This window comes from Nocardia iowensis (assembly GCF_019222765.1).
Lineage (GTDB): Bacteria > Actinomycetota > Actinomycetes > Mycobacteriales > Mycobacteriaceae > Nocardia > Nocardia iowensis.
This window is the reverse complement of sequence record NZ_CP078145.1, coordinates 8,141,566-8,253,525: the sequence shown is the minus strand read 5'-3', so window position 1 is coordinate 8,253,525 and position 111,960 is coordinate 8,141,566. Positions and strand designations below refer to the sequence as shown.

Below are 111,960 nucleotides of genomic sequence, written 5' to 3'. Positions count from 1 at the left end.
TAGGCAGGAGCGCCGAGCAATTCTTTGAGCTCCGGACCGTAGGACTGCCACACGGGACGCGTGCCCACATGTGCGTCGGGCGAACCGGAGCAGTACCAATCCAGGTCCGCGCCGCCGGGGCCCCAGCCGCGGCGGTCGTATTCGGTGACGGTGGTGCGCAGGATCTGCACGCCGTCCGGCCGGTCCACCCAATCCTGGGTGCGCCGGATCGGCAGCTGCCAGCACACGTCCGGCTTCACCTCCAGCGGCTCGATACCGCGGCGCAGCGCCATGGTGTGCAGCGAACAGCCGACGCCGCCTTCGAAGCCGGGCCGATTGAGGAAGATGCAGGCACCGTCGAAGCGACGGGTGCGCAAGGCGGGCTCGTCCTCCAACTCGTCGAGTTCCAGGTAACCCTTCTTGGTGATCTTGCCGTCCGCGTCCCGCGCCGCACCCATGAGCTGCCAATCCGCTGGTGTGAGCATTTTCACAGCATTCTGCAGGCGCTTGCGATCGTCCTTGTCGGACAGGAAGGCACCGTGTGAGCAGCAGCCGTCGTCGGGACGGTCGGACAGGATGCCCTGGCATGCCGGGGTGCCGAAGACGCACGTCCATCTCGACAGAAGCCAGGTCAGGTCGGCGACGATCAGATGCTCGTCGTTTGCTGGATCGACGAACTCGATCCATTCGCGCGGGAAATCCGGATCGACCTCGGGGCTCGGATCGATCTTCCCCGCTGGTCGGGGCCGGGTCGGCCCACTGGCTGCTGCGCCTACCGTCACACCTCGGAACGCTAACAGTTCAGTCGCCTGGCCTAAAGGGCCGGATCACCCAGTACCGTGTTCTTGTGCGGCTTGGGGTACTCGATGTCGGAAGCAATACCGTCCACCTGCTGGTGGTGGACGCGCATCGGGGTGGTCATCCCATGCCGATGAGCTCGACAAAGGCCGCTTTACGGCTGTCGGAGAACATCGATGCCCAAGGCCGGATCACCGAGGCGGGCGCGCAGCGGCTGATCGCCACCGTCGCCGAATTCGCCAGCATCGCCGAGACTTCCAAGTGCGTCGAGCTGATGCCGTTCGCCACCTCCGCGCTGCGTGAAGCGGCCAACTCCGAAGACGTGCTCGGGCGTGTCCGCACGCAGACCGGAGTCGACCTGCAGGTGCTCTCCGGCGTCGACGAGGCGCGGCTGACCTTTCTCGCGGTGCGCCGCTGGTTCGGCTGGAGTGCGGGCCGCATCCTCAACCTCGACATCGGCGGCGGTTCGCTGGAAATGTCCAACGGCGGCGACGAAGAACCCGATGTCGCGCTGTCGCTGCAACTCGGTGCCGGGCGGTTGACCAGGGAGTGGCTGCGCGAGGATCCGCCGGGTAAGCGCCGGGTCAACGTGCTGCGCGACTGGCTCGACGCGGAGCTGACGCTGCCGGCGAAACAGCTGATAGACGCGGGTAAACCGGATCTGGCCGTCGGTACATCGAAGACCTTCCGCTCGTTGGCCAGGCTGACCGGAGCGGCACCCTCGGCGGCGGGTCCTCGGGTGCGTCGTACACTCACCAGCTCAGGTCTGCGCCAACTGATTGCGTTCATCTCCCGGATGACCGCGTCAGACCGTGCAGAATTGGAAGGCGTAAGTTCCGATCGGTCACAGCAATTGGTGGCTGGCGCATTGGTCGCGGAGGCGAGTATGCGGGCACTATCGCTGGAGTCCATCGAGATTTGTCCGTGGGCGCTGCGGGAAGGTCTGATCCTGCGCAAACTGGATACCGACATGAATGGCGGACCCCGGGCGACATGCTTACCGGGCCCGGCAGCCAATAGTGGCCGCCCGGCGCCCGATAGTGCGGTCGCGCTGGGGCCGATGGGAACGGTTACGTCATGAGTGAGCGCAGCGAACGAATCGTGTTACAGCGTGCTTCGCGCGTGACGGCGCCGAGCGCCAGCGAGGCAGAGTCATGAGTGAGGATTCCAAACAGCTATCGGTCGCCGAGCTGTTGGCCCGCAACGGTCAACAGGGTGCGTCGTCCCCTGGCGGTGGCCGACGCCGCCGCGGTGGCCGCGGCATCTCGGTGGCCGAACTGACGGGTGACATGCCCGCCATCGGCAGCGGTCACTCGTCGCACGCCGCGCCCGACCCCGGAGTGCCCGACGAGCCCAGCTACGAAACACCGGCGTATGAACCTCCCGCGCCGGAACCGGTTTCGTACACACCGCCCGCCCCGGCGCCGGAACCCTCCTCGTATTCACCGATATCCGGCCCGATCTCGATGTACGACCCGCTCGCCGCCTACGCCCAGCCCGAGCCGCAGGCCGATCCGCTGCCCGGCCGCTCGAACCGGGTGATGCCGGGCCGGGAGATGCCGGGCTCGCGACACGGCACGCCCGCCGACCCGCTGTCGTCGCGCACTCCGGTCACCGACCTGTACGCGCCGTCGCCCAATCCGTACGCCCCCTCACCCAACCCCTACGCACCGTCGCCCAATCCCTATGCGAGCGATCCGGAACCCAGTGCGGCCGCTCCGCGTTCCGGTCGCCGGCGCCGGTACGCCGAGCCGGACGACGAGACCACCGAGGTGCGACCGCTCCGCGAGATCGGCAAGCCGGAGCGCGGCGGAGCGAGCACAGCCCTGCCGGACCGCGCCGGATCGGGCGGCCGGGCCGAGCGCAACGGTGCCACCGGCGGCCGGGCCGCCCGGCGCCGCGCGGCCGAGGCCGAAGCCGAGGAGGCCGCACCCGCGACCGCGGCGTGGTCGCCGTCGGCGACCGATTTCGAGCCGGAGCCGCTGCCGGAATCGAGGGCCACCGCGCCATGGCCGCCGGCGCCGGAACCGCCGCCGGAACCGCAGCGAAGGTCGGCGCAACGCAACGGCGCCGCCGATGGCGGGTTGCCGGCCTGGTCGGCTCGACGACGCAAACCTGATGCGCCACAACGCAACGACGCGCCGCCGGAGTCGGCGGGCATCTCCACCGCCGCGTGGTCGCTGGCCAGCCAGGACCAGCAGCTCGTTTCCGGCCAGACGGTGGCGGGCGACCTGCTCAGGGACGGTGTCGAGCGGGCCGAACGCGCGGGTGCCGAACGCGCGGCGGAGCGTGCCGGGCGCGGCAAACGCGGTCGCAGCGGTGATGCGGGCCGCGCCCCCGTCGACGAGCTCGACCTGTACGACGGCAAGACCGACTACTTCGAGCCCATCGACCTGGACGCCGAGGACGACGAGCACGAGCCCCTCGACGAGGACGAGCAGGCCGACCACGACCTGTCGCCGCGCCGCTCCCGGGTGGCGCGCAAGGCGGAGTACGACGCCAACCGCCGCCAGTGGCTGATCCTGGGCGGTCAGAGCACCGGCGCGGCCGTCGCGGGCATGTTGCTGTTCAAGGGTTTCGAGCGGATGTGGGAGATGCTCCCTTGGGTGGCGCTGACCCTGGCGATGATCGTGATTCTGGGCCTGGTGGCGCTGGTGCGGATCCTGCGCCGGACCGACGACGTGCTCAGTACGGTGATCGCGGTCGTCGTAGGCGTCTTCGTCACGCTGGGACCGCTAGCCTTTCTGCTCAGTACGGACTGAGGCAGGGAGCGGCTGTGGGGAATATCGGGCAGGCGGAAGGCACGTCGGATCGACGGCAGATTCTCGTCGGACTCTCGACGGCGTCGGTGTACCCGCAGAACACCGAGGCGGCGTTCCGGTACGCGGCCGACCTCGGATACGACGGCGTCGAATTGATGGTCTGGGCCGAACCGGCCAGTCAGAGCATCGCCACCGTGCAGTCCTACGCCCGCAAGTACGACGTGCCGGTGCTCGCGATCCACGCGCCGTGCCTGCTGATCTCGCAGCGGGTCTGGGGCTCGGACCCGGTCGCCAAACTCGAACGCAGCGTGCGCACCGCCGAGGCACTCGGCGCGCGCACCGTCGTCGTGCATCCGCCGTTCCGCTGGCAGCGCCGTTACGCCGAGAACTTCGCCGCCCAGGTCGCCGAGCTGGAGGAACACAGCCCGGTCATCGTCGCGGTGGAGAACATGTTCCCGATGCGCGCCGATACCTTGTTCGGGCGCGGCTCGCGCGCGGTGAAACGGCTCGAGCGGCGCGGCGGGCCCGGCATCGGGCTCACCGCGTTCAGCCCGTCCTACGACCCGACCGATACCGGTTTCCAGCACTACACCCTCGACCTGTCGCATACCGCGACCGCGGGCGCGGACCCGTTGGCGCTGGCCGCCCGGATGGGTCATGGCCTGGCACACCTGCACCTGGCCGACGGCCGCGGCGCCGCGCACGACGAGCATCTCGTGCCGGGTGAAGGCACCCAGCCCTGCGTCGAAGTCTGCGACACCTTGGTCCGCAACGGTTTTGCCGGTCAGGCGGTCGCCGAGATCAACACCCAGAACGCCCGCACCACCCAGGACCGGGCAGCGATGCTGCACCGCACCCTCGCCTTCGCCCGCCTGCACCTCAACGGCCAAACCGCGCCCGCGCCAACCTCTGCCCACCGCGCCTGACGCGAAATCCCAGCGGCACAACAACATTGGTAGCCAGGTGCTGCTGAAGTCCCATGCCACCAGTATCTGGGTGCGTCCCGTCGCACCGTCCTGACCGAGGGGAATGCGGACCCGCAGCCGAGTCGTTCTACGCTGTACGAACGCCGCGTACCAGCAACCCTGATGCCGCCGCGGCCGGTGGAACGACAGGAGTGACGATGACGACGGAGCTGGACCTCGACCGGGTCACCGAGACCGATGCCCCGTTCAGCCGGGTGCTCGCGCTGACCGAGCTGCCCGCGAAGACCGCCGACACCGGTCGCTACCTGGGCAGCATCGACAAGACCTGGACGATCGGCAAGAAGGTGCACGGCGGCACCATGGTCGCCGCCAGCGCGGCGGCGGGCCTGAAGTGGCTGCGCGCGGCCGACCCGGCACTCGCGGGCATGGCGCCGATCGCCGCCAGCTCCGACTTCCTCGGTGCACCCGATCCCGGCGAGGTCGAATACGAGGTGCACATCCGCAAGGTAGGCCGCCAGATCTGCCTGGCCGACGCGAACCTGATCCAGCACGGCCGCACGCTGGTGCGCACCGCGCTCACCTTCGGTCACCTCGACGACGCCGAGCCGCGCTACGCACAGGAGCACGGCGACATGCCCGTCGAACCACCCGCCGACGCGATCGGCTACGAACCCGGCTCGGCGATGGGCAGCCTCGTGCACGTCGGCCAGGCCACCGAGCTCTTCATCGATCGGGCGTGGGCCCGCTTCCTCGACGGCGAAAAGGCCGAGCCGCGCCTGCGCCTGTGGATCCGACCGCGCGCCGCCGACGAGCAGGACCCCGAGGTCGGCATGCTCTTCGCGATGATGAGCGCCGACATGAGCCCGCCGGTTCCGATGAACCTCGGCCAATTCGGCTGGGCTCCCACCGTCCAGATGGCCACCTACCTGCGGCGCAAGCCGGCCCCCGGCTGGCTGCGCATCATCGCCAGCACGCACGAGGTCGGCAATCACCTGTTCGACGAGGACCAACTCGTCCTCGACCACACCGGCGCGGTGGTTGCCCAGAGCCGTCAATTGGCGCTCATCCCGCAGCGCTGAGGCCACTGGCGACGGCAGGCCGACCGGCACGGGGATCTTCGACTCGGTTTTACGGCACGTAACATCTGGTTTCGTGCGCACAGGGGTAACTCCAGGGGTACCCCCAGAACTTGGCCAAGCACCTGACCGCCGGTCCGCGACGTAACCAGAGCGGCACTTACGACCGGCAAGAAACGCGGAGAGGCGGATATGCGAATTGCGGTGATCGGTGGCGGTCGCATCGGGGAGGCGTTGATCGCGGGCTTGCTCGAATCCGGGCGGCCGGCGAAGGACATGGTTGTCGTCGAGACCTTTCCGGAGCGGGGCGCACAGATTGCCGAGCGGTTCGGCGTCCGGGTGACGGACTCGGTGGCCGATGCCGCGGTCGGCGCGGATCTCTTGGTCGTCGCGGTCAAGCCCGCTGATGTCGACGCGGTGATGACCGCACTCGGCAAGGCCGCGCTCGCCGACAACGCGAGCGTCGGCAACGACCGGGACCAGATCCTGGTGTCGCTGGCCGCCGGGGTGCCGACCGCACGGCTGGAGGCGAAGCTGCCCGCCGGTTTCCCGGTGGTGCGGGTGATGCCGAATACGCCGATGCTGGTCGGGCAGGGCATGAGCGTGATCGCGCCGGGTCGCTACGCGCGTCCGCAGCAACTGGAGCTGGTGACCGAGGTGCTCGGCGCGGTCGGCAAGGTGGTGGCCGTCGCGGAGTCGCAGATGGACGCGGTCACCGCGGTCTCGGGTTCCGGGCCCGCCTACTTCTTCCTGGTCGTCGAGGCCTTGGTGGACGCGGGCGTCGGCCTCGGGCTGACCCGCGACGTCGCCACCCAGCTGGTGGTGCAGACGATGGTCGGCTCGGCGGCGCTGCTCGAGGAGTCCGAACAGACCGCGGGCGAGCTGCGAGCCGCTGTCACGTCACCGGCGGGCACCACCGCGGCGGCCGTGCGCGAGCTCGAGCGCGGCGGAATTCGGTCGGCGTTTCTGGAGGCATTGCACGCGGCCAAGCAGCGCTCGGCCGAACAGGGCAGTCCGGGCGAGGGCGTCGGCGGCGTCGGATAAGCCGCTGGGGGCGCGGAGCAACACCATCGGCAGGCCTTCCCTGGCACCTCGGGATCGTGGACACGCACAATCGGAAAAGCTGATTTCTCACTCCCGTCGCAGTAACACCACTGGTCCCGCTAAGCTTCAAGGAGCACGTGCGTGTCTGTTCCGCCGGTGGGGAAGCCGGCGGCGCGGACGTGCCGGAGGTCAATGGTGCAATGATGTCTAACAAGATGTCTGCAAGTAGCTCAGGGAGTTCGAGCGGCTCCGGCCCCTCGAACGCCCGGGCTGGTTCCCGGGCGCAAGGCGGCTCGGGATCGCAGGGTCAACCCATGCTCGGTGGCACTCAATTCCTCACGGTCGCCGAGGTGGCGAGTCTGATGCGAGTGTCCAAGATGACGGTGTACCGGCTCGTGCATTCCGGTGAGCTGCCCGCGGTGCGGGTAGGTCGTTCGTTCCGGGTGCATGCCAAGGCGGTGCACGACTATCTCGAAACGTCCTACTTCGACGCCGGATGAACGGCTGACTCGCCTGCGCTCGTCCGAGCGCGGACCGTCGACGGACTACCTCCGGCGACGTTGGATCAGGCGGTTTAGAAGCAAGCTGGACGTGCCGGTACGATAGACCCTCGGTTCGTGTTCGCCCGCCGGTGGCATCGCTTTGTGGTGCCCGGTGGTACCCGGCGGCGCGGACACTGGGCGTGAGGCTTGCCGAGCGACCGGTCAGTTGGCGTACGTGAGTAGCGTGCGCGCCGAGTAGAGAGAACGCGAGGAACAACCCTATGGGTTCTGTGATCAAGAAGCGCCGCAAGCGCATGTCGAAGAAGAAGCACCGCAAGCTGCTTCGCCGCACACGTGTGCAGCGGCGCAAACTCGGCAAGTAAGCGCTGCGCGTCGGCTGGAAGGCCCGTCACCGGTCAGGTGGCGGGCCTTTTCGTTTGAAATATTTAATTTTGAAACCACGCGGTGTATCGGGTGACCGAAGTCATCGTTAGATCCTGGTAAATACCAACGGAACCCGCGAACGCAGCGGCTACCCTAGGAACCGGGGAATAAATGAAATGGGGGCTTGCCAAGGTGGGATGCGGTGCCGGTGGGTTCTGACGCTCGAGACGGACACACGCCGAAGGTCGTGCTGGTCACCGGTGCCAGCCGCTTCTTCGGAGGCAACGTGGTCGCGCGGCTCGCGCAGGATCCCAGCATCGAACGCATCATCGCCGTCGACACCATGACCCCCGCTCGTGAGCTGCAGCGACGCATGGGCCGAGCCGAGTTCGTACGCGCGGACATCCGAAATCCATTGATCCGTAAGGTGATCGATGGTGGCGCGGTGGATACCGTGGTGCACGCCGCGGTGCTGGCGCGGCCGCCGGCCGGGGCCGCACGCGCGGTGATGAAGGACCTCAACGTGCTCGGCGCCATGCAATTGTTCGCGGTATGCCAGAAGGCGCCGACGGTGCGCCGGGTCGTCGTGCGTTCCTCCTCCGCCGTATACGGCTGCAGCGCGAAGGATCCCGCGAAATTCACCGAGGAAATGAGCGCGCGCACGCCGCCGCGCGGCGCGTTCGCGCGCGACATGATCGAAATCGAAGGTTTCGTCCGCGGGCTCGCGCGTCGCCGTCCGGATATCGCCGCGTCTATTTTGCGTTTAGCGCCGATCGTCGGGCCGCGGCTGGCGAGCCGCGGCGTGCAGTATCTCCGTTCGCCGATCACGCCGACGGTGTTCGGCCGCGACGCGCGGATCCAGTTGCTGCACGAGGAGGACGCGGTCGCGGCGCTCGCGCACGCGGCGCTGGCCGCGGGCGGCGGCACCTACAACATCGCGGGTGACGGTGCGCTGGCGCTGTCCCAGGCGGTGCGCCGGGCCGGCCGCATCGAACTGCCGGTGCCGTTCGCGCTGTTCCGCACCGCGGGACGGGTGCTGATGGGTCCGGTGATGCGCGAATTCTCCGGCGAGCAGCTCGACTATTTTCATTTCGGTTGTGGCCTCGACACCACCCGGATGCGTGCCGAACTGGGGTTCGTACCGCGCTGGACCACGGTGCAGGCCTTCGACGACTTCATCGGGGGCGCAGCGTTGCGGCCCGTGGTCGATCCCGGGTGGATCGACGCCGCAGAAAACAAACTGCTCGGCCTGCTCGGGGCCGGTACGGGAGCACAACAATGAACGACGTAGCGAAAGTGATCCACCTTCACGACGTGCAGGACGAGGCGCGTCCGCGCCCGACCGCCCGGCGCTGGCCGGAACACGTGCAGGGCGAAGCGCCCAGTCCGGTGACTTCGCTGACCGAGCGGCTGGCGGCCACCGAACCTCCTGTGCCGCAGTCGTTGTCGGACCTGGTGCGCGGCGCGCTCGGCAAACAGATCGGCAAGACCGCCGACTTCGCCAGGCGCAGGCTCACCGGCGACTACCAGGTGGACGAATTCGGTTTCGACGAACACCTGCTCGAGTCGGTCATCCTGCCCGCGCTGCGGCCGCTGTCGGAGCTGTGGTTCCGGGTGCAGGTCAGCGGGATGGAGAACATCCCGGAGGCGGGCGGCGCGCTCATCGTGGCCAACCACGCGGGCACCGTCCCGCTGGACGGGCTGATGTTGCAGCTGGCCATTCACGACCGGCACCCGAAGCAGCGGGCGCTGCGCCTGCTGGCCGCCGACCTGATCTTCGAAATGCCGGTGCTCGGCGTGCTGGCCCGCAAGGCCGGACACACGCTGGCCTGCCGCGAGGACGCCGAACGGCTGCTGCGCTCCGGCGAACTCACGGGTGTGTTCCCTGAGGGCTTCAAGGGCGTCGGCAAGCAGTTCTCCGACCGCTACAAACTGCAGCGGTTCGGCCGCGGCGGTTTCGTGGCCGCGGCGGTGCGCACCGGCGTGCCGATCATCCCGTGCTCCATCGTCGGTTCCGAGGAGATCTACCCCAAACTGGCCGACCTACAGCCGCTGGCCCGGCTGCTCGGCCTGCCGTACTTCCCGGTGACGCCGCTGTTCCCGCTGCTCGGCCCGCTCGGCGCGGTGCCGCTGCCGTCGAAGTGGTACATCGAATTCGGCGCCCCGATTCCGACCACCGCCTACGAGCCGGAGGCGGCCGACGACCCGATGACCATGTTCGAGGTCACCGACCAGGTCCGCGAAACCATCCAGTCGACGCTCTACAAGCTGCTCACGAAGCGCCGCAACCCGTTCACGGGCTGATCCGCTCGTCCCACCCCTTGGTCGTCCCGCGAACGGAGTCCACGCCCCCGTCACGCACCCGTCGTCCCGGCGAGCGCCGGGCACCAGTCGGTAAACCCCTCGGCCGCACTGGTTTCCGGCGTTCGCCGGGCCGACGGGTGCACCTCCGCCGATCAGTCGGCGGCCGTTCGCCTTTCGACGCGCTCAGTGGTCGCGGCGGCGTGTTACCGCGGCTGCGACCGCGCCACCGGCCGCACCCAGCGCCAAGGCCGTCGGCACGCCGATCTTCGCGGCCTTGCGGCCGGTGCGGAAATCGCGGATCTCCCAGCCCCGGTTCTTGGCCACCTCGCGCAGGTCCGAATCCGGGTTGATCGCCACCGCGGTGCCGACCAGCGACAGCATCGGCACGTCGTTGTGACTGTCCGAGTACGCGGTACAACGCTTGAGGTTCAACCCTTCTCGGATCGCCAGCGTGCGCACCGCGTGCGCCTTGCCGAGTCCGTGCAGGATGTCGCCGACCAGCCGGCCGGTGAATTTGCCGTCCACGCTTTCGGCCACCGTGCCGAGCGCGCCGGTGAGCCCGAGCCGCTTGGCGATCACCTGCGCCAGCTCCACCGGCGTCGCGGTGACCAGCCAGACCTGCTGGCCCGCGTCCAAGTGCATCTGCGCGAGAGCCCTTGTGCCCGGCCAGATCTTGTCGGCGATGATCTCGTCGTAGATCTCCTCGCCCAACGCGGCCAACTCGGCGGTGGAGCGTCCGGCGATGAACGCCAACGCCTTCTCCTTGCCGCTGACCATGTCGGAACTGTTCTCCCGCCCGGTAACCCGGAACTTGACCTGCTTCCAGGCGACGTCCACCAGGTCGGCGGTCTTGAAGTACTTGCGCGCGGCCAGACCTCGGGCGAAGTGCACGATCGAGGCGCCCTGCACCATGGTGTTGTCCACGTCGAAGAATGCCGCCGCGGTCAGGTCGCGCGGTACCTCGGGTCCGGTCCTATCCGGCTCTGCGGCCGCCAATTCCGCGTCGTGCAGCGACAATGCGGCGTCCGCGCTGGCCTCGCCCGCCAGGTTGGCCCGCAGCTCTTCCTCGCTGGGACCGAACGGGCTGCGCGGGATGCGCGCAAGCTGATCCTGCAGACCCTGACCGATCGGGCCCAGATTCCACCGTGCCGGAAACTCGCCGAATCGTCCCGCGATGAATCCGGCCCTTGCCACCTTCGATCGTTCCGGCACCAGTACCTCCGCCCGTCGCGCGAACCACGTCCACAGTAACCGGGCCGGGTGACAGTCATCGCAGGACCTGGCAGACCGATTCGGGCGTGGCGAGGGGATTTAATATCCGCCATGACCAATCCCACACATTCGGTGACCCTGTTGACCAGATCCGGCTGTGGCCTGTGCGCCACCGCGCTGGACCAGCTGCGGGTGATCTGCGCCGAGTTCGGCATCGAGCCGGCGACGCTGGATGTCGACGCGGCCGCCGACACCGATCCTGGCCTGCGCGCGGAGTTCGGTGACCGGTTGCCGGTGGTGCTGCTCGACGGCCGTGAGCACAGCTATTTCGACGTCGACGAGGCCAGATTGCGGGCCGACCTGAGACGCTGACCGGTAGCGATGACTGTCCGATTCGGCCGCACCGCTGGTCGCGACGGAAAATGAGGCCAATTTCACCGACTTTGTGAAGGGCTGCACAAGCAGTTACGGTGGTGGCACGCGGACCCGCTTGCCGAGGCTGCGGGCCCACCGCGTAGAGACACCCAGCATTCCGACACTTCGACCATGGCACCGGACCGTCCCGGGTCAGAGGTCCAGCGACGAACACCGAACCCGATCGGGCCGGAACGAGGAGCCGACGACGTGACAGAGCAGCATGAGGCGCCGAGCGGCGTCTCCGGCAGGGCTCTGCAGAAGGACATCCCGCAGGCCACCGTCGCACGGCTGGCGACCTATCTCCGGGTCCTCGCCACATTGACCGACGAGGGTGTTGCCATCGTATCGAGTGAGGAACTCGCTGTCGCGGCGGGTGTCAATTCGGCCAAGTTGCGCAAGGATCTCTCCTTCCTCGGACCCAATGGCGTACGGGGTGTCGGCTATGACGTAGCCAGGCTGCGGGCCAGGATCGAAGATGTGCTCGGCCTGTCGCAGGGACACCGCGTGGTGCTCGTCGGCGCCGGGAATCTCGGCCGGGCCTTGGTCGGCTACGGCGGGTTCCAGCGGCGTGGCTTCACCGTGGTCGGCATCTTCGACAACCATCCCGAGGTGATCGGCCTTCCGGTCGCCGGCCTGGTGGTGCGCGATGTCGCAGGCCTGGCCGAGGCGGTCGCCGCGCTAGAGCCGACCATCGCGGTCATCACCGTTCCCGACGACGCGGCCCAGGACGCCTGCGATCGACTGGTCGCCGCCGGGCTGCAGTCCATTCTGAGCTTCGCGCCCTGCGAGCTGGTCGCGCCCGCCACCGTCGAGGTGCGCCGGGTCGATCTCGCGGTCGAACTGCAGATGCTGTCGTTCGAGCGAGTACGCAACGCGGACAACGCATCCGAGGCGACCACGGCGCCAGCTGTGCCCGAAGTGGCGCGTCCCGTTTCCAGCCGGATCAGCCACCGCGCGCCCACCGCGCACACCTCGGCGGTCCATCAGGCACTCAAGCATTCGGCAGCCGCGCATACGGCGTCCTCGCACACGGCAACGGAGCCAAGCAGCAAGGGATCGGTGGTTCGTCCATGAGTGTTCTTTTGGTCGGGATCTCGCACCGGAGTGCGCCCGTCTCGGTATTGGAGAAGGTGGCCATCACCGATGCCGACCGACCTAAGCTGATCGACCGCATGCTGACCTCCAGCCATGTATCCGAGGCGATGATCGTCTCCACCTGCAATCGCGTCGAGGTCTACGCCGTAGTCGACGCCTTCCACGGCGGCCTGGCCGAGGTCGGCGACCTGCTCACCAAGCATTCCGGGCTGCCGCTGCCCGACCTGACCAAGCACGCCTACGTCCGCTACAGCGAGGCCGCCGCCGAGCATCTGTTCGCGGTGGCCAGCGGGCTGGATTCGATGGTGATCGGCGAGCAGCAGGTGCTCAGCCAGATCCGCGGCGCCTACGCCTCCGCCGACGCCCAGCAGGCGGTCGGCCGGACCCTGCACGAGCTGGCCCAGCACGCACTGCGGGTGGGCAAGCGAGTGCATTCGGAGACCGGCATCGACCGGGCCGGTGCCTCGGTGGTGTCGGTCGCGCTGGATCGGGCCCAGCAGGTGCTGGGGGCGGCAGCGACGGGCCCGGAAGAGGCAGCCTGCGTGACCACGGAGGGCCCCGCTGCCGCTACCCGGGTAAACGGACCGCTGGCGGGACGGACCGCGGTCGTGGTCGGCGCCGGTGCGATGGGCGGCCTTGCCGTTGCCCATCTTTCGCGCGCCGGGATCGGCCGGATCATCGTCGTCAACCGCACCATCGCGCGTGCGAAGCGGCTCGCCGAGACCGCGGGCACGCATGGCGTGGCCGCGACGGCGATGGAACTTTCCCGGCTGACCGAGGCGATGGCGGCGGCCGATGTGGTCGTCACCTGTACCGGCGCGGTCGGCAACGTGGTGACGCTGGCCGACACCCACCGGGCATTGACCGAGCGCGAACGCCGCACCGAATTCGCCACCGCGGAACGGCCGTTGGTGTTCTGCGACCTCGGCCTGCCCCGCGACGTCGAGCACGCCGTCGCCGGACTGCCCGGCGTCACGGTCATCGACATCGAGACATTGCAGCGCGATCCGGCCGCGGGCGCGGCCGCCGACGACACCGCCGCCGCCCGCGCGATCGTGGCCGACGAGCTGGCCAAATACCTGACCGGGCAGCGAATGGCCGAGGTCACGCCGACGGTGGCCGCGCTGCGCCAGCGCGCCGCCGAGGTGGTCGAAGCCGAACTGTTGCGGCTGGATTCGCGGCTGCCGAGGCTGGCCGATCCGGAACGCGACGAGGTGGCCCGCACGGTCCGCCGGGTGGTCGACAAGCTGCTGCACGCGCCGACGGTGCGGGTCAAGCAACTGGCCTCCACCCCGGGTGGCGATAGCTACGCCGAGGCACTGCGCGAGCTGTTCGAGCTGAAGCCCGGTGCGGCGCAAGCGGTCGCGGCGCCGATGGAGATCACCGCGATCGGCGAGCACTCCGGAATATTGCTCACCGACGCCGACATCGCGCTAGCCGACGACTTCACCGCGGGCCACCGCGGCGAGGAGCAGGGGCAGACGGCATGACACTCGTGCAGGAAGAGGACAACGTGACGGCAGGCAGCATCCGCGCGCCGTGGCGGATCGGGACTCGCGGCAGTCTGCTCGCGCTCACCCAGGCGGGCACCATCCGCGACGCCCTGGTCGCCACCGGGCACGAGGCCGAACTGGTGGTCATCAAGACCGCGGGTGACCTTTCGTCCGAGCCGGTCCAGCAGATCGGCGTCGGCGTGTTCACCTCCGCGCTGCGCGACGAGCTGGCCGCCGGAAACATCGACATCGCGGTGCACTCCTACAAGGACCTGCCGACCGCGCAGGACCCGCGCTTCACCATCGCCGCCATTCCGGCCCGCCAGGATCCGCGCGACGCCCTGGTGGCCCGGGACGGACTGGTGCTCGGCGAACTGCCCCCGGGCGCCAAGGTCGGCACCTCCGCCCCGCGCCGCGCGGCGCAGTTGCGTGCGCTCGGCCTCGGCCTGGACATCGTGCCGCTACGCGGCAACCTGGACACTCGCCTGCGCAAGGTCAGCGAGGGCGAGCTCGACGCGGTCGTGGTCGCCCGAGCGGGCCTGGCCAGAATCGACCGGCTCGACGCGGTGACCGAGGCATTGGAGCCGGTGCAGATGCTGCCGGCGCCGGCCCAGGGCGCGCTGGCCGTCGAATGCCGCAGCGACGACGCCGAACTCGTCGAGGTGCTGACCGCGCTGGACGACGCCGCCACCCGCGCGGCGGTCATCGCCGAGCGGTCGCTGCTCGGCGAGCTGGAGGCGGGCTGTACCGCGCCGATCGGTGCGCTCGCCGAAGTGGTCGAGTCGATCGACGAGGACGGACGGATCTTCGACGAGCTCTCGCTGCGCGCCTGCGCCGCCGCCATCGACGGTTCCGACGTATTGCGCGCTTCCGTGGTCGGTGCGCCCGCGAATGCCGCGGAGCTCGGCCGCGCACTGGCCCGCGAGCTGCTCGACATGGGCGCGCGCGAACTGCTCAGTGTTTCCGAACAGCCCAGCGCTTCCGAAGAGCGCGGCGCTCCCGAACCGGATGCCGGTTCGCATACACAGGCGGTGAATCCGCCCGCCTCAGACTTCACCCAACCCAGCCCAATGGAGAACAACCAATGAGCGGTCGAGCTACCAAGAAGCATCCCGGTCGGATCCTTTTCGTCGGATCAGGGCCCGGCGACCCGGCGTTGCTCACCGTGCGCGCCCGCGAGGTGATCGGGCGCGCGACGCTCGCGTTCACCGACCCCGACGTCGACAAGGGCGTGCTAGCCCTGATCGGGTCCGCGGTCGAGCCCGGCCCCGACGGTGAGCGTCCGGTCGACGTGCGACCCGCCCTCGGCGAGCCCGCCGAGGTGGCGAAGACGCTGATCGCCGAGGCTCGCAACGGCCACGACGTGGTCCGCGTCGTCGCCGGTGACCCGTTGACCACCGACTCGGTGATCGCCGAAGTCAACGCGGTGACCCGTTCGCACATGGTGTTCGAGGTGCTGCCCGGCCTGCCCAACGGCTCGGCCGTGCCGAGCTACGCGGGCATCGCGCTCGGTTCCGGGCACACCGAGGCCGACGTGCGCGGCGAGGTCGATTGGGCCGCACTCGCCGCTGCCCCCGGACCGCTTGTGCTGCACGCGACTTCGGGCCACCTGGCCGAAACCGCGAGCGCCCTGGTGGAACACGGCATGGCGCCGCAGACCCCGGTCGCGGTGACCGTGCGCGGCACCACCCGCCAGCAGCGCACCATCGAGGCCACCCTGGCCACGCTGAACAGCGCCGCCTCCGAGCTGGTCGGCCCGCTGGTGGTGACCATCGGCAAGGTGGTCGCCTCGCGTTCGAAGATGTCCTGGTGGGAGTCGCGCGCACTGTACGGCTGGACCGTGCTGGTCCCGCGCACCAAGGACCAGGCGGGCGAGATGAGCGAGCGGCTGGTCATGCACGGCGCCATTCCGATGGAGGTGCCGACCATCGCGGTCGAGCCGCCGCGCAGTCCCGCGCAGATGGAACGCGCGGTCAAGGGTCTGGTCGACGGCCGCTACCAGTGGGTGGTGTTCACCTCCACCAACGCGGTGCGCGCGGTGTGGGAGAAGTTCGCCGAATTCGGTTTGGACGCAAGGGCTTTCTCCGGCGTGAAGATCGCCTGCGTCGGCGAGGCCACGGCGGACAAGGTCCGCTCCTTCGGCATCAACCCGGAGCTGGTGCCGAGCGGGGAACAGTCCTCCGAGGGTCTGCTCGCCGACTTCCCGCCCTACGACGACGTTTTCGACCCGGTGAACCGGGTCCTGCTGCCGCGTGCCGACATTGCCACCGAGACGCTGGCCGAGGGTCTGCGCGACCGCGGCTGGGAAATCGATGACGTCACCGCCTACCGCACCGTGCGCGCCTCGCCGCCGCCCGCGGAGACCCGCGAGATGATCAAGACCGGCGGTTTCGACGCGGTCCTGTTCACCTCGTCCTCCACGGTCCGCAACCTGGTCGGTATCGCGGGCAAACCGCACGCGCGCACCATCGTGGCGTGTATCGGCCCGAAGACCGCCGAAACGGCCATCGAATTCGGCTTGCGCGTCGACGTGCAGCCCGAGGTCGCCCAGGTCGGCCCGCTGGTCGAGGCGCTCGCCGAACACGCGGCCCGGCTGCGCGCCGAGGGCCTGCTGCCCCCGCCGCGGAAGAAGAGCCGCCGCAGCCGTTGAGCCACTGCATCAGTTGAATCACTGCCCGTACCGAACCCGGTACGGGCAGTGTGTTTTTCACTGACCGGGCGTCGATATCGATTGTCCCGCAACGAATCACCTGCCATCGATGTCGTTGCCCGTAGAACTACCGGCATCTCATCTGTTTTGGTCGGCGCTAACTTGACCTGGCGCAGTAGCGCGATCAACAGAGGAAGTTGGTTTCGATGAAACGATCGATTATGCAAGTCGTCACGGCAACAGCCGCCGCCTCGGTCATCGTATTGTCCGGCAGCGCCGCGGCTTCGGCAGCGCCGGGGTTGCCGTTGGAAACCGCGGCACCGTCCGCGGTGAGCACGTCCACTATCGGCACGTCCACGGGTAGCGCGACCGGTTCGGCGAACGCGTTGTCCGCGCTCGGCCGTGGTCTGGCGTGCCTGCTCAAGACCCTGTCCGGTGGAACCGCCCAGGTCTGTACCGTCCAGAGCATGTAGTAACCCGGACCGACGGCTTCCCGTCGCGGGGTTCCGTCGGTCCGGTCTCGGGGTGCGCCCTAGTACCGCTTGCGCATCAGCGTCCGCACCATGTTGCAGGTGGTGTCGGACGGTGGGCGGATGCCGACGACCTCGGCGGTGTGCCGGATGCGCTTGTTGTTGGCGGTACTCGGGTTGTAGACGCCCGAATCCAGCAGCGCGATGGTCAGGCGCATCGCCTTGAGCTTCCGGTTGTGCCGGACGTACCAGGAGCGCGGGCGTCCCGCGGGTAGTGGTTTCTTCTCCAGCGGTGTGTAGGGACGATCGATGAGGACGGTCTTCGTCGCGGGCACAGGCTTCCCTCCCGTTGCGATCGGGGACTCGGCGAATCCCCTCGAACACTTCTTCGATTATACCGCCGGGCACCGACAAAAACCGCTGGCCGCAAGGGTTTTGGCGACCGCGGTCGTCAGATGTCGTGCAGCACTTGCAGCGACTGCGGATGGCCGAGCGCGGCGGCGCGTTCCAGCCAGTGCCTTGCCTCCTGCTGGGCCGGTGACCGGCCGGTGGCGATCGCGGTAGCGGCGCGCAGCACGCCCGGTTCGGTCAGCTCGCCGGTGACCGGATGGACATCCTGCTCGCGCAGGAACAGTGCCAGATGGAACATCGAATCCGGGTCGCCCGCCTCGGCGCCGCGGCGCAGCCAATACTCGCCCTCGGCGTCGTCACCGTGATCGAGATGCAGTGAGCCCAGAATGGCCATGGCGTCGGTGCGACCGCGGCGGATGGCCTCGGTGAGCAGCGCGACGGCGCGGCCGGTGTCGCCGCGCCGGGCCACGTAGAGGCCCAAAGTCCGCATGGCCGTGGCGTTTCCGGCTTCGGCCGCACGCTCGTACCACTCCTCGGCCGCCGTACTGTCACCGCGCCGGTTGGCGACAACGCCCATGTTGCACAACGCCTCCGGCGACCCGGCCTCGGCGGCGGGGCGCAGCCAGCGTTCCGCCTCGTCGATGTTGCCGCGCTCGAGGTGTTGCAAGCCGAGTTGGACGTCCGCGCCAGGACAGCCCGCGGCGACGGCCGTCTCCAGCCAGCGCACCGCCTCGGCGATCCGGCCGTGCGCGCCGAGCAGCACGCCGAGGTCAGCCATGGCGGTGGCGCTGCCGCAATCGGCGGCGCGGCGGAACCAGTGCTCGGTGCCGGCCAGATCGTCGGTGTCCCGCAGCAGGTGTGCGAGCTGTTCCATGGCACCGACATCGCCGCGCTCGGCGATGGCCCGGAGCGTGTCGATCCGGCGTTGCTGCGCGGTGGGCGCCGGGTCGGGCCGAGGGTCGCGGAACAGCTGCAAGCCGATCGGATCCACCGGATGCTCGTCGTCGGGTAGTTCGCCGCGTTCCCGGTCGGCGATGGATTCGTTCCATTCGGCGAAGCGCTCGTCGTCGGGTCCGATGGCGACCATTCCATGGGCGATGGTCCCGTCGGGCTGTTTGCCCTGCCACGGGATCAGCAGTCGCCCGTCGGGCAGCCGACGGGCCCCGAGCGGCGGGGGCGTCATCGGCGCTTGTTCATGCTCATCGCGGACCTTTCAGGCCGGATCGGGGGTGCCATGCCGATAGCCGTTGGCGTCGGCATAGCCGGCGAGTTGAGATTCGTAGCTGCTGAGGCTGTCGAGCAGCCAGGTGTCTCCAGTGTCCTTGACGACCACGATCGGTCCCTTGGTGCCCGGAGCGAGCGCGGGCGGGGTGCCGTCGGCATACCAGGACGTGGTGGACCAGGGGAAGACGAACGCCCAGCCCACATCGGAAACATGCCCCTGCGGCCCGAGCTGGAACGGATCGGCCGGGGTCGCGAACCGCTCGCTGTGCTGGGCGAGCAGGTGGCGGGCGCTGTTGCGCGCGACCCGGATATCCATCGGTCCGGTCGCGGTGTTCGGGAACGGCAGCGTCGCGTCGGGCATCGCCCGCAGTTGCCGCCCCGCGGCGGCCGATACCTGGCACGGCCTGCTCTGCAGGCGCAGGAAGATGGTGTGCGCGGTGTCCGAGAAGCGCAGCTGCACGGTGGCGTCCTCGGTGTGCCCGACCAGATGTCTACCCAGGCTCTGGGCCATTTCCCGCTCGTCCGGTGTCATGCCGAGCTGGTCGAAGGCGCGCCGCGCCACCGTCATCAACTCGGGCTCGGCCAGCTGCCGTGCGATGAACTCGACCCGGAAGATCTGTCCGCTGCCGTCGGCGGCCCGCCACGAGCGCAGCGTCGTCTCCGGTGGTGTGAGTCCACCGGTGAGCACCGGCCACCAGTCCGAAAGCAGTACCGCCACCCACGACTCGAAGTCGGCGGCTCGGGCCAGCGAGATTGCGGTGTGCGGTTCGGTCATGCTGTCCCCCAGGGGGTCTCGCCCTCCTGTCGGAGTATGCGCCATCGGCCCGCATGACAGGTGTGATTTCACGCACCGTTACTGTCCGCGCGGGGTTTCGCGGCTCTCGATCGTGTCGGTTCGACCGTGCTTTCGACGGCAGCGCACTACTGTCGTGCGAAACAGCCCGCGCCACGACCATGGCGCGAGCGCTCCGCCGGATGAAGCGCCGGAAGGCGACGGGTGCTCGCGACAGCTCCCGGTGCCGGGCGTATCGTGCGGTTATGACCGGATTGGACCGCCCGCGGCGGTTGCGCCGCACCCCCGCGCTACGCCGTCTCGTGGCCGAAACCACACTGGAGCCACGGCAATTGGTGTTGCCGATGTTCGTGGCCGACGGCCTGGATGAGCCGCGGGAAATCAGTTCGATGCCGGGAGTCCAGCAGCATTCGCTGGACTCGCTGCGCAAAGCGGCCGTCGAGGCGGTGACGGCGGGCGTCGGCGGCCTGATGCTGTTCGGCGTGCCGCGTCCGGAGGACAAGGACGCCACCGGCAGCCAGGCCAGCGACCCGGACGGCATCCTCAACCGCGGCCTGCGCGCGCTGGCCGACGAGGTGGGTGCGTCGACTGTGATCATGGCCGATACCTGTCTCGATGAATTCACCGATCACGGGCACTGCGGCGTGCTGTCCACCGACGGTTCCGTCGACAACGACGCCACCCTGCACCGCTACGTGGAAATGGCGCTCGCCCAGGCCGCGTCCGGCGCCGACCTGCTCGGCACCAGCGGCATGATGGACGGACAGGTCGGCGCGATCCGCCGCGGCCTCGACGCGGTCGGCCGCACCGACACCGGCATCCTTGCTTACGCCGCCAAGTACGCCTCGGCGTTCTACGGCCCGTTCCGCGAGGCCGTCGGCTCGTCACTGGAGGGCGACCGGCGCAGCTACCAGCAGGACCCGGCGAACCGCCGCGAGGCCATCCGGGAACTCGAGCTGGACCTGGCCGAGGGCGCGGACATCGTGATGGTGAAGCCGGCCATGTCCTACCTCGACATCCTGCGCGATGTCGCCGACCACTCGCCGGTCCCGGTCGCGGCGTACCAGATCTCCGGCGAGTACGCGATGATCACCGCCGCCGCCGAGCGCGGCTGGATCGACCGCCGTGGCGCCATCCTCGAGTCGCTGATGGGGATCCGGCGGGCGGGCGCGGACATCGTGCTCACCTACTGGGCGACCGAGGCCGCACACTGGTTGTCGTGACGAACCTGCCGAGACCGGTCGGCGCCGTGCCACCGCCAGCGCCACCGCCGATGCCGGTAGATGTCGGTACTTCCCGGCAATTGTGGTGGGGCGTGGTCGGATTCGGCGTGGTGCAGCTCGTCGCGTCGGTGATCGCCGCGCTGCCGCAGCGACACAGCTTCGCCAAACAGGTCTTCGAGCAGGCCAGGGCGCAGGACCCACAGGTCACCCTGGCCAGCGCCGAATTGATGGTCACGCTCGTCTACGTCGTAGTGGTGTTCCTCGGGCTGGCCGTCGCCGGACTCGCGCTGCTGATCGTGCACCAATTCGCCCGCGGCAAGCTCTGGGCCCGCACGATGCTGACCATCGTCGGGGCGTGGCTGGTGGTGATCGGGGTCGGCGCACTGTTCGCGTTCAACTCGGTGACCGGGACGGCCTCGCTGGTGGCGGGCGGCGCCGCGATTGTGCAAGCGGTGCTCGCGGGTGGCGCGATTTACCTATCCCACCGGCCGGAGTCCACCGCGTATTTCCAGATGAGCCGACGATGAACGGTTGGCGCCCGAGTTTGTCGGAGAAACGCTGGCATGTATCGTGAGGGTTGTCACAGTGGACATCGGAACCGGTAGTTGTTTGTCAGACGTTGTCTTGCATTACGTGCGGGAATTCGGCAAATGGCTCCGGGGAATCGGAGACATCAATGCGAGTGGTGATCCAACAGCCGCAGAGCATTCGGCGCGAGTTGGCCGTGCTCAGCCTGCTGATCCTCTTCGGAGTGCTCACCGTCGCCGTCCTGCTGCTGCCCGGCCTCACCCGCTGATCCCGCTTTCCGACTTGTCGATTCGCGGTGCGGTCGCGTGATCGAGGCGCGTGGCGACTCAGGCGTGTTGTTCGCCGAACCGGGCGCGCGGTGGCGGACCGTGGCCTACGGGCCCATTCTGTGCCTGATCATTTTCATCCTCGAATTGGTGACCGGTAGTTCCGTGCACTGGTTCGCCCTCCTTTTCTGCGGCTCGCTGATCGCGATATTCGTTGTGCTGCAAGTGATTGCGGGACGACGGCACGTCAGTGTCGAACTCACCGACACCGCATTGCGAGAAGGCACCGAAACGCTGCCGCTCACTTCCATCGCCGCCGTGCTCCCCGAACGCGACGACGACTCCTGGGACGACGAGGATTGGGAGTCGGCGCGAGCATTGGGTGAGCTGAGCGGCGTGCCCCGGCGACGCACCGGCATCGGGTTGCGGTTGTCCGACGGCACTCTGGTGCAGGCTTGGGCGAAGGACCATCGGGCGCTACGGGCCGCATTGAGCACGGCCATCGGTCAGCCACCCAGGTCCGATGACCTCGAAGCGGAAGCGAGCGAGACCGCGTCGGCCGACGCGACCGAAGTGGCGGGCAAGGACAGCGAGAACGGAGCGGACCGTTGAAGGGTTGGATAACGCTGACCGCCGTCGAACTCGGCTTGGTCGTGCTCGGGCTCGTCGCCGCGGTACTGAGCTGGCGCAACGGCATCCAGACCACCACCTTCGCTGCGATGGGCGAGGCGCCGGAATTCGTCGCGACCCGCTACGTCGCGCCCTGGTTGGTGCTCGCCACGGTGCTGTTCGCGATCGCAGGTGTGCTCGCCATCGATGCCGTCACCCGCGTGGTGCGCAGGCGACAGTCCCGCTGACCCGCCGCCGACACCGTTTCGGCCCGCGGATCGCGGGAACATCGAATCCATGGAAGCCACAGTCACTGTCAAGCGAACACTGCTCGGCGCGGCGGCCGTCGGCATGATCGGCGCCGCAACGGTGGCTCCGGCGGCCGCCGCACCCGCCGAAATGTCCCCGGCCCCACCGCCAGCGGCGGTTCCGGTGCTCATCCAAAGCGCGCCGCCACCGCTGTTGCACGCCCTACCCACCCCACTGGCCTGCCTGGTGACCACCGGCTTCGCCCTGTGGTGCATCGGCATTACCTAAGAGCTCGGAGAGGCGGGAGAGCCCCTGCGGCCGTTAGTATTTCGGCCGTCAGCTATATGTGTGTCGATGAAGGATTGGGTTTGATGAACCGGCTTGCTGTGAAAGTCTGTGCCGCACTGGCGTTTGCCGCCGCGATCGGAATCGGCGCCGGGCCAGCGGGTGCGAATCCCGGACTTCCGCTCGAGCCGGCGGGTGCCGTCGACGCACCGCTGAGCTCGGTCGACGCACCGGTTCTGGTGCCGGATTCCGGTTCCGCGGGCCCGTACAACGCGTTCATGTGCCACCTGCACACCATCTCGGCGCAGGTGCCCTGCATGTACGCCTGAGTGCGCTAGTTCCAGTTCTGGTACATGTCGAGCACGCGGCCGTTGCGGGTACCCGGGGCGTTCAGGTACAGGGTGATCGTCCCATCGGGATGGTTGGCCGCTTCCATGATCGCCTGCCGCAGCGACGCGTGCACGCCACCGTTCTCGTCCTTGTAGATGCCGGTGTCGGCCTTCAGACCGACACCGATCCGGTTGAGCGGTACGAACATGGTGATCACCGCCGGGATGGGTCCGTCGGCTACGACCCTGGTTTCCGCATGACTCAGTTGCAAGCCGATCCGGTCGGGCTGCACGACCGGATCAGCAGCGGCGGCCGAACCCGCGCCGAACGCGACGGCCGCGCCGACGAGCACCGTCGACACCGCAGCACTGAACATGGCAAACCGCATAGAGATCCTCCGGGGCAGATGAATGTTGACGCCCGAGATTACGCACCAGCAATCTTGCGGCGACCGAATACGGCGTAAACAGCGTCCCGGCGTGTTGCGGTCTGCGTCACCACCACTACACCCTGTCGTCGACCCGTTCCGATCGGGCTGAGACACTGGAGGTCGTGAGTTCTTCTCCGCGCGTGACCAGCGCATCGGTGCCGGTTTCCGCTCAGCTCTTCGACCGGGCGTGTTCGGCGATCCCGGGGGGTGTCAACTCTCCGGTGCGTGCCTTCAACTCCGTTGGCGGCACACCGCGATTCATCGCGTCCGCGCACGGTTACACCCTGGTCGACGCCGACGGCAACGAGTACGTCGACCTGGTGTGCTCGTGGGGCCCGATGATTCTCGGGCACGCGCACCCCGCGGTGGTCGACGCGGTGCAGCGGGCCGCGGTCGGCGGGCTGTCCTTCGGGGCGCCGACCGAGGCGGAGATCGAGTTGGCCGAGGCCATCATCGAACGCGTCGCGCCGGTGGACCGGGTGCGCCTGGTGAACTCGGGCACCGAGGCCACCATGAGCGCGGTCCGCCTGGCCCGCGGCTACACCGGGCGCGCCAAGATCATCAAATTTTCCGGCTGCTACCACGGTCACGTCGACGCGCTGCTCGCCGACGCTGGCTCCGGCGTCGCCACTCTTGGCCTGCCGACCTCGCCCGGCGTCACCGGCGCGCAGGCGGCCGACACCATCGTGCTGCCCTACAACGACCTCGACGCCGTCGCCGCCGCGTTCGCCGCCCACCCCGACGCGATCGCCTGTGTGATCACCGAGGCCGCGGCGGGCAATATGGGCGCGGTCGCGCCGCTGCCCGGCTTCAACGCGGGGCTACGGAAGCTGACCGCCGACAATGGCGCGCTGCTCATCATGGACGAGGTGATGACGGGTTTCCGCGTGAGCCGCGCGGGCTGGTTCGGTCGCGAGGGCGTCGCGGGCGACCTTTACACCTTCGGCAAGGTGATGAGCGGCGGCCTGCCCGCCGCCGCGTTCGGTGGCCGCACCGAGATCATGAATCACCTGGCCCCGCTCGGCCCGGTCTACCAAGCGGGCACGCTGTCCGGTAACCCGGTCGCGGTCGCCGCGGGCCTGGCCACGCTGCGCGCGGCCGACGACGCGGTGTACGCGGCGCTCGACCGCAACGCGCAACGGCTCGGCGCATTGTTCGGTGAATCGCTCAGTGCCGCAGGCGTTGCGCACCAGGTGCAATTCGCGGGCAATATGGTGAGCGTGTTCTTCGCCGAACGCCCGGTCACCGACTACGCCGCCGCCAAGGCGAGCCAGACCTGGCGCTACCCCGCGTTCTTCCACGCACTGCTGGACGGTGGCGTGTACGCGCCGCCGAGCGCCTTCGAGGCGTGGTTCGTCTCCGCGGCGCTCGACGAGGACGCATTCGACCGTATCGCCGCCGCCCTGCCCGCCGCCGCACACGCGGCCGCGGCCGCCACTCCCGAAGGATCCCGCGCGTGAGCTCCGATCACGATCAGCCCGATGCCGACAAGCGCGAGCTAGCACAGTCCGCCACCGACCCCGCCGACGTGGCGAGTACCGCCGATGCCGTCGAGCCGGGTATCGAGCCTGCCGCCGAGTCGGATGCTGTCGAGTCGAGTACCGAGTCCGCCGCGGCCGGGTCGGTCGCCGGGCTTGGTACCGCGCCGGTCGCCGATTCCCGCCCCGCGTCGGGTGCCGTCGAATCCGGTGTGGCCGGTTTGGGTGCCGCGCCGGTCGCGGATTCGGCTGCCGAGTCCACGGTGATCGATGCGGGCGCTCAATTCGCCGCCGCCGCATCGGGCGACAAGACCCCGTCGGACGAGGAAAACGCCAGTGCCGCAACGGGTTCGGCGTCCATGCCGAACGCCGCCAGCGCGGAACAGCGAGTGCACGATGCCGGCACCGCGCCCGTGGAGACGATCGTGCACGTGCTGCGGCACGGTGAGGTGCACAACCCGAACGGGATTCTCTACGGCAGGCTGCCCGGGTTCAGCCTGTCGGTGACCGGCCGGTCGCAGGCGGGCGCCGTCGCGCGCGCGCTGACCGATCACGACATCGCCGTGGTCATCGCCTCGCCGCTGCAGCGGGCCCAGGAGACCGCGGAACCCATTGCCACGCAACATCATCTGATCGTGCGAACCGATGAGAACCTGATCGAGGCGGGCAACACCTTCGAGGGTCTGCGGGTCTCCGTCGGTGACGGCGCGCTGCGCAAGCCACGACACTGGTGGAAGCTGCGCGATCCGTTCACCCCGTCCTGGGGCGAGCCGTACCTGCAGATCGCGCACCGGATGCTGGCCGCGGTGAACAAGGCACGCGTCGAGGCGGCCGGGCGCGAGGCGGTGCTGGTGTCGCATCAGCTGCCGGTCTGGACGCTGCGCCGGTTCCTGCAGGGGCAGCGGCTCTGGCACGACCCGCGGCAGCGGCAGTGCTCGCTCGCGTCGCTGACGTCGCTGGTCTACCAGGGCGACACTCTCGTCGACATCGTTTACTCCGAGCCCGCGGGTGGTTCGGACCCCTCGGTACACGGCGCATGAACTGGTCCACCCCGTCCGTCACACCGCCCGCCGCGCGCGCTGCCCGGCGGGTAGTTCCGGCTCTGCTGGCGTGCGTGGCATTGATCGCCGCGCTCGCCGGCTGCTCGAGCGGTAAGGACGCGGTGGCCTCCGGCGGCACCTTCGAATTCGTCTCACCCGGCGGCAAAACCGAGATCTTCTACGACCCGCCGAGCTCGCGCGGCACCATCGGCAAGCTGGCCGGACCCGATCTGATGACCACGGGCAAGACCGTCTCGGTGGCCGATTTCCCCGGCAAGGTCGTCGTCCTCAACCTGTGGGGCCAGTGGTGCGGTCCCTGCCGCGCCGAGGCGCCCGCGCTCGAAAAGGTCTACGCGGCAACGAAAGACAGCGGCGTCGCCTTCCTCGGCATCAACGTCCGTGACCCGCAGCAGGACAAGGCGCAGGACTTCGTCGTCGACAACAAGGTCGGCTACCCGTCCATCTATGACCCGTCCATGCGCACCCTGCTCGCACTCGGTGGCAATTTCCCGACCAGCGTCATTCCCACCACCCTGATCCTGGATCGTCAGCACCGCGTCGCCGCGGTGTTCCTGCGCTCGTTGCTGGCCGACGATCTGCAACCGATCGTTCAAAGAATCGCCTCGGAGGAAGCACAGTGAATCGCGATCGTCGTACCCGTACCCTGCGTGCCTGTCGCCCCCGGCAGGGTGCCCGCCGTATCGGCGGCGCCTGGGCCGTCGACGACCGATGGAAGGGCATTGCCACCGTGCCGCGCAGCGTCGCGGCGGACTCGCTGCTCGACTTCGCCGTGCTGTTCGACACCACGGAGGAGACGACCGAACAGCGCGTGGTGTTGCGCGGCGATGCCGAACCGGCCGAGGAGACGCCGGAGGGTGAGGGCGTGTGAGCCCCGTTCCAGCGGCGTCGCGGTTCCCGACCATGTCCCGCGTGACCACGGTGGCTGAGTGATGGTGCTTGCCGCCGTGGGGGATTCGTTCCAGCAGACGGCCGCCAGCGGACCGTTGCTGCTGGCGTTGGGGGCCTGCCTGCTGGCCGGACTGGTGTCGTTCGCTTCACCGTGTGTGGTGCCGCTGGTGCCGGGTTATCTGTCCTACCTCGCCGGGCTGGTCGGTGCCGAGGCGCCGCCCGCCACCGTCGCGCAAGCCCAAGGGGCCCAGTCGGGTTCGGTTGCCGTCGAGGCGGCCAAGCGCGACGCGCGTGCCGGACGGATGCGGGTGGCCGGTGCGGCGGGGCTTTTCGTCGCGGGATTCACCGTCGTGTTCGTGCTCGCCACCGCGACGGTTTTCGGCGTCATCCAGACCTTGAACGTGAATCGTGAACTGCTGCAACGCGTCGGCGGTGTGGTCACCATCCTGATGGGCCTGGTCTTCATCGGCCTGGTGCCCGCGTTGCAGCGCGACACCCGGATGGAACCGCGCAGGCTGACAAGCATCGCGGGCGCGCCGCTGCTCGGCGGCGTATTCGCGCTCGGCTGGACGCCATGCCTTGGCCCGACGCTGTCCGGCGTGATGGCGGTGGCCGCCGGCACCGACGGGACCACCGCGGTGCGCGGGGTGGCGCTCATCGTCGCCTACTGCCTCGGTCTCGGTCTGCCGTTCGTGATCCTGGCGTTCGGGTCCGCCAGCGCGTTGCGCGGTGTCGGCTGGCTGCGCCGCAATTCGCGAACCATTCAGGTCGTCGGGGGCATGCTGCTCGTCGCGGTCGGCATCGCGCTGGTCACCGGGATGTGGGACCAGTTCGTCAGCTGGGTGCGCGACGCGTTCGTTTCCGAGGTGACGTTGCCGATATGACCATGACAGACCAACCGGTGAGCGAACCAGTGTCACCGCCGCGGCAATCGCCGCTCGGCCGCCTCGTGGCGTTCGTCCGCAATACCTGGCGCGGGCTGACCAGCATGCGCACCGCGCTGGTGCTGTTGTTCCTGCTCGCGTTGGGCGCGATTCCCGGCGCGCTGCTGCCGCAGCGAAATCTCAACGAGCAGAAGGTCGCCCAATACATTGCCGACCGGCCGACGCTCGGTCCGTGGATGGACCGGTTCGAGCTGTTCGACGTGTTCGCCAGCTTCTGGTTCACGGCCATCTATGTGCTGCTGTTCATTTCGCTGGTCGGCTGCATTCTGCCGCGCACGGTCGACCACTATCGCGCGTTACGCACCCCGCCCGTGCGGGCGCCGCGCAACCTGACCCGGCTGCCGCACCACTACTCCGGCGCCGCCGAGCAGACGCCGGATGATGTCATCACACAGGTGCGTAACGAGTTGCGCGGCTGGCGAACCGAGGTCAGACCCGGCACTCGCGACGGTGAAATCACCCTCGCCGCGGAGAAGGGCTACACCCGCGAACTCGGCAACCTCGTCTTCCACCTCGCCCTGGTCGGACTGTTGATCGCCATCGCGGTCGGCAAGCTGTTCGGCTACGAGGGCAGCGTCATCGTCATCGCGAACAACGGTCCCGGTTTCTGCACCACCTCGCCCGCCGTCTTCGACTCGTTCAAGGCGGGCAATGTCAACGACGGCACCGGCATGGCGCCGATCTGCGTGCGGGTCAAGGACTTCAAGGCCGACTACCTGTCCAACGGCCAAGCCGAGATGTTCACCTCGAATATCGAATACCAGTCCGGCGACGATCTGCAGAGCAACACCTGGCGGGCCACCCAGATCCAGGTGAACCATCCGTTGCGGGTCGCGGGGGATCGCATCTATCTGCAGGGCCACGGTTTCGCGCCGAAGTTCACCGTCACCTTCCCGAACGGACAGACTCGCACCGAGTCGATCCAGTGGCGGCCGGACGACGCGATGACCTTCCTGTCCAGCGGGGTGCTGCGGATCGACCCGCCCGGCGGCATGTACGCCACCGACGAGGAACGCCGCAAGAACCAGATCGCCATCGAGGGGCTGTTCGCGCCGACCGCGCTGTTCCACGGCACCCTGATGACTTCGGCGTTTCCCGAGATGAACGATCCGGCCGTCGCCGTCGACATCTACCGTGGCGATACCGGATTGGACACCGGCAAGCCGCAGTCGCTGTTCGCGCTCGACCCCGAGCAGGTCAAGCAGGGGCGACTGAGCAAGGAGGCCAGGGTGAACCTGCGCCCCGGCGAGTCGACCAGCCTGCCCAACGGCACCAAGGTGACCTTCGACGGTGCAGAGGAATTCGTGAACCTGCAGGTGTCGCACGATCCGGCCCAGCAGTGGGTGCTGATCAGCGCGGTGACCATGATGGCGGGTCTGCTGGTCTCGTTGCTGGTGAAGCGCCGCCGGATCTGGGTCCGGGTCTATCCCGACGAGGACCGAGCCGGTACGTTGGGCAAACGACGCACCGTAGTAGAAATGGGCGGGCTTGCGCGGACCGATCAAGCGGGCTGGGGCAGCGAGTTCGACCGGCTACGCGCGCGCCTGCTCGACGCGCGGCCCGACTCGGCGGCCGCCGCGAAGACCACGGGAGAGTAGAGATGCCGATCAACGAGACCATCGCGCGCTACAGCGATTTCTCGTTCAAGACCGCGATCGTGGTCTACGCGCTGGTGCTGGTGCTGCTGATCTGGCAGTACGCCACCGCGCGCAGCCGTCAGGTCGCCGAGCGTGAACTCGTGTCCGTCGGTGGGCCGGGCAACGATCCCGCGCTGCCCGGTCGCGTCGTCGGTCCGCCGGAGAAGTCGCTGTCCGAGCGCCTCGGCAACATGGCGTTCTCGGTGCTCGTCGTGGCCGTCGTCCTGCACATCGCCTCGATCGTGCTGCGTGGCTTCGCGACGCACCGTTTTCCGCTCGGCAACATGTACGAGTTCGTCACCATGGCGACCGCCGCCGCGGTCCTGATGGGCGCGCTCTTCCTGCGCGAGCAGCGCTACCGGTCGATGTGGGTGTTCCTGCTCGTCCCGGTCCTGATCCTGCTGTTCCTCGCGGGCACCATCCTCTACGCCGACGCGGCCCCCGTGGTTCCGGCCCTGAAGTCGTTCTGGCTCCCGATCCACGTCACCATCGTCAGCATCGGCAGCGGCGTCTTCCTCTTCGCCGGTGTCTCGAGCCTGTTGTTCCTCTTCCGCCTCCGCCAGCCCGAAGGCCAAGAGTCCACCAACGTCCTCGGCACCATCGCCCGCCGCCTGCCCGACGCCCGCACCCTCGACCGCCTCGCCTACAAGGCCACCATCATCGGCTTCCCCCTCTTCGGCGCTGGCGTCATCCTCGGCGCCATTTGGGCCGAAGCCGCCTGGGGCCGCTTCTGGGGCTGGGACCCCAAGGAAACCTGCTCCTTCATCGCCTGGGTCCTCTACGCCGCCTACCTGCACGCCCGCGCCACCTCGGGTTGGCGCGACACCAAGGCGGCCTGGATCAACGTCGCCGGTTTCGTAGCCATGCTGTTCAACCTCTTCATCATCAACATGGTGATCAGCGGCCTGCACAGCTACGCCGGGCTCAACTGAGCGGACTGGTTGGTCGCGCAGCGTCACAACCTGGCGACGCAGACGACGAATTGGCGTTGGTGGTAGACGATTCCGCGGTCGCCTGAGGTGCAGGCGTTGACGTCGGTGGTGGCTTGTTTGATTTCGACCACCTTGACCGCGTCGGGAACACCGCGGACGGTGCAGTCGATGCGCTTCGGTTGGTGCGGAACCAGTTCCATGCAGCCGTCTACGATCCAATCGATGTCCAGGCAGAGTGCGGTTCCGGTGTGGTTGTGGGTGTGGTCGGCGTCGCTGGGGCACTGGCTGTTCGCCTGCGTTTTCTCGATGATCCGGTAGGTGGAATTCGCGCTGCCGCAGGCGGTTTTCCCGATGACGGTGTGCTCGCCGGTGCCGTGCAGTTCCACACACTCGCCCACATGAACCGGGAGGACGGCGGCGGATTTATTGACGGCGCCGCGAACGGCGGAGCTGGGCGGCGGCGGTGTCGTCGTCGCCAGGAGTTGGGGTTCCTCGGTCACCGAGGGCGGTATCGACGTGGTTGCCGCGCTGCCGGTCTCGTCGGCACGTCCCTGTCCGTTGGCGGTGGACTCCTCGGGCGGATTCAGCGACAGGGCGACCGCGCCGACCACGGCCGTCGCCAGTGCCGTTCCGATTACGAAGACCGACAGGGTTATTGCTGCACGTTTGCGTGGGCTGGGCACGAAAGGTCCTCCATGGCGGTAACGCTTCGACCCCGCCCCCACCCGGGTTCGAAGTTTGAAACTTGCACTTTGCAGCTCACGCAATGCTTACACCATGCGACGCCTGCCCGTCGAGCCTTTGCCCTGCAACACGTTCCGGGCGCACGGGCGCGTCATCAGCGCTGGTCCAGGTCGTTTGACTAGGTCACAATTGGACAACGATGACCGGCGGGACTCTTACCAATTGTCCTGTTGGGCAACAAGCTACGTGTCGCTGTACACGTCATCTGGCTGTCCGAGCCGGACGTCCCGTGAGAAGGAAATGCTGAATGAAGTTCGGCCTGTTCGCCGCCACCACCGTGCTTGCCGTCGCCGCGGTAGGAATAGCTGCGGGGACTGTCCATGCCCAGACGTCGGCCCCCGATGAGCCGTCGACGTCCGGCGTCGAGCAGGGAATCGGGTACCGCACCGTGTTGACCGACAACGCCGGAGTGATCACCACGGCCGTCGAGGGCGGCACCTTCGCGCTGGCCGACAACGGCGCGGCGGTCGCGCTGACCTCCGCCGCGGGTGCCGTCGTCGCCCGAGTTCCACTGACCTACGAGGTTTCCGGCAGCAGGCTGTCGGTTGCGCACCAGATCAGCGACAACGGGCGAGAACTCGTGCTCACGCCGAAAGCCGATGCCGAGGCGATCGGCGAGATGCAGCCCATCAGCTCGATGGCCCGGCTGATCGCCGAGCTGAACAAGAACGTCGTCGGCGTGGTCGCGGGCGGCCTGCTCGGCGGCCTGCTCGGCAGCCTGGTCGGCCTCGGCTTCTTCAGCATCCTCACCGGCCCCATCGGCCTGGTCGTCGGCGCGATCGCCGGCGGCTACCTCACCGGCGGCCAGTCATTCCTGGACGCGATGACCGCGGTCGTCAACGGTGAGCCGTGAGATCGCCGGAAAGTTAGTGGCGCATATCACGTGACTGTCGGCGTGCCGTTGGGAGAAACGCCGTGTCTTGTCTACATGCGAGGCGCTGATCCGGCGCACACAGGTTTGAGGGGACGGGCTCTTGGATTCCGAAGACTTCACCTATCTCCCGGATGCGGTAATCGATGCGGACGGGAGTTTGGTCGAGCAGTTGAACAATGGCGCGTTGCGCAAGCTGGTGCGCACGGCCGCCGGCCTCTCGATGGAGGCGCAGCACTATTTGGCGGTGCTCGCCAATCGGCTGCGCGCGAGCGAGGGATTGCACGCGCGTAACTATGCCGATGGCGAGAAGTAATGCGATGGAGGGGATCCGGGCCGGGCGCTCAGCGCTCGGTGCTGCCGGAATCTCCATCGCGATGCTGGCGGGATAGCCGCCAGAGGAACTCGGGGTCGTCGTCCGGCCCGAGGACTCGCTTGCGTTGCGGTGGACGCGTGTGGGGGGCGCTCGGTCCGGCCGACTTCTCGGGGCCGAACGCTTTCCAGCACAGCACCGCGACTGCCACTACCGCGATGAGTGCCAACAGGTACGTCACGTCGCTCACCTCCTGATTACGAGGGTAGTCCCGTGCGTCGCTGCGGCACACCGCGGACGCGAAATCTGTCCCCGGGTGGGCGCGGGCCCCGGCACGATGGGCCCGCGCGTCCCGTGGTCAGCGTGCGGTGGCCTCAGTGGTGAGAGACCTGAGCAGCTGAAGTACTTCTGATTCGCGGAACCGGCGATGCCCGCCCGGTGTGCGCAACGACCCGAGACGACCGGCATGAGCCCAGCGGGTGACGGTCTTCGGATCGACGTGGAACATGGCAGCAACCTGCCCTGGTGTCAGCAGGGTGTCCTGGCCGCCGACGGTGATCGCACTCATAGCAAACCTCTCCGTTCTCGACAGTTCCCTCATCAGATGGCGTCATCGTTGCACTGAAACCCCTAGGTACTCGAACCACCTACTGTTGGTAAAGGGGAAGTAATAGACAAAACGGATACGCTCGCGACCTCGGCGACAGGCGCGAGCCGAGGGCGGGCAACAGCTTCGCATAGGCTGAGCGACGTGAGTGACGCAACTCCACCAGATGGTGTTCCAGGACAGCAAACCGCTGGCGCGGGCCGTCGGCTCGCCCGCGATCTGGCGCTGTACACCCTGGCCAGGCTGGCCCTGGTCGTGGTGATCACCGTGCTGATCGTGCTGGTGGCCCGGCTGGTCTCGGTGGATATCCCGTTGGTGGTCGCCGCGCTGTTCGCGCTGATCATCGCGATGCCGCTGTCGCTGACGCTGTTCAAGCGGTTGCGCACGCGGGTCAACGAGGACATCGCGGTGGTCGACGAGCGCCGCCGCCGCGACAAGGCCCAGTTGCGGGCCCGGCTGCGCGGCGAGACGCCGGAGGACAACCAGGGGGCGTCCTCGTGAAGTCCTGTGATCGCAGCTCGCCACGCGACTGGGTCGACAACGCGGTGCGGCTGATCGACGCCGACGCGCAGCGCAGTGCCGATACCCATCTGCTGCGGTACCCGCTGCCTGCCGCGTGGAATATCGAGCTGTATCTGAAGGACGAATCCACCCATATCACCGGCAGTCTCAAGCACCGGCTGGCCAGATCCCTTTTCCTGTACGCGATTTGCAACGGCTGGGTCACCGAGGGCACCACCGTGGTGGAGGCGTCGTCCGGTTCGACGGCGGTCAGCGAGGCGTATTTCGCGAAACTGCTCGGCCTGGATTTCGTCGCGGTGATGCCAGCGAGCACCTCGCCGCAAAAGATCGCGCTGATCGAAGCACAAGGTGGCCGTTGCCATTTCGTGCAGCGTCCGCCCGACATGTACACCGAGGCGGCCCGGCTGGCCGCCGAATGCGGCGGCCACTACATGGATCAGTTCACCCATGCCGAGCGTGCCACCGACTGGCGCGGCAACAACAACATCGCCGAATCTATTTACCAGCAAATGGCTTTGGAGTCGCACCCGGTGCCGGACTGGATCGTGGTCGGTGCGGGTACCGGCGGCACCAGTGCCACCATCGGCCGCTACATCCGATATCGCAGGCACGCAACGAGATTGGCCGTGGTCGATCCGGAGAATTCGGCCTTCTACGGTGGTTATGAGACCGGTGACGCAGGCTATGAGACCGGAATGTCTTCGCGCATCGAGGGTATCGGCAGGCCGCGGGTGGAGCCCTCGTTCGTCGGCGAAGTGGTCGACCGGATGCTCGAGGTGCCCGACGCGGGCTCGATCGCGGCGGCGCGCTACGCCAGCCGGGTGCTCGGCCGCCGGGTCGGCGGCTCGACCGGCACCAACCTGTGGGGCGTGTTCGCCATCATCTCCGAAATGCTCGCGGCAGGCCGTGGCGGCAGCGTGGTCACTCTGCTGTGTGACGGCGGAGACCGTTATGCCGGAACGTATTTCGACGACGCGTGGGTCGAATCGCAGGGCATGAGCTTGGCCGAACCGACCGCGATCCTGGACAAGTTCGCCGCCACCGGCATCTGGGCTGGCTGAACCCGCTCGACGACATCGGCCTGCGCCGGACGGCGCGGTGCCGCCGCACTTCTCCGACAGCGAACGCTCGTCAATTTTGATTGACATCGCCCGTCGCGTCAATCAAAATTGACGGCATGACTGAAGCAACCACTCTGGCGGCCGCCGCGGGCAGTCCCGACCCCAAGGTCGGGCTGCGCGCGGTGCTCGCACTGCGGCGGCTGCTCGAACGTCTCGAGGCGATCCAGGTGGCCAATGCCCGTGCCCAGGGCTGGTCCTGGCAGGCGATCGCCGAGGCGCTCGAGGTCAGCAAGCAGGCAGCCCACCAGAAGCACAATCGGAAAGGCGGGGACCGCTGATGTTCGAACGGTTCACCAGATCAGCGCGGACGGCCGTCGTGATGGCTCAGGAAGACGCGCGGGAATTGCGGTCGCCCAACATCGAGGTGGAGCATGTGCTGCTCGGCCTGTTGTCGCAGAGCGAGCCGGAACTGAAGGCGCTACTGGCCGAGGCGGGTATCACCCATGACGGGGTGATGAGCGCGCTGGCCGCGCGCGGGAAGTTCGAACCGCTGGGGGAGGAGGACGCCGCGGCGCTGCGTTCGATCGGCATCGATCTCGATGCCGTGCGGGAATCCCTGGAGGCCAACTTCGGCGAGGACGCACTCGACCGCGCGGTACCGCCGGAGCGGCGTGGGCTGTTCGGCTGGGGCAGCGGCGGCAATCTCGGGCATATCCCGTTCACCAAGGAGGCCAAGAAGGTGCTCGAGCTGTCCCTGCGGGAAGCACTCGCCCGCAAGGACAAGGCCATCGAATCCGCGCACGTGCTGCTCGGCATCCTGCGCGCACCCAATCAGACCACCGAGCGCCTGCTCGGCGGCTCGGATTCGATCCAGGACATCCGGTCCAAGGTGCTCGCCCTGCTCGACCGCGCAGCCTGAAGTGATGGACAGGTGTCGGCGCGATTCGCGTTTCGAGTCGGCACATGTCCACCCGACAGCATGACGGGCGCAGCCGGACGAAGTCCGTCGTCAGCCGCGTCGGGCCGAGCGTAGGCGAGGCACTCGCCTTAGCATGAGCGCATGCAGCTTCTGATTCGGTTGATCATCAACGCCGTGGCCATCTGGCTGGCCGCCGCCTGGGTCGACAAGATCGACATCATCAGTCCGGCGGAGAACGGCAACGGCGGCAAGATTCTCGTCCTGCTCGCCGTCGCCGTGGTGTTCACCGTGGTGAACGCGCTGGTCAAACCGATCGTCAAGCTGCTGTCGCTGCCGCTGGTGATCGTCACGCTCGGCCTGTTCCTGCTGGTGATCAACGCGCTCATGCTGTGGCTGACCGCGAAGATCACCGAGACCACCGACTACGGCCTGCGCGTCGACGGCTTCTGGGCCGCGGTGATCGGCGGCCTGATCGTCTCGATCGTGAACTGGATTTTCGGCATCCTGGTACCTGACAACGACTAAGCGAACCCGACGGCCAGCGCGGTCAGGGCCGACCAGACCAGCAGGGCGAGGCCGGAGTCGCGCAGGGCGGGAATAAGTTCCAGGCCGCCCTTGCCGGAGCGGACCGGCGCGTTCGCGCGCACGGCCAGCGGGATCGCGAGCAGGCCGACCAGCGCCCATGGGGTGCGGGCGATCAGGGCCAGCGTGGCGAGGAACGGCACGGCGAGCAGCGCCAGATGCAGGGTGCGGGTGCGCGGATCGCCGAGTTTGACTGCGAGGGTGACCTTTCCGGACTGGGTATCGGTCGGGATATCGCGCAGGTTGTTCGCGACGAGCACCGCGCTGGAGAACGCGCCGACCGAGACCGCGAGCAGCGCACCGACCCAGTCGATCCGCTCGGCCTGGACGAACTGGGTGCCGAGCACGCCGACCAAGCCGAAGAACACGAAGACCGCGATCTCACCGAATCCGCTGTAGCCGTAAGGCTTGCTGCCGCCGGTGTAGAACCAGGCCCCGGCCAGGCAGGCCGCGCCGACGAGCAGCAGCCACCAGGCCGTGGTCGCGGCCAGGATCAGCCCGATGATCGCGGCGAGGACGAGGCTGGCGATGGCGGCATTCTTCACGGCGGCGGGCGAGGCCAGCTGCTGCCCGACCAGCCGCACCGGGCCGACCCGCACGTCGTCGGTGCCGCGGATGCCGTCGGAGTAGTCGTTGGCGAAGTTGACGCCGACGATCAAGGCCAGCGAAACCAGGAGCGCGAGAACGGCTTTCCACCACACCGCGCCGTCGAGCGAGGCGGCGGCGCCGGTTCCGGCCAGCACGGGGGCGATTGCGTTCGGCAGGGTGCGTGGACGCGCGCCCTCGATCCATTGCGCTGCAGTAGCCATCCCCGCAGCTTAATCGGCGTGGGTGTTTCGGGCTGTTCGGGCCGCTCAGGCCGCGCCCGCCTCGGCGACGGCCTTCAGCCGGGCCAGCCCTTTCTCGAAGTCCTTGCCGACCATCCGATCCATCGGGATCACCTTCGAGAGCACGCGCATCAATCCCCGCTGCTCGCCGGTCATCCGCCAGACCACCTGGGTGGCGCCGGACTCGGTCGGATTCAGCTCGAACAGGACCTGGTTGGTGGCCTTCCACGGCTTCTCGAAGGTCAGCCGGATGCCGATCTCGCGGTCGGCGCTCGTGACGATCGCCATGTTTCCGCTGCCGACCTTCCGGTCGCCGTGCCAGGCGTACTCGGCGCCGACCCCGGAGTCCGGCCCCGAGTAGGTGCGCTGCAACTGTGGATCGATGTCCTCCCACGGTGACCACTTGGTCCACTCGTGCAAGTCGTCGATCAACCCGTGAATCCGCGACGGCTCGGCCGAGATCACGGCCTGCCGGACCACTTCGAACTCAGCCATGCCGACAGCGTAGGTGACAGACCACCGGAAATGGGGCGAAAAGCCAGGTCGGCCCGGTCCCTGCCGCTCGCATACGATGGCCGCGGAATGTTGTCGGATCAGAGCGGCCCGCATGGGCGCGGTCAAGTGTTGCGGACGCCCGCAGGCGAACCGGTCGTGGTTGCCCTGCTGGGCGAGATCGCGCTGCGTCGAGACGGCGTGCTGGCCGCGCTGCCGGGGGCCCGCTCGCGCTTGCTGCTCGCCGCCTTGGCGATGCGGCCCGGCCGTAGTCGCAGCGCGCAGTCGCTCATCGACGACGTGTGGGGGGAGCAGCCGCCGCGGGCGCCGATGAACGCGCTGCACACCCAGGTGTCCCGGCTGCGTTCCCTGTTGCCGGACGGTGCGCTGGAGATCGGCCCGGCCGGCTACCGCTTGACGTTGCGTGCCGACCGAGTCGACTTGTCACTCGCCGCCGAACTGGTGGGTCGGGCTCGCGAATACGGTGCTGCCGGTGACCATGCGGCCTGTCTCGACACCATTGCGCACGCCCGCGCGTTGTGGCGCGGCGAGCCCGGCGCCGATCTGCCGCCCGGGGAGGTCGCCGACGCGCTGCACGCCGTGGCGTCGAGCCGACTCGCCGAATTGGACGCGCTCGAACTGGCGGCGCGCGAGTCGAACGGCGATATCGACGGGGCGCTGCGGATCGCCCGGCGCCGGGCCGATGCCGATCCGCTTGACGAACCCGCGCAGCTCGCGCTGATGCGGCTGCTCGCCGCCGCTGGCCGCCCCAATGAGGCGCTGACCTCCTTCGCGGCCTTCCGGGAACTACTCGCCGAGCGCCTCGGTGCGGATCCTGGACCGGCGCTGGTCGAGTTGAATACAGCGATCCTGCGTGGCGAACCATTGGGCCGCAACAACTCTGGCGGCAACGCGTTGGGCGGCAACAACTTTGCCGCACCCGGAGCCGGGGCGGCAGCGGCTGCGCAAACGCTCGGCGCGGCAAGGCTTTCGAACAATGGCGGCTCCGCAGCGCCCGACGCCGCCCCGGAGTTCGCCTTGCCCGCGGCGATCGGGCTGCGGGCGGCGCCCAACGTATTGCTCGGCCGCGAGGACGATTTGGCCGCGCTCGACCGATTGCTGCACGTCTCACGGGTGACCACGGTGCTCGGCCCCGGCGGTTCCGGAAAGACCCGGATCGCCAACGAACTCGGCACCCGAGTGGCTGACACCCGGCGGGTGGTGCTGGTCGAACTGGCGTCGGTCCGCGCCGACGGGGCCGAAGCCAGGATCGAGATCGAGGCCGCGATCAGTGCGGCGCTCGGTTTGAGCGATGTCGGGTACGGCACCACCCCGTTGCGCAACCGGGTCGACGCCCGCCAACGCCTGCGCGAAGCCGTGGCGGCCCGCCCGATGCTGCTGATCCTGGACAACTGTGAGCACCTGATCGACGCCGTCGCCGTGCTGGTCGCCGACCTGATCGGCGTCGCGGATCGGCTGACCGTGCTGACCACAAGCCGGGCCCCGCTGATGATCACCGCCGAAACCGTGTACCCGTTGCCGCCGTTGACCATTGACCCGGCCGGATCGCCTGCGACCGAGTTGTTCGCGGCGCGCGCCATGGCGGTGCGTCCCGGTGTCCGGCTCGATCCCGAGATCGTCGCCCAGCTGTGCCGCACCCTGGACGGTCTGCCCCTGGCCATCGAACTGGCCGCCGCGCGAGCCCGGGTGATGAGCGTCGAGGAGATCAACCTGCGCCTGACGGATCGGTTCGCGCTGCTGCGCCACGGTGATCGCAGTTCGCCGGAACGCCACCGGACCTTGCACGCGGTGATCGATTGGAGCTGGCACCTGCTGGACGACGCCCAGCAGCGGGCGTTGCGCCGATTATGCCGTTTCCCAGCGGGTTTCACGCTGTCGGCCGCCGAGCAGGTCGCGAGCGGACCCGAGATCGACGACGTGGCCACGGCCGTCGACGGTTTGGTGAACCAATCGCTGCTCACCCTGCTCGATGACGAGGTCCTCGGCACCCGGTACCGGATGCTGGAAACGGTGCGGGAATACGGCGAAGAACAGCTGTCCCGCAGCCCGGCCGAGGCCGACCTGGTGATCGAGCGAATGATGGCGTGGGCCAAGGATTATGCCACCGACGCCGCACAACGCTACTTCACCGGCGACCAGATGGAGCTGGCGCTGTCGGTGGGCACGGAGCTCGACAATCTGCTTGCGGCACTGCGTTATGCGCTCGATCGCCGGGACGCGTTGACCGCGTACACGGTGTTCCCGGTGGTCTCCATGCTGTGGGTGCTGCGCGGTTCGCACATGGAGGTGGTCGGCTGGGCCCCGCGGGTCGCCGCCCTCCACCCGCCCCTGACCGGCCCGGACGCGCCCGACCCCGACCTGGTGCTGATGAGCTATCAGACGATGTTCATGCACCTGGCCTATAGCAATGGCGGCGTGCGTGACCTCGCGCGAGTGCGGTCGCGGGTGCGCCGACTGCTGCGCAGCCGGGCCGATATCACCCAGAACAATCGTTTTGTCGCCGGGCTCGTGCTGACCCGGCCGGACGGCCGGGGCCTGTCCCGGTTGATCGCACACGCCGTCCGATCCGACGACCCCGAAACCCACGCCACCGCATTACTGTTGCGCGCGAACTTACGGGAGAACCTCGGTGACCTGCGTGGCTCGATGGCGGACGCGGTCCGCGCGCTGGACACCTTCGGACGGGACAATGTGTGGACTGCGGCCATGGTGTGCAGGCATCTGGGCCAGGTGTACGGCCAGGTCGCCGAGTACCCGAAAGCGGTGGCGTACTACCGCCGTTCGCTCGGCCTGCTGCAGTGCTTGGGGGCCTACGAGGACACCGTGGAGACCCGCGCGTTGTTGGTCGCGGCGCTGGTCGGCAACGGCGAGCAGGAACAGGCAAGGCACGAATTGGATCTCGCGCTCGGTTCGGCCGAAGTCGACGGCCCGGTCGATGGGCACAATCAGTTGCTCGCCACGGTGCTGCACAGCGCCGCCGAGGTGGCGCTCGCCGAGGGCGATATCGAGGGTGGTTTCGCCCGCTACCAGCGGGCTTTGGAACTGTCCGGCTGGCCGGGGATCGAAGTGAATCCAGGGCCGGGGATTCTCATGCTCGGCGCGTCGGTGTTGGCCGCCCGGGTGCTGTACGGCGCGGCGGATACCACGGACGAGCTCGTCGATCAAATTGTCGATGGCGCGGCGCCGATGCTGGCGCAGCATCGAGATCTGCCACAGATCGGTGCGATCGCCTGCACGGTCGGCTCGTATCTGGTTGTCACCGAACGTGATCCGGTGCGTGGCCTGGAGCTGGTGGCGTTGGCGCCGAATGTCTTCTGCCGCCAGGACTTTCCGTCGATGCGCTGGTCGCGGCACGCCGACCTGGTCGGTCAGGTGCTCGGCGCGGACCGGGTGGCGGCGGCCAGGACCGCGGCGAACCGATTGCGCCGGCGGGATTCCGCCGAACGGATCATGCGGCTGCTGCGGGAGTGGCAAGAGGCGCGCTGAGCTGACCGGCCGGAACGCCGGTCGACCCGTGGTCGACCGGCGTTGCGTTGTGCCTCATCTGGTTTCGGTTCTACGCGCGACGCATGTACGCACGCAGCGCCAGCGGGGCGAAAATGGCGATCACGATCAGCGAGCCGATCAGCGAGTAGGCCAGGTCGCTACCGTAGACGTTGCCGTTCATCAGCTGCTGGCACGCATTCACCATGTAGTAGATGGGGTTTGCGTGGTTGACGCCCTGCAGCCAGCCCGGCATGGTGCTCACCGGTGCCAACGCACCCGACATGAAGGTCAGCGGGAACATGATCATCATCGACATGCCTTGCACGCCCGCGGCGCTCTTACCCGTCACGCCGATGAGCGCCCAGATCCAGCTGATCGCGAACGAGCAGACGATGATCACCAGTCCGGCGACCACGACACCGGCGAATCCGCCGCCGGGCCGGTAGCCGAGACCGAGTCCGACGATCACCGTGAGGACCGTGGCGATGACGTAACGGACCATATCGGCGATCAGCGCCCCGGCCAGCGCCGAAATACGCGCGATGGGCAGGGATTTGAACCGGTCGAAGACGCCCTTGTCCATGTCCTCGCGCAACTGCGTTCCGGTGACCACCGAACTCAGGATCACCGTCTGCACCAGGATGCCGGGGATGAGAATGGGCAGGTAGTCGTGCACGCTGCCCTTCATCGCGCCGCCGAAGATGAATGCGAACAACGCGGTGAACAGAATCGGCTGGACAGTGACATCGAACAACTGCTCGGGGTTGTGCTTGAGCTTCAGCAGCCCGCGATGGGCCATGGTCAACGAGGTCGACACGGCTCGGCGCAAGCTGATGTGATTGCTGACATCCGGGATCTTTGCCGGTGCGGCGTGCCGCGCCGGGGTGGGGGCGGTGAGGGTCGTCATGCGGCGCTCCGTTCGGAATCGTTGTCGGTGTTGTCCTCGGCCGGATGGCCGGTGATGGTGAGGAAGACCTCGTCCAGGCTCGGCTTGCTGACGGTGATCTCGTCCACCGCGATCTCCCACTCGCGCAGGCGAATCAGCAGATCGGCGGTCATCCCGGCGTCGCGCAGCGGCGCGGTGAGCCGACCGGCTTCCGGGGTGATCTTGGCGTCGGTGCCGAGGAAGTCGCTCACGATGCGTCGCGCCTCGTCGAGCTGAACCCGGTCGGCCAGGGTCAGGTGCACCGAGGAACCGCCGACCGAGGCCTTGAGCTCGTCGGCGGTGCCGTCGGCGATCACCCGGCCGTGGTCGATCACCGCGATGCGGTCGGCCAACTGATCGGCTTCGTCGAGGTACTGCGTGGTGAGCAGCACGGTGGTGCCGTCCCGGACCAGCCTGCGGATGGTCTCCCACATCTGGGCCCGGGTACGCGGGTCGAGACCGGTGGTCGGCTCGTCCAGGAACAGCAGCGGCGGCGTCGCGATCAGGCTGGCGGCCAGGTCGAGCCTGCGCCGCATGCCGCCGGAGAAGTTCTTGAGCGGCTTGGTCGCCGCTTCGAGCAGATCGAACTCGTCGAGCAGTTCGACCGCCTTGCGGCGGGCATCGGCATGGCTGAAGCCGAGCAAGCGGGAGAACAGGATCAGATTCTCGGTGGCGGACAGGCCCTCGTCGACCGAGGCGTACTGCCCGGTGACGCCGACCAGCGACCGTACGGCGGTCGGTTCGGTGACCACATCGTGGCCGAAGATGCGGGCACTGCCGCCGTCCAGGCGAAGCAGTGTGGCCAGCATCTTGATGGTCGTGGTCTTGCCCGCGCCGTTCGGCCCGAGCACGCCGTACACCGAACCCCGCGGTACCGCCAGGCTCACCCCGTCGACTGCCCGCTGTTTTCCGAAGATCTTGACCAAGCCGTCCGCCTCGACGGCGAGCGCTGCAGTGGGTGCGAAAGAAGTCATGGTCAAGACTCTGCGGCCGCCGTCTTGCACCGCCCTTGCGTGCCGATGGCACGGCCCTTGCATCAGATGCAGCACCGTGTAGCATCAGATGCATGCGCACGACGATCGACATCGACGCAGTCGTCTTGGAACAGCTTCGGCGTCGGTCCAAACGGGAGGGGAAGACATTGGGGCAATTGGTTTCCGAACTGCTCGCCCGTGAGCTCGCCAGGGAAGAGCCTCCGGTCGCCGATATCGCTTGGCCGAGCGCGAACATCGGGCTGCGGGTCGATATCGAGGACAAGCACGCGCTGTACGCGGCCCTGGACGCGGATGGCTGATGTCGCGCACCGTCGACACCAGCATCCTGATCTACGCCTCGGACGCCGGGTCACCGGTCCACCAGCAGGCTGCCGCCCTCGTGCGAGAACTGCTGCGCGGGCCGGAATTGACCACATTGTTCTGGCCCGTGCTGCAGAGCTATCTGCGGATCGTCACCCATCCGTCGATCTGCTTGTCGCCACTACCCGTCGCGGTCGCTCAGCAGGCGGTCGACGCGGTGCTGGCATCGCCGTCGATCCGGGTCGTCGGGGAGGGCGAGAACTTTTGGCGCTGCTACAACCAGGTCGGTGGGGGACGTGGCAATGAGGTGCCCGACGCGGTGATCGTCGCGCTCATGCTCGAACACGGCGTATCGACGATCTATACCCGCGACCGCGACTTCCGGAAATACTCGGCCATCTCGGTCCGCGATCCGTTCGCGGGCTGAGCGGCCCGGAGTCAGCGGCTCGACTCGGCGAGCAGGTGTGCGCGCAGCTCGGCGCGGTCGGGCTTGCCCGGGCCGCGCAGCGGGATATGGTCCACCACGGCGAGCTCGCGGGGAGCGGCGATGGAATCCAGTTCGGCCACAACGTATTCGCGAAGTTCATCGAGGGTCGGCACCGTTCCCGGGGCGGGTACGACGACGACCGCGACCCGCTGACCGAGGCGCTCGTCCGGTAGACCGAGCACGACGCATTCGCGGATGGCCGGATGGTTCATCAGCACAGCCTCGACGACCTGCGGGATCACCAGCAGACCGCCGGTCATGATCGCTTCGTCGAGCCGGCCGCTGACGCTCAACCTGCCGTTCTCGAAGCTGCCCGCGTCCTCGGTGCGGAACCAGCCGGGCTCGGCGAAGGCGGGATGGTCGGGCATGCCGCGGTAGCCCGAGGCGATCATCGCGCCGCCGAGCAGCACCCGGCCGTCCTCGATGCGTACCTTGGTGCCGTCCAGCGGAATGCCGTCGTACACGCATCCGCCACAGGTCTCGCTCATACCGTAGGTGCGAACAACCTTGATACCGGCCGCTTTCGCGCGCTCATAGACCGGTGCCGGTGTGGCCGCACCGCCGACGAGCACGCCGTCCAATTCGGCAAGCGCCGCCGCGGCGACGGGTGCGTCCAACGCCTTGATCAGTTGCGTCGGCACCAGCGCGGTGTAGCGGCGCTCGCCGCGCATGCTCGCGACCGCACCCGCCAGCGCCTCGGGCAGGAACCCACCCGACACGTCGAGGATGGTGGGCTGGGTGCCCGCCAGGATGCTGCGCAGCAACACCTGAATGCCGGCGATGTGGTGGGTCGGCAGGGCGAGCAGCCAGCTGCCCGGTCCGCCGAGCCGGTCGTGCGTCGCGGTGCCGCTGGCCCGAAGGGCGGCGGCGCTGAGCATGGCGCCCTTGGGCACGCCGGTGGTGCCCGAGGTGGTCACCACCAGCGCGACCTCGTCATTGATCGTCTCGCCAGGAGCCAGGGCATCGCTGAGGCGTCTGGCCTCGCGTCGGTCGCTGGTCGGGATCGGCAGCCACGCGGGCCCCGTGCCCTCCAACGCTTCTCGCAGATGGGGAAGTACCTCGCCCGCACCGGAACCGGTGGGCATCGGCAACGTACGGAGCGTCCTCACGTTATGGATCGTGTCATGGCCGCGTCGCCGAACGCGGAACGGGTGGTCGGTTTGCCGGGGCGGCGCGAGACATGTGTGGCCGCCCCCAGGAAATGGGGCTCAGGTACGCCAGGCATCGAGACTGCGATTCACTCGTAGGACGGGTTACGCATGGTGGCCGGGCCGGACATCGGCGGTCGGGGGCCATCCGAGCGTTATCGTCCTCGCCGGGACAGGCATTGGCAACTCGGTTCGCCGATCCGGTGGCCGTCCGAGCCCGCCGTCAATCCGCTGACCAGCGCGAATCCCTGCGGATCGGATGATCCTTCGGCACCTCGACGAGCACGACCGGCACCCCGTCCGGGTCGCGCACCCACATTTCGATCAGTCCCCACGGCTCCTGGACCGGTGGCCGTTCGATGGCGATCCCCTTGATCGCGAGCTCGGCCGCCGCGTCCGAGGCGTCGCGCACCTGCAACCAGATGGCGCCCTCGAACGACGACGATCCGCCCGACCCGCCGTGCGCGGCCACCTCGATCAGCGACTGCCCCGCGAAGAGGACCGTGCCGCCCGGGTACTCCCGCGCGATGGCCAGCCCGAGACCGTCGCGATAGAAACCGAGCGTCCGCGCGTAATCGGCGGGTCGCAGAATGATCCGGCTGCTGAGGATGTCCACGTCAGAAGTACCAGGGGTACGGCGTCCAGTCCGGCTCGCGCTTCTCCAGAAACGCATCGCGGCCCTCGACGGCCTCATCGGTCATGTAGGCCATCCGCGTCGCCTCGCCCGCGAACAGCTGCTGGCCGACCAGTCCGTCGTCGAGCAGGTTGAACGCGTACTTCAGCATGCGTTGCGCCTGCGGGGATTTGCCGTTGATGTCGGCAGTCCAGTCCAGCGCGACGTCTTCCAGCTCGGCATGGTCGACGACCTTGTTCACCGCGCCCATCTGGTGCATCTCCTCGGCAGTGTACGGGCGGCCGAGGAAGAAGATCTCGCGGGCGAACTTCTGGCCGACCATCTTCGCCAGGTAGGCGCTGCCGTAGCCGCCGTCGAAGCTGCCCACGTCGGCGTCGGTCTGCTTGAACCGGGCGTGCTCGCGGCTGGCCAGGGTGAGGTCGCAGACCACGTGCAGGCTGTGTCCGCCGCCCGCGGCCCAGCCGTTCACCAGCGCGATGACCACCTTGGGCATGAAGCGGATGAGTCGCTGCACCTCGAGGATGTGCAGTCGGCCCGCACGAGCTCGATCGACGGTGTCGGCGGTCTCGCCGCTGGCGTACTGGTAGCCGCTGCGGCCGCGGATGCGCTGGTCGCCGCCGGAGCAGAAGGCCCAGCCGCCGTCCTTCGGGCTCGGGCCGTTGCCGGTGAGCAATACCGCGCCGACATCCGAGGTCATCCGCGCGTGATCCAGCGCCCGATAGAGTTCGTCGACCGTATGCGGGCGAAACGCATTGCGCACCTCGGGGCGATCGAAAGCGACACGGACCGTGCCCTGTTCGATGTGCCGGTGGTAGGTGATGTCGGTCAGATTCTCGAACCCTGGAACGGGCCGCCACAACTTCGGATTGAACGTCACGCCAGTGATTATTGCTCTCGGGTCCGGATCGGCCGTGCCCCGACTTACCCGGGGTGCGATTACCGAAGCGACTTGACGGTGTAAAAGAAGGCATTACCGTGCAGGTATGGATAGAGCATCGCGCAGCGATTCGATGAGGGGTGGCGGCCGGGTGGCGGGAGGGCCAGAGCGAGTGAAGCCGGTTATCGACCGCAGCGCGGTGGACGAGTCCCGGTACGAGAAGCACGGGGGATTTCCGAAGGTGTCCCGTGCCGCGATCGGGCGCAACTTCGGCCCGTTCGTCGAGGCGATGCGGACGTTGCAGGATCTCGCCGTTTCCGTAGACGCGCCCGATGAGATCTACGGCGACGCACTCGCGCAGGCTGAACAACTCATCGCGATGCTGGAGCCCTACCGCGCGCCGGAACTTCAGGGCCCGGCGGGCCGTGCCGTCGAATTGCCAGGGCGCGGAAGCCTTCTGCTGTTGCCGTGGCGGGTGATCGAAGCGGGCCCGGATGGCATCCGGATGACCGGCGAGTTCCGCCGTTTCCATCTCGGCGGCAACGGCGCGGCCCATGGCGGCGTGCTGCCGCTGCTGTTCGACGATCTGCTCGGCATGATCGTGCATTACGCGGGCAGGCCGATCAGTCGCACCGCGTATCTGCATGTGAACTACCGCAAGATCACTCCGCTGGAGACGCCGCTGACCGTGCGCGGCCGGGTCGATCGCATCGAGGGACGCAAGACCTTCATCACCGCCGAATTGCTCGATGAGCAGGGCAATGTGCTCGCAGATTGTGAAGGACTGATGGTGCAGTTGCTGCCGTGGCAGCCTTAGGACGGTGAGTACCGCGACCGGTTTGGGCGTGATGCGTATAGTTGCGGCTGCTCGTTCATCGAAACCTATTCCGGAGGACCTGAAAGTGGTTGCAGCACTGTCTGAATCCCTGCTCGACGACGCCAAGCGCCCGGCTTTCCTTGCCGATGCCGTCGAGGTTCTTGATGCCGAGGTCTCGGACAAGGGTGGTGCGTCCGGCCTGGCTGTGAAGGGTGGCTACGCGGCGGTCAAGAAGATCAGCCCGTCGATCGTGCCTGATGCGCTGGAGTCGTTGGCGCCCAAACTTGTTGCGCAGCTGGACCCGTTCTGGCAGGAATACGTCGCTTCCGGGTCGGGCAAGTTCGGCGATCTGCTGGTCGCCAAGTCCGATGAGGTCGCCGAGGCACTGCTCTCGGTCACCGACGCCCGCGCCGAGGCGTCCACCCGGCCGGCGCTGAAGAAGGTCTACTCGTCGATGCGTTCGTCGGCGAAGAAGAACGTCATCGAGGCGCTGCCGCGCGTCGGCGACCTTATTCAGAAGCACGCCAACTGAATTAACACCGTGCACGTCGAACGCGTCGCACATCGAGCGGTCTCCTGCGGCCGCGCTCCACGATGTGCGGCGCGTTCTGCTGTCCGGCTGAGCCGCACGGCGGACAAAATCGAGCGGCACGGTGTGAGCAGGGCGACGGAGACGGGACGGTCACTGTCTGAGAGGCTGGAGTCGTGAACCCGTCTACAGCACAAGCGCAGGTCGTGGTGGACGAACTCGCGCGCGGGGGTGTGCGAGATGTCGTCCTGTGCCCCGGTTCGCGGAACGCGCCGCTGGCCTTCGCGCTGCAGGCCGCCGACGCCGCGGGCCGGTTGCGGCTGCACATGCGCATCGACGAGCGGACCGCGGGCTTTCTCGCCATCGGCTTGTCGGTGGCCAGCCGTCGCCCGGTGCCGGTCGTGATGACGTCGGGGACCGCGGTCGCCAATCTCGGGCCTGCCGTGCTGGAGGCCAATTACGCGCGCATACCGCTGGTCGTGCTCAGCGCCAACCGGCCGTACGAGATGCTCGGTTCGGGTGCGAACCAGACCGTGGAGCAACTCGGCCTGTTCGGTAGCCAGGTTCGCGCCACCATCAGCCTCGGCCTCGCCGAGGTGGAGGTCGCGACCGCCGACTGTGTGCCGTACGGGCATCAGAACAGCCAGTGGCGCTCGGCCGTCTGCCGGGTGCTCGCCGCGGCCCGTGGCACCCGCTCGGGCAATGCGGGCCCGGTGCACTTCGACATCCCGTTGCGCGAGCCGCTGGTGCCCGACCTGGCGCCAGGGGAGACCGCGCCCGCCGGACGCGAGGGCGATCAGGCGTGGACGCAGACCCAGTACGCGACGCTGGATGTGCCGCTCGATCTCGATCTCACCCCCGACACGGTGGTCATCTCCGGGCACGGCGCGGGCCTGCGCCCGGAATTGGCGGAGTTGCCCACCGTCGCGGAACCCACCGCTCCGATGCACGGCCCCGCCCTGCATCCGCTGGCGCTGCCGCTGCTGAAGCCACGCCAGGCCATCATCACCGGGCGCCCGACCCTGCACCGTCAGGTGTCCAAAGTTCTTGCCGACCCGGCTGTTCGGGTCTACGCGCTCACCACCGGCCCGCGCTGGCCCGATGTCTCCGGCAATGTGCTCGGCACCGGAACGCGCGCGGTCACCACCGGCGCGCCCCGGCCCGAGTGGCTGGCGTACTGCCGCGAACTCAACGGCAAGGCGAATCAAGTGGTGCGCGCCGAACTCGACCGGCATCCGAAGCCGACCGGCCTGCACGTGGCCGCGGTGGTGATGAACGCGCTGCGCGACGGCGACCAGTTACTGCTCGGCGCTTCCAATCCGGTGCGGGACGCCGCGCTGGTCTCGCATCCGCGACCCGGCATAAAGGTGCTGTCCAATCGTGGTGTCGCGGGCATCGACGGCACGGTGTCCACCGCCGTCGGGGCCGCACTGACGCACGAGGGCCGCACCGTCGCGCTGATCGGCGACCTGACCTTCCTGCACGACGCGGCAGGCCTGTTGATCGGTCCCGGTGAACCGCGTCCCGCCGACCTGACCATCGTGGTGGCCAACGACGACGGCGGCGGCATCTTCGAACTACTCGAGCAGGGGGACCCGCAGTACGCGGGTGTCTTCGAGCGGGTTTTCGGCACGCCGCACGGGATGGATCTTGCCGCGTTGTGCGCCGCCTACCGCATCCCGCACCGGCAGGTCGATCCCGCACAGCTGGCTGTCGAACTGTCCGGGAACGCGCACGGCACCCGGGTGCTGGAGGTCGCCACCGAGCGCTCCAGCCTGCGTGAGCTACATGCCACGGTGCGCGCCAAGATCGGCCCCTGAGCGGGCTGCCCTTTCGAGGATCCGTACCGCTCGAGGGCGTCCAGCTCCGAGACTGCGGTCAGGCGGGATCCGGTTCGTCGTCCAGCGGGACGGGGATGGCCTGTTCGAGCACGTCGGCCGGATCGGCGCTCCAGACGTCCCGGTCGGCGTTCTCGGCTATTTCCTGGTCGATGGCACCGTCGCGATCGGGTGTGTCATCCGGGTAGGTGGGGTCGTTCGGGTACGCCGGGATGGACTGCTCGGCGAGGTCGGCCTCCGGCACCTCATCTATGGGGCGGGACGTGCTGCGATCTGTCATCGTGCGCTCCTCTCCGGGTTGACCTCGATCGAGGCATACCCGCCGTGGCACGCCACAATCAAGGCGGACAACACTGTCGAGAATGCGCCAGGTCCGGCGCGCGGGCAACCCTTCGGCCACGCCTACTCACCGGCGAGCGGCCCCGTTCCGTTGGCGGGATATTCGACCAGCGCCAGCGTGCGGCCCGCCATGAACCGCGCGGTCCGCACCGGTGTCCCGGTTCGCGTCACCTCGCTGACTTCCACGACGCCGCGCGCGATGCGCACCTCGACTCGCCGCCCCGCGCGCGTCGCGACCACTTCATAACTTCGTGACCCGTCGCCGAAGTCGACAACGATCTCCACACGATCACCCTTCATCTACCAATTCTCCTCTTTTCCAGGGCTTTTCGCGGTCACGACTTGGTCGCGGTGCCCCGCGCGGGCGACCACCGATGAATCCCGCGCCGCCGCATCGTCTGCACAACTGGAGCCGCCCAACCCTGCCCAGGAGCTTTGATGAATCCGGAATTCGATTTCGAACCCGCCGCCACCGCACTCGAGACCGTCGTCGCCCGCATCACCGATGACCAGCTCGGCGCGGCGACGCCGTGTGCCGACACCACCGTGCGGGATCTGCTCGCCCACGTCGTCGACCTGACCGAGGCGTTCCGTCAGGCCGCGACCAAGGAAGCCGTCGGTGGGTCGGTCGCGCCCGCCGTGGGAGCGGAGAGCGCGTTGCCCGATGATTGGCGCACCCGCATCCCCGCCCAGCTGAAGGCCCTCGTCACTGCGTGGCGGGAGCCGGACGCCTGGGACGGCGACACCGAAGCGGGCGGCGTCACCGAGCGGGCCCCGGTGATGGCGATGATCGCGCTCGACGAAATTGTCGTGCACGGCTGGGATCTGGCCGAGGCCACCGGCCAGCCCTTCACCGCGACCGCGGCCGACCTCGCCGTCCTGCTCGATATGCTGCGCGAGACCCCGCCCGAAGGAACCCCCGGTCTCTTCGGCCCGGTCCTCCCCGTGCCTGCCGAGGCGTCTGCCCTCGAGCGCGTCCTGGCCCTCACCGGGCGCAGCGCGTCTTGGGCGGGATAGCCCTTCGCGAGCGGTCCGATCGGGTCAGTGCTCGGATTCGACGAATGTGCCTGCGGTGACCGCGTTTACGGCGGCTCTGGCGGCGGTGGTCGCGGCATCGTCGTCGATCGGGTCCCCGCTGGCCAGCAAGCGGTAGTAGAGCGGGGCGGACACCGCCGACAGTACGGCGCGGGCATCGGTGCCCGCCGGGGCCTCGCCGCGTTCGACTGCCTGCTCGACGCAGGGCGACCATTCGGTGAGGCGGACGTCGTAGAAGCGGCGCAGGGCGGTGGCGGCTGCCTCGTCACAGGTGGCGGCGGCGATGACGGCCTGAAAGAGCTTGCCCTGGCGGGGATCTGCCAGCGTCGCGGCGACCAGGCGAGCGTTGGCGGTGAGGTCGCCGAGCAGGGAGCCGGTGTCGGCGCGCGGCAGGGACTGTTCGGCCATCTCGGCCAGGAGGTCGGTGACCAGTCCGGTCGGGTTGCGCCAGCGCCGGTAGACGGTGGTCTTGCCCACCGCGGCGGCGGCCGCGACCTCGGCGAGGTCCAGGTGGGCGAAGCCGCGCTCGGCGAGTAGATCACCGGCGACGCGCAGGACGGCCTCGCGGACCCGGGCCGTGCGTCCACCGGGGCGAACCGAGCCGGGGGCGGCCTCGTCTCCAGTCATAATGGAACTCCAGTTTCATTTATCGGCGAACCGGTGTATGGTTCGACGTGTTAACGGAACTATAGACCCTTTAGGAGTCGCAATGGAGTACCGTCGTTTGGGCGCATCCGGTCTGCATGTCCCGGCCCTGAGTTTCGGCGCGGGCACCTTCGGTGGGCGCGGCGAGCTCTTCAGCGCCTGGGGTGACACCGATGCCGAGCAGGCACGGCGATTGGTCGACATCAGCCTCGAGGCGGGCGTCACCATGTTCGACACCGCGGACGTCTACTCCGACGGCGCCTCGGAGGAAGTGCTCGGCGCCGCGATCAAGGGCAGGCGCGATCAGCTGCTCATCTCGACCAAGGCGTCACTGCCCACCGGTCCGAGCCCGACGCAGGCCGGTTCCGGGCGGTCCAGGCTGATCGGCGCGGTGGAGGCCTCGCTGCGCAGGCTAGGCACCGACTACATCGACCTGTTCCAGCTGCACGCCTTCGACGCGGGCACCCCGGTCGAGGAAGTTGTTGCCGCGCTGGATGATCTGGTGCGCGCGGGCAAGATCCGCTACCTCGGCGCCTCCAACTTCGCCGGTTGGCAACTGATGAAATCCCTTGCCGCGGCGGACAAGCACGGGCTGACCCGCTACGTCGCGCACCAGGTCTACTACTCGCTGGTCGGCCGCGACTACGAGTGGGAACTCATGCCGCTCGGCCAGGACCAGGGCGTCGGCGCGGTCGTCTGGAGCCCGCTCGGCTGGGGCAGGTTGACCGGCAAAATCCGTCGCGGCCAACCCCTTCCGGAAGGCAGCCGACTGCACCAGACCGCGGCGGCCGGTCCGCCGGTCGACGATGAAAAGCTCTACGACGTGGTCGACGTCCTGGACGAGCTGGCCGCCGAAACCGGTAAAACCGTCCCCCAGATCGCCCTCAACTGGCTGCTGCGGCGCCCCACCGTCGCCACCGTCATCGTCGGCGCTCGCAACGAGGACCAACTACGCCAGAACCTCGGCGCCATCGGCTGGGAACTCACCCCCGACCAGATCGCCCGGCTGGACAAGGCCAGCGCCACCACCCCGCCCTACCCCTACTACCCGTACTACCGCCTGCCCGACTTCACCCGCCTGAACCCGCCCGCGGTCTGACCGAACGAGCTCAGTAGACGTCGCGGACGTAGCGTTTCTGCGCGACGAGTTGTTTGCGGAACGCCTGGGCGCCCGCTTCGTCCAGGTTGCCGTGAACGCGGGCGATGCGCAGCAGCGCGTCGTCGACGTCCTTGGCCATCCGCGTCGCGTCACCGCAGACGTAGAGGTGCGCGCCATCGGCGAGCCAGGACCACAGCTCGGCGCCGTGTTCGATCATGCGGTGCTGCACATAGATCCGCTCCCGCTGGTCGCGGGAGAAGGCCAGGTCGAGGCGGGTGAGGAAGCCGGAGCGGAACATGTCTTCCAATTCCGCCCGGTAGTAGAAGTTCTTCGCCGCGTGCTGCTCACCGAAGAACAGCCAGTTGCGGCCGGTGCAGCCGAGTTCCCTGCGTTCCTGGAGGAACCCGCGGAACGGGGCGATGCCGGTGCCGGGACCGACCATGATCATCGGTGCGGTCGGGTCGGCCGGCGGCCGGAAGTGCGGGGCCCGCTGCAGGAAGATCGGCACTGCGGCGGGGTCGCCGCCTGCCCGGTCGGCAAGGAAGGTCGAGCACACGCCACCGCGCCGGGCCGCCGACCCGGTGGCCGCCGGATCGCCGTAGCGCACGATGCCGACGGTCAGTTGCACCTCGTCGGGACTGACCAGCGGGCTCGACGAGATCGAATACTGGCGCGGCTGCAGCTTTTTCAGCGTGCCGAGCCAGTCGACCAGATCGGCTCGCACCGGGAAGTCGCGCAGCACGTCGACGGCCTGGCGGTCCCACAGGTAGTTGTCGAGTTCGTTGCGATTGTCCCGCCGCAGCAGCTTCGCCAGCCTGGTGTTCGAGTTGCGCTCCGCGACAAAGGCAAGCAGGTCATTGCTCACCTTGCTGATGTCGTAGTGCGTGCGCAGCGCCTCGGCCAGCGACAGTTCCCGATCGTCGACCTCGATGATCCGGCGGCCGTCCAGACCCGTGGTGGTGAGCCATTCGTTCACCAGCGCCGCGTCGTTGGTCGGCCAGACCCCGAGCGAATCGCCGACCTCGTAGTCGGCGTCCAGCCCGCGCAGGTCGAAACCGAACTGCCGCACCTCCTTCGACGAACCGTCGAGGGTGAGCGCTTCGTTGCGCACCAGCGGGGCGGGCACGGGCGCCTGGCGGGTGAACGGCGCGATGTCCCGGCGGGTGCGCCCCGGCGCGGGAGCGGTGGCGCGGGGGAGCACCGCCGTCATGGTGGCGCTGCGGGTGCGAGTCGGCAGGCTCGGTGACGAACCATGGCGCGGGGGGCCCACAACGTCGTCGGGCGTCTCGTCTCCGCCTGTTTCACCGAGCACGGCGAGCACCGTGTCGAGCCAGCGTTCGGCGGGTTCCTGAAAATCCGGTTCACTGTCGACCCGCGGAAGCAGCCGCGCCGCACCATATTCGGCGAGCCGCTCATCCAGTTTGCGGCCGTGCCCGCAGAAGTCGTCGTAGGAGGAGTCGCCGAGCGCGAACACCGCGTAGCGCACGCCGGTGAGTCGAACCGCGCTGCCGTCCAGCTGATTCCAGAAGTCGGTGCCGTTGTCCGGCGGCCCGCCGTCGCCGAAGGTGCTGGTGATCACCAGCACATCACCGGCCAGTCCATTCAGCGCGCACGAGTCCATGTCGAGCAACTGTGGCGCGAAACCGCATTCGGTCAGCCGTGCGGCAACCGTCGCGGCGAGTTCTTCCGCCGTCCCGGTCTGCGATGCCCACAGCACGGTCACCGGGTGAGCGGGTGTCGCGTCGGCCGTGCTTGCACGCGAGTACATGCCCGCGAGCACTCCATCGATCCAGAGCCTGCTCTGCGACGACACCGGCGCGGCGGCGGGCAGTACCGGTTGCCCGGTCACCGGAACCGCCTGCAGTGCCGCGAGATACCCGCTGAGGTAGATGCGCTCCGCCTCGGTGAGCGTCGGTGTGGTGGCCGCCTCCAGCCCGAAAGCACCTGCCAACGGATGCGCGGTGGCCATCGAGGGCGTCGGCACGGCGGGCGATTCCGGCGTGCCCGCCGCGGGCACGGCCACTCGGCGCAGCGAGACCGCGCACGCTTTGAATTCCGGCTGCAGCGAGGCCGGATCGACGGCGTCGTTGGTGACCGCGTTGATCGTCAGATACTCGCCGTGCTCGTCGTTCCAGTGGAACGGCGCGAAGCAATCACCCGGCCGCACCCGGTCGCTGATCTGCACGGGCAGCACGGCTCGCCCACGCCGCGAAGCGATTTCGAGCTGGTCGCCGGGCCGCACCCCGAGCCGTTCGGCGTCGGCCGGATGCACCTCGACGAACGGCTGCCCGTTCAGCTTGGTCAGCTTGTCGATCTTGCCGGTCTTGGTCATGGTGTGCCATTGATGCTGCAGCCGTCCGGTATTGAGGACGAACGGGAAGTCGTCGTCGGGCATTTCGGCCGGTGGCAGATGCGGGCGCGCCCAGAACACCGCGCGACGACTGGGGGTGGCGAACGCCAGCCTCGGCCGGTGACCGGTCTCGTCGACGTAGAGGTGCTGGCTGACACCATCATTGAGGTAGCGGGTCGGGTTGCGCGGGCGCGCACCGTCGGGACACGGCCACTGCATCGGGCCTTCCCGCAGCCGCTCGAAATCCATGCCACGCAGGTCGTAGCCGGTCGCCGGATTGGCGAACTGCTTGATCTCCGCGAAAACCTCGGCGCTGGAGGCGAACTCGAAACCGGGAAAGCCCATCTCGGTGGCGACCTTGGCGATCAGCAGCCAGTCCGGGCGGGCGTCACCGATCGGATCGACCGAGCGCTGCAACAGCGTGACATTGCGTTCCGAATTCACCATCACCGCATCGGCTTCGGCCCACAGGGTGGCGGGCAGCAGCAGGTCGGCATAGGCGTTGGTGGCGGTCTCGGTGTAGGCGTCCTGCGCGATCACCAACTCGGCGGCCTCCAGGCCGTCCAGCACTGTCTTGCGATTGGCGACGGAGGCAACGGGATTGGTGCAGATGATCCAGGCGGCCTTGATCTGTCCCGCCGCCAGTTCCCGGAACATGTCGATGGTGCCGGGCCCCACCTCGCTGCGCAGCGTGCCGGGCTCGAGGCCCCACACGGTTTCGACGAAGGTGCGGTCGGCGGGGGAAAGCACACTGCGCTGGCCGGGTAGGCCGGGACCCATGTAGCCCATTTCCCGCCCGCCCATCGCATTCGGCTGTCCGGTCAGCGAGAACGGTCCGCTGCCCGGGCGGCTGATGGCGCCGGTGGCCAGGTGCAGGTTGCAGATCGCGTTGGTGTTCCAGGTGCCGTGGGTGGACTGGTTGAGTCCCATCGTCCACAGCGTCATCCATTCGCCCGCCGCGCCGATCCACTGGGCGGCGGTACGGATATCGGCCTCGGCGAGCCCGGTGAGCTCGGCGACCCGCGCGGGCGGGTAGTCGCCGAGGAACTCGGGCATCCCGTCCCAGCCCTCGGTGTGCTCGGCGATGAATTCCTTGTCGATGTCACCGTTTTCGACGAGCAGATGCAGCAGCCCGTTCAGCAGCGCCAGGTCGGTGCCGGGCGCGATCTGCAGGAACAGGTCGGCTCGCGCGGCGGTGTCGGTGCGCCGGGGATCGACGACGATCAACTTCGCGCCTGCCTTGAGTCGATCGGCCATCCGCAAGTACAGAATCGGATGGCAATCGGCCATGTTCGCGCCGATCACGAAGAACAGGTCGGCATGCTCGAAGTCGTCGTAGGAGCCGGGCGGGCCGTCCGCGCCGAGCGACTGCTTGTAGCCGGTTCCGGCGCTCGCCATGCACAGCCGCGAGTTGGCCTCGATGTGCACGGTCCGCAGGTAGCCCTTGGCCAGCTTGGTAGCCAGGTATTGCGCCTCGAGCGACATTTGCCCGGAGACGTACAACGCGATCGCGTCCGGTCCGTGCTCGTCCAGGATTGCCCGCAGTCCGGCCGCCGCCTCGCGCACGGCCTCGTCGACCGGCACCGGGACCGGTTCCTGACCGCGCTCGGGCCGTCGGTACGCGGTCTCCATCCGGCCTGGCGCACGCATCAGCTCCAGGTGGGTCGAGCCCTTGGTGCACAGCCTGCCCGCATTCGCCGGGTGCAGCTTGTCCCCGCTGACCTTGGCGATCACCGGTGACCCGTCGGCACCCGGCCGCGTCTGCACCGTGATGCCGCAACCGACACCGCAGTACGAGCACGCGGTCCTCGCGGTGCCGCTCGCGCCGTCCGTGCCTGCGTCCAACATGCCCCCGATCATGGCCATCGCCGATTGCGCGGGGTTTACCGCGCGTTATCGGCAGGTCACAATCCGCCTCACAGCGAGAAAAACCGCTGGTGAGGTGTGACGCAGATCGCTCAGCCGAGCTTGTAGGCCCGGTGTAGCGCGACGATCCCGCCGGTGAGGTTGCGCCATTTCACCGACGACCACCCGGTACCCGTGATCCGCAGCGCCAGCTGCCGCTGGTTCGGCCATGCTCGGATGGATTCGGCGAGGTAGACGTAGGCGTCCGGGTTGCTGCTGACCGCACGTGCCACCTTCGGCAGCGCCTTCATCAGGTATTCCATGTAGATCGTGCGGAACCCCGGCACGATCGGGGTGGAGAACTCGGCGATGACCAGCCGCCCGCCCGGCTTGGTGACCCGCAGCATCTCGCGCAGCGCGGCGTCCGGATCGGAGATGTTGCGCAGCCCGTAGGAAATGGTCACCGCGTCGAACGAATCGTCGGCGAACGGCAGCGCCATCGCGTCGGCCGCCACCATCGGCACCTTGCGATGCCTGCCCGCGGCGAGCATGCCCTGGGAGAAGTCGGCGGCCAAGCACCAGGCGCCGGACTTCGCCAGATCGAGGGTGGACACCCCGGTGCCGGCCGCGAGGTCCAGGATCCGCTCGCCGGGACGTGGCGCGAGTGCCTTGCGCACCGCCCAGCGCCAGTAGCGATCCTGTCCGGCGGAGATCACCGTGTTGGTCAGGTCGTACCGCCGTGCGACACCGTCGAACATCGTCGCGACCTCATGCGGCTGCTTGTCCAAGGAGGCCCGAGTCGATTCTGTTTTCGCCACCGCCTGACCATAACGCGCGCGACGCGGCGAACCGAGCCTGGTAGGAGATTGCTCGGTCACATCCGAGGGCGGGTCGGGCGTTGCCGCAACCCGGGCTGCGGCCGTGCGCGGGCTGCGGACGAGCGCGCTCGTTAAGCCGTATGCGGTAGCCGCATTCGGGTGCTCGTCACATCCGCGTAGTGGCCCATCAGCTCGGTGCAGATCGCGGGCCAGGTGCGGTGCAGCACCGATTTTCTTGCGGCCCCGGCGAATCGGGCTCGTACCGTCGGATCATGCAGTGCCGCAACGGCGCTCGGCAATAGTTCGGTAAAGCGATCGACCGGGAGCAGATAGCCGTTGCGACAGTGCGCGATCAGGTCACGCGGGCCGCCCGCATCCGGGCCGATTACCGGGACGCCCGCGGCGAGGGCCTCCTGCACGCCCTGGCAGAAGGTTTCGTGCTCGCCCGCATGCACCATCACATCCAGGCTCGCGTACGCCTGCGCCAATGTGTCGCCGCCCAGTTCGCCGGTGAAGACGGCGGTCGGCATCATCCGCGCGAGCCGGTCCCGTTCCGGCCCGTCGCCGACGATCACCAACTGGATGTCCGGATCGTTCGCCAGCACCGCCAGCCGTTCGACGTGCTTTTCCGGCGCGAGTCGTCCGACGAAGCCGACGACCAGCTTGTCGCCGTCGAGCCAGGAGTCGCGCAATTCCGGGCGCCGTGCCGCCGGATTGAATCGGGCGATGTCCACCCCGCGTCCCCACCGGTGCACGCGCGGAATGCCGTGCTGCGCCAGGTCTTCCGCGGCCGCGCGGGACGGCGCCAGCGTCCTGGTCGCGCCCTCGTGGATGCGCCGGGTCCAGGCCCAGGCCGCCCGGCTGGCCAGCGCGAGCCCGTAACTCTTGGCGAATCCGGCGACGTCGGTCTGATACACCGCCACTGTCGGCAGATCCAGACGCATGGCCGCGCCGAGGCCGCCAGCGCCGAGCAGGAACGGCGAGGCCAGATGCACCACGTCCGCATCGAAGTCGTCGATGGCCGAGACGATGCCTGGCTGCGGCAGGCCCACCGGCAGCGAACTGATCTTCGGCACCATCACCGCTGGCACCCGGTGCACTCGGAACCGCTCGTGCCAGCGCGCGGCCGGTGGCAGCCCGCGCGGGGTGTCCGGTGCGATGATCAACGCGTCGTGCCCGTGCCGGTCCAGGTGCTCGAGCACCCGCAGCACGGAGTTGACGACGCCGTTCATATTCGGCAGAAACGACTCCGCAACGATCGCTACACGCACGCTTCCAGGTTGACCGCCGCACCGCGCCGGGTCGCCACGCAAGCGTGAAGGACACGGAAAGTTCCGGCGAACTCCTCGGGCCGGTAGGAGCGCGAGCTGCGGATATTCACATGCCGAAGGCGTGGAACCGGGGATCGGCCATGCCCTCATCGGTCGCGATCACGCCGAGCAGGGTGCGCAACACCGCCACCGCTTCGGCGCCGTGCGCGCGGACCAGGCGCTGCTCGTATCGGCGATGGAACTTCTTCGCGGTCTGCACCAAGTCGTGGCCACGGGCGGTCGGGTACAGCAGTTTGGCTCGTCGATCGTCGGGGTCGTCCCGTCGTTCGACGTAGCCGCGTCGCTGCATGTCGTCGATGATCTGGGCCGCGCCCTGTTTGCTGATCTCGAGCCGTTCGGCCAGCTCACTGATGTTCATCGGTCCGCGCAGCAACGAGCGCAGCACATACCCATCGGAGCGCCCGGTGTCCTCGAATCCTTCCGTCACCAGGTTTTCTCGGAGCTCGCGCACGAACTCCTGATAGCTCAGGCCGAGCAGGATGCCGAAATCCAGGTCTTGCGAAGGCGCCGTCATACCGCCATGATAGACAAGCCAACTTGAACAAGCTGGCTTGTCTATTTAGGAGTCACATGCTCGTCATCAGAGCCGAGGACGCACCGCACTTCGAGGTCCCCGGCGTCCAATTCACCGGCATGGCATCGCCGAGCCGCGGCTCGGCCGAGGTCTGTACCTGGCGGCTCACCGTCACCCCCCGACACGTCCCGGATGGGCCGCACGTGCTGGATCGCGACGAGATCTTCATGGTTGTCGCCGGAAAACTGGACGTCAGCGGGCAGATTCTCGAGGCGGGGGATGTCGTCGTAGTCCCCGCGGGCAGCCCGATCGCGGTGGGCAACCCCGGCGACGAACCGGCCGAGGCGTTCATCGCGATCGCCGCGGGTTTCGAGGCCACCATGGCCGACGGCAGCAAGCTGTCGCCGCCCTGGGCTCAATAATTCAGGGGGCTCGGTAACTCAGGCCGATTCCGGCCGTCGCCTGCCGAGCCGAACCAGCAGCCACAGCGTCGGCAGCGCGAGCAGCCACGCGACGAAGATCACCGACAAGGCGGGTGGAATGGCAACGCGGACATCGCGTCCTTCCACCCGCACCAGATCGGGGTCCGCGCGGTTGTACTCCACCCGGATGCGCTCACCCGCGGTGAGGTTGGTCGGATACAGGACGCCGACCTTCGGATTGTGCGTCTCCCCGTCCGGGGTCACATACATGACCGCCGACCGCAGCCGACCGGCGGAAAGCACCTCGGCGCTGGTGACACCCTTGTCGGAGCTGATCAGATAGTCGTTGCGCCAGGCGGCGAGCACCAACAGCACGACGAGCACACTGACCACCGTCGCAGCCGTGAGCACGCCGATCCTGGCCCGCCGCAGGCGGATCGACCGGCGATCAGACTGGGTGGTTTCCAACACCGCAACAGGCTACCGACCGACTCGGCTACGGTGTCGCGCATGTCCCGAAAATTCAGCTTCACCGTGCCTTACACCGTCCCGGTCGAAGATCTTCACCGGGCACTTACCGACGACAAAGTCTGGCAGGCGCGTTTCGCCGACGCCGAGACCGCGACATTGGAGCTTTCGCATCCCGAGGGTGCGGGCAGCATCCGCATCCACATGACCGAAAAGGCCGCGCAGGACAAGATTCCCAGCATTGTGAGCAAGGTGCTCAAGAGCGAGCTCATGCTCTCGCGCACCGACAACTGGCAGGCGCTACAGGGTGAGGTCGCCAAGGGCACCTTCGAGGGTGCGACCGGCGGCATCACAACGGAAATGTCGGGCACCTACGAAATGCGTTCGACAGCAGAGGGTTCCGAGATCGAGGTGGTCGGCACCGTGCAGGTCAAGGTGCCGCTGGTCGGCGGCGCCATCGAACCGCTCGCCGAACAACTGCACCATCGAGTGCTGAACAGCGAGCGCAAGTTCATCGAGGAGTGGGTCGCCGCACAGGCGACCGCCTGAGGCGAAAAACGGCCCCCGTTGTCCCGGCCCGCGCCGGGACGACGGGATGGTTCGTCTACTGGAAATCCTCGGGCGAGTATTCCTTCTGCTCCACCAGCACCAGCCAGTTCCCGGAGTTGTCCCGGATGATCGCCTCGGTGCCGTAGGGCCGCTCGGCCGGCGGCTGGATGAACTCGACACCCTTGGCGGTGAGTTCCTCGAAGGTCTGCTGGCAGTTCTCGGTGCGCAGGCCGAGCGCGCCATGGGTGCCGTTCGCCAGGGCGCGGCGGATGGCCTCGGCCAGATTCTCGTCCAGCGGCGGCCCCGGGATCATCAGCCCGATCTCGAGCTCCGGATGCTCCGGATGAGCGATGGTGACCCACCGGAACCCGTTGTCGCCCATGGTGATATCGGCAACCTCGACGAACCCCAGCTTATCGATGTACCACTGCTTCGATTCGGTCTGGTCGGTGACGTACAGGGTGACCAGCGAGACGTTCGTAATCGTTGTCATGCGACCAGGCTATGGGCGCGCTATCGGTCGGCGCTTCTCTGAAATTGCGCGATCGGCTCAGGTATCGCGCTTGCGGTCGCTGAGGCCGTGCATGAACACGAAGCAGCCAGGAATGCGGGGCGCGCCGTCGGCGAACTTGGCCTGGTATTCGGAGGGAGACACGCCGACCAGCTGGCGGAACTTGCTGCTGAACGAGCCGAGGCTGCTGTAGCCGACCAGCATGCACACCTCGGTCACCGTCAGGTTGGTGGCGCGCAACAGGTCCTGCGCGCGCTCGATCCGTCGTTCCGCCAGATACGCGGCGGGGGTGAGGCCATAGACGGCGGTGAACGCGCGGAGGAAGTGATACTTGGAAACCCCTGCGGCAGCGGCCAATTCATCGAGACGGAGCGGGTCGGCATACTGTCGATCCGCGAGGTCCCGCGCCCGCCGCAGATGCGGCAGCAAATACAGCGCGGGTCGTCCACCTGCTCGTCCGCCCATGGTTGCCGACCCTGTCGTCACGTGCGTCGCTGACTCACACAGCATGATCAGCGTACCGGTTGACCGCTGTGCGAGCTGGGAAACCGCAGGTCAGCTGGGTCAGGCAAACGGAGGAAGGTCGTCGACGCGCATCGACATCCGGCCCGCCGCCCGCCACGCCCGCGCGGTCAGATCCACGTCCTCGTCGGTGACCAGGTTGCCCATTACCCGGACCGCGGTGCGCTGCAAGTACGTCGACCGCATCACCGGCGGCCCGCCGACCGGCACCATCCGTGGATGGGTGGCCAGCCCGGCGATCCGCCGCGCCACCGAGAAGGTGCGGCCGTACTTCGCGCGCAGCAGTTCCGGCCAGATGTGCGTGAAATCCGGCTCGTCCAGCAATCCGGCGAGCATGTGCCCGCCCTCCAGGCCGTAGTCGATGCCCTCACCGTTCAACGGATTCACGCAGCCCGCGGCGTCACCGACCAGCACCCAGTTGCGCCCGGCCACATTCGACACGGCGCCACCCATCGGCAACAGTGCCGAGGCCACCGCACGCAGCGAGCCCTCGAACTGCCACTCATCGAAGCGCAGCTTGGTGTAGTGCTCGAGCAGCGGTTTCAACGCGATGTGCGAGGGCCGCTTCTCGGTGGCCAGCGACCCGACACCGATATTGACCTCGCCGTTGCCGAGCGGGAACACCCAGCCGTAGCCGGGGACCAGGGCGCCATCGGCGTCGCGCAGTTCGAGATGCGAGGTGATCCACTGGTCGTCGCTGCGGCCGGACTTGATGTAGGCGCGGGCCGCCGTGCCGTACGCGTACTGCCGATGCCAGGTGCGGCCGAGCTGGCGTCCGATCGGCGAGCGCACGCCGTCGGCGACGATGAGCGTCGCGCATTCGATGGTGTGCGTTCCCTCGGTAGTCCGCACGATCACACCCGTGACGCGATCACCCTCGCGGGTGACATCGACCACTTTGGTTCCGTCGATCATCCGCGCGCCCGACTTCATCGCGGTCTCGCGCAGCTTGTCGTCGAGTTCGGTTCGGGGAACGGCGCTTCCATAAGTCGGAAAGGAACCGGCGGGCCACGGCAGCAGTGCTTCCCGGCCGAAACCGGTCATCCGGAGACCGTGGTTGACCGTGTGCGCCCGCAGCCAGTCGCCGAGGCCGAGGTGTTCCAACTCGGCCGTCGCACGCGGTGTCAGCCCGTCGCCGCAGGTCTTGTCCCTGGGAAAGACCGCGGCGTCGAGGAGCACCACGTCCCGCCCGGCCCGCGCGGCCCAGGCGGCCGACGCCGATCCGGCCGGGCCCGCGCCGACGACGAGCACCTCGGCCCTGGCGGGCAGCGCGTCCCCGGCAGCGGGGGTGACTTCGGGTGAACCCATGCCTCAATACTTGCAGGGCAATCTTGTTCGTGTCGACGGCGGTCGCGTCACCAGGAAACCTGGCCACCGAGGCAGGCGGAAAATGGTGTGCGAAAGTGTCTGATACACCGCATAGTGACGGTGTTCATGGGCCATCGGCTGGGGACACGCTAGGTTCTCTACCGTGGGGTCGGACGGATCGGTGGGAGAAGAAATGAGCGCATCGGCAGTGCGGGACGAGAGCACGGTGGTGGCCGGGGTCGATCTCGTCGACGTCGAGCTCGCGGCGACCGTGCGCAACGGCCTGGAAGAGGTCGAGAAGCTCCTGGTCGCCGAGCTGTCCGACGGCGAGGAATTCCTGCAGGAGGCGGCGCTGCACCTGGCCAAGGCCGGCGGCAAGCGGTTCCGGCCGCTGTTCACCATCCTCACCGGCCAACTCGGCCCGCGCCCGACCGATCCCGCGCTGATCACCGCGGGCACCGTCGTCGAACTGGTGCACCTCGCGACGCTCTACCACGACGACGTGATGGACGAGGCGACCATGCGTCGCGGCGCACCGAGCGTGAATGCCCGCTGGGGCAACAACATCGCCATCCTGGCGGGCGATTATCTTTTCGCGCACGCCTCCCGGCTGACCTCGACGCTGGGCCCCGACGCGGTGCGAATCATCGCCGAAACCTTCGCCGAACTGGTCACCGGCCAGATGCGCGAGACCATGGGCGCCCGCGAATCCCAGGACCCGGTCGAGCACTACCTGCGCGTCGTCTGGGAGAAGACCGGCTCGCTGATCGCGGCCGCTGGCCGGTTCGGCGGCACCTTCTCCGGCGCGAGCACCGAGCACGTCGAGCGGCTGGCCCGGCTGGGTGACGCGGTCGGCACCGCCTTCCAGATCTCCGACGACATCATCGACATCTCCTCGGCCGCCGAACAGTCCGGCAAGACGCCGGGCACCGACCTGCGCGAGGGCGTGCACACCCTGCCCGTGCTCTACGCGCTGCGCGACGAGGGCGTCGAAGGCGACCGCCTGCGCAAGCTGCTCGACCACCCGCTGGACACCGACGCGGAAGTCGAGGAGGCCCTCGACCTGCTCGCCCGCTCCCGCGGCATGGTGCTGGCCAAGGAGAAGCTGCACGGCTACGCCGACATCGCCCACGCCGAACTGTCCGCCTTGCCCGCAGGCCCGGCCAACGACGCCCTCGAACACCTGGTCCGCTACACCATCGAGCGTGTCGGCTGAGTTCAGCAGGAACTTTGGTTCGTGCTCCTATCGTTGAGCTGCTGTAAGACACTCGACGATCGGGGGAGTGGGCAAGGAGACCTATGCACGGCCACGGATATGCGAATGGGCTCAAGACCTTCGGTTTGATGGTCGGGCTCTCGGCATTGATCGTGTTCGCCGGGGCGATGTTCCGCAGCCCGACGATCCTGATTCTGGCCATCCTGCTCGCCGTCGGCATGAACGCGTACGCGTACTTCAACAGCGACAAACTCGCGTTGAAGGCCATGCACGCGCAGCCGGTCAGCGAGCTGGAGGCGCCGGTGATCTACCGGATCGTGCGTGAGCTCGCGACCACCGCGCGCCAGCCGATGCCGCGGCTCTACATCAGCCCGACCAACGCGCCCAACGCGTTCGCCACCGGCCGCAGTCCTCGGCACGCCGCGGTCTGCTGCACCAGCGGCATCCTGCAGATCCTCGACGAGCGGGAACTACGTGCCGTGCTCGGCCACGAGCTATCGCACGTCTACAACCGCGACATCCTCATCTCCTCGGTCGCGGGCGCCCTCGCCGCGGTCATCTCCGGCCTGGCCAACCTGGCCTTCTTCGCCTCGGCGTTCGGCGGCAACCGCAACGGCGAAGGCCCCAACATGCTCGGCGTGCTGCTCGTCTCGCTGCTCGGACCAATCGCCGCGAGCCTGATCAAGCTGGCCGTCTCCCGCTCCCGCGAATACCAGGCGGACCAGTCCGGCGCCGAACTCACCGGCGACCCGTTGGCCTTGGCCTCGGCCCTGCGCAAGCTGGAACGCGGCGTGCAAGCCGCCCCCTTGCCGCCTGAGCCGCAGTTGACCGCCCAGTCGCACATGATGATCGCCAACCCGTTCCGCACGGGTGAGCGTGCCGCTCGCTGGTTCTCCACCCACCCGCCGATGGCCGAGCGCATCGCCCGCCTCGAAGAAATGGCAGGCGGGCCGAAGCGCTACTGAGGTGCCCCCGGGCTATCGGTAGTTGACGAACTGCAAAGCGATGCCGAAGTCCTCGCCCTTCAGCAGCGAGATGACGGCCTGAAGGTCGTCGCGCTTCTTGCTGCTCACCCGCAGTTCCTCACCCTGGATCTGCGCCTTCACGCCCTTGGGGCCTTCGTCACGGATCTTCTTGGTGATCTTCTTCGCGTGCTCGGTATCGATGCCCTGCACCAGCGTGCCGGTGATCTTGTAGGTCTTGCCGGAGGCGACCGGATCGCCCGCGTCGAACGCCTTGAGCGAGATGTCGCGGCGAATCAGCTTCTCCTTGAACACATCCAGCGCCGCCTTCACCCGCTCCTCGGCCTCGGCGGTCAGCACGATCTTGTCCTCACCGGACCACTCGATGGCCGCACCGGTACCGCGGAAGTCGTAGCGGGTGGTCAGCTCCTTCTCGGCCTGATGCAGGGCGTTGTCGACCTCCTGACGGTCGACCTTGCTGACGACATCGAAAGACGAATCGGCCACACTGCGCTCCTGTTCCTCACGGTTCGACGGGTCACTTCACCGGAAAACCGGCACCCGACAGTTGTACCCGGAACTAGGACGCTAGTGCGCGCGCACGGCCGATAGCCAGCCGGTTTGCATTCAGGGCTGGGGTTCGATGTATTCTGCTCTCCGCGCCTTCAACAGCGTGAACGGCAGGTTGCCCGAGCGGCCAATGGGAGCAGACTGTAAATCTGTCGGTGAAAGCCTACGTAGGTTCGAATCCTACACCTGCCACTCCGTTCGCAAGTGAGCCCTGCACGCAGAAAGCGCGTGCGGGGCTCACTTCGTTCGTGTCTTGTGGGGGTGCAACCCCCCCCGCCCCGCCCGGCGGGGCTTCGCCCCCCGGACTCCCCTTCCAGTGGTCGCTTCGCGCAGGCACGTTCCGTTCCTGCCGACTACCGCAGCGCTGTTGGTTGGCGGTCTGCTTTGTGAAGCGTGGTTGAATACCGCTCTGACCACCCGGTTTGGAGCTCTGACCCCTGAGTGTGTAACCTCGTTCAAGACTTCGCCGCGCCGGGGTCGGGTGTTCGGAGCCTGGTGCGGAAGTAGTCATGCCCCCTTAGCTCAGTCGGCAGAGCGTTTCCATGGTAAGGAAAAGGTCAACGGTTCGATTCCGTTAGGGGGCTCGCCGGATTGCCGGTGGTGACCGACTCGGCATCGCATATAGTTCCCACTCCGGTGGGGCCGGGGCGCGGCACCACAGCAATGCGACCCTATGGCGGTGTAGCTCAGTCGGTAGAGCAAACGACTCATAATCGTTGTGTCGCCGGTTCAAGTCCGGCCATCGCTACCAAAACCGATCAGACCAACTGGTTGACCCGAAAGAAGGAATATCGTGGCCGCGAAGTCCACCGATGTCCGGCCAAAGATCACCTTGGCCTGCGAGCAGTGCAAGCACCGCAACTACATCACCAAGAAGAACCGGCGCAACGACCCGGATCGGCTGGAACTCAAGAAGTTCTGCCCGAACTGCGGCACGCACCGGGGACATAAAGAATCCCGCTAGTCCGCCACGCGTGATGCTGCCGCGTGGATCGGCGTCGGGAGCTTGATTGCTCCCGGCAATCTCGGATCGTGACAGTGCGAGGGCCGGACGTTAGTCCGGCCCTGACGCATTTTACGGTCCGATGCGCGGTAGTAGACGCTCCGCCGACTCCGGGTATCGGGGTCAGATAGGTACAGTCCTCCCGTGACAATCAACACCGGTACAGACGAAGCGGTTCAGGCGGTCGACACCTTCGACCCCGCGGCGCACGCGGCCTCGATGGTCGGGCACCACTACCGCGTCGGCGACTACTACGAGGTCGGCCGCGAGAAGGTGCGCGAATACGCGCGCGCTGTGCAGGACTACCACCCGGTGCACTGGGACGAGGACCTGGCGCAGGAGTACGGCTACGACGGCCTGCTCGCGCCGCTCACCTTCATCTCCCTGGTCGGCATTCTGGCCCAGCGCAAGCTCTTCGAGCAGATCGTCACCGGCTACGACCTGAGCCAGATCCTGCAGACCGACCAGATCCTGGAATTCCACCGGCCGATCAAGGTCGGCGACCAGCTGGTCTGCGACGTCTACCTGCACTCGTTCCGGCAGGCCTTCGGCGGCGACATCATCGTCACCAAGAACATTGTCACCGCGCAGAACGACGAGCTGGTGCTCACCACCTACACCACGCTGATCGGCCGCAGCGGCGGGGACATCGACCCGAACCTCAACGACGTGGTGCGCAACGTGCTTATGCACGGCATCGGCGAGGACGCGCCGGACCACCGCCCGCGGGCCAACGCCATCGACCCGCCCGTGGCCCCGGCCACGGTGCCCGAGGTCGCACCGAGCAAGCGCGCGATCAGGTTCGAGGATGTCACTGCCGGCGACGAGCTGCCACCCCGCATCGTCCGGCTGACCCGCGGCGACCTGGTGAACTACGCGGGCGTCTCCGGCGACGCCAACCCGATCCACTGGAGCGACGAGGTGATCAAGCTCGTCGGCCTGGACAACGTGGTCGCGCACGGCATGCTCACCATGGGCCTCGGCGGCGGCTTCGTCACCTCCTGGCTCGGCGATCCCGGCGCGGTCAAGGAATACAACGTCCGCTTCACCAGCCCGGTCTACGTCGGCACCGATGAGGCCGCCGAAATCGAGTACACCGGTAAAGTGAAGTCAGTGGATCCGGAGACGCGGACCGCGGTCGTCGCCATCGTGGCGAAGTCGGCGGGACGCAAGATCTTCGGGCGCGCGACGGCAACCGTGCAACTGGCCTGACCTGGTCGACTGACCCTGATTGGCTAACGGCGCGGACGGTAACGTACACTCAGGTTTCTGGGGTCACCAGCCGCTGCGCGCTGCTCTGTGGAGCTGGTTCCTGGCGAGTCCGCAAGGATTTCGCCGATGGGGCCGGCAACTGACAAGGCAGCGCGCGTGTCATGTCACAGCGGCGCGTGTTGTGGTGACACCGGAACCGCACAACTGAATATCGAACAGTGGTCGGACAGCCAACACGGTCCAACCGAAGGGGCGTAGCTCAACTGGCAGAGCAGCGGTCTCCAAAACCGCAGGTTGCAGGTTCAAGTCCTGTCGCCCCTGCCTTCCGTAGCGACTGCTAGCAGGTCGCTCGAAAGAACCAGCCTGCCAGCGACGAAAGGATCGACGTGGTCGACGAGCGGGACCCTCGCCACGGCGCGCATGCGGCCGACGACGGCGATGACACCGCCGCGGTGGCTCGGCCGAGCGGCAAGCGATCCGCCCGGCGGACGCGAAGTGCGTCGGCCGACACGGGTTCGATCGCCACCCTCGATCGACCTTCGTCGCGCAAGGCAGCCAAGACCGATCGGGCCGAACGCCAGAAGACGGGTAACCCCTTCAAGCGTTTGATCAAGTTCCTGCGTGAGGTAATCGCGGAACTGCGCAAGGTCATCTGGCCCAACCGGAAACAGATGGTCACCTATACGAGCGTTGTTCTGGTGTTCGTGATTTTTATGGTCGCGTTCATCAGTGGATTGGATGTGGCGTTCATCAAGGGTGTCACCTGGCTGTTCGGCTAGCAGAACCGGCGCTTGCGACTGCTTGCCGGTCGCTCGACCCGGTCGGCCGCCGCAGCCGGCCGATCCCGGGGCGGACACCGGCGGAGTAATTCCGCCGCGCGCCCGGCCCCGGCACGCAGAGGATGTACGTGACGACACAGGAAGCGAGTGCCCCAGTGAGCACCCCGGAGAACGACACAAACGAAGAGTTCCCGGTCGAGGACGCGGTGGTGGAGCCCACCACCGAAGACGTCGCGACCGCCGAAGACTCCGAGGACGTGGCTTCCGAGGACGCTGCGGACGCCGCCACCGAGTCCGCGGACGCCGCTGCCGAGGCCGCCCCGATCGACGCGGAGCCCGCCGACCCGGTCGCCGAAATGAAGGCAGCGCTGCGCCGCGCCCCCGGTGACTGGTACGTCATCCACTCTTACGCCGGTTACGAGAACAAGGTGAAGGCCAACCTCGAGACCCGCGTGCAGAACCTGGACCTCGAGGAGTACATCTTCCAGGTCGAGGTGCCGACCGAAGAGGTCACCGAGATCAAGAACGGCCAGCGCAAGAACGTCAACCGCAAGGTGCTGCCCGGCTACATCCTGGTCCGGATGGAACTCAACGACGAGTCGTGGGGCGCGGTGCGCAACACCCCCGGCGTCACCGGCTTCGTCGGTGCCACCTCGCGTCCGTCGCCGCTGTCCATCGACGACGTGGTGAAGTTCCTTGTCCCCGCCGCGCAGCAGAAGAAGGCTCCGGCCGCCGCTGCCGCAGGCACCGCGGAGTCCGCCACCGAGTCGGTGACCAAGCCGGTCATCGAGGTCGACTTCGAGGTCGGCGAGTCGGTGACCGTGATGGACGGCCCGTTCGCGACGCTGCCCGCCAGCATTTCCGAGGTCAACGCCGAGCAGCAGAAGCTGAAGGTGCTCGTGTCGATCTTCGGCCGCGAGACCCCGGTCGAGCTCGGATTCACCCAGGTCGCGAAGATCTAAGACGTTCCGTCGGCCCGGACGCGATCCGGGCCTTCGACGGGATGAATCGGCCCGGACCACGGGTTGATTCACCAGGACTTGCAAAGAGCAAGGAAAACAGACACCTAGGAAAGAAAGATGCCCCCCAAGAAGAAGAAGCTCGCCGGGATCATCAAGCTTCAGATCCAGGCCGGCCAGGCGAACCCCGCCCCTCCGGTGGGTCCCGCGCTCGGTCAGCACGGCGTCAACATCATGGAGTTCTGCAAGGCGTACAACGCCGCGACCGAGTCGCAGCGTGGCAACGTCATTCCGGTCGAGATCTCGGTGTACGAGGATCGGTCGTTCGACTTCAAGCTGAAGACCCCGCCCGCCGCTCGGCTGCTGCTCAAGGCCGCCGGTGTGCAGAAGGGTTCGGCTGAGCCGCACCGCCTGAAGGTCGCGAAGGTCACCATGGACCAGGTCCGGGAGATCGCCAAGACCAAGCAGGAAGACCTGAACGCCAACGACATCGATCAGGCGGCGAAGATCATCGCGGGTACCGCTCGTTCGATGGGTATCACCGTCGAAGGCTGAGTGTCAGCGCCGGAGGAGGTAGCGCAGCGTCACCACGTAGGTGTAGCGAAGACTTCCATCCAGCACGGCGGCTGAGCCTCAGCGCTCACAGGTGGGAGGGCCGGCCAGGCCCGAGAACCACGTCTGAACCAGAAACTTAAGGACAGAGAATCATGGCAAAACGAAGCAAGGCGTATCTCGCCGCGGCCGAGAAGGTCGATCGCGATCAGCTGTACTCCCCGCTCGCCGCAGCGCGGCTGGCCAAGGAGACCGCCACCACCAAGACCGACGCGACCGTCGAGGTCGCCGTTCGACTCGGTGTGGACCCCCGCAAGGCCGACCAGATGGTCCGCGGCACGGTCAACCTGCCGCACGGCACCGGTAAGACCGCCCGCGTCATCGTGTTCGCCGCAGGCGAGAAGGCCGCCGAGGCCGAAGCCGCCGGTGCGGACGCCGTTGGCGCCGAGGACCTGATCGAGCGGATCCAGGGCGGCTGGCTCGAATTCGACGCCGCGATCGCCACCCCGGACCAGATGGCCAAGGTCGGCCGGATCGCGCGCGTCCTCGGACCGCGTGGCCTGATGCCGAACCCGAAGACCGGCACGGTCACCAACGACGTGACCAAGGCCGTCAACGAGATCAAGGGCGGAAAGATCAACTTCCGCGTCGACAAGCAGGCCAACCTGCACTTCGTCATCGGCAAGGCGTCCTTCGACGACGCCAAGCTGGTGGAGAACTACGGCGCCGCGCTGGAGGAGATCCTGCGTGCGAAGCCGTCGACCGCCAAGGGCCGCTACGTCAAGAAGGTGACGGTCTCGACGAACACCGGACCGGGCATCCCGGTGGACCCGAACCGCACCCGCAACCTCCTCGACGAGGATGCGTAAGTAGCACCTGAGCAAGTCCGCAACGGCGGGAACGCGTTTCGCGTTCCCGCCGTTGTGCGTTTCCGGGGTCGGACTAATTCCCGGGTCGCCGTCGTTGGCCATGAGGTGACGGTTGTCCTGCTGATCTCCGGGAGCACCCGCGGTGCTTCGACCAACTCCGCCGCTTTGCGCACGGTGCGGGCGATCGCCCCGGCTGGCGTCGAAATGCTGTGGTACGACGGCCTGGCCGAGCTGCCCGCCTTCAACCCCGACGACGACGGCACCGCACATCCATCGGTTCTCGCACTGCGCGAACAACTTTCGCGCGCGGACGCGGTCCTGTTCTGCACCCCCGAATACGCGGGCACCCTACCCGGCAGCCTGAAGAACCTGCTGGACTGGACCGTCGGCAACGCCGATCTGTACGAGAAGCCCACTGCCTGGATCAACGTCGCCGCCCACGGCCGCGGCGAAGGAGCCGCCGCCACGCTGGCCCTCGTCCTCGGCTACGTAGGCGCTGCCATAGCACCCGATTGCTGCGCCAGGTTGCCGGTCGGCCGCGACGACGTCGGCCCCGACGGCCTGGTCGCCACCCCGGAATTCCGAACCGGCGCAACAGAAGCACTCACCAAACTGGTCGCCAGGGTATCGCCCTGACTCCTGACAGTTTTCGATCTCACAGAGCGTCCGTACGCCTCACGGGGGTAGATGGCCTGTGAAAGGTGTGGATGCTCTGTGAGATCGCGCGCTATTGCGGCGAGTCCGGTTTGTCGGCGGGGGATTTGCGCCAGGCCAGTAGGACCGACTCACCCTCTTGTGCGCCCCACGGGAGGAAGATCGCAACCACGATCGCGCACACTACGACCGCGCCTGCCGCGACCAGCGAGGCGGTGTGGGAGCCCTCCAGCGCCGCCGATTTCATTGCGATGATCAGGTTTTCGCGTTGGCTCTCGAAGAACGGGGGGAGCGGGCGTTTGCGGAGTTCCAGCACGCTCAGCGGGCTGGACTTCACCAGGCTCTTCTCGTTGTCGTTCATCAATGTGGCGGGTAGGGCGTCGATGCGCGGGGCGATCCGGGTCGTGTAATACGACGCGACGATCGAGCCGAGCACCGCGACACCGAGGGTCCCGCCGATTTCGCGGGTGGTGTCGTTGACCGCCGACCCGGCGCCTGCCTCATTGAGCGGTAGCGAACCCATGATCGACTCGGTGGCCGGTCCCTGGACGATGCCGACGCCGAGCGCCATGAACACCATGGCGGGCAGCACATCGGTGACATACGGGCTGTCCACGGTCACCTGGCCGCCCAGGTACAGCCCGAGCCCGGTGCTCAGCAGACCGAACACGATGACCGGGGTCGGCCCGAACCGCTGCGCGAGCAGGGTGGCGATCGGTGCCCCCACCGCCACCGAGAATGCGAACGGTAGTGAGGCGATACCGAATTGGAGCGGGGTGTACTCGCGTACGCCCTGAAAATACTGGGTGATCAGGAAGAGGAAGCCGAACATCGAGAAGTAGCACACCGCAATGGCCAAGGCAGGCATCGAGAACCGGCGATTCCGGAACAGCGTCATATCCAAAATCGGTGTGCGCGTGCGTAATTCCCAGACGACGAACGCGGCGAGTAGTGCGACGCCGAGGGCGAAGGTCCCCAGCGTCGTGGTGGAAAGCCAGCCGAAGCGCGGTGCTTCGATGATCGACCAGACCAGCAGCGTGATGCCCGCGATCGACAGCGCGATCCCGGGCAGATCCAGCCGCCCCACCTGGGCCGACCGCGATTCGGGCACCCAGATCATTGTCGCGACCACCGCGACGAGCGCGAGCGGCACATTGATCCAGAAAACGGAATGCCACGAAAAGTGTTCCAGCAGCCAGCCTCCCGAGATCGGGCCGATCGCGATGGCGAAGCCCGCCATGGCGGTCCACGCCGCGATGGCTAGCGCCCGCTCGCGTGCGTCGCGGAAGATGTTGATGATCAGGGCCAGCGTCGCGGGAAAGACCGCCGCGGCGAACACACCCATCGCCGCACGCGCGGTGATCACGCCGCCCATGGAGCCGGACAGTGCGCCCGCGACCGACATGGCGCCGACGCCGACCAGGCCGATGATCATGACTCGGCGGCGGCCGTACCGGTCGCCGAGGTTGCCGAAGGCGAGCAAGAGCCCGGCAAAAGTCAGGGTGTACGCGTCAACGACCCATTGCAGGCCGCTGACACCGGTCTGGAGTTCCACTCCGATCGAGGGGAGCGCCACGTTCACGATGGTGTTGTCGAGGACGACAAGCAGCTCGGCGAGGCAGATCACGGCCAAGGCGATAAAGCGCTGGTTACGTCGTTCCAGCAGCACCGGTGGATCGACTATGGAGGTTGCCATAGTCAAGCAGTCAAACAGTAACTGTCACCGCTGGTAACACTTTCTACGGGCGATCTCGCCCACATGTCGACGCGAATGTGATTCGAAGCACAGCGAATCGGACACCGAATGGCCTCGATTTCGCTGGGGAGCCCCCCGTTTTGGCAGATGGGGGTGGGTCCAGGTACATTGGACAACAGTTATCGACTAGTTCGATTCCTACCCAAATCCGTTCTACCGAAGACCGTTGGTCGTCGAGCCCGCATGGGTTCGATCGAAGGTCCGGCGACATTGCCGGCGGCCCACGCAGGGAGAACCGAGGCCGTGTATTTATTTGTGCGCCCCGGAACGCTCTGCGTCCGGGGCGTTTGTTTTGTCGCCGTCCCCTGATCGGTAGTCCGCAACGAACCGACCATCAGAGAGGAGGCGAAGTATGGCAAAACCCGAGAAGGTCACTGCGGTCGAGGAGATCGCGGAGCAGTTCAAGAGCTCGACTGCCACCGTTGTCACGGAATACCGTGGTCTGTCGGTCGGCAAGCTCACCGAGCTGCGGCGCGCGCTCGGCGCCGAAGCCACGTACTCCGTCGCCAAGAACACCCTGGTCAAGCGCGCTGCCGCCGAGGCGGGCGTTGAGGGCCTTGACGACTTGTTCGTCGGACCGACCGCGATCACCTTCATCAGTGGTGAGCCGGTTACCGCGGCGAAGGCCCTCAAGACCTTCGCGAAGGAAAACAAGGCGCTCATCATCAAGGGCGGCTACATGGACGGCGCACCGCTGTCCGTGTCCGAGGTCGAGAAGATCGCCGACCTGGAGTCCCGCGAGGTCCTGCTGGCCAAGCTGGCCGGTGCGATGAAGGGCAACATGGCCAAGGCCGCCGGCCTGTTCAACGCTCCCGCGTCGCAGGTGGCCCGCCTGGCCGCCGCGCTCGTCGAGAAGAAGCAGGCCGAAGCCGGTGGCGACACCGCTGCCGCTGAATAACCCCGTGCGGGTGATTCGCGTGCGCGTCGCCCTCATGAACATCAACTACCGAAAGGAACAACATCATGGCCAACGTTGACGAACTGCTGGAGACCTTCGGCAACATGACCCTGCTCGAGCTGTCGGACTTCGTCAAGAAGTTCGAAGAGAAGTTCGAGGTCACCGCAGCCGCTCCGGTCGCCGTCGCCGGCCCCGCCGGCCCGGGCGCCGTTGCCGAGGCCGTCGAGGAGCAGGACGAGTTCGACGTCATCCTCGAGGGTGCGGGCGACAAGAAGATCCAGGTCATCAAGGTGGTCCGCGAGATCGTCTCCGGCCTGGGCCTGAAGGAAGCCAAGGACCTCGTCGAGGGTGCCCCGAAGGCCATCCTGGAGAAGGTTGCCAAGGATGCCGCCGAGGCCGCCAAGGCGAAGCTGGAAGAGGCCGGCGCCAAGGTCTCGGTCAAGTAAGTCACGACCGAATCGCCGACGGGCGGTCCCCATGGGGGGGCCGCCCGTTTGCTGTTTCCGGCGACCTGCGCCAACAATCCGGAAATAGCGAGTGAAACGGGGTTACTCTTCAGTCAGGTTGGGGTGTGCCCCGTCTCGCTCTTGGGATACAGTGGCCGGACCCACTGTGACGTGACACACCGCGAGACCGAGCACGCGGTTCGCCGGTGGGCAGCTCGCTGAGAAATTGTGGAGGTTGGCGTGGGCGTCGAGGTCAGAACCGAAGGTGTTACCAAGTCCTTCGGGTCACAGCGAATTTGGCAGGATGTCTCACTCACCTTGCCTTCCGGCGAGGTCAGCGCACTGCTGGGCCCGTCGGGTACCGGTAAGTCCGTCTTTCTGAAGTCGTTGATCGGACTGCTGCGTCCGGAACGCGGCTCGATCTATATCGGCGATACCGACATCACCACTTGCTCCAACAAGGAGCTCTACGAGATTCGCAAGCTCTTCGGCGTGCTGTTCCAGGACGGCGCGCTGTTCGGCTCGATGAACCTCTTCGACAACGTCGCCTTCCCGCTTCGTGAACACACGAAGAAGACGGAATCCGACATCAAGAAGATCGTCATGGAGAAGCTGGAGCTGACCGGTCTGCTCGGGGCCGAAGGCAAGCTGCCCGGCGAGATCTCCGGCGGTATGCGCAAGCGCGCCGGCCTGGCTCGCGCCCTGGTGCTCGACCCGCAGATCATCCTCGTCGACGAGCCGGACTCCGGCCTCGACCCGGTGCGTACCTCCTACCTGAGCCAGCTGCTGATCGACATCAACGCGCAGATCGACGCCACGATCCTGATCGTCACGCACAACATCAACCTGGCCCGCACCGTGCCCGACAACATCGGGATGCTGTTCCGTCGCCAGCTGGTCATGTTCGGCCCGCGCGAGGTGCTGCTCACCTCCGAGGAGCCGGTGGTCAAGCAGTTCCTCAACGGTCGCATGCAGGGCCCGATCGGCATGTCCGAGGAGAAGGACGAGGCCCAGATGGCGCGCGAGCAAGCGATGTTCGACGCGGGCCACCACCACGGTGGCGCCGAAGAGGTCGAGGGCATCATTCCGCAGATGCAGGCAACTCCCGGCATGCCGGTTCGCCAGGCCGTGCTGCGCCGCAAAGAGCGGGTTCGCGAGATCATGCACACCCTGCCGCACGCGGCACAGGTTGCGATTCGTGAGTCACTTGATCAGAACGACGAGACCCAGGTGATGGCGTACAACAACAGCGACCTGGGTAGTTACCCGGGCGGCGCGTACGACACCACCACTCGACACAACACAACTAACGGGTAACATCTGCGTTCGTGAACTCTGCCCTGGCGCGATTGCGGACTCCCCTGGAGTCGGGATTTGGCCAGGCCGGCAACATCTTCGCACTGTTTGTCGACGTGCTGCGCAAGACGTTTCGCCGGCCCTTCGAGTGGCGGGAGTTCATCGAGCAGTCGTGGTTCATCGCCAGCGTCTCGATCCTGCCCAGCGCACTCGTCGCTATCCCGTTCGGCGCGGTCGTCGCATTGCAGACCGGCTCGCTGATCAAGCAGCTCGGCGCCGAATCCTTCACCGGTGCCACGAGTGTGCTGGCCACCGTGCAGCAGGCGGCGCCGGTTGTCACGGCGCTCATCATCGCGGGCGCGGCCGGGTCGGCGGTCGCCGCCGACCTCGGCTCGCGCACCATCCGTGAGGAGATCGACGCGCTGGAGGTGCTCGGCGTCGATCCGGTGCACAAGCTGGTCGTGCCGCGGGTGCTCGGCATGACCCTGGTCGCGCTGCTGCTGAACGGCCTGGTGTCGGTCGTCGGTATCGCGGGCGGCTACTTCTTCAACGTGCTGCTGCAGGGCGGCACGCCGGGCGCCTACCTCGCCTCGTTCTCCGCGCTGGCGCAGCTGCCCGACCTGTGGATCGGTGAGATCAAGGCGCTGGTATTCGGCCTGATCGCCGGTGTGATCGCCGCGTACAAGGGGTTGCATCCCAAAGGGGGTCCGAAAGGAGTAGGTGACGCGGTGAACCAATCCGTGGTGATCACGTTCCTGGTGCTGTTCTTCGTGAACCTCATCCTGACCCTGGTGTATTTGCAGGTCGTCCCGGCCAAGGGCGCCTGACCGGTGGCCACCCAGTACCGCAACCCCGTGATCGCCAAGTCGCTGCGCCGGGCGGGCGATGTCGTGCGCGCACCGATGAAGGTGATCGATCGGGCCGGCGAGCAGATGTCGTTCTACTCGCGCGCCATCGCTTGGATCCCGCGCACCGCGGTGCATTACCGCAAGGAGGTCATGCGGCTGCTCGCCGAGGTGACCTTCGGCAGCGGCGCGCTCGCGGTGATCGGCGGCACCATCGGCGTCATCGTGTTCATGTCCGGGTCGGTCGGCGTTGTCGTCGGTCTGCAGGGCTTCAAGGCACTGGACGCGCTCGGCAGCTCGGTGCTCACCGGCTTCCTCACCGCCTACATCAACACCCGCGAAATCGCGCCGCTGGTCGCCGCTTTGGCGCTGTCGGCGACGGTGGGCTGTGGTTTCACCGCCCAGCTCGGCGCCATGCGAATTTCCGAGGAGATCGACGCGCTCGAGGTGATGGCGGTGCCCGGCGTGCCGTTCCTGGTCACCACCCGGGTGATCGCCGGTTTTCTCGCGGTGATCCCGCTGTACATCGTCGGCCTGCTCGGCACGTTCCTGGCGTCGCGGATGATCAGCATCTGGTTCAACGGGCAGTCCAGCGGCTCGTACGACCACTATTTCAGCCTGTTCCTACCACCTGAGGACGTGCTCTATTCGTTCCTCAAGGTGCTGGTCTTCGCGTTCGTGATCATCATGGTGCACTGCTACTACGGCTTCCACGCCACCGGCGGACCGGCCGGCGTCGGCGTCGCGGTTGGCCGCGCGGTGCGGGCGGCGATCGTGCTGGTGAACGTGCTCGACTTCTTCTTGAGCCTGGCTATCTGGGGGACCACTACGACTGTGCGAGTGGCCGGATGAGCAGCGGCGTGCAGGTTTGGCGGTCGACCGAGAAGCTTCGGATCCGGCTGCTCGGTATCGCGTTCTTCGTGGTGGTGGTGCTGTTCCTGTGGACGACCATCGCCATCTACAACAAGCAGTTCGTGAAGACGGTCGATGTCGACCTGGTCACCGACAGCGTCGGCAACGCGCTGACCAAGAACGCGGACGTCAAGGTACGCGGTGTCAGCGTCGGTGAGGTGCGGTCGAGCTACTCCGACAACGGCAAGGTGACGTTGAACCTGGCCATCCAACCGGACAAAGCGAACCAGATCCCGGTCAACGCGACCGCGCGGCTGCTGCCGAAGACGCTTTTCGGCGAGCGCTATGTGGATCTGGTGATCCCGGCCGACCGCAGTGCCGAGCACCTCACCAATGGCGTGACGCTGCAGCAGGACAAGAGCGGCAACGCGATCGAACTGAGCAAGCTGCTCGACGACCTGATGCCGCTGCTGCAGGCGATTCCGCCGCAGGACCTCGCTGCCACCCTCGGCGCGCTCTCCCAGGCGCTGTCCGGTCAGGGCCTCGCGCTCGGAGAGAGCGTCGACAAGCTGGACAACATCTTCCGTCAGGTCAACGGTGTGCTGCCGGACCTGCAGGAGGACCTGCGCAGCTTCGCCGAGGTAGCCGCCACCTACTCCGATGCCGCGCCACAGCTGGTCAACGCGCTGGACAATCTGCGAACCACCAACGCGACCATTGTGCAGCGGCGATGGGACATCGACTCGCTGTACGCCGTGCTGACGCCGACCTCCTCGGACACCGCCGACTTCCTGATCGCCAACCGCGACAACATCATCGACCTGTCCGCCGATTCGCGTCCCCTGCTGGAGCAACTGGCCACCTACTCGCCGACCTTCCCGTGCGTAATGGCGAACTTCGCTCAGCTCAAGCCGCGCATCGACGAGATCCTCGGCAAGGGCACCGAGCACCCGGGCACGCGGGTGACCATCGAGCTGACCAACCCGCGCGGCAAGTACCTGCCGAACCAGGACGAGCCGCGCTGGCTGGATGACCGTGGGCCGTGGTGCATTCCGGAGAAGCCGCTCGGTGTCGACCCCGGTCAGTACACCGGCGGCGCGAACAACGACGGCTCCTACGCGGTACCGAGCCGCAACCCCGGCGACCTGGAGACCGGCAAGCTGTCGCCGCCGCAATTCGGCGTCTACCCGGCGAGCAATGTCGCGACCATCGCGGGCTCGCCGCTGGAGCAGCAGTCGCTCGGCGCGATCTATGGTGCCGCGCACGGTGTTTCGCCTGAGCAGGTGCCGAGCTGGGTCACCAGGGCCGGCGCGCCCGCGTTCCGTGGTAGCGAGGTGAGCGTTCGATGAAGCAGAAACTGCGCGGCTTGGGCGGTCCGCTCACCAAGCTGATCATCTTCGTCGTCGTCACGCTGTTCGCGACCACCGTGCTCGGCCTGTCCATCGCCAACTACAGCGGTGGCGGCACCGAGTTCAAAGCCCGGTTCACCGATGTTACGTCGTTGAATACGGGCGACGAGGTACGCGTCGCCGGGGTGCGGGTCGGCAAGGTCACCGGCGTCTCGATCGTGGACAAGCGCCTGGCCGAGGTGAAATTCCAACTCACCGACCGGGATTGGCTGCCCGCCTCGACCACGGCGAGCATCCGCTACCGAAACCTGGTCGGCCAGCGCTACATCGCGCTCGAACAGGGCACCGGCGAGCAGGGCCGCAAGCTCAACAAGGGCGGCACCATCCCGCTGGAGCGCACCAATCCCGCGCTGAACCTGACCACCCTGTTCAACGGCTTCCGTCCGCTGTTCCGCACGCTCACCGCCGACGACGTGAACAAGCTCTCCTTCGAGATCATCCAGGTGTTCCAGGGCGAGCAGGGCACGATCCACGACCTGGTGGCGACCACCGCGAGCTTGACCAACAAGATCGCGGACAAGGACGCGGTGATCGGTGAGCTCGTCCGCAATCTGACCACCGTGCTCGACACCGTCAACCAGCGCGACGATCAGTTCAACCAGCTCATCGTCAATACCGAGGCACTTGTCAGCGGGCTGTCCGCGGAACGCGACACCATCGGCCGCTCGGTGACCTCGCTCGGCAACCTGGCCTCGGCCACCGCCGATCTGCTGGTTCCGGTCCGCCCGACGCTGCAAGGTTCGATCGCCGGACTGAGCCAGCTCACCGGCACCATCAACGAGCGCCAGGACGATGTGAACGCGGTGCTGCACAACCTGCCGATCAAGATGGAAAAGCTCGGCCGGGTGGGCAGTTACGGCTCCTGGTTCCAGTTCTATCTGTGCGGCATCGACATCGTCGTCGGCCCAGGCGCGGTGGACGCGCCGCAGCTCAACCTGCCCGCCGGACTACCGACGATCAACCAGCCGCTGTACACCAACGCCGCGCCGCGCTGCTCCGGGAAGGCCCGCTGATGGACGACCGGATTCTGCTCGGCCGCCGCAGCCCCGTCTTCATGGGTGTGCTCGGCCTGGCGATGGTGCTGCTGGTGACCCTGTCGGCGTTCTACCTCGACCGGCTGCCGATCATCGGCGCGGGCACCAAGTACACCGCCGAATTCTCCGAGGCCGCGGGCCTGAAGAAGGGCAACGAGGTCCGCATCGCCGGGGTGAAGGTCGGTTCGGTGTCCGACGTGCGGCTCGACGGCGCGAAGGTGCTCGTCGACTTCCGCACCCAGGACGCCTGGATCGGTAGCGAGACCACCGCCTCGATCCAGATCAAGACGGTGCTCGGGCAGAAGTATCTGGCGCTGGACCCGAAGGGGTCAAAGGCGGCCGACCCTGCTCAACGGATTCCATTGTCGCGCACCGTGTCTCCGTACGACGTGGTGGACGCGTTCACCGATGCGGCGAAGAACATCGACCAGATCGACACCGCGCAGCTGGCCACCAGCATGCGGGTGCTCTCCGACGCGTTCGCGACGACGCCGCCGGAACTGCGCGGCTCCATCGACGGCGTCGCCCGCCTGTCCGAGACGCTGGCCAAGCGCGACGAGGAGCTGAAGAAGCTGTTCGCCGCCACCAGGCAGACCACCAAGGTGCTCGCCGACCGCAACGCGGAGTTCGAGCGGCTGCTCGCCTCCGGTGGCCAATTGCTGGCCGAGCTCAACATTCGCCAGCAATCCATCGCCCAGCTGCTGTCCGGCGCCAAGACGGTGTCGGCCGAGCTGAGCGCGCTGGTGCACGACAACGAGGAGCAGATCGGCCCGGCGCTGAAGAATCTGCGCGGTTCGATCGATCTGCTGAATGCCAACCAGCAGAACATCTCCAAGACCTTGGAACTCGCGGCGCCGTTCTACGGGCTCTACGCCAATGTGCTCGGCACCGGCCGCTGGTTCGACGCGGTGATCGTCAACCTGATCCCGCCCGCGCTGCCGGAGATTCCCGGCGCCCGTCCGCCGATTCGCAACATGGGAGGTAACTGACATGGCGGATCGGCTGCGCGCGTTGCGCGATTCGGGCAAGGGCAAGGTGGCCATCGCGCTGGTCGTGGTCGTGGCGGTGCTGGTTGCCGTGGTGCTCTGGTGGATGTTCGATCGGCTGACCACCACCAAGATCACCGCGTACTTCGATCGCTCGGTCGGCATCTACGAGGGCTCGGACGTGCGGGTGCTCGGCGTTCCGGTCGGCCGGGTGGATTCCGTTGAACCGCAAGGCGATCAGGTCAAGATCGTGATGAGCGTCGATCGTTCCTACGACGTGCCCGCCGACGCGCGGGCCGCACAGATCACGCCGTCGATCGTGTCCGACCGCTACATCCAGCTGACCCCGGTGTACACCGGCGGGCCGAAGATGGCGCGCACCGCGACCATTCCGCGCGACCGCACGGTCACCCCGGTCGAGGTCGATCAGCTGTACAAGAGCATCACCGAACTCTCGGATGCGTTGGGCCCCAACGGCGCCAACAAAGAGGGCGCGGTGAACGAGCTGGTCCGCACCGGTGCGGCGAACCTGGACGGCAACGGCGAGGCGCTGGCCAATAGCCTCACCCAGCTGTCCAAAGCCGCCAAGTATCTGTCCGACGCGCGCGGCGACATCTTCGACACCGTAAAGAATTTGCAGAGCTTCGTCACCATGCTGGCCCAGAACGACGCGCAGGTGCGCCAATTCAATGTCCAGCTCGCCGATCTCTCCAGCTTCCTCGCGAACGAGCGGGACGACCTCGGCGCCGCGCTGAACCTGCTCTCGGTCGCGCTCGGCGATGTCGCCCGGTTCATCGACAACAACCGCGACCTGGTCGCGAGCAATGCCGAGGGGCTGGTCCAGCTCACCAAGACGCTGTCCGATCAGCGCGACGATCTGGCCGCGGCCCTCCCGGTGCTGCCGGTGGCGCTCAGCAACCTGATCAACGTGCACAACGCCGAATCCGGCACCCTCGACATGCGCGCCAATTTCACCGACCTGCAGGACCCGTTCGGTGTCATGTGCAAGCTGATCGACATGTCCAAGCTGCGGCCCGGCGATCCGCAGTTCGAGGCGCTCGGCAGGCAGATGCGGCCGATTCTCGATCACTGCAAGGAGATCTCGGACCAGATCACCGCCGGAGTGAAGACGCCGACGTTGATCCTGCCGTTCGGCATCCTCAGCAATGAGAACCAGCAGCGTGCGCCCGTGCCCGGCACCGTGCCCGGCACGCCGTCGGATCAGCTTCCGCCGTCGCAGGGAGGTGAGCGGTGAGTCGAATCCGTTCTGTCACACGCGGTCTCGGCTCCGCGCTGATTGTCGGGCTGGCCGCCGCACTGGTCACCTCGTGCGCGTCCGACGGTATCTACAGCGTCCCGCTGCCCGGTGGCGCCGATGTCGGTGCGCACCCGATGCGCATTGATATCGAGTTCGACGACGTGCTCGACCTGGTGCCACAGTCCGCGGTGAAGGTCGAGGGCGTGCCGGTCGGCAGGGTCGAGGACATCAAGATCGGCAAAGACCAGTGGACCGCGACCGTGCGCGCCGTGGTGAACTCCTCGGTGAACCTGCCGGAGAACGCGCGTGCCGAAGTGCGCCAGTCGAATCTGCTCGGTGAGAAGTTCATCGAGCTGTCCAAGCCCGCGAGCGATCCGGACCCGAAGCCGCTGCGCGACGGTGCGGTGATCCCGGTCGACCACACCAGGCACGCCACCGAGATCGAGCAAGTGCTCGGCGCGATGTCGTTGCTGCTCAACGGCGGTGGCGTAGCGCAGCTGCAGCCGATCGTCACCGAGCTGAACAAGACCATGGGCGGTCGCGAGGATCGGGTGCGCTCGCTGCTCGAACAGGCGAACATCCTGATCAAGGGACTCGACGATCAGGTGAACGACATCACCAGGGCCCTGGACGGTCTCGACGTGTTGAGCAGCCGGGTGAGCAGACAGACCGAGCAGATCGGCAAGATCCTCGAACAGCTGCCGGAGGGCGTCAAGATCCTGGAACAGCAGCGTCCGCAGCTGGTCGGGCTGCTCGGGCAGCTGGATCGGGTCGGCCAGGCCGGTTTCGACGTGCTGAATCACTCGAAGGACGACCTCATCCGCGATCTGACCTCGCTGCGCCCGACGTTGCAGGAGCTGGGCAAGGCCGCGCCGGATCTGGTCAGCGCGTTGCCGTTGATTCCGACCTATCCGTTCCCCGACTCCACGCTGGAGTCCACGTTCGGCGGTTCGGTCAATACCTGGCTGTCGGTGGATCAGCAGATCGGTGTCACGCTGAGCAATCTCGGTGTGGGCAAACCGGATCCGGTGTACGTCCCGCCGACCAACGGCCCGCCGGTGCCGGTGAATCCGACCAACCCGTACTACAACGGCAACGGCCCGCGCCCCGGCTGGCCGACCGTGTCGATCCTGCCGTTGCCGCCGAACATGGCGCAGCCGCCCGCGCCGGGCGTGCCGCCGAATCCGGTGGGTGCGATTCTGGAGCAACTCGGAGTGGGTGGTGCTCGATGACGAGATTGGTCCGCTGGCAGCTGCTTGCCTTCGCCATCGTCGCGGTGGTCGGCGTCGTGTATGTCGGCGCCAAATACATTCGGCTCGACCACATGCTCGGTTTCGGCCAGTACGAGGTGCAGGTGCGGGCGGCCCAGACCGGTGGCATCTATAAGGGTGCCGAGGTGACCTATCGCGGGGTGCCGGTCGGCCGGGTCGGCGAGTTGGAACTGACCGGCGACGGCGTGCTGATGCACCTCATCGTCGATTCGAGCTCGCCGAAGATTCCCGCCTCGGCGAAAGCCGTGGTGGCCAATCGTTCCGCGATCGGTGAGCAGTACGTCGATCTGCAGCCGGACACCGACTCCGCGCCCTACCTGCACGACAATTCGGTGATCACCTCGGCGGCCACGCCGGTGCCGGTCGAGCAGCTGGTCGCCAGCGTGGACAGCTTCACCCGCTCGGTCGACCTGGCGGCGTTGAACACCACCGTCCGCGAGCTCGGCAAGGCGTTCGACGGCAAGGGTGACGACCTGCAGGTCTTCGTCGATTCGCTGAACAAGTTCACCACCACGTTCAACGAGACGCTGCCGCAGACCATCCAGCTCATCCGCGACGGCAAGGTGGTGCTCGGTACCCAGGCCGAGCAGTCCGGCGCCATCCGGGAGTTCAGCGACGGCCTGGACAAGCTCACCGCGCAGCTGCGCTCGAGCGACCCGGATATCCGCAGGTTGATCGGCACCGGCACCGACGCTGGCCAGCAGATCGGTGCGCTGCTGCACGAGAGCGGTGGCGCGATCACCCAGGACCTGGCCAACCTGCGGTCGCTGTTGCAGGCCATCTCGCCCAAGTTCTACGCGATCCGCCCGCTGCTGCAGATGCTGCCGCAGTTGTCGATCGGCGGCTCGTCCACCGCGCCCGGCGATGGCACCACGCACTTCGGTCTCGTGCTGGAAACCAACAACCCGCCGGCCTGTACCGTCGGCTACGAGGGAACGCAGCGGATTCTCGAGCAGATGAAGGCGCAGAACCCGGACTTCGACGACACCCGCGACGAGTTCCCGTTCAACAAGGATGCCAAGTGCCTTGTGCCGCAAGGTAATCCGACCGCGGTACGTGGCGGCGAGCGAGCCGAGCTGGCCGATCCGAACATCGTGCAGCCGTGGGATTCGAACCCGAAGACCGATCCGGAGCGGCTGAACCTGACGCCGATCGCCGTGCAGCTTGCGACGCTGATGGGAGTTACGCCGAAGCGGTGACCAGGACCGATGACGTTAGGGTGGCCCAGGTGAGTGCAGATTTGTCCAAGCAGCCCGACTCCACGGAGCCGCGGGAAGCACCGGACCCCGCCGACGCCGCGGACCGGTCCGATGCGGCCGCCGAGGCTCCGGTCGAGGGCGCGCACGACAGGCCCGAGACCGCAGGCCGCACCGACATCGTCCGCGCGTTCGCGCTGATCGGATCGGCGGCCCTGCTCGTCGTCGCCCTGGTCGCCGCCGTCTGGTTCGGCACCGGGTGGGTGCGCTCGGCGGTCAGCGACGCCCCGCGCGCCGACGCCCGCGACACCGCGCTCGACGCCGCCCGCCAAGCCGCGATCAACATGACCTCGATGAATCTCGACGACGTTCCCGGGTCGCTGGCCCTGGCCCGCTCCTCGATGACCGGCGCGCTGCTCGAGTCGGCCGACAAGAACAAGGACCAGGCCGAGACGCTGGCCAAGCAGACCGGCGTCGGCATGACCTCGAAGGTGCTCGGCGCCGCGCTCACCACGCTGAACAGCGAGAAGGACAAGGCATCGGCCCTGGTGGTGCTCCAGGTGACCGAGACCGGCAAGGACAAGCCACCCGCCGAATACCGCTACACCTGGAACGTCGACGTGACCAAGGCAGGCGAGGTCTGGAAGGCCGAGCAGATCTCCTCGTTGAGCCAGCCGGTGCTGCTGAGCGGTGGCCAGGGCCAGTCCCCGCAGCCGCCCGCCGACCAGCCGCCCGGCGTGCCCAAGCCGGGATCGTAGGAGGACCAGACATGACTTCTCGTAAACCGGTCAACCGGGTCACCTCCAAGCGACGGCCGTCCACCGAGCAGCCGTCCCGCGCCGCCGCGCCGCGCACCACCCCGACTCGCAAGCCACGGGTGACGGGCACCACCCGCCCCGCGGCAACGCGCGCGACACGTTCCGAGCAGCGGCCCGAACCGCGCCCGGCCCGCCGCTTCCGGAAGCGCGGTGCGCGCCCAACGAAGACGGGCCGCTCGTTCTGGTCCCTTGTCGCCGCCAGCCTGATCGCCGCGGTACTGCTCGGTGGATTCGCGGCCGTCGCCGCGTCGCGTCCTGGGGTCGACGACTCGAACAAGGCCTTCGTCGACAACAAGGCCACCGAAGAGGTGCGCGCGGCCGCCGATCACGCCCTGAAGACCGTCTACGCCTATGACGTGAAGAACATCGACGGCTACCGCGATACCGCGCGCCAGGTGCTCACGGGCAAGATGCTCGCCGATCTCGACAAGTACGCCGACACCACCATCTCGGCGGTAAAACAGGCGCAGACCAGCGCCGATGCGAAGGCCGATCCAATCGCTGTGACCTTGCTCACCGACGATCGGGCCGAGCTGCTGGTCAATTTGGTCGTCAGCGCCACGAAGGACGGTGTCGCGCAGCAAAGCGTCGCGGGTCCGATCGTGCTGCACATGCAGAAGGTGGATGATCGCTGGCTGGCCAGCGACATCGTCGACCAGTGATCGCGCAGCGGCCCATGGCATCTCGCGGATGCCTGGTCGGTGCCCCCCTACTTGACGACTTTCGCCCGAGCAGTCACGCTATTCACAACAGCGGCAGCTGTCACAGTGGCTCCATAACGCCCCGTCGTCCCCGACGCAGCCAGCGATTCGGACACGGCGCGCCAGCCTTGTGAATGTGCGCACGGGTGGTAGGTTGACGCCCCCGTGACGATTGGTGTACGGTTGGACGTTGCGCTGGCTGCCTCCTGTCCATACCTCGATTTGCACACGTAAGTTCCACCCTTCCGGTGTTACTTCCGTTGTTGCCTGTTCGGGTTTCGTTCGGGTTGTAACCAGCGGAATTCGTAGCAGACAAGCGACGGTCGCGGACCACCACGCGACGCGCGTGAGGTGCTGGAAGGACGCATCTTGGCAGTCTCCACCCAGACCAAGGCAGTTGCCGGAATCCCCGGAGCCCCGTTGCGGGTGTCTTTCGCGAAGATCCGTGAACCCTTGGAGGTGCCCGGACTTCTCGATCTACAGACGGACTCATTTGCATGGTTGATCGGTTCGCCGTCATGGCGTGAAAAGGTCGCCCTTCGCGGCGATGTCGGGCTAGTCGGGGGACTCGAGGAGGTGCTCGAGGAGCTCTCGCCGATCGAGGACTTCTCCGGCTCCATGTCCCTGTCTTTCTCTGACCCTCGGTTCGAGGAGGTCAAGGCCTCCATCGACGAGTGCAAAGACAAGGACATGACCTACGCGGCGCCGTTGTTCGTCACCGCGGAGTTCATCAACAACAACACCGGTGAGATCAAGAGCCAGACGGTCTTCATGGGTGATTTCCCGATGATGACCGACAAGGGCACGTTCATCATCAACGGCACCGAACGCGTCGTCGTCTCCCAGCTGGTTCGCTCGCCGGGTGTCTACTTCGACCACTCCGTCGACAAGACCACCGAGAAGGACCTGCACAGCGTGCGCGTCATTCCGTCGCGTGGTGCGTGGCTGGAGTTCGACATCGATAAGCGCGACACCGTTGGTGTCCGCATCGACCGCAAGCGTCGCCAGCCGGTCACCGTGCTGCTGAAGGCGCTGGGTTGGACCAACGACGAGATCGTCGAGCGTTTCGGTTTCTCCGAAATCATGATGTCGACCTTGGAGAAGGACAACACCGCCGGTCAGGACGAGGCGCTGCTGGACATCTACCGCAAGCTGCGTCCGGGTGAGCCGCCGACCAAGGAGTCGGCGCAGACCCTGCTGGAGAACCTGTTCTTCAAGGAGAAGCGCTACGACCTGGCGCGCGTCGGTCGCTACAAGATCAACAAGAAGCTGGGCATCCACCTCGGCGAGCAGGTCACCGGATCGGTGCTCACCAAGGAAGACATCGTCACCACGATCGAGTACCTGGTCCGCCTGCACGCGGGCGACCGCGTCATGACCGCCCCCGGCGGTCAGGAGGTCCCGGTCGACGTCGACGACATCGACCACTTCGGTAACCGTCGCCTGCGCACCGTCGGCGAGCTGATCCAGAACCAGATCCGAGTGGGCCTGTCCCGGATGGAGCGCGTGGTCCGCGAGCGGATGACGACCCAGGACGTCGAGGCGATCACGCCGCAGACCCTGATCAACATCCGCCCGGTCGTCGCCGCGATCAAGGAGTTCTTCGGAACCTCCCAGCTGTCGCAGTTCATGGACCAGAACAACCCGCTGTCGGGTCTGACCCACAAGCGCCGCCTTTCGGCTCTTGGTCCGGGTGGTCTGTCCCGTGAGCGGGCCGGTCTGGAAGTCCGCGACGTGCACACCTCGCACTACGGCCGCATGTGCCCGATCGAGACCCCGGAAGGCCCGAACATCGGCCTGATCGGTTCGCTGTCGGTGTACGCGCGGGTCAACCCGTTCGGCTTCATCGAAACGCCGTACCGCAAGGTGGTCGACGGCAAGGTGACCGACGAGGTCAAGTACCTCACCGCCGACGAAGAGGACAGGCACGTTCGTGCCCAGGCCAACTCGCCGGTCGACGCGGAGGGCCGCTTCCTCGAGGACCGCGTGCTCTGCCGCCGCGGCAACGAGGAGAACGAGCTCGTCCCCGCCAACGAGGTCGACTACATGGACGTCTCGCCGCGCCAGATGGTGTCGGTCGCGACGGCGATGATCCCGTTCCTCGAGCACGACGACGCCAACCGCGCCCTGATGGGTGCGAACATGCAGCGTCAGGCCGTGCCGCTGATCCGTTCCGAGGCTCCCGTCGTGGGCACCGGCATGGAGCTGCGCGCTGCCGTCGACGCAGGCGATGTCGTGGTGAACGAGAAGGGTGGTGTGGTCGAGGAGGTTTCCGCCGACTACGTCACCGTGATGGCCGACGACGGGACTCGCAAGAGCTACCGGATGCGGAAGTTCGCTCGTTCGAACCAGGGCACCTGCGCGAACCAGCGTCCGATCGTGGACGAAGGCCAGCGCGTCGAGGTCGGTCAGGTACTCGCCGATGGTCCGTGCACCGAGAACGGTGAGATGGCGCTGGGCAAGAACTTGCTGGTGGCGATCATGCCGTGGGAGGGCCACAACTACGAGGACGCGATCATCTTGTCGCAGCGCCTCGTGGAAGAGGATGTTCTCACCTCGATTCACATCGAAGAGCATGAGATCGATGCTCGTGACACCAAGCTCGGTGCCGAGGAGATCACTCGCGACATCCCGAATGTTTCCGATGAGGTCTTGGCTGATCTCGACGAGCGTGGGATCGTGCGGATCGGTGCCGAGGTTCGTGATGGCGACATTCTGGTCGGCAAGGTCACCCCGAAGGGTGAGACCGAGCTGACTCCCGAGGAGCGGCTGTTGCGGGCGATCTTCGGTGAGAAGGCCCGCGAAGTGCGTGACACCTCGCTCAAGGTGCCCCATGGTGAGTCGGGCAAGGTCATCGGTATTCGGGTGTTCTCGCGTGAGGACGATGACGATCTGCCTCCCGGTGTCAACGAGTTGGTGCGGGTGTATGTGGCGCAGAAGCGCAAGATCCAGGATGGTGACAAGCTCGCTGGCCGGCACGGTAACAAGGGTGTGATCGGCAAGATCTTGCCGACCGAGGACATGCCGTTCATGCCCGATGGCACGCCGGTCGACATCATCCTCAATACCCATGGTGTGCCGCGTCGTATGAACATCGGCCAGATCCTGGAGACCCACCTCGGCTGGATCGGCAAGGCAGGCTGGCAGGTCGATGTCGCCGCGGACGGGACCCGTCCCGACTGGGCCAACGCACTGCCCGAGGAGATGCTCGGCGCTCCGGCCGACTCCAACATCGCGACGCCCGTCTTCGACGGTGCCCGCGAAGAGGAGCTGACCGGTCTGCTCGCCTCGACTCTGCCGAACCGTGACGGTGAGCGCATGGTCGACGACAACGGCAAGGCCACCCTGCTCGACGGACGTTCCGGCGAACCGTTCCCGTACCCGGTGGCGGTCGGCTACATGTACATCCTGAAGCTGCACCACTTGGTCGACGACAAGATCCACGCCCGTTCGACCGGTCCGTACTCGATGATCACCCAGCAGCCGCTCGGTGGTAAGGCACAGTTCGGTGGTCAGCGCTTCGGTGAAATGGAGTGCTGGGCCATGCAGGCCTACGGCGCCGCCTACACCCTGCAGGAACTGCTGACCATCAAGTCCGACGACGTCGTCGGTCGCGTCAAGGTTTACGAGGCGATCGTCAAGGGCGAGAACATTCCGGAGCCGGGCATTCCGGAGTCGTTCAAGGTGCTTCTCAAGGAACTCCAGTCGCTGTGCCTCAACGTCGAGGTGCTGTCTTCGGACGGCGCCGCGATCGAGATGCGCGACGGCGACGACGAGGATCTGGAGCGCGCTGCCGCGAACCTGGGCATCAACCTGTCCAGGAACGAAGCAGCCACCGTCGACGATCTGGCGAACTAGGCGGTCGGCCGGATGTCATTGAGTTTCAAGGCATCCGGCCTCCGCGCTCGACCAACTAGTGAACTTTTTGCTCGAATTCGACCCGAATAGGGGCTGCAAAGTTGAACTTTCACTCCGCAAGCTCCGTGAAAGGTGAAGTTACGTGCTAGACGTCAACTTCTTCGATGAACTCCGGATCGGCCTGGCCACCGCCGACGACATTCGCCAGTGGTCCTTCGGCGAGGTGAAGAAGCCGGAGACCATCAACTACCGCACGCTCAAGCCGGAAAAGGACGGACTCTTCTGCGAGAAGATCTTCGGCCCCACCCGGGACTGGGAGTGCTACTGCGGTAAGTACAAGCGTGTCCGCTTCAAGGGCATCATCTGTGAGCGCTGTGGCGTCGAGGTGACTCGCGCCAAGGTGCGTCGTGAGCGGATGGGCCACATCGAGCTGGCCGCACCGGTCACCCACATCTGGTACTTCAAGGGCGTCCCTTCGCGCCTCGGGTACCTGCTCGACCTGGCGCCGAAGGATCTGGAAAAGATCATCTACTTCGCCGCCTACGTCATCGTCGCGGTGGACGACGAGCTGCGCCACAACGAGCTCAGCACGCTCGAAGCCGAGATGGAGGTCGAGAAGAAGGCGGTCGCCGACCAGCGTGACGCCGACCTCGAGGCCCGCGCCCAGAAGCTCGAGGCCGACCTGGCCGAGCTCGAGGCCGAGGGTGCCAAGTCCGACGTGCGCCGCAAGGTCAAGGACGGCGGCGAGCGCGAGATGCGTCAGCTCCGCGATCGGGCCCAGCGCGAGCTGGACCGGCTCGAGGAGATCTGGACCACCTTCACCAAGCTGGCCCCCAAGCAGCTCATCGTGGACGAGGTCCTCTACCGCGAGCTGATCGACCGCTACGGCGAGTACTTCACCGGCGCCATGGGTGCGGAGTCCATCCAGAAGCTGATGGAGAACTTCGACATCGACGCCGAGGCCGAGAACCTGCGGGAGACCATCCGCAGCGGTAAGGGCCAGAAGAAGCTGCGCGCGCTCAAGCGGCTCAAGGTCGTCGCGGCCTTCCAGACCAACGGCAACTCGCCGATGGGCATGGTGCTCGACGCCGTTCCGGTGATCCCGCCGGAGCTGCGTCCGATGGTTCAGCTCGACGGTGGCCGGTTCGCCACCTCCGACCTGAACGACCTGTACCGCCGCGTGATCAACCGCAACAACCGCCTCAAGCGACTGATCGATCTGGGTGCGCCCGAGATCATCGTCAACAACGAGAAGCGGATGCTGCAGGAGTCCGTGGACGCGCTGTTCGACAACGGCCGTCGCGGCCGTCCGGTCACCGGACCGGGCAACCGCCCGCTGAAGTCGCTCAGCGATCTGCTCAAGGGCAAGCAGGGCCGGTTCCGGCAGAACCTGCTCGGCAAGCGCGTCGACTACTCCGGCCGTTCGGTCATCGTGGTCGGCCCGCAGCTGAAGCTGCACCAGTGTGGTCTGCCGAAGCTGATGGCGCTGGAGCTGTTCAAGCCGTTCGTGATGAAGCGTCTGGTCGACCTGAACCACGCGCAGAACATCAAGTCCGCCAAGCGGATGGTCGAGCGGCAGCGTCCCCAGGTGTGGGATGTCCTCGAAGAGGTCATCGCCGAGCACCCGGTGCTGCTGAACCGTGCGCCCACCCTGCACCGCCTCGGCATCCAGGCGTTCGAGCCGCAGCTCGTCGAGGGTAAGGCGATCCAGCTGCACCCGCTCGTCTGTGAAGCGTTCAACGCCGACTTCGACGGTGACCAGATGGCCGTGCACCTTCCGCTGTCCGCGGAGGCGCAGGCCGAGGCCCGCATCCTGATGCTGTCCTCGAACAACATCCTGTCGCCCGCCTCGGGTCGACCGCTGGCCATGCCGCGTCTGGACATGGTGACCGGCCTGTACTACCTGACCCGCCTCGAAGAGGGCGCGAAGGGTGAATACAAGCCCGCCGCAAAGGATTCCGCCGAGTTCGGCGTGTACTCCTCGCCCGCCGAGGCGCAGATGGCGGTGGACCGCGGTGAGCTCACCGTGCGTTCGCTGATCAAGGTGCGGCTCATCCACCAGCGCCCGCCGAAGGACATCGAGGCGAAGCTGTTCCCGGAGGGCTGGAACCGCGGCGACGCGTGGATTGCCGAGACCACCCTTGGTCGCGTGCTGTTCAACGAGCTGCTCCCGGCGGACTACGCGTTCATCAACGAGCAGATGCCGAAGAAGCGTCAGGCCACGATCATCAACGATCTGGCCGAGCGCTACCCGATGATCGTGGTCGCGCAGACCGTCGACAAGCTGAAGGACGCGGGCTTCTACTGGGCCACCCGTTCCGGCGTGACGGTCTCGATGTCCGACGTGCTGGTGCCGCCGGAGAAGACCGAGATCATGGAGCGGTACGAGACGCTCGCCGATCAGATCGAGAAGAAGTACCAGCGTGGTGCCCTTGACCACCAGGAGCGCAACAACGCGCTGGTCAAGATCTGGCAGGAAGCGACCGAAGAGGTCGGTACGGCACTGCGTGCGCACTACCCGCCGGACAACCCGATCATCACGATCGTCGAGTCGGGCGCCACGGGTAACTTCACCCAGACTCGTACCCTCGCCGGTATGAAGGGTCTGGTGACGAACCCGAAGGGTGAGTTCATCCCGCGCCCGATCAAGTCCTCGTTCCGTGAGGGCCTGACCGTGCTCGAGTACTTCATCAACACCCACGGTGCTCGTAAGGGTCTGGCCGACACCGCGCTGCGTACCGCCGACTCGGGTTACCTGACCCGTCGTCTGGTGGACGTCTCGCAGGACGTGATCGTGCGCGAGCACGATTGCGCCACCGAGCGCGGCATCATCGTGCACATCGCCGACAAGCAGGCGGACGGCACGCTGATCCGGGACGCGCACGTGGAAACCTCCGCGTACGCTCGCACGCTCGCTTCGGACGCGGTGGACGCCAAGGGCAACCTCGTCATCGGCAAGGGCGCCGACCTCGGCGACCCGGCCATCGAGGCGCTGCTCGAGGCAGGCATCACCGAGGTTCGGGTCCGCTCCGTGCTGACCTGCACCACCGGTACCGGTGTCTGTGCCACCTGCTACGGCCGCTCGATGGCCACCGGCAAGCTGGTCGACATCGGTGAGGCCGTCGGCATCGTCGCCGCGCAGTCCATCGGTGAGCCCGGTACCCAGCTGACCATGCGTACCTTCCACCAGGGTGGTGTCGCGGGCGATGACATCACCGGCGGTCTGCCGCGGGTGCAGGAGCTGTTCGAGGCCCGCGTGCCGAAGGGCAAGGCGCCGATCGCCGAGGTCAGTGGCCGGGTCCGGATGGAGGACGACGACCGCTTCTACAAGATCACCATCATCCCCGATGACGGTGGCGAAGAGGTTGTCTACGACAAGCTCTCGAAGCGGCAGCGGCTGCGTGTCTTCAAGCACGACGACGGCACCGAGCGTCTGCTCTCCGATGGTGATCACGTCGAGGTCGGCCAGCAGCTGCTGGAAGGCGCGGCGGATCCGCACGAGGTGCTGCGCATCATGGGTCCCCGTCAGGTGCAGATCCACCTGGTCCACGAGGTCCAGGAGGTCTACCGCTCGCAGGGTGTGTCGATCCACGACAAGCACATCGAGGTCATCGTGCGTCAGATGCTGCGTCGCGTGACGATCATCGACTCGGGTGCCACGGAGTTCCTGCCCGGTTCGCTCACCGAGCGTTCCGAGTTCGAGGCCTCCAACCGTCGCGTCGTCGCCGAGGGCAATGAGCCCGCGGCGGGTCGCCCGGTGCTGATGGGTATCACGAAGGCGTCGCTCGCGACCGATTCGTGGCTGTCGGCGGCGTCCTTCCAGGAGACCACTCGAGTCCTGACGGACGCGGCGATCAACTGCCGCTCCGACAAGCTCATCGGCCTCAAGGAGAACGTGATCATCGGCAAGCTGATCCCGGCCGGTACCGGCATCAACCGCTACCGCAACATCCAGGTGCAGCCGACCGAAGAAGCCCGTGCCGCCGCGTACGCGGTGCCGTCCTACGACGACACCTACTACAGCCCGGACAGCTTCGGCCAAACCACCGGCGCCGCAGTCCCACTCGACGACTACGGCTTCAGCGACTACCGCTGACCCGGTACCGCCCTAACACCCGGCCCCCGCTCCGTTTCGGAGCGGGGGCCGGATGCATTCTGTACTGGTCAGAGACTGGCGATGCGGTCCGACGACCGTGCTGTGGGTGGGAATCACATATCATTGGCAAATGCCTCCCGCGAGCCCCCTACCTGCCGGTGATCCTCACCGAGTCATCACCGGCCCTGACGGTGTCGTTGAGGTCATCGTGAGCTTGAGCGAGTATCAGCAGCTCAAGGCCGAACGCGAGGAGCTCCGTCGCCTGCAGGAGACGGAGGCCAAGAATCTGATCGCGGCCCAGCTCCGTGAGGGCATGGCACAGTTCGCAGCCGACCCTGCGGCCTTCCGTACGTTGACCCGGGAGGATCTGCAGCGGGAAGACATCTTTGACCGGCCGTAAGGTTCTCATAGAGGTCGCTCCGCGCGCCGAGCAGCAGATATACGAACTCCCGGAGTTACTACGGGTCGAAGTCCGCCTAGCTCTGCTCGACCTGCTGGACGATCCGCTTCCTCTTGCCAAGGGTGCCAGGCCCTTTCGCGCGGCCGGGGACGAGATACCTAATGCCTACTAATGGGACATCGGCGGCGTGACCATCTTCTACAACTTGATCGAAACCGGCCCGCTGCTGATTCAGGTGATCGTTCAGGTCGTTGTGATCGATGCTCTCTGATTCAACCCGGGAACGGCTGCGTCCGTTGCGCGGCGTGGTGTTGCAGGCGGAGCCGTCGGCGTACGCGATGACGTGCTCGGGATCGGTGTAAATCCCGAGCGCTGCATCAAAATCCCGCCGCGCTCATCGATAACGAGCGCGGACCAACCAGGCACCAGACTGTTTGCCTTCGGCGCGTTGGGATCCCGGTAGTAGTCCCGTCGATTGCTCATGCCTGCCTCTGACTCCCGCCGCACAGCAAAGAGTGATCAGAAATTTACTTTTGGGGGCAATATTTTCTGTAAGAATATTTTCAATTGAAGGGGTCCGGCTGGTGGATGGTGCGCGGCTGCGGCTGAGGCCTGCCGAATTCTGGTCCGCCCGTTGCGAAAGCGAGTCGATACATGGCCCACCACCAGATCTTCGATCTCGGTGACTTCACTACCCAGCATGGTGCCACGTTGCGCAGTGCCTTCCTGGCTTACGCCACATATGGCGAGCTCAATGCCGACAAGAGCAATGCCATCGTCTATCCGACGTGGTTCTCCGGGCGACATTGGGACAACGAGTGGCTGATCGGCGAGGGGATGGCGCTGGACCCGGCGGAGTACTTCATCATCGTGCCGAACATGCTCGGCAACGGTCTGTCCAGCTCGCCGAGCAACACCCTGAAACCGTATGACCGCGCACGCTTCCCCGCCATCACGGTCTACGACCAGGTGGCCGCGCAACATCGCTTGGTAACAAAGAAATTCGGCATCGAGCGCCTCGCACTGGTCACCGGCTGGTCCATGGGGGCGGGCCAGACCTACCAGTGGGCGGTGAGCCACCCGGAGATGGTCGAGCGGATCGCCCCGTTCTGCGGTTCCGCGCGCACCAGCCCGCACAACAAGGTCTTCCTGGAAGGCGTCAAGGCGGCGCTCACCGCCGACACTGCCTTCGCGAACGGCTGGTACGGCGAGACCTGGCCGACCATCGGATTGCGGGCCCTGGCAAGGGTTTACGCGGGTTGGGGCTTCTCCCAGGCCTTCTATTGGGAGAAGGAGTACGAGAAGCTGGGCTACACCTCGCTCGACGATTTCCTCATCGGCTTCTGGGAAGGCTTCTTCCTGGACGGCCGTGACCCCAACAACCTGCTCGCCATGCTCTGGACCTGGCAGAACGGCGACGTCGGCCGCACACCCGGCTTCGACGGCGACACCGAAGCGGCCCTTGCCTCGATCAAGGCGACCGCCCTGATCATGCCCGCGGCGAAGGACCTCTATTTCCCGCCGGAAGACGAGGCCTGGGCCGCCGAGTTCATTCCCAACGCCGAACTCCGCGTGATCCCCGGCATCTGGGGCCATTTCGCCGGCCACGGCAGCAACCCCGAAGACACCCGGTTCATCGATACCGCCCTAACCGACCTATTAGGCAAACCGGGCGGCCTGGTCTGACCCGGTAGCCCGCGCATGCAGGGTTTCGGGGGCGTGAACGACGCACTGGCGGTGGCTCTCGGAGCGCTACTGCTCATCGGCATCGTTGTCCTTGCTGTATGGGATGACGTGCGCGAACGGACCGACGATCGAACCGGGCAGCGCGAAGAGGAGCGTATTGACATCAACTAACGTTGAGGTTGCAGGCTAGGCGCAGAAGCTCAATCGAGCTCTGACCGGAGGAGACGCTGTGCACGCCGTAGTCCTGCATACTTTTGGCCCCGCGGAAAACCTGCGCTACGAGACGGTCCCGGACCCGACACCGGGACCCGGGCAGGTGCGCATCGCCGTGCGAGCGGCCGGGGTACACCTGATCGAAACGGCGATGCGGGCGGGCTTGCCGATCGGCCCGCCACTACCGGAACTCCCCGCCGTCTTCGGCGGCGAGGTGGCCGGAACCGTCGAATCCGTCGGGCCGGACGTCGACCCCGCCTGGATCGGCGCCGACGTCGTGACGCCCGCGAGCACGTCCGGCGGCTACGCCGAACTGGCCGTCGCGGAGTTGCCTGCGCTGCACCGCATTCCGGTCGGTCTCGACTATCCGGCGGCCGCCGCGATGATCGTCACCGGCACCACCACCATCGAAGTGCTCGACATCGCCGCCCTCACTGCCGACGACGTGGTTCTGGTGAACTCGGCGGCGGGCGGCATCGGCCGGTTGATCGTGCAGCACGCCCGCAATATCGGTGCGCGCGTCATCGGCGCGGCCGGTGGGCGCGCCAAGGTCGCGGCGGTGGACGCGCTCGGCGCCGACCTGGCTGTCGACTACAACGCACCCGACTGGACCGACACGGTCCGGCAGGCGTTCGGCGACCGCGCGGTGACGGTCGTTCTGGACGGCGTCATGGGCGAGAAGGGCCGGGCGGCAGTGGATTTGCTTGCCAACGGTGGGCGGTACGTCACCTACGGCAACGCGTCCCGTGAGGCCTTCGAACCGGACCCGGAAAAGCTTCGGGAACAAGGCATTACGGTGATCGACGCCCTCTCCATCATGTTGGCGGGATCGCGTGCGGTGCGCGATGAGGAGTCCCGCGCGCTAGCCGCCGCCGCTGAAGGCCGCATGGTGCCGACAGTCCATACCTTCCCACTCAGCGCGGCGGCCGACGCACACGCCGCGCTGGAGAATCGGGCGACGACCGGCAAAGTCGTCTTGGTTCCCTGATCCGCCCAGGGTTCATTCAGGTTTCACCGCGGCGTCAGTGGCGGCGGTCAGAGTAGGATCATGCGTCGAACGTATGCGGTGGGAGTCGCGGTGGTCCTGCTGACCGGTTTGCTGACAGTGGCGGGGGCGTCGGCGGACGCACCGCGAGCGCCGTTCGACCTGCAGGCGCACCGGGGTGGCACGGCACTGGTGGTGGAGAACACGCTGGCCGCCTTCGCGAACGCGTTGGAACTCGGCGTCCGCACCCTCGAATTGGATGTTCAGATCACCGCGGACGGGTACGCGGTGGTCACCCATGATCGAGATCCGAGTCCGGACAAATGCGTCGATACCGCGCCCGCCTTCCCCTTGGACCCGAAGTTCCCTTATGTGCCCGGCACCAGGTTCATTCGTGACCTGACTCTCGCGCAGGTGCGCACCATCGACTGCGGCTCACTACGTTTGGCGGCTTTTCCGGAGCAGCGGACCGTGCCCGGCGCCCGAATACCATTGCTGTCGGAGGTTTTCGACCTCGTGCACGCGTATCGAGCCGACGAGGTGATGCTGAACATCGAGACCAAGGTCGAAGCGGGAGCACCGGAGCAGACCGCGCCGCGCGAACAGTTCGTGCAAGTGGTCGCTGCGCAAGTGCGGCAGGCTCACCTCGAAAATCAGGTCACCATCCAGAGTTTCGATTGGGGTGCGCTCATGCGCATGCGGGAGGTGGCACCGGAACTTCCCCTTGTCGCGCTGACCAACGGCCAGCAGTTCCTGCGGGCGGGGATGTCCGGTGCATCGCCGTGGTTGGGCGGTATCGACATCGATGACTTCCCAGGCTCGCTCCAGCAGAAGTATGTGGCGGCCGCGGCCTCTTTCGGCGCCGACGCGGTGTCGCCGGTGCACGGCAGCCCGCAGGACGGCAGTGTCACCGACCCCGGCTACCAGCCCTTCACCACCGGCGAACTGGTCGCGGCCGCGCATCAGCGTGGAATGCGAGTGGTGCCGTGGACGGTGGACGACCGAGCCACCATGATCTCGCTGCTCGACCTCGGCGTGGACGGCCTCATCACCAACCGCCCAGATCTGTTGCGCAGCATCCTCTCCGAACGCGGCTACCCACTGCCGAAGGCGTATCACCGGCCCTGAGTGAACCCTCGCGTAGACAACACCCCGTCACCACGGTATGAAAATAGAACACGTTTCAGTTCTTTGAGTGGGAGATGCGATGGACAGCGCGGCCATGGGGGAGTTGGTGATGGCGGGGTTCCAAAAGCTGGGGTTCATCCAGTACACCGGGATCGAAGGGGTCGAGTTCGACGCGGGACGGAATGTGGTGCGGATGGCGCCGCGGGACGAACACCTGAACCACAACGGTGACCTGCATGCGGCGGTGTTGTTCGGGTTGGCGGAGACCGCCGCGATGGGTGCGTCGATATCCGGCATCGTCGACCTGATGGGCGACACGTTCATTGTGGCCAGAGACGGGCGGATCGAATATCGGGCCCGCGCCAAAGGCGATGCGGGGCCGTACCTTGCGACGTCCGAGGTGTCCGGCGAAACATTGCGGCAGGTGCGGGCGGACATCGCGGCGAAGACCGCGGTCGAACTGGAGGTGCCGGTGAACATCACCGACAACACCGGAAAGTCCGTCGCCGCAGCGGCATTCACCGCGGTCATCCGCCCGAAACGATCGTGAAGCAACCGAGGGCGCAGCTACGCGCCCTCGGCCCGATCTCAGCGCTCGCTGTCCAGCATCGCCATCTGTTCGGACGCGTAGCGTTCACCGGCGATCTGGTCGACGGGCACCGCGGCTTCGATGGTGGACAGATCGTCGACGGTCAGTGAAATATCCAGTGCGCCTACCGCTTCGGACCAGCGGTCGCGGCGGCGGGCGCCGATGATCGGCACGATGTCCGCGCCGCGCGTCAGCACCCAGGCGATGGCGAGCTGGGCGACTGAAACACCCTTGTCCTTCGCGATCGCGGCGAGCGCATCGACCAATTTCAGGTTCCGGCCCAGGTTCTCACCCTGGAAGCGCGGGCTGTGCGCACGAAAATCGTTGGCGGCGAACGTGGTTCCGGACTGCACCGAATCGCTGAGCAATCCGCGGGACAGCACCCCGTAGGCGGTGATGTCGATGCCGAGCTCACGGCAGAGGGGCAGGATCTCGGCCTCGATTCCGCGGGAGATCAGGGAGTACTCGATCTGCAGGTCGGCGATCGGATGCACCGCGGCGGCCCGCCGGATGGTGTCGACGCCGACCTCGGACAGGCCGATGTGCCGGACGTACCCGGCCTCGATCAGCTCGGCGATGGCCCCGACCGTGTCCTCGATCGGGACGTTCGGGTCGAGCCGGGCCGGACGGTAGATGTCGATGTAATCGACGCCGAGCCGCTGCAGGCTGTAGACGAGAAAGTTGCGCAATGCCGCGGGCCGGTTGTCCGTGCCGCCCCAGGTGCCGCCGGGTCCGCGAAGGGCGCCGAACTTCACGCTGAGCACCACGTCCTCGCGTGGCCGTTCGGCAATCGCTTTGCCGATCAGTAGCTCGTTGTGCCCGGCGCCATAGAAGTCGCCGGTGTCGATGAGGTTCGCACCGGAATCGAGCGCCGCGTGGATGGTCGCGGTGGATTCGACATCGTCCGCGGCCCCGTACATGCCGGACATGCCCATCGCACCGAGCCCGATCCGGCTGACCGCCGGTCCGTTCTTGCCGAGCTGAACTGTGGGAATCTTGGATGTCGTCATGAGACAAGCCTGCGCCTCCGGCACCGATCGCGGCAGAGATCGTTTATCGGGGGATTGCCGATCCCTGGCTGAGCCGCCGGTTCCGGGGGAGAGTGGAGGTATGGACCGAACCGAGCTCGCCGACTTCCTGCGCCGCCGCCGCGAGCAGTTGACGCCCGCGGAGGTGGGTTTGCCGCCCGGTGTCCGGCGCCGCACCCCCGGCCTGCGCCGGGACGAGGTGGCCTTGCTCGCTGGTATGTCCACGGACTACTACACCCGCCTGGAACAGTCGCGCGGGCCGCGCCCGTCCATCCAGGTGCTGGCGTCGCTGGCGCGGGCGCTGCGCTTCAGCAGCGACGAGCGTGACCATCTCTACCACCTGTGCGACCATGCCGCGCCGGGACGCGAGCTCGCCGACCGCCACGTCGGCCCCGGCCTGATGCACCTGCTGGCCAAGCTGGACGACACCGCCGCCACCGTGGTCACCGACCTCGGTGAGGTGCTGGTGCAGAACCGCATGCACACCCTGCTGGTCGGCGATCACGCCACCCGGCGCGGCTGGGAGCGCTTCTATGCCTATCGCTGGTTCACCGATATCGAGTCGCGGGCGATCTTCCCCGAGGAGGATTGGGACCGGCTGAGCCGCAAGCACGTTGCCGATCTGCGCGCGACCGCCGCGCGGCGATCGGGCGACCCCGACGTCACCGAGTTCATCGGCAGATTACGTTCCGAGAGCGTGGAATTCGACCGGCTCTGGGACGAACACGAAGTGGCGGTACGCCTTTCCGACACCAAGCGCATCCAGCACCCGCAGGTCGGCCTGATCGACACCATCTGCGAAACCCTGCTCACCCCGAACTCCGCCCAACGCCTGCTCGTCTACCTCCCCCGTCCCGGCACCGACGCCGCCGAGAAGTTGAACCTGTTGCGAGTCATCGGAACCCAAACCCTGGACGCCCCCGCCGACCCCCTCGCGCGTGATCGCACCTGACGAGCAACACACCATGGAGACCCATCCTCGGCGTCCGCCGCAGCCGCACGGGCCGGTCAGCGAGGGCCGCGTGCTGGATCAGGGCGCGCCGGAAAGGTAGTCCATGGCGGCGTCGATCGCGGGCTGACCGCCACCCACCGCGAGTCCGGCCGCCGCGCCGATCGCGGCCCCGAGGACCGTGGTGATCGGCACCGTGATGAAGTCGAGGACGAAGAGCCCCAGTGGGAAGCCGAGCACGAAGCCGATGGCCGCGCCGATGCCCGCGCCCGCCACCACGATCGGCATGTTCCGTTCGACTTCGGCGAAGAACCGTTCCTGGCTGCTCACATCGCGCAGCGGCGTCTGCGACATATTGTCCGGAACGAGGGTGAGCCGGTGCCCCGCGTCCTCGATGACCGGATGCAGCGCCACCCGTTGGTCGCCGATGCGCAGCGCCATCGGCACGGCGGCGACGACACTGCCGTCGCGGTCGGTCAGCGTCACGACCCGGCCGTCGCGGATCAATTCGAATCGGCCGTCCTGGACCGTGGTCACCGCCGCGCGCCGATCCTCGGATGCCGCGACCTGGTAGGCGATTTCGGCGAACGAGCCGCGCACATCGAGCGGAGTGTCGGGGGTGGTGGGATCCGCGTGCGTGACACTCGTGGTGATCGCGGTGGCGACCAGGGCCAACAGTGCCGTCGCGGTTATTCTGGAAAATCTCATCGTGCTCTTTCCATAGCGCTGCCCCTGCGCAGTGTGTTTCGTGGGCGACCTTAGCAGGCTCGGGCGCAGGACAACTCGGCTCAGCGGACGATTTCGTTGCTCAGTCGTCGCAGGTACCCCGCGAACCGCTGCCGATCGAGCTCGTCCCAGTCGGCGGTGAGCTCGGTGAAGATCTGGCGCTGCCAGTCGCGAGCGTCAGCGAGCAGCCGTTCGCCGCTGGCGGTCAGGGCGAGCGAGGTGCGGCGGCGGTCGTGTTCGGACTCGGCGCGGGAGAGGTGGCCCGCCGCCGTGGCATCGCGCACCATGCGGCTCGCCCCTGAATGATCGAGTCCGAGTTGATGTGCCACCGAGGTGATCGTGGCCTCGCCGCCCTGCTCGACGGTGGCGGCTACGGCCTCGACCACCTGGACATGCTGCGCGTGCCGCAGCTCGTCGGGCAGATCGTGCGAGGTCCGGTGGATCCAGCGCCGTGACCAGAATCGAACCAGCCGAAAGAGTGCGGGTCCACCGTCGGCGGCGGTCCCGGGCCTGGCGGTCGCCCGTCTGCTCATGCTGCCAGCCTAGCCGGTCGCCGCCAATAACATGCGGAACGCATGTATATTTGTATGCATATCGCATCTATTTTGGAGGCAGTCATGGCCATTGTCTTGCACCACACGATCGTGTCCGCAGCGGACAAACATGCCGCCGCAACATTTTTCGCCGAGTTGATGGGCCTGCCGGTGGGTGCACCGGCAGGCCCCTTCGTACCCGTCCAGGTGAACGCCGACCTCACCTTCGACTTCGACGACCGAGGGCAAGTCGAACCGGGCCACTACGGATTCCTCGTCGACGACGAAACCTTCGACGCCGTCCTGAGCCGACTGGAACAATGGCCCGGCGTCGACTACGGCTCCGCCCCGCAGCACGGATGGGACCGTGCCGTCAACCAACTCGGCGGCGGTCGCGGAGTCTACGTACACGCACCCGACGGCCACAGCTACGAACTGTTCACCGCGGTTCCGTAGCCCGGCCGTCGTTCGTCGAGCAACGGTACGTCCTGGCGGTGTCAGCCCTTCCTGAAGTGCTCGACGACACGGGAGTAGCTGTCATTCCCGTGCCCGGCTTCGACCAGCTTGGTGACGAGAGCTCGGGTATAGCGCGGAAGTTCGGCATCGATGCCACGAAATTCGCTCTCGCGCAACAGATCCTCGATCGAAGGCAGGTGATGCTTCAGCGCTCCGAACGGGACCGCGAACTCGCCGCTGTCGACCTCGTCGGCGAGGAACGGCAGGAACGACGTGAGTGCCGACATCGACGGCTCGGCATGGGAAAGGAATTGCCGTACGCCTACACCCGCGTCCGACAGGAGGGCTGCGGCGTGCAGGAATCCGTTGAGCAGTCCCCACATGGTGCCGTGCACGGCCATCCCGTACAGCGCGGGCATGCCCGGATCCGCGGAGATCCAGGCGCCGCGCCCGGCAAGCGGCGTCAGCGCCGAACCGTAACGGCCGTAGGCGGTTTCGGAACCGCCATAGAACACCACGGATTCGGGCTGCCCGATGCCGGGGGCGATGGTCATGATCTGGCCGTGCAGGTAGTCCGCACCCTGTGCGGCCGCCCGTTCGGCCACCTCACGGGCGGCCGTGGAGGTGCCGTCGGTCAGGTTCAGCACGGTGCGCCCGGCCAGCGCTTCGCCTGCCGATTCGAGGATCTCGCGCGCGATGTCGTTGCCCTGCACGCTGACAACCACCAGCTCGCCGGCCGCCACCGCCTGCCCCGGCTCGGACACGGCCCGCGCACCCGCGCGGACCAACGCATCGGCCTTACCCGGTGTGCGATTCCACACCGTGGTCGGATGTCCGTTGCTCACAAAGGCATTCGCCAGGGCGGAACCCATCTCGCCCAGTCCGAGGACCGTCACCGTGACCGGCGCAATAGTCGTGCTCGGAGTTGTCGTCATAGTCTTGCACCTCTCGTTGTGGTCGAGCTCCACGCTAGAAGCTCAACCAAACTCGAGGTCAAGTGTTGATTCGCCCGTCGGTCCGATCAGGTTCTGGCCGGACCGATCCGCCGCTTACGCGGCTTCAGATGCAGGCCGGGCAGGGGCGGCGCGGGGATGCGCTGCTCGGGCGGGTGGCCTGCGATGGCCGCGAAACGGCTGAGATCGCGGTTCTCCCAATCGTTTCGGGCCGCGACGATGTCCTCATGGCTACGGCCGACGAAGTTCCACCACATCACCAGTTCCTCGCCGAACGGCTCGCCGCCGATCAGTGCGAAATGTGCACCGGCGGTGCTGCTCAGCGTAATCTCGGCACGATCGGTGCCGAGATACAGCAGTGGTCCGGCGGTGAGCGCGGTGTCGTCGACCGTCACCGTACCCTCGATCACCAGTACCGCGTGCTCGAAGCCGCGGTCCAGCGGGAGGGTGACCTCGGCGCCGGGCTCCAGCCGCACATCCGCGCCGACGATCGGCGTGTACGCGGTGGCGGGGGGAGGTGACGCCCGCCAGCGAGCCGATCAGGACGACGGCGCGAATGCCGGGCGCCTGGTAGGCCGGTAGCTCACGATGCTGCTCGAAATGCGGGTCGATCCCGGTCCGGTTGCCGGGCAAGGCGATCCACAGCTGCAGGCCGTGCCCGGCGTGTGCACCCGCGACGCCGTACTCGGAATGCGCGATGCCGCGCCCCGAGGTCATCAGGTTCAGCTGCCCCGGCTCGATCTCCACGTCGGAGCCGACCGAGTCGCGGTGCCGGATCCGCCCGTCGAACGGCCAGGTCACCGTCTGCAAGCCGATGTGCGGGTGCGGTTCGATATCCGGCGACGCCCCCGTGGTGGTGACCGTCGGCGAGCCGAAGTGATCGAGAAAGCACCACGCGCCGACGGTCGGCAGATCCCGTTGCGGCAGTACCCGTTCCACGAAGACGCCGCGTACGCCACCGAGCGGCACCTCGCGCGACGGATAGAGCTCGGCCACCGCGCCCGGTCCGGGCGCGGGCTCGCACAGCGTCTCCGCAGGCTGCGGATCGAGATCACTCACCGAGTAATGCCCTTGCCGATGACATGCGCGTCGTACTGCGGGTGCTTGTCCAGGTACGCCTTGATAAACGGGCACTGCGGCCGGATCGCCCGCTCCCGCTCGACCGCGTCTTCGATGGCGTGCTTGGCGAGCGTGCTGCCGAGACCTTTACCGGAGAACGCACCATCGATCTCGGTGTGGGTGAACACTGTCTCGTCGTCGCGCTCCTCGTATTCGGCGAACCCGGCGAGCTTGCCGCCGTAGAACACCTCGTACCGGTGCTTCTCGTCGTTGCGGACAACCGTGGATTCCGAAGCGGCTGCGGTCATGGTCGACTTCTCCTTCGATGCGCGTACCGGATGTTTGCTGAGGATCGACACGCGATTGAACGCGCCGATCGTGGTGGCCGCCCAGACGACGACGGACAGCTGATCGTCCGTCAGATGTTCGCGCGCGAAAGCGTATGCACGCTCCATCGTGTCCTCGTCCGGCAGCGTCGCGGTGATCTCGGCCAGCTCGAGAGCCGCCTGTTCCTTCGGTGAGTACAGCTCCGTGCGACGCCATGCGGGCAGCACGGCCAATTCCTGTGGGGTATTCCCCGCGGCGAGCGCGGCACGCTGGTGTGTGTCCAGGCAATAGGCGCAGCCGTTGATCTGGGAAACCCGCAGGTTGATCAGCTCGATGAGCTTGCGATCCAAGCCGACTTCGGCGCCGGCGGCGCGTACTTCGCTGGCGACCTTGCCGAGGGCACGGAACGCGGCGGGCGTCTGCTTGTCGATCCAGACGCGGTCATGCGGTACATCGGGCTTCACTCCATTGGATGCTAGCGGCCCGCACACCCCGTCACGCGGCGGGGCCGCGTTCAAACGGACCGAGGTCCGAGTTCATTTACACCGGCATACGGAACTCGTAGAGATCCTCCGTCGCCTCTCGCGCGGGTCGACGCGCGGCACGAATATGGGAGGTTCATCGAAGGAGAAATGCCATGAGGTTCCGCAACCGCACCGCACCCACATTGGTCGCCGCCTGCCGCCGCAGCGCGCACCGCATCTGGGCCAGGCAGGATCTCACGCCGCAGGAGCGGGCGAATCTCATGGTCGGCTGGACGCCACCCGCGGTGATCAGCGCGTCGCTGGGCGGGCGCACGTTCCACTGAGACAGCGCCGCCTGTGCGAAACAGCGCAGCCCGGCGATTGCCGGGCTGCGCTGTGGTCGCTAGATCTCGTTGAACCGCCGCAATTGGAACGGCTCGAACAGGATGTCGTCCAAGGCCGCCGCGCAGTGCTTCAGGTGCGCGGTTTCGAAGTGCGCGGCCAAGGCGTCGGCGTCGACCCATTCCTCCAGCAGCACGACCCGGCTCGGATCGGTGGGATGCAGGTAGAGCTCATAGCCGAGACAGCCCTCCTCGGCGACGGTCGGTTCGATCATGCCGAGCAGTACCTCGCGCAGCTCGGCCTCGCGGCCGGGCTTGGCGGTGAACCGGACATTGAGCGTCAGCGAAGGCACGTGGACTCCTGATCTGTTGTGGTGCTTGTTATTCCCGGCCCGCAGAGGTGAAAGACATGTCTCCGTACCGGTTTCCGGTCACTTGGCCCGCGATCGGCTCCAGCGTGACCAGCTCGTCATCGCTCAGTGCGATGGTCGCGGCCGCAACGTTCTCGGCGAGCCGAGTCCTGCTGCGGGTACCGGGAATCGGAGCCACCGACAGGTCGCGCACTCGACTCTGCGCGTGCAACCAGGCCAACGCCACCTGCGCCAGCGTCACACCGCGCGCCTCGGCGATGGTCCGCAGCGGAGCGAGCAGTTCGGCGTTGCGGGCGGCGTTGTCCTCGGCGAAGCGCGGAAAAACCCGCCGCACATCGCCTTCCGCGAGTTCCCCGGCCGCCGCGACCGCACCGGTGAGAAAGCCGCGGCCCAGCGGCGAGTACGGCACGAAGGTCACGCCGAGCTCGGTGGCGGCGGGCACCACCGTCCGCTCGACATCCCGGGAAAATATCGACCACTCGGACTGCACGGCCGCGATCGGATGTACCGACTGCGCCGCGCGCAGCTCTGGCCCGGTCACTTCGGACAGGCCGATCGCCCGAATCTTGCCCTGCCGCACCAACTCCGCCAGTGCGCCGACAGTGTCCTCGATCGGCACCGCCGGGTCGCGACGATGCATGTAGTACAGGTCGATGGTGTCGATGCCGAGCCTGCGCAGGCTGGCCTCCACCGCCTGCCGGATGTATTCGGGCGAGTTGTCGATGCCGCGGTAGGCGGGGTCGTCGGCCTTGCGGACGATGCCGAACTTGGTGGCCAGCACCACCCGATCACGATGGGCACGCACGAACTCGCCGAGGAATTCCTCGTTGTGGCCGGAGCCGTACATGTCGGCGGTGTCGAACAGCGTGACGCCGAGTTCCAGCGCCCGGTCCAGGGTCGCCCGTGCTTCGGTGAGATCGGTGGTTCCGTAGAACTCGCTCATCCCCATGCAACCCAGCCCCTGCACGCCGACCTCGATGCCGCTGGCTCCCAGCGTGGTCGTTGGCAGCGTTTCGGTGGTGGTCATACCTTGATCCCTTCCCTCTGCACGGTGATCGTGGCCGGCCGGGCAAGTTGCGCCTTGCCTTCGTAGACGTCGATCTTGTAGTCCAGTACGGCCACGGTCTGACGAAGTTCATCGATCTTGGCGAGTACCTCGGCGCGCGTGTTGCGGAACATCTCCAGCCGCTCGGGGAACGTCGACTCCCCGGCCCGCACCAGCTCGGCGTAGCGGACCATGTCCGCCACCGACATCCCGGTGGTGCGCAGGCGGCCGATCAGTGCCAGCCACTCCAGGTCACGGTTGCTGAACCGCCGCTTACCGGCGTGGTCCCGGCCGACGTAATCCATCAGCCCGATCCGCTCGTACCAGCGCAGCGTGTCCCGGCTGAGCCCCGACCGCTCGGCGACCTCACCGATCGAATACCTCGGCTGTTCCCAGTCGCTGCCTCGCTCGTTCCGTGCGGCTTCACTCACGACACTCGCCCTTCCCGTTGAACACCGACGACGCTAGTCACCTGGAGTGCACTCCAAGCAAGTCCAATCTACGTAAAACCGAGGTCGGGTTACGGCCGAGTGCGTACCTTGCGTGGGACACTGGAGCCGACCAGGGGCGGGACGAGCTGAGGAGCGAGGGTGACGGCACTTCCGAAACCGTGGCAGCTGCTGACGATTGCCGATTATTTGGCACTTCCTGAGGACGAGCTGTGCCATCGGGAGTTGCAAGAGGGGGTTCTTACCATTTCGCCGTCGCCGAAGCCGGAACACAACGTCGCGGGTGCCGAGCTCTACGTCCAGGTGAAGCCTCAGCTTCCGCGGGACCTGATTGCCGTGCCCGATGTCGACCTCGACCTGCAGTTGGTTCCGGAGGATGGGCCCGCCACGGTCCGTCGGCCGGATCTGGTTGTGGTCGAACGCGCCGAATTCAAACGAGTTCGTGCCGAAGCGGGAATCCTCCGCGCATCCGCTGTCCATCTTGTTGTAGAGATCGTCTCGCCGGGCTCCCGGCGAACGGATTACGTCATGAAGCGAAGCGAGTACGCAGACGCTGGAATTCCGCACTACTGGATCATCGACCTGAGCCCGCCACTCAGCTTGGTAGCTTTCCGGCACACCGAAGAGCTCGGGTACGTCGATGACGGCGAGGTGACCGATGTCTACACAACCACCTCGCCGTGCCCGCTGACCATCCGGTTGGACCTATTGGAGGAGCTGGACTGACGTGAGTGGCGTAACCGCCACTCCGAGCTCCGGAGTCCGACCTCGGTCACGGGTCGAAAGGCCCTACGTCAGTTGTACTTCGGCAGTTCCTGCACAGCCCACTGGTTCCCATCCGGATCAGCGAAGTACGTGAACTTCCCCCAGTCGAGCGTCTCCACCGGCTTCGCCTCCACCCCGGCGGCCACCAGTTGCTGGTACGCGTCCTCCGCGCTGGCCACCACCACCTGCATGCCACGCACACTGCCCGGCGCCGCGTCGGTGATGCCTTCCCCGATACAGATGGAGCATCCCGAACCGGGCGGCGTGAGCTGCACGAACCGTATGTTCTCGTCGACCCGATGATCGTGATCGGCGTTGAAACCGATCTTGGTGTAGAAGTCCTTCGCGCGATCCACGTCGGTTACCGGGATCGCGATGAGCTCGATTTTCCAATCCATCGCCCGAGCATCCCATCGGTCACCGACAAAGTCCTGACTTCCGGCCTACGCTGGTGGCATGCCTGGTAAGGACGTCAACCGGATCAGGGCCCGTTCGGCCCTCGCGACGGTCAAGGAAAGCCCCGTGATCACCGCCATCGCGGTGGCGCCGGTGGTGCTCGCGCTCGCCGTCGTGTGGTGGCTGCTCGGCGGGTTCGCCGCGTTCGTGCTGCTGGTCATCCTCGGCGCGGTCGTGGTGGTCGGCGGCAAGCTGCTGCGCTGACCAACGACTCAGCGGGGTATGTGGAAACGCACCAGCTCACCGGTTCCCGGATCGACCTGCCGCCACGGTCGGTCGAACTCGAGCACCGCAAGTGCGGAGGTCGGGAACTTTCGACTGAGCTCGATGGCGGGCGTCGAACTCCGATTGCTCGCCAACTCCCATGCGGTCCACGGCATTCCGGGCGCGTGCCCGATCACCAGCAGCGTCGACACGTCGTCGTCGCTGAGTTGGACCAGCTCGATGAGGCTTTGCGGCGAGGCTTCGTAGATCCCGGCCTCATAGACGACCGGCGCGTCGATGCCGGTGGCCGCCAATGTCTCCCTGGTGCGGGTCGCCGTGGAACACCGCACCGCGTCGATCGGCGGCTGGGTTTCGCGCAACCATGCGCCGGCCAGTCCGGCCTCGCGCTGTCCGCGCGGCGCCAGCGGGCGCTCGTGGTCGCCGACACCGTCGGGATACGCCGACTTGCCGTGTCGCATGAGGATCAGAGTCCGCACCATGGGGATACCGTAAGGCCTCCGGTCGCATGGCCTCGACCACACTCGAGGCAAACTGAAAGCGGCGTCACATCGCGGTGGTTCCGCGTCGTGATGTTTCTGTCCACCTCTGCCCACCGGGTGGCCTACAGCCCACGTACATCTTCGAGGATCTGCACAATATGGCCTACGTAATCACGCAGCGTTGTTGCAACGACGCCAGCTGCGTTTCCGAGTGCCCAGTCGATTGCATCCGTCCGACCCCGGATCAACCGGAGTTCGCGACCACCGAGATGCTCTACATCGACCCCGACACCTGTATCGACTGCGGTGCGTGCGTCGACGCGTGCCCGGTGGAGGCCATCTTCTCCGAGGACGACCTGACCGCATCGCTGGCCCGATACCGCGACATCAACGCCGCGTATTTCGAACGGCACCCGCTCGAATCCAACTTCGACCCGATCGTGACGCCGCCGCGGCCGCCGAAGGAACTCGGCACGCTGCGGGTGGCGATCGTCGGCGCCGGTCCCGCGGCCTGCTACGCGGCCGACGAGCTGCTGCGCCGAGCGGACGTGGAGATCGAGATGTTCGACCGGGTGCCGACGCCGTGGGGTCTGGTCCGGGCGGGCGTCGCGCCCGATCATCCGGGCACCAAGACGGTGTCGAGCTTGTTCGAGTCCGCGTTCCGGCGGGAAGCACTGCAGTACTACCTCAACGTCGAGGTCGGCACGCACATCTCGCACGAGGAACTGCTGCGCCACCACCACGCCGTCATCTACGCGGTCGGCGCGTCGACCGACCGCCGCCTCGACGTGCCCGGCGAGGATCTGCCGGGCAGCCACTCGGCCACCGAGTTCGTCGCCTGGTACAACGGCCACCCGGACTTCGCGGACCGGCAGTTCGACCTGTCCGGCGAGCGCGCGGTGATCGTCGGCAACGGCAATGTCGCGCTCGACGTCGCCCGCGTCTTGACGGTCTCGCCAGACGAACTGGCCAAGACCGACATCGCCGACCATGCGCTGGACGCCCTGCGCCACAGCAATATTCGCGAGGTGGTCGTGCTCGGCAGGCGCGGCCCGCTACAGGCGGCGTACACGTCTTCGGAGTTCCTGGCGCTGGCCCACCTCAACGGCATCGACGTCATCGTCGACGAGGCCGACCTCGCGCTCGATCACGCCAGCCAGGCACTGCTGGACGATCCGAACGTCGAGCCGTCGCTGAAGCTCAAATACACCCTCGCCGAGGAGTACGCGGGCGGGCGGCGCGATCCGAACCACAAGCGGATCGTCTTCCGCTACCTGGCCTCGCCGACCGCGCTCACCGGCACCGACCGGGTCGAGTCGATCGAGTTCGTGCACAACGAATTGTTCGAGGAGAACGGCCAATTGGTGGCGCGGGCGACCGACCGCACCGAGCGGATGGACGCCGGGCTGGTGCTGCGGTCCATCGGATACCGCGGCGCGGCCGTGGCCGACCTGCCCTTCGACGAGCGGCGCGGGGTCATGCCGAACGAACACGGCCGAGTAATCGGCGCGGACGGCACCCCGCTGTCCGGCGTGTACGTCAGCGGCTGGATCAAGCGTGGTCCCCGCGGTGTCATCGGCTCGAACCGGATCGACGCCGAGGAAACCGTCGAGAACCTGATCGCCGACTTCACCTCGGGCAAACTCGGTGCGCCCGAGGCGGATCGCGCCTCGTTGAAGGCATTGCTCGGGCAGCGGCACGCCGACCTGGTGGACCGGGAAGGGTGGCGGGCGATCGATCAGGCCGAGCGGGCGGCGGGCAAGTCC

122 protein-coding genes, 4 tRNA genes and 2 pseudogenes (2 of these 128 cut by a window edge) are annotated in these 111,960 nt (G+C 67.1%); 85 read left to right on the top strand and 43 right to left on the bottom strand.

The window, feature by feature from the left end:
• A protein-coding gene (locus KV110_RS38080; RefSeq protein WP_218479400.1) for a DUF3109 family protein crosses the window boundary here: on the bottom strand, positions 1-707 show its 5' portion. Its footprint begins 106 nt before the window's first position; the window shows 707 of its 813 coding nt (coding positions 1-707); the start codon lies at positions 705-707; its stop codon lies off the left edge, out of view.
• Positions 708-826: 119 nt separating this feature from the next.
• Here KV110_RS38080 and KV110_RS38075 point away from each other — a divergent pair, with 119 nt between their 5' ends.
• From KV110_RS38075 to KV110_RS38035, 9 genes are all read left to right on the top strand, one after another.
• Positions 827-1,858, top strand: a complete 1,032-nt coding sequence (locus tag KV110_RS38075; protein ID WP_218471943.1) for a Ppx/GppA family phosphatase — start codon at positions 827-829, stop codon at positions 1,856-1,858.
• A gap of 73 nt (positions 1,859-1,931) precedes the next feature.
• The gene (locus tag KV110_RS41730; protein WP_246634214.1) at positions 1,932-3,539 is read left to right on the top strand and encodes a hypothetical protein; all 1,608 of its coding nucleotides are present in this window, start codon (positions 1,932-1,934) and stop codon (positions 3,537-3,539) included.
• Positions 3,540-3,553: 14 nt separating this feature from the next.
• Complete coding sequence (locus tag KV110_RS38065; protein WP_246634213.1) at positions 3,554-4,465, top strand: sugar phosphate isomerase/epimerase family protein; 912 nt, start codon at positions 3,554-3,556, stop codon at positions 4,463-4,465.
• A gap of 197 nt (positions 4,466-4,662) precedes the next feature.
• Positions 4,663-5,544 carry a thioesterase family protein gene (locus KV110_RS38060; protein WP_218471942.1) on the top strand — a complete coding sequence of 294 codons (882 nt, stop codon included), beginning with the start codon at positions 4,663-4,665 and terminating at the stop codon, positions 5,542-5,544.
• A 189-nt stretch (positions 5,545-5,733) separates the two neighbouring features.
• Positions 5,734-6,585, top strand: a complete 852-nt coding sequence (gene proC, locus KV110_RS38055; RefSeq protein ID WP_218471941.1) for a pyrroline-5-carboxylate reductase — start codon at positions 5,734-5,736, stop codon at positions 6,583-6,585.
• Positions 6,586-6,800: 215 nt separating this feature from the next.
• Entirely contained in the window at positions 6,801-7,085 is a 285-nt protein-coding gene (locus KV110_RS38050; RefSeq protein WP_378734303.1) for a helix-turn-helix domain-containing protein, read from the top strand.
• A gap of 263 nt (positions 7,086-7,348) precedes the next feature.
• Positions 7,349-7,450 (top strand): 30S ribosomal protein bS22, encoded by a 102-nt coding sequence (locus tag KV110_RS38045; RefSeq protein WP_003402602.1) that lies wholly within the window; start codon positions 7,349-7,351, stop codon positions 7,448-7,450.
• Between the two features lie 209 nt (positions 7,451-7,659).
• Complete coding sequence (locus KV110_RS38040; protein WP_246634838.1) at positions 7,660-8,733, top strand: NAD-dependent epimerase/dehydratase family protein; 1,074 nt, start codon at positions 7,660-7,662, stop codon at positions 8,731-8,733.
• Complete coding sequence (locus KV110_RS38035) at positions 8,730-9,755, top strand: lysophospholipid acyltransferase family protein (protein WP_218471940.1); 1,026 nt, start codon at positions 8,730-8,732, stop codon at positions 9,753-9,755. Before KV110_RS38040 ends, KV110_RS38035 begins: the two co-directional genes overlap by 4 nt.
• A 183-nt stretch (positions 9,756-9,938) precedes the next feature.
• Here KV110_RS38035 and KV110_RS38030 read toward each other — a convergent pair whose 3' ends face one another.
• Positions 9,939-10,931 (bottom strand): HAD family hydrolase, encoded by a 993-nt coding sequence (locus KV110_RS38030; RefSeq protein WP_393538220.1) that lies wholly within the window; start codon positions 10,929-10,931, stop codon positions 9,939-9,941.
• A gap of 147 nt (positions 10,932-11,078) precedes the next feature.
• On the opposite strand from KV110_RS38030, the gene KV110_RS38025 reads away from it, so the two are divergent.
• The 5 genes from KV110_RS38025 (at position 11,079) to KV110_RS38005 (ending at position 16,622) form a co-directional block, all read left to right on the top strand.
• Entirely contained in the window at positions 11,079-11,339 is a 261-nt protein-coding gene (locus tag KV110_RS38025; RefSeq protein WP_218471939.1) for a glutaredoxin family protein, read from the top strand.
• 252 nt (positions 11,340-11,591) lie between these two features.
• On the top strand, positions 11,592-12,458 hold the full coding sequence (locus KV110_RS38020; RefSeq protein WP_218471938.1) for a redox-sensing transcriptional repressor Rex: 867 nt from the start codon (positions 11,592-11,594) through the stop codon (positions 12,456-12,458).
• Complete coding sequence (locus tag KV110_RS38015; protein ID WP_218471937.1) at positions 12,455-13,969, top strand: glutamyl-tRNA reductase; 1,515 nt, start codon at positions 12,455-12,457, stop codon at positions 13,967-13,969. Before KV110_RS38020 ends, KV110_RS38015 begins: the two co-directional genes overlap by 4 nt.
• Positions 13,966-15,060 (top strand): hydroxymethylbilane synthase, encoded by a 1,095-nt coding sequence (gene hemC / locus KV110_RS38010; protein WP_218471936.1) that lies wholly within the window; start codon positions 13,966-13,968, stop codon positions 15,058-15,060. Before KV110_RS38015 ends, hemC begins: the two co-directional genes overlap by 4 nt.
• On the top strand, positions 15,057-16,622 hold the full coding sequence (locus tag KV110_RS38005; RefSeq protein WP_218471935.1) for a bifunctional uroporphyrinogen-III C-methyltransferase/uroporphyrinogen-III synthase: 1,566 nt from the start codon (positions 15,057-15,059) through the stop codon (positions 16,620-16,622). The genes hemC and KV110_RS38005 overlap by 4 nt, the downstream gene beginning before the upstream one ends.
• A gap of 184 nt (positions 16,623-16,806) precedes the next feature.
• Here KV110_RS38005 and KV110_RS38000 read toward each other — a convergent pair whose 3' ends face one another.
• The 4 genes from KV110_RS38000 to KV110_RS37985 all read right to left on the bottom strand — a co-directional run bounded on the left by KV110_RS38000 (position 16,807) and on the right by KV110_RS37985 (position 19,442).
• Positions 16,807-17,091, bottom strand: a complete 285-nt coding sequence (locus tag KV110_RS38000; protein ID WP_218471934.1) for a hypothetical protein — start codon at positions 17,089-17,091, stop codon at positions 16,807-16,809.
• Between the two features lie 63 nt (positions 17,092-17,154).
• On the bottom strand, positions 17,155-17,427 hold the full coding sequence (locus KV110_RS37995; protein ID WP_218471933.1) for a hypothetical protein: 273 nt from the start codon (positions 17,425-17,427) through the stop codon (positions 17,155-17,157).
• 116 nt (positions 17,428-17,543) lie between these two features.
• The gene (locus KV110_RS37990; protein WP_218471932.1) at positions 17,544-18,626 is read right to left on the bottom strand and encodes a tetratricopeptide repeat protein; all 1,083 of its coding nucleotides are present in this window, start codon (positions 18,624-18,626) and stop codon (positions 17,544-17,546) included.
• 30 nt (positions 18,627-18,656) lie between these two features.
• Entirely contained in the window at positions 18,657-19,442 is a 786-nt protein-coding gene (locus tag KV110_RS37985; protein ID WP_218471931.1) for a hypothetical protein, read from the bottom strand.
• A gap of 263 nt (positions 19,443-19,705) precedes the next feature.
• Between KV110_RS37985 and hemB the strand changes: the two genes are divergently transcribed.
• From hemB to KV110_RS37955, 6 genes are all read left to right on the top strand, one after another.
• A complete protein-coding gene (gene hemB / locus KV110_RS37980; protein WP_218471930.1) occupies positions 19,706-20,683 on the top strand; it encodes a porphobilinogen synthase in 978 nt (325 codons plus the stop codon).
• Positions 20,680-21,210: a hypothetical protein gene (locus KV110_RS37975; RefSeq protein ID WP_218471929.1), complete on the top strand. Its 531-nt coding sequence runs from the start codon at positions 20,680-20,682 to the stop codon at positions 21,208-21,210. The genes hemB and KV110_RS37975 overlap by 4 nt, the downstream gene beginning before the upstream one ends.
• Before the next feature lie 306 nt (positions 21,211-21,516).
• On the top strand, positions 21,517-22,089 hold the full coding sequence (locus KV110_RS37970; RefSeq protein ID WP_343224148.1) for a hypothetical protein: 573 nt from the start codon (positions 21,517-21,519) through the stop codon (positions 22,087-22,089).
• On the top strand, positions 22,086-22,334 hold the full coding sequence (locus tag KV110_RS37965) for a hypothetical protein (protein WP_218471928.1): 249 nt from the start codon (positions 22,086-22,088) through the stop codon (positions 22,332-22,334). The genes KV110_RS37970 and KV110_RS37965 overlap by 4 nt, the downstream gene beginning before the upstream one ends.
• A 49-nt stretch (positions 22,335-22,383) precedes the next feature.
• Positions 22,384-22,623 carry a hypothetical protein gene (locus tag KV110_RS37960; RefSeq protein ID WP_218471927.1) on the top strand — a complete coding sequence of 80 codons (240 nt, stop codon included), beginning with the start codon at positions 22,384-22,386 and terminating at the stop codon, positions 22,621-22,623.
• Between the two features lie 83 nt (positions 22,624-22,706).
• Positions 22,707-22,949, top strand: coding sequence for a hypothetical protein (locus KV110_RS37955; protein WP_218471926.1), 243 nt, complete (start codon positions 22,707-22,709; stop codon positions 22,947-22,949).
• A 5-nt stretch (positions 22,950-22,954) separates the two neighbouring features.
• On the opposite strand, the gene KV110_RS37950 is transcribed toward KV110_RS37955, so the two are convergent.
• A complete protein-coding gene (locus KV110_RS37950) occupies positions 22,955-23,338 on the bottom strand; it encodes a hypothetical protein (RefSeq protein WP_246634212.1) in 384 nt (127 codons plus the stop codon).
• 164 nt (positions 23,339-23,502) lie between these two features.
• On the opposite strand from KV110_RS37950, the gene hemL reads away from it, so the two are divergent.
• The 7 genes from hemL to ccsB all read left to right on the top strand — a co-directional run bounded on the left by hemL (position 23,503) and on the right by ccsB (position 30,320).
• Positions 23,503-24,840: a glutamate-1-semialdehyde 2,1-aminomutase gene (gene hemL / locus KV110_RS37945; RefSeq protein ID WP_218471925.1), complete on the top strand. Its 1,338-nt coding sequence runs from the start codon at positions 23,503-23,505 to the stop codon at positions 24,838-24,840.
• Positions 24,841-25,217: 377 nt separating this feature from the next.
• The gene (locus KV110_RS37940) at positions 25,218-25,898 is read left to right on the top strand and encodes a histidine phosphatase family protein (protein ID WP_218479391.1); all 681 of its coding nucleotides are present in this window, start codon (positions 25,218-25,220) and stop codon (positions 25,896-25,898) included.
• Positions 25,895-26,539 (top strand): TlpA disulfide reductase family protein, encoded by a 645-nt coding sequence (locus tag KV110_RS37935; protein WP_246634211.1) that lies wholly within the window; start codon positions 25,895-25,897, stop codon positions 26,537-26,539. The genes KV110_RS37940 and KV110_RS37935 overlap by 4 nt, the downstream gene beginning before the upstream one ends.
• Complete coding sequence (locus KV110_RS37930; protein ID WP_218471924.1) at positions 26,536-26,787, top strand: hypothetical protein; 252 nt, start codon at positions 26,536-26,538, stop codon at positions 26,785-26,787. The genes KV110_RS37935 and KV110_RS37930 overlap by 4 nt, the downstream gene beginning before the upstream one ends.
• 61 nt (positions 26,788-26,848) lie before the next feature.
• Positions 26,849-27,691: a cytochrome c biogenesis CcdA family protein gene (locus tag KV110_RS37925; RefSeq protein WP_218479387.1), complete on the top strand. Its 843-nt coding sequence runs from the start codon at positions 26,849-26,851 to the stop codon at positions 27,689-27,691.
• Entirely contained in the window at positions 27,688-29,349 is a 1,662-nt protein-coding gene (gene resB, locus KV110_RS37920) for a cytochrome c biogenesis protein ResB (protein ID WP_218471923.1), read from the top strand. The genes KV110_RS37925 and resB overlap by 4 nt, the downstream gene beginning before the upstream one ends.
• A gap of 2 nt (positions 29,350-29,351) precedes the next feature.
• Positions 29,352-30,320 (top strand): c-type cytochrome biogenesis protein CcsB, encoded by a 969-nt coding sequence (gene ccsB / locus KV110_RS37915; protein WP_218471922.1) that lies wholly within the window; start codon positions 29,352-29,354, stop codon positions 30,318-30,320.
• Between the two features lie 23 nt (positions 30,321-30,343).
• On the opposite strand, the gene lppU is transcribed toward ccsB, so the two are convergent.
• Positions 30,344-31,003: an LppU family putative lipoprotein gene (gene lppU / locus KV110_RS37910; protein ID WP_218471921.1), complete on the bottom strand. Its 660-nt coding sequence runs from the start codon at positions 31,001-31,003 to the stop codon at positions 30,344-30,346.
• A 308-nt stretch (positions 31,004-31,311) separates the two neighbouring features.
• Between lppU and KV110_RS37905 the strand changes: the two genes are divergently transcribed.
• Together KV110_RS37905 and KV110_RS37900 are read left to right on the top strand one after the other, a co-directional pair.
• Entirely contained in the window at positions 31,312-31,917 is a 606-nt protein-coding gene (locus KV110_RS37905) for a DUF8020 domain-containing protein (RefSeq protein WP_218471920.1), read from the top strand.
• Between the two features lie 121 nt (positions 31,918-32,038).
• Positions 32,039-32,251, top strand: a complete 213-nt coding sequence (locus KV110_RS37900; protein WP_218471919.1) for a hypothetical protein — start codon at positions 32,039-32,041, stop codon at positions 32,249-32,251.
• A 28-nt stretch (positions 32,252-32,279) separates the two neighbouring features.
• Here KV110_RS37900 and KV110_RS37895 read toward each other — a convergent pair whose 3' ends face one another.
• Both KV110_RS37895 and KV110_RS37890 read right to left on the bottom strand, forming a co-directional pair.
• Complete coding sequence (locus KV110_RS37895) at positions 32,280-32,489, bottom strand: hypothetical protein (RefSeq protein WP_218471918.1); 210 nt, start codon at positions 32,487-32,489, stop codon at positions 32,280-32,282.
• A 117-nt stretch (positions 32,490-32,606) separates the two neighbouring features.
• Positions 32,607-32,816 carry a BldC family transcriptional regulator gene (locus tag KV110_RS37890; RefSeq protein WP_218471917.1) on the bottom strand — a complete coding sequence of 70 codons (210 nt, stop codon included), beginning with the start codon at positions 32,814-32,816 and terminating at the stop codon, positions 32,607-32,609.
• A 183-nt stretch (positions 32,817-32,999) separates the two neighbouring features.
• On the opposite strand from KV110_RS37890, the gene KV110_RS37885 reads away from it, so the two are divergent.
• From KV110_RS37885 to KV110_RS37865, 5 genes are all read left to right on the top strand, one after another.
• Complete coding sequence (locus KV110_RS37885; protein WP_218471916.1) at positions 33,000-33,356, top strand: DUF4229 domain-containing protein; 357 nt, start codon at positions 33,000-33,002, stop codon at positions 33,354-33,356.
• The gene (cds1, locus tag KV110_RS37880; protein ID WP_218471915.1) at positions 33,353-34,438 is read left to right on the top strand and encodes an L-cysteine desulfhydrase Cds1; all 1,086 of its coding nucleotides are present in this window, start codon (positions 33,353-33,355) and stop codon (positions 34,436-34,438) included. The genes KV110_RS37885 and cds1 overlap by 4 nt, the downstream gene beginning before the upstream one ends.
• A gap of 116 nt (positions 34,439-34,554) precedes the next feature.
• Positions 34,555-34,776, top strand: a complete 222-nt coding sequence (locus KV110_RS37875) for a helix-turn-helix domain-containing protein (RefSeq protein ID WP_218471914.1) — start codon at positions 34,555-34,557, stop codon at positions 34,774-34,776.
• On the top strand, positions 34,776-35,357 hold the full coding sequence (locus tag KV110_RS37870; protein WP_218471913.1) for a Clp protease N-terminal domain-containing protein: 582 nt from the start codon (positions 34,776-34,778) through the stop codon (positions 35,355-35,357). The genes KV110_RS37875 and KV110_RS37870 overlap by 1 nt, the downstream gene beginning before the upstream one ends.
• 141 nt (positions 35,358-35,498) lie before the next feature.
• Positions 35,499-35,882 (top strand): phage holin family protein, encoded by a 384-nt coding sequence (locus KV110_RS37865; RefSeq protein ID WP_218471912.1) that lies wholly within the window; start codon positions 35,499-35,501, stop codon positions 35,880-35,882.
• On the opposite strand, the gene KV110_RS37860 is transcribed toward KV110_RS37865, so the two are convergent.
• Both KV110_RS37860 and KV110_RS37855 read right to left on the bottom strand, forming a co-directional pair.
• Complete coding sequence (locus tag KV110_RS37860) at positions 35,879-36,748, bottom strand: 1,4-dihydroxy-2-naphthoate polyprenyltransferase (RefSeq protein WP_218471911.1); 870 nt, start codon at positions 36,746-36,748, stop codon at positions 35,879-35,881. The genes KV110_RS37865 and KV110_RS37860 overlap by 4 nt on opposite strands.
• A 45-nt stretch (positions 36,749-36,793) precedes the next feature.
• Positions 36,794-37,261: an SRPBCC family protein gene (locus KV110_RS37855; protein WP_218471910.1), complete on the bottom strand. Its 468-nt coding sequence runs from the start codon at positions 37,259-37,261 to the stop codon at positions 36,794-36,796.
• A gap of 87 nt (positions 37,262-37,348) precedes the next feature.
• Here KV110_RS37855 and KV110_RS37850 point away from each other — a divergent pair, with 87 nt between their 5' ends.
• Complete coding sequence (locus KV110_RS37850; RefSeq protein WP_218471909.1) at positions 37,349-40,765, top strand: AfsR/SARP family transcriptional regulator; 3,417 nt, start codon at positions 37,349-37,351, stop codon at positions 40,763-40,765.
• 70 nt (positions 40,766-40,835) lie between these two features.
• On the opposite strand, the gene KV110_RS37845 is transcribed toward KV110_RS37850, so the two are convergent.
• Both KV110_RS37845 and KV110_RS37840 read right to left on the bottom strand, forming a co-directional pair.
• Positions 40,836-41,672: an ABC transporter permease gene (locus tag KV110_RS37845; RefSeq protein ID WP_218471908.1), complete on the bottom strand. Its 837-nt coding sequence runs from the start codon at positions 41,670-41,672 to the stop codon at positions 40,836-40,838.
• Entirely contained in the window at positions 41,669-42,664 is a 996-nt protein-coding gene (locus tag KV110_RS37840; protein ID WP_218471907.1) for an ATP-binding cassette domain-containing protein, read from the bottom strand. The genes KV110_RS37845 and KV110_RS37840 overlap by 4 nt, the downstream gene beginning before the upstream one ends.
• Before the next feature lie 92 nt (positions 42,665-42,756).
• On the opposite strand from KV110_RS37840, the gene KV110_RS37835 reads away from it, so the two are divergent.
• Both KV110_RS37835 and KV110_RS37830 read left to right on the top strand, forming a co-directional pair.
• Positions 42,757-42,984, top strand: a complete 228-nt coding sequence (locus KV110_RS37835; RefSeq protein ID WP_218471906.1) for an antitoxin — start codon at positions 42,757-42,759, stop codon at positions 42,982-42,984.
• Positions 42,984-43,412, top strand: coding sequence for a TA system VapC family ribonuclease toxin (locus tag KV110_RS37830; RefSeq protein WP_218471905.1), 429 nt, complete (start codon positions 42,984-42,986; stop codon positions 43,410-43,412). Before KV110_RS37835 ends, KV110_RS37830 begins: the two co-directional genes overlap by 1 nt.
• An 11-nt stretch (positions 43,413-43,423) precedes the next feature.
• Here the strand turns inward: KV110_RS37830 and menE are convergent, their stop codons facing one another.
• The 3 genes from menE to KV110_RS37815 all read right to left on the bottom strand — a co-directional run bounded on the left by menE (position 43,424) and on the right by KV110_RS37815 (position 46,131).
• Entirely contained in the window at positions 43,424-44,557 is a 1,134-nt protein-coding gene (menE, locus tag KV110_RS37825) for an o-succinylbenzoate--CoA ligase (RefSeq protein ID WP_393538223.1), read from the bottom strand.
• 286 nt (positions 44,558-44,843) lie between these two features.
• Positions 44,844-45,236 carry a VOC family protein gene (locus KV110_RS37820; protein WP_218471903.1) on the bottom strand — a complete coding sequence of 131 codons (393 nt, stop codon included), beginning with the start codon at positions 45,234-45,236 and terminating at the stop codon, positions 44,844-44,846.
• A 1-nt stretch (position 45,237) separates the two neighbouring features.
• Positions 45,238-46,131: a 1,4-dihydroxy-2-naphthoyl-CoA synthase gene (locus tag KV110_RS37815; RefSeq protein ID WP_218471902.1), complete on the bottom strand. Its 894-nt coding sequence runs from the start codon at positions 46,129-46,131 to the stop codon at positions 45,238-45,240.
• A gap of 172 nt (positions 46,132-46,303) precedes the next feature.
• Here KV110_RS37815 and KV110_RS37810 point away from each other — a divergent pair, with 172 nt between their 5' ends.
• The 3 genes from KV110_RS37810 to menD all read left to right on the top strand — a co-directional run bounded on the left by KV110_RS37810 (position 46,304) and on the right by menD (position 49,297).
• Positions 46,304-46,948, top strand: coding sequence for a PaaI family thioesterase (locus KV110_RS37810; RefSeq protein ID WP_218479385.1), 645 nt, complete (start codon positions 46,304-46,306; stop codon positions 46,946-46,948).
• A gap of 85 nt (positions 46,949-47,033) precedes the next feature.
• Positions 47,034-47,480 carry a DUF6918 family protein gene (locus KV110_RS37805; protein WP_218479383.1) on the top strand — a complete coding sequence of 149 codons (447 nt, stop codon included), beginning with the start codon at positions 47,034-47,036 and terminating at the stop codon, positions 47,478-47,480.
• A gap of 173 nt (positions 47,481-47,653) precedes the next feature.
• Complete coding sequence (menD, locus tag KV110_RS37800) at positions 47,654-49,297, top strand: 2-succinyl-5-enolpyruvyl-6-hydroxy-3-cyclohexene-1-carboxylic-acid synthase (protein WP_218471901.1); 1,644 nt, start codon at positions 47,654-47,656, stop codon at positions 49,295-49,297.
• 58 nt (positions 49,298-49,355) lie between these two features.
• Here the strand turns inward: menD and KV110_RS37795 are convergent, their stop codons facing one another.
• Both KV110_RS37795 and KV110_RS37790 read right to left on the bottom strand, forming a co-directional pair.
• Entirely contained in the window at positions 49,356-49,595 is a 240-nt protein-coding gene (locus tag KV110_RS37795) for a hypothetical protein (RefSeq protein WP_218471900.1), read from the bottom strand.
• Positions 49,596-49,717: 122 nt separating this feature from the next.
• Positions 49,718-49,954, bottom strand: coding sequence for a hypothetical protein (locus KV110_RS37790; protein WP_218471899.1), 237 nt, complete (start codon positions 49,952-49,954; stop codon positions 49,718-49,720).
• Between the two features lie 138 nt (positions 49,955-50,092).
• Between KV110_RS37790 and KV110_RS37785 the strand changes: the two genes are divergently transcribed.
• Positions 50,093-50,671: a TIGR03086 family metal-binding protein gene (locus KV110_RS37785; RefSeq protein ID WP_218471898.1), complete on the top strand. Its 579-nt coding sequence runs from the start codon at positions 50,093-50,095 to the stop codon at positions 50,669-50,671.
• A 24-nt stretch (positions 50,672-50,695) separates the two neighbouring features.
• Here the strand turns inward: KV110_RS37785 and KV110_RS37780 are convergent, their stop codons facing one another.
• Positions 50,696-51,316, bottom strand: coding sequence for a TetR-like C-terminal domain-containing protein (locus KV110_RS37780; RefSeq protein ID WP_218471897.1), 621 nt, complete (start codon positions 51,314-51,316; stop codon positions 50,696-50,698).
• Between the two features lie 82 nt (positions 51,317-51,398).
• Here KV110_RS37780 and KV110_RS37775 point away from each other — a divergent pair, with 82 nt between their 5' ends.
• Positions 51,399-52,433, top strand: coding sequence for an aldo/keto reductase (locus tag KV110_RS37775; RefSeq protein WP_218471896.1), 1,035 nt, complete (start codon positions 51,399-51,401; stop codon positions 52,431-52,433).
• A gap of 10 nt (positions 52,434-52,443) precedes the next feature.
• Here KV110_RS37775 and KV110_RS37770 read toward each other — a convergent pair whose 3' ends face one another.
• The 4 genes from KV110_RS37770 to KV110_RS37755 form a co-directional block, all read right to left on the bottom strand.
• Positions 52,444-56,631, bottom strand: coding sequence for a bifunctional nitrate reductase/sulfite reductase flavoprotein subunit alpha (locus tag KV110_RS37770; protein ID WP_218471895.1), 4,188 nt, complete (start codon positions 56,629-56,631; stop codon positions 52,444-52,446).
• Positions 56,632-56,741: 110 nt separating this feature from the next.
• On the bottom strand, positions 56,742-57,446 hold the full coding sequence (locus KV110_RS37765; protein WP_218471894.1) for a demethylmenaquinone methyltransferase: 705 nt from the start codon (positions 57,444-57,446) through the stop codon (positions 56,742-56,744).
• Between the two features lie 131 nt (positions 57,447-57,577).
• Positions 57,578-58,717 (bottom strand): glycosyltransferase family 4 protein, encoded by a 1,140-nt coding sequence (locus tag KV110_RS37760; protein WP_218471893.1) that lies wholly within the window; start codon positions 58,715-58,717, stop codon positions 57,578-57,580.
• A 106-nt stretch (positions 58,718-58,823) separates the two neighbouring features.
• The gene (locus tag KV110_RS37755; RefSeq protein WP_246634210.1) at positions 58,824-59,291 is read right to left on the bottom strand and encodes a MarR family winged helix-turn-helix transcriptional regulator; all 468 of its coding nucleotides are present in this window, start codon (positions 59,289-59,291) and stop codon (positions 58,824-58,826) included.
• A gap of 56 nt (positions 59,292-59,347) precedes the next feature.
• On the opposite strand from KV110_RS37755, the gene KV110_RS37750 reads away from it, so the two are divergent.
• Positions 59,348-59,713 carry a cupin domain-containing protein gene (locus tag KV110_RS37750; protein WP_218471892.1) on the top strand — a complete coding sequence of 122 codons (366 nt, stop codon included), beginning with the start codon at positions 59,348-59,350 and terminating at the stop codon, positions 59,711-59,713.
• 18 nt (positions 59,714-59,731) lie between these two features.
• On the opposite strand, the gene KV110_RS37745 is transcribed toward KV110_RS37750, so the two are convergent.
• Positions 59,732-60,184 carry a DUF3592 domain-containing protein gene (locus KV110_RS37745; protein WP_218471891.1) on the bottom strand — a complete coding sequence of 151 codons (453 nt, stop codon included), beginning with the start codon at positions 60,182-60,184 and terminating at the stop codon, positions 59,732-59,734.
• A gap of 39 nt (positions 60,185-60,223) precedes the next feature.
• Between KV110_RS37745 and KV110_RS37740 the strand changes: the two genes are divergently transcribed.
• Positions 60,224-60,730 carry a DUF2505 domain-containing protein gene (locus tag KV110_RS37740; protein WP_218471890.1) on the top strand — a complete coding sequence of 169 codons (507 nt, stop codon included), beginning with the start codon at positions 60,224-60,226 and terminating at the stop codon, positions 60,728-60,730.
• 55 nt (positions 60,731-60,785) lie between these two features.
• Here the strand turns inward: KV110_RS37740 and KV110_RS37735 are convergent, their stop codons facing one another.
• From KV110_RS37735 to KV110_RS37725, 3 genes are all read right to left on the bottom strand, one after another.
• Positions 60,786-61,223, bottom strand: coding sequence for a VOC family protein (locus KV110_RS37735; RefSeq protein ID WP_218471889.1), 438 nt, complete (start codon positions 61,221-61,223; stop codon positions 60,786-60,788).
• A 57-nt stretch (positions 61,224-61,280) separates the two neighbouring features.
• Positions 61,281-61,706, bottom strand: coding sequence for a helix-turn-helix transcriptional regulator (locus KV110_RS37730; RefSeq protein ID WP_218471888.1), 426 nt, complete (start codon positions 61,704-61,706; stop codon positions 61,281-61,283).
• A gap of 99 nt (positions 61,707-61,805) precedes the next feature.
• Positions 61,806-63,071, bottom strand: coding sequence for a geranylgeranyl reductase family protein (locus KV110_RS37725; RefSeq protein WP_218471887.1), 1,266 nt, complete (start codon positions 63,069-63,071; stop codon positions 61,806-61,808).
• Positions 63,072-63,264: 193 nt separating this feature from the next.
• Between KV110_RS37725 and KV110_RS37720 the strand changes: the two genes are divergently transcribed.
• Both KV110_RS37720 and htpX read left to right on the top strand, forming a co-directional pair.
• On the top strand, positions 63,265-64,287 hold the full coding sequence (locus KV110_RS37720; RefSeq protein WP_281427713.1) for a polyprenyl synthetase family protein: 1,023 nt from the start codon (positions 63,265-63,267) through the stop codon (positions 64,285-64,287).
• A gap of 83 nt (positions 64,288-64,370) precedes the next feature.
• The gene (gene htpX / locus KV110_RS37715) at positions 64,371-65,252 is read left to right on the top strand and encodes a zinc metalloprotease HtpX (protein ID WP_218471886.1); all 882 of its coding nucleotides are present in this window, start codon (positions 64,371-64,373) and stop codon (positions 65,250-65,252) included.
• A 12-nt stretch (positions 65,253-65,264) separates the two neighbouring features.
• Here htpX and KV110_RS37710 read toward each other — a convergent pair whose 3' ends face one another.
• Positions 65,265-65,756, bottom strand: a complete 492-nt coding sequence (locus KV110_RS37710) for a YajQ family cyclic di-GMP-binding protein (protein WP_218471885.1) — start codon at positions 65,754-65,756, stop codon at positions 65,265-65,267.
• Positions 65,757-65,928: 172 nt separating this feature from the next.
• On the opposite strand from KV110_RS37710, the gene KV110_RS37705 reads away from it, so the two are divergent.
• The 11 genes from KV110_RS37705 to KV110_RS37655 all read left to right on the top strand — a co-directional run bounded on the left by KV110_RS37705 (position 65,929) and on the right by KV110_RS37655 (position 71,829).
• Positions 65,929-66,011, top strand: a tRNA-Tyr gene (locus KV110_RS37705).
• Positions 66,012-66,330: 319 nt separating this feature from the next.
• A tRNA-Thr gene (locus tag KV110_RS37700) sits at positions 66,331-66,403 on the top strand.
• Between the two features lie 91 nt (positions 66,404-66,494).
• Positions 66,495-66,570 (top strand) — tRNA-Met (locus KV110_RS37695).
• A gap of 42 nt (positions 66,571-66,612) precedes the next feature.
• A complete protein-coding gene (gene rpmG / locus KV110_RS37690) occupies positions 66,613-66,783 on the top strand; it encodes a 50S ribosomal protein L33 (protein WP_014988500.1) in 171 nt (56 codons plus the stop codon).
• Between the two features lie 189 nt (positions 66,784-66,972).
• Positions 66,973-68,034 (top strand): fused (3R)-hydroxyacyl-ACP dehydratase subunits HadA/HadB, encoded by a 1,062-nt coding sequence (locus KV110_RS37685; RefSeq protein WP_281427838.1) that lies wholly within the window; start codon positions 66,973-66,975, stop codon positions 68,032-68,034.
• 248 nt (positions 68,035-68,282) lie between these two features.
• Positions 68,283-68,355 (top strand) — tRNA-Trp (locus KV110_RS37680).
• Between the two features lie 65 nt (positions 68,356-68,420).
• Entirely contained in the window at positions 68,421-68,813 is a 393-nt protein-coding gene (gene secE, locus KV110_RS37675) for a preprotein translocase subunit SecE (protein WP_218471884.1), read from the top strand.
• A 155-nt stretch (positions 68,814-68,968) separates the two neighbouring features.
• Positions 68,969-69,775 (top strand): transcription termination/antitermination protein NusG, encoded by an 807-nt coding sequence (gene nusG, locus KV110_RS37670; protein WP_218479374.1) that lies wholly within the window; start codon positions 68,969-68,971, stop codon positions 69,773-69,775.
• A 117-nt stretch (positions 69,776-69,892) separates the two neighbouring features.
• Positions 69,893-70,327, top strand: a complete 435-nt coding sequence (gene rplK / locus KV110_RS37665) for a 50S ribosomal protein L11 (RefSeq protein ID WP_107659500.1) — start codon at positions 69,893-69,895, stop codon at positions 70,325-70,327.
• Positions 70,328-70,479: 152 nt separating this feature from the next.
• Positions 70,480-71,193, top strand: a complete 714-nt coding sequence (gene rplA, locus KV110_RS37660) for a 50S ribosomal protein L1 (protein ID WP_218471883.1) — start codon at positions 70,480-70,482, stop codon at positions 71,191-71,193.
• Positions 71,194-71,298: 105 nt separating this feature from the next.
• Entirely contained in the window at positions 71,299-71,829 is a 531-nt protein-coding gene (locus KV110_RS37655) for an NADPH-dependent FMN reductase (RefSeq protein WP_218471882.1), read from the top strand.
• A 91-nt stretch (positions 71,830-71,920) separates the two neighbouring features.
• On the opposite strand, the gene KV110_RS37650 is transcribed toward KV110_RS37655, so the two are convergent.
• Positions 71,921-73,543: an MFS transporter gene (locus KV110_RS37650; protein WP_218471881.1), complete on the bottom strand. Its 1,623-nt coding sequence runs from the start codon at positions 73,541-73,543 to the stop codon at positions 71,921-71,923.
• 412 nt (positions 73,544-73,955) lie between these two features.
• Here KV110_RS37650 and rplJ point away from each other — a divergent pair, with 412 nt between their 5' ends.
• The 22 genes from rplJ to KV110_RS37540 all read left to right on the top strand — a co-directional run bounded on the left by rplJ (position 73,956) and on the right by KV110_RS37540 (position 99,529).
• Positions 73,956-74,501, top strand: a complete 546-nt coding sequence (gene rplJ, locus KV110_RS37645; RefSeq protein WP_218471880.1) for a 50S ribosomal protein L10 — start codon at positions 73,956-73,958, stop codon at positions 74,499-74,501.
• Between the two features lie 65 nt (positions 74,502-74,566).
• Positions 74,567-74,947: a 50S ribosomal protein L7/L12 gene (gene rplL, locus KV110_RS37640; protein WP_218471879.1), complete on the top strand. Its 381-nt coding sequence runs from the start codon at positions 74,567-74,569 to the stop codon at positions 74,945-74,947.
• Positions 74,948-75,187: 240 nt separating this feature from the next.
• Positions 75,188-76,264: an ABC transporter ATP-binding protein gene (locus KV110_RS37635; RefSeq protein ID WP_218471878.1), complete on the top strand. Its 1,077-nt coding sequence runs from the start codon at positions 75,188-75,190 to the stop codon at positions 76,262-76,264.
• A gap of 11 nt (positions 76,265-76,275) precedes the next feature.
• On the top strand, positions 76,276-77,070 hold the full coding sequence (locus tag KV110_RS37630) for an MlaE family ABC transporter permease (protein WP_218471877.1): 795 nt from the start codon (positions 76,276-76,278) through the stop codon (positions 77,068-77,070).
• 75 nt (positions 77,071-77,145) lie between these two features.
• Positions 77,146-77,940 carry an MlaE family ABC transporter permease gene (locus KV110_RS37625; protein WP_246634834.1) on the top strand — a complete coding sequence of 265 codons (795 nt, stop codon included), beginning with the start codon at positions 77,146-77,148 and terminating at the stop codon, positions 77,938-77,940.
• Positions 77,937-79,289 (top strand): MCE family protein, encoded by a 1,353-nt coding sequence (locus tag KV110_RS37620; protein WP_218471876.1) that lies wholly within the window; start codon positions 77,937-77,939, stop codon positions 79,287-79,289. Before KV110_RS37625 ends, KV110_RS37620 begins: the two co-directional genes overlap by 4 nt.
• Positions 79,286-80,362 carry an MCE family protein gene (locus KV110_RS37615; RefSeq protein ID WP_218471875.1) on the top strand — a complete coding sequence of 359 codons (1,077 nt, stop codon included), beginning with the start codon at positions 79,286-79,288 and terminating at the stop codon, positions 80,360-80,362. The genes KV110_RS37620 and KV110_RS37615 overlap by 4 nt, the downstream gene beginning before the upstream one ends.
• On the top strand, positions 80,362-81,372 hold the full coding sequence (locus KV110_RS37610; protein WP_246634209.1) for an MCE family protein: 1,011 nt from the start codon (positions 80,362-80,364) through the stop codon (positions 81,370-81,372). Before KV110_RS37615 ends, KV110_RS37610 begins: the two co-directional genes overlap by 1 nt.
• A gap of 1 nt (position 81,373) precedes the next feature.
• On the top strand, positions 81,374-82,624 hold the full coding sequence (locus KV110_RS37605; RefSeq protein ID WP_218471874.1) for an MCE family protein: 1,251 nt from the start codon (positions 81,374-81,376) through the stop codon (positions 82,622-82,624).
• A gap of 5 nt (positions 82,625-82,629) precedes the next feature.
• Positions 82,630-83,859: an MCE family protein gene (locus KV110_RS37600; protein WP_218479367.1), complete on the top strand. Its 1,230-nt coding sequence runs from the start codon at positions 82,630-82,632 to the stop codon at positions 83,857-83,859.
• Complete coding sequence (locus KV110_RS37595; protein WP_218471873.1) at positions 83,856-85,097, top strand: MCE family protein; 1,242 nt, start codon at positions 83,856-83,858, stop codon at positions 85,095-85,097. Before KV110_RS37600 ends, KV110_RS37595 begins: the two co-directional genes overlap by 4 nt.
• A gap of 29 nt (positions 85,098-85,126) precedes the next feature.
• A complete protein-coding gene (locus KV110_RS37590) occupies positions 85,127-85,852 on the top strand; it encodes a hypothetical protein (protein WP_246634208.1) in 726 nt (241 codons plus the stop codon).
• A gap of 11 nt (positions 85,853-85,863) precedes the next feature.
• Positions 85,864-86,574 carry a hypothetical protein gene (locus KV110_RS37585; RefSeq protein ID WP_218471872.1) on the top strand — a complete coding sequence of 237 codons (711 nt, stop codon included), beginning with the start codon at positions 85,864-85,866 and terminating at the stop codon, positions 86,572-86,574.
• Between the two features lie 390 nt (positions 86,575-86,964).
• On the top strand, positions 86,965-90,471 hold the full coding sequence (gene rpoB, locus KV110_RS37580; RefSeq protein ID WP_218471871.1) for a DNA-directed RNA polymerase subunit beta: 3,507 nt from the start codon (positions 86,965-86,967) through the stop codon (positions 90,469-90,471).
• 142 nt (positions 90,472-90,613) lie between these two features.
• Positions 90,614-94,567: a DNA-directed RNA polymerase subunit beta' gene (locus KV110_RS37575; protein ID WP_218471870.1), complete on the top strand. Its 3,954-nt coding sequence runs from the start codon at positions 90,614-90,616 to the stop codon at positions 94,565-94,567.
• 208 nt (positions 94,568-94,775) lie between these two features.
• Positions 94,776-94,967, top strand: coding sequence for a hypothetical protein (locus tag KV110_RS37570; RefSeq protein ID WP_218471869.1), 192 nt, complete (start codon positions 94,776-94,778; stop codon positions 94,965-94,967).
• Positions 94,954-95,139 carry a hypothetical protein gene (locus KV110_RS37565; protein WP_218471868.1) on the top strand — a complete coding sequence of 62 codons (186 nt, stop codon included), beginning with the start codon at positions 94,954-94,956 and terminating at the stop codon, positions 95,137-95,139. The genes KV110_RS37570 and KV110_RS37565 overlap by 14 nt, the downstream gene beginning before the upstream one ends.
• A 482-nt stretch (positions 95,140-95,621) precedes the next feature.
• Complete coding sequence (locus tag KV110_RS37560) at positions 95,622-96,653, top strand: alpha/beta fold hydrolase (RefSeq protein ID WP_218471867.1); 1,032 nt, start codon at positions 95,622-95,624, stop codon at positions 96,651-96,653.
• 33 nt (positions 96,654-96,686) lie between these two features.
• Positions 96,687-96,824, top strand: coding sequence for a hypothetical protein (locus KV110_RS37555; RefSeq protein WP_218471866.1), 138 nt, complete (start codon positions 96,687-96,689; stop codon positions 96,822-96,824).
• Between the two features lie 58 nt (positions 96,825-96,882).
• Positions 96,883-97,854: a zinc-binding dehydrogenase gene (locus tag KV110_RS37550; RefSeq protein WP_246634207.1), complete on the top strand. Its 972-nt coding sequence runs from the start codon at positions 96,883-96,885 to the stop codon at positions 97,852-97,854.
• Between the two features lie 60 nt (positions 97,855-97,914).
• Positions 97,915-98,979, top strand: coding sequence for a glycerophosphodiester phosphodiesterase family protein (locus KV110_RS37545; RefSeq protein ID WP_218471865.1), 1,065 nt, complete (start codon positions 97,915-97,917; stop codon positions 98,977-98,979).
• A gap of 79 nt (positions 98,980-99,058) precedes the next feature.
• Complete coding sequence (locus KV110_RS37540) at positions 99,059-99,529, top strand: PaaI family thioesterase (RefSeq protein WP_218471864.1); 471 nt, start codon at positions 99,059-99,061, stop codon at positions 99,527-99,529.
• A 38-nt stretch (positions 99,530-99,567) separates the two neighbouring features.
• Here KV110_RS37540 and KV110_RS37535 read toward each other — a convergent pair whose 3' ends face one another.
• The gene (locus KV110_RS37535; protein ID WP_218471863.1) at positions 99,568-100,578 is read right to left on the bottom strand and encodes an aldo/keto reductase; all 1,011 of its coding nucleotides are present in this window, start codon (positions 100,576-100,578) and stop codon (positions 99,568-99,570) included.
• A gap of 100 nt (positions 100,579-100,678) precedes the next feature.
• On the opposite strand from KV110_RS37535, the gene KV110_RS37530 reads away from it, so the two are divergent.
• Entirely contained in the window at positions 100,679-101,548 is an 870-nt protein-coding gene (locus KV110_RS37530) for a helix-turn-helix transcriptional regulator (protein WP_218471862.1), read from the top strand.
• A 78-nt stretch (positions 101,549-101,626) separates the two neighbouring features.
• Here KV110_RS37530 and KV110_RS37525 read toward each other — a convergent pair whose 3' ends face one another.
• Together KV110_RS37525 and KV110_RS37520 are read right to left on the bottom strand one after the other, a co-directional pair.
• Positions 101,627-102,253, bottom strand: coding sequence for a DUF8020 domain-containing protein (locus KV110_RS37525; protein WP_218471861.1), 627 nt, complete (start codon positions 102,251-102,253; stop codon positions 101,627-101,629).
• Between the two features lie 80 nt (positions 102,254-102,333).
• Positions 102,334-102,804, bottom strand: a complete 471-nt coding sequence (locus tag KV110_RS37520; RefSeq protein WP_218471860.1) for a MarR family winged helix-turn-helix transcriptional regulator — start codon at positions 102,802-102,804, stop codon at positions 102,334-102,336.
• Between the two features lie 84 nt (positions 102,805-102,888).
• On the opposite strand from KV110_RS37520, the gene KV110_RS37515 reads away from it, so the two are divergent.
• Positions 102,889-103,260 carry a VOC family protein gene (locus KV110_RS37515; RefSeq protein WP_218471859.1) on the top strand — a complete coding sequence of 124 codons (372 nt, stop codon included), beginning with the start codon at positions 102,889-102,891 and terminating at the stop codon, positions 103,258-103,260.
• A gap of 41 nt (positions 103,261-103,301) precedes the next feature.
• Here KV110_RS37515 and KV110_RS37510 read toward each other — a convergent pair whose 3' ends face one another.
• The 5 genes and pseudogenes from KV110_RS37510 to KV110_RS41965 form a co-directional block, all read right to left on the bottom strand.
• Positions 103,302-104,195 (bottom strand): NAD(P)-dependent oxidoreductase, encoded by an 894-nt coding sequence (locus tag KV110_RS37510; protein ID WP_218471858.1) that lies wholly within the window; start codon positions 104,193-104,195, stop codon positions 103,302-103,304.
• Positions 104,196-104,281: 86 nt separating this feature from the next.
• Positions 104,282-104,689, bottom strand: a complete 408-nt coding sequence (locus KV110_RS41725) for a pirin-like C-terminal cupin domain-containing protein (protein ID WP_246634206.1) — start codon at positions 104,687-104,689, stop codon at positions 104,282-104,284.
• Positions 104,690-104,909: 220 nt separating this feature from the next.
• Positions 104,910-105,152 (bottom strand): annotated as a pseudogene (locus KV110_RS41720) (pirin family protein); the annotation flags it as partial.
• Between the two features lie 116 nt (positions 105,153-105,268).
• Positions 105,269-105,580, bottom strand: a complete 312-nt coding sequence (locus KV110_RS41970; protein WP_343224205.1) for a GNAT family N-acetyltransferase — start codon at positions 105,578-105,580, stop codon at positions 105,269-105,271.
• A 21-nt stretch (positions 105,581-105,601) separates the two neighbouring features.
• Positions 105,602-106,063, bottom strand: a pseudogene (locus KV110_RS41965) (carboxymuconolactone decarboxylase family protein); the annotation flags it as partial.
• Between the two features lie 173 nt (positions 106,064-106,236).
• Here KV110_RS41965 and KV110_RS37495 point away from each other — a divergent pair.
• Complete coding sequence (locus KV110_RS37495; RefSeq protein WP_218471856.1) at positions 106,237-106,407, top strand: hypothetical protein; 171 nt, start codon at positions 106,237-106,239, stop codon at positions 106,405-106,407.
• 59 nt (positions 106,408-106,466) lie between these two features.
• Here KV110_RS37495 and KV110_RS37490 read toward each other — a convergent pair whose 3' ends face one another.
• The 3 genes from KV110_RS37490 to KV110_RS37480 are packed head-to-tail and all read right to left on the bottom strand — an operon-like array spanning position 106,467 to position 108,251.
• The gene (locus KV110_RS37490) at positions 106,467-106,757 is read right to left on the bottom strand and encodes a putative quinol monooxygenase (protein ID WP_246634205.1); all 291 of its coding nucleotides are present in this window, start codon (positions 106,755-106,757) and stop codon (positions 106,467-106,469) included.
• A gap of 28 nt (positions 106,758-106,785) precedes the next feature.
• Positions 106,786-107,802, bottom strand: coding sequence for an aldo/keto reductase (locus KV110_RS37485; RefSeq protein WP_218471855.1), 1,017 nt, complete (start codon positions 107,800-107,802; stop codon positions 106,786-106,788).
• The gene (locus KV110_RS37480) at positions 107,799-108,251 is read right to left on the bottom strand and encodes a MerR family transcriptional regulator (RefSeq protein WP_218471854.1); all 453 of its coding nucleotides are present in this window, start codon (positions 108,249-108,251) and stop codon (positions 107,799-107,801) included. The genes KV110_RS37485 and KV110_RS37480 overlap by 4 nt, the downstream gene beginning before the upstream one ends.
• 159 nt (positions 108,252-108,410) lie before the next feature.
• On the opposite strand from KV110_RS37480, the gene KV110_RS37475 reads away from it, so the two are divergent.
• The gene (locus tag KV110_RS37475; RefSeq protein WP_218471853.1) at positions 108,411-108,995 is read left to right on the top strand and encodes a Uma2 family endonuclease; all 585 of its coding nucleotides are present in this window, start codon (positions 108,411-108,413) and stop codon (positions 108,993-108,995) included.
• Between the two features lie 68 nt (positions 108,996-109,063).
• Here KV110_RS37475 and KV110_RS37470 read toward each other — a convergent pair whose 3' ends face one another.
• On the bottom strand, positions 109,064-109,432 hold the full coding sequence (locus KV110_RS37470) for a glyoxalase superfamily protein (protein ID WP_218471852.1): 369 nt from the start codon (positions 109,430-109,432) through the stop codon (positions 109,064-109,066).
• A 58-nt stretch (positions 109,433-109,490) separates the two neighbouring features.
• Between KV110_RS37470 and KV110_RS37465 the strand changes: the two genes are divergently transcribed.
• Positions 109,491-109,694, top strand: a complete 204-nt coding sequence (locus KV110_RS37465; protein ID WP_218471851.1) for a hypothetical protein — start codon at positions 109,491-109,493, stop codon at positions 109,692-109,694.
• An 8-nt stretch (positions 109,695-109,702) separates the two neighbouring features.
• Here KV110_RS37465 and KV110_RS37460 read toward each other — a convergent pair whose 3' ends face one another.
• On the bottom strand, positions 109,703-110,194 hold the full coding sequence (locus tag KV110_RS37460; protein WP_218471850.1) for a SixA phosphatase family protein: 492 nt from the start codon (positions 110,192-110,194) through the stop codon (positions 109,703-109,705).
• 158 nt (positions 110,195-110,352) lie between these two features.
• Between KV110_RS37460 and KV110_RS37455 the strand changes: the two genes are divergently transcribed.
• A protein-coding gene (locus KV110_RS37455; protein ID WP_218471849.1) for an FAD-dependent oxidoreductase crosses the window boundary here: on the top strand, positions 110,353-111,960 show its 5' portion. 63 nt of this gene lie beyond the right edge of the window; only the first 1,608 of its 1,671 coding nucleotides appear in the window; its start codon is at positions 110,353-110,355; its stop codon lies beyond the right edge, outside the window.

Coding starts and splice junctions, on each gene's coding strand:
- KV110_RS41730 (WP_246634214.1), top strand. CDS start 1,932: ATGAGTGAGGATTCCAAACAGCTATCGGTCGCCGAGCTGTTGGCCCGC.
- KV110_RS38060 (WP_218471942.1), top strand. CDS start 4,663: ATGACGACGGAGCTGGACCTCGACCGGGTCACCGAGACCGATGCCCCG.
- proC (WP_218471941.1), top strand. CDS start 5,734: ATGCGAATTGCGGTGATCGGTGGCGGTCGCATCGGGGAGGCGTTGATC.
- KV110_RS38050 (WP_378734303.1), top strand. CDS start 6,801: ATGTCTGCAAGTAGCTCAGGGAGTTCGAGCGGCTCCGGCCCCTCGAAC.
- KV110_RS38045 (WP_003402602.1), top strand. CDS start 7,349: ATGGGTTCTGTGATCAAGAAGCGCCGCAAGCGCATGTCGAAGAAGAAG.
- KV110_RS38035 (WP_218471940.1), top strand. CDS start 8,730: ATGAACGACGTAGCGAAAGTGATCCACCTTCACGACGTGCAGGACGAG.
- KV110_RS38025 (WP_218471939.1), top strand. CDS start 11,079: ATGACCAATCCCACACATTCGGTGACCCTGTTGACCAGATCCGGCTGT.
- KV110_RS38015 (WP_218471937.1), top strand. CDS start 12,455: ATGAGTGTTCTTTTGGTCGGGATCTCGCACCGGAGTGCGCCCGTCTCG.
- hemC (WP_218471936.1), top strand. CDS start 13,966: ATGACACTCGTGCAGGAAGAGGACAACGTGACGGCAGGCAGCATCCGC.
- KV110_RS38005 (WP_218471935.1), top strand. CDS start 15,057: ATGAGCGGTCGAGCTACCAAGAAGCATCCCGGTCGGATCCTTTTCGTC.
- KV110_RS38000 (WP_218471934.1), bottom strand. CDS start 17,091: ATGCTCTGGACGGTACAGACCTGGGCGGTTCCACCGGACAGGGTCTTG.
- KV110_RS37990 (WP_218471932.1), bottom strand. CDS start 18,626: ATGACGCCCCCGCCGCTCGGGGCCCGTCGGCTGCCCGACGGGCGACTG.
- KV110_RS37985 (WP_218471931.1), bottom strand. CDS start 19,442: ATGACCGAACCGCACACCGCAATCTCGCTGGCCCGAGCCGCCGACTTC.
- hemB (WP_218471930.1), top strand. CDS start 19,706: ATGACCGGATTGGACCGCCCGCGGCGGTTGCGCCGCACCCCCGCGCTA.
- KV110_RS37960 (WP_218471927.1), top strand. CDS start 22,384: ATGGAAGCCACAGTCACTGTCAAGCGAACACTGCTCGGCGCGGCGGCC.
- KV110_RS37955 (WP_218471926.1), top strand. CDS start 22,707: ATGAACCGGCTTGCTGTGAAAGTCTGTGCCGCACTGGCGTTTGCCGCC.
- KV110_RS37950 (WP_246634212.1), bottom strand. CDS start 23,338: ATGCGGTTTGCCATGTTCAGTGCTGCGGTGTCGACGGTGCTCGTCGGC.
- KV110_RS37940 (WP_218479391.1), top strand. CDS start 25,218: ATGCCGAACGCCGCCAGCGCGGAACAGCGAGTGCACGATGCCGGCACC.
- KV110_RS37935 (WP_246634211.1), top strand. CDS start 25,895: ATGAACTGGTCCACCCCGTCCGTCACACCGCCCGCCGCGCGCGCTGCC.
- KV110_RS37925 (WP_218479387.1), top strand. CDS start 26,849: ATGGTGCTTGCCGCCGTGGGGGATTCGTTCCAGCAGACGGCCGCCAGC.
- resB (WP_218471923.1), top strand. CDS start 27,688: ATGACCATGACAGACCAACCGGTGAGCGAACCAGTGTCACCGCCGCGG.
- ccsB (WP_218471922.1), top strand. CDS start 29,352: ATGCCGATCAACGAGACCATCGCGCGCTACAGCGATTTCTCGTTCAAG.
- KV110_RS37905 (WP_218471920.1), top strand. CDS start 31,312: ATGAAGTTCGGCCTGTTCGCCGCCACCACCGTGCTTGCCGTCGCCGCG.
- KV110_RS37890 (WP_218471917.1), bottom strand. CDS start 32,816: ATGAGTGCGATCACCGTCGGCGGCCAGGACACCCTGCTGACACCAGGG.
- KV110_RS37875 (WP_218471914.1), top strand. CDS start 34,555: ATGACTGAAGCAACCACTCTGGCGGCCGCCGCGGGCAGTCCCGACCCC.
- KV110_RS37870 (WP_218471913.1), top strand. CDS start 34,776: ATGTTCGAACGGTTCACCAGATCAGCGCGGACGGCCGTCGTGATGGCT.
- KV110_RS37865 (WP_218471912.1), top strand. CDS start 35,499: ATGCAGCTTCTGATTCGGTTGATCATCAACGCCGTGGCCATCTGGCTG.
- KV110_RS37860 (WP_218471911.1), bottom strand. CDS start 36,748: ATGGCTACTGCAGCGCAATGGATCGAGGGCGCGCGTCCACGCACCCTG.
- KV110_RS37855 (WP_218471910.1), bottom strand. CDS start 37,261: ATGGCTGAGTTCGAAGTGGTCCGGCAGGCCGTGATCTCGGCCGAGCCG.
- KV110_RS37850 (WP_218471909.1), top strand. CDS start 37,349: ATGTTGTCGGATCAGAGCGGCCCGCATGGGCGCGGTCAAGTGTTGCGG.
- KV110_RS37845 (WP_218471908.1), bottom strand. CDS start 41,672: ATGACGACCCTCACCGCCCCCACCCCGGCGCGGCACGCCGCACCGGCA.
- KV110_RS37840 (WP_218471907.1), bottom strand. CDS start 42,664: ATGACTTCTTTCGCACCCACTGCAGCGCTCGCCGTCGAGGCGGACGGC.
- KV110_RS37835 (WP_218471906.1), top strand. CDS start 42,757: ATGCGCACGACGATCGACATCGACGCAGTCGTCTTGGAACAGCTTCGG.
- KV110_RS37830 (WP_218471905.1), top strand. CDS start 42,984: ATGTCGCGCACCGTCGACACCAGCATCCTGATCTACGCCTCGGACGCC.
- menE (WP_393538223.1), bottom strand. CDS start 44,557: ATGCCCACCGGTTCCGGTGCGGGCGAGGTACTTCCCCATCTGCGAGAA.
- KV110_RS37795 (WP_218471900.1), bottom strand. CDS start 49,595: ATGACAGATCGCAGCACGTCCCGCCCCATAGATGAGGTGCCGGAGGCC.
- KV110_RS37790 (WP_218471899.1), bottom strand. CDS start 49,954: ATGAAGGGTGATCGTGTGGAGATCGTTGTCGACTTCGGCGACGGGTCA.
- KV110_RS37785 (WP_218471898.1), top strand. CDS start 50,093: ATGAATCCGGAATTCGATTTCGAACCCGCCGCCACCGCACTCGAGACC.
- KV110_RS37780 (WP_218471897.1), bottom strand. CDS start 51,316: ATGACTGGAGACGAGGCCGCCCCCGGCTCGGTTCGCCCCGGTGGACGC.
- KV110_RS37775 (WP_218471896.1), top strand. CDS start 51,399: ATGGAGTACCGTCGTTTGGGCGCATCCGGTCTGCATGTCCCGGCCCTG.
- KV110_RS37770 (WP_218471895.1), bottom strand. CDS start 56,631: ATGTTGGACGCAGGCACGGACGGCGCGAGCGGCACCGCGAGGACCGCG.
- KV110_RS37755 (WP_246634210.1), bottom strand. CDS start 59,291: ATGACGGCGCCTTCGCAAGACCTGGATTTCGGCATCCTGCTCGGCCTG.
- KV110_RS37750 (WP_218471892.1), top strand. CDS start 59,348: ATGCTCGTCATCAGAGCCGAGGACGCACCGCACTTCGAGGTCCCCGGC.
- KV110_RS37740 (WP_218471890.1), top strand. CDS start 60,224: ATGTCCCGAAAATTCAGCTTCACCGTGCCTTACACCGTCCCGGTCGAA.
- KV110_RS37735 (WP_218471889.1), bottom strand. CDS start 61,223: ATGACAACGATTACGAACGTCTCGCTGGTCACCCTGTACGTCACCGAC.
- KV110_RS37730 (WP_218471888.1), bottom strand. CDS start 61,706: ATGGGCGGACGAGCAGGTGGACGACCCGCGCTGTATTTGCTGCCGCAT.
- KV110_RS37725 (WP_218471887.1), bottom strand. CDS start 63,071: ATGGGTTCACCCGAAGTCACCCCCGCTGCCGGGGACGCGCTGCCCGCC.
- KV110_RS37720 (WP_281427713.1), top strand. CDS start 63,265: ATGAGCGCATCGGCAGTGCGGGACGAGAGCACGGTGGTGGCCGGGGTC.
- htpX (WP_218471886.1), top strand. CDS start 64,371: ATGCACGGCCACGGATATGCGAATGGGCTCAAGACCTTCGGTTTGATG.
- rplK (WP_107659500.1), top strand. CDS start 69,893: ATGCCCCCCAAGAAGAAGAAGCTCGCCGGGATCATCAAGCTTCAGATC.
- rplA (WP_218471883.1), top strand. CDS start 70,480: ATGGCAAAACGAAGCAAGGCGTATCTCGCCGCGGCCGAGAAGGTCGAT.
- KV110_RS37650 (WP_218471881.1), bottom strand. CDS start 73,543: ATGGCAACCTCCATAGTCGATCCACCGGTGCTGCTGGAACGACGTAAC.
- rplJ (WP_218471880.1), top strand. CDS start 73,956: ATGGCAAAACCCGAGAAGGTCACTGCGGTCGAGGAGATCGCGGAGCAG.
- rplL (WP_218471879.1), top strand. CDS start 74,567: ATGGCCAACGTTGACGAACTGCTGGAGACCTTCGGCAACATGACCCTG.
- KV110_RS37625 (WP_246634834.1), top strand. CDS start 77,146: ATGAAGGTGATCGATCGGGCCGGCGAGCAGATGTCGTTCTACTCGCGC.
- KV110_RS37620 (WP_218471876.1), top strand. CDS start 77,937: ATGAGCAGCGGCGTGCAGGTTTGGCGGTCGACCGAGAAGCTTCGGATC.
- KV110_RS37615 (WP_218471875.1), top strand. CDS start 79,286: ATGAAGCAGAAACTGCGCGGCTTGGGCGGTCCGCTCACCAAGCTGATC.
- KV110_RS37610 (WP_246634209.1), top strand. CDS start 80,362: ATGGACGACCGGATTCTGCTCGGCCGCCGCAGCCCCGTCTTCATGGGT.
- KV110_RS37605 (WP_218471874.1), top strand. CDS start 81,374: ATGGCGGATCGGCTGCGCGCGTTGCGCGATTCGGGCAAGGGCAAGGTG.
- KV110_RS37595 (WP_218471873.1), top strand. CDS start 83,856: ATGACGAGATTGGTCCGCTGGCAGCTGCTTGCCTTCGCCATCGTCGCG.
- KV110_RS37585 (WP_218471872.1), top strand. CDS start 85,864: ATGACTTCTCGTAAACCGGTCAACCGGGTCACCTCCAAGCGACGGCCG.
- KV110_RS37560 (WP_218471867.1), top strand. CDS start 95,622: ATGGCCCACCACCAGATCTTCGATCTCGGTGACTTCACTACCCAGCAT.
- KV110_RS37545 (WP_218471865.1), top strand. CDS start 97,915: ATGCGTCGAACGTATGCGGTGGGAGTCGCGGTGGTCCTGCTGACCGGT.
- KV110_RS37540 (WP_218471864.1), top strand. CDS start 99,059: ATGGACAGCGCGGCCATGGGGGAGTTGGTGATGGCGGGGTTCCAAAAG.
- KV110_RS37535 (WP_218471863.1), bottom strand. CDS start 100,578: ATGACGACATCCAAGATTCCCACAGTTCAGCTCGGCAAGAACGGACCG.
- KV110_RS37530 (WP_218471862.1), top strand. CDS start 100,679: ATGGACCGAACCGAGCTCGCCGACTTCCTGCGCCGCCGCCGCGAGCAG.
- KV110_RS37525 (WP_218471861.1), bottom strand. CDS start 102,253: ATGAGATTTTCCAGAATAACCGCGACGGCACTGTTGGCCCTGGTCGCC.
- KV110_RS37520 (WP_218471860.1), bottom strand. CDS start 102,804: ATGAGCAGACGGGCGACCGCCAGGCCCGGGACCGCCGCCGACGGTGGA.
- KV110_RS37515 (WP_218471859.1), top strand. CDS start 102,889: ATGGCCATTGTCTTGCACCACACGATCGTGTCCGCAGCGGACAAACAT.
- KV110_RS37510 (WP_218471858.1), bottom strand. CDS start 104,195: ATGACGACAACTCCGAGCACGACTATTGCGCCGGTCACGGTGACGGTC.
- KV110_RS41970 (WP_343224205.1), bottom strand. CDS start 105,580: ATGACCGCAGCCGCTTCGGAATCCACGGTTGTCCGCAACGACGAGAAG.
- KV110_RS37495 (WP_218471856.1), top strand. CDS start 106,237: ATGAGGTTCCGCAACCGCACCGCACCCACATTGGTCGCCGCCTGCCGC.
- KV110_RS37485 (WP_218471855.1), bottom strand. CDS start 107,802: ATGACCACCACCGAAACGCTGCCAACGACCACGCTGGGAGCCAGCGGC.
- KV110_RS37470 (WP_218471852.1), bottom strand. CDS start 109,432: ATGGATTGGAAAATCGAGCTCATCGCGATCCCGGTAACCGACGTGGAT.
- KV110_RS37465 (WP_218471851.1), top strand. CDS start 109,491: ATGCCTGGTAAGGACGTCAACCGGATCAGGGCCCGTTCGGCCCTCGCG.
- KV110_RS37460 (WP_218471850.1), bottom strand. CDS start 110,194: ATGGTGCGGACTCTGATCCTCATGCGACACGGCAAGTCGGCGTATCCC.